Source organism: Streptomyces sulfonofaciens (assembly GCF_014656295.1).
GTDB lineage: Bacteria > Actinomycetota > Actinomycetes > Streptomycetales > Streptomycetaceae > Streptomyces > Streptomyces sulfonofaciens.
On the sequence record NZ_BNCD01000014.1, the window covers coordinates 1 to 115343 of the forward strand.

Sequence of the window (115343 nt, forward strand, 5' to 3'; positions counted from 1 at the left end):
ATCGGCCCCGCCGGGCCCGGCGGGGCCGATGGCGGCCGGTGGCGTGACAGCAGTAGCCAAGACCCGTGCATCGGCGGAGTCATCGTCCGGTACTCAGGTGCCACCGGATCTCGCCGTCGTGCCATTCGCCGGACGGCGTGAGCCCGGCGGCAGCGGCGACGGCAGCGGAAGCCCGGTGGTCGGGGTGGATGTGGGCGATCACGGTGTGCACCGGCTGCCGGCCGAGCCAGGCGATGAGTCCTCGGGCCGCTTCGGTGGCGATGCCCCTTCGCTGCCACGGAGTCCCCACCACCCAGGCGACCTCGGCGGTGGACCCCTGGCCCGCGGGGCCGACCGTCGCCTGGACCGTACCCGTCAGGCACGATGTGTCACGGAGCCGGACCACCCAGTTCAGCCAGGACACGGCAGGGTCGGGAGAACCCGCGGTCAGGCGCAGGTAGCGCGAGCGCAGGGCCTGCGGGGTGTCCGGCGTACCGCCGATGAAGGTGTGCAGGGCCGGATCGGACAGCACTGCGGCCATCTCCTCGGCGTGCTCGACGTGCAGCGGCAGCAGGTCCAGCCGCTTGGTTCGAATGGCCTGGGCCGCGAGGACGCTCACGCCTCGGCCGCCTCGGGGAGTTCCATGAGCGGACCGCGTGCGAAGCGGGCTGCCGCAGGGACGGCGGGGAGACGGGGTGCGGGCACGGCCCGCCACCGGTGCTGGTCGCGGTAGCCGTCCCCGAGGGCGACCGGTTCCTCGGAGCCGTGGGCGCCCACATCGGCCAACTCGGCCGTACACGCATGTGCTTCGGCCTTCAGCGCGGCGGCCGGCATCCGCCGCGCACCGCCGCGGACGGTCCCGTCCGGCTCATCCAGCAGCGAGCCGCCACTCGGCATGGTGCCGTCCTCGTCGACTACCGCAAGCACGGGCGTGCCCTCCCGACCGACGTCGCGACGTCGGCCTTCCTCGATGACCTCCGGTGACCGGACCCGTTGGGGCCGCACCGATCCCGTCCCCCCGGTTCTGCCCCGCGGTCGGCACCGGGATGGACCCGCTGCCGACCATCGCCTCGGCCGAATGGAAGGCCGGGCAGCCGCGGCTGGACCTCCTACGAGGACCGAGCCCGCGACACGCCGCCCACCACCGGCGCCCACCCCCCGAACCCGACCATGCTCGACCTCGTCCGAGGCTATGACCTGCACCTCCACGTCCGTCCGGCATCCGGGGAGCCTTCGTGCACTGAACTGATCCAGTGAGCCGTTGCCGAGTGTCCACGACGTCGCGTACACCACGCGAGTGCGGGGTGACATGCGCCCGCAGCGGCACCCCCAGGCATGCCAGGGCGGCTCTAGGCGAGTCCTCCGTAGGTGACCTCCCCCGCCGGTCCGAGTTCCCGGGTGACCCGCGCGGCGAGTTCCTGTCCCCGCACGTCGAGTGCGGCCCGACGCGCGTCGTCGTCCGCCTCGTCCCGGTCCGCCAGGTACTGCTCCATACCGGCGTCGAAGTCCTTCGCCCACCGGTACAGATCGCTCACCAGCCCGTCGGAGAGGTGCAGGAGCGCGGCCGGGTCGTCGGGCGCGAAGTCTTCGAACTCCTCGGACCTGAGCGGATACCACTTGAACTCTGCCTTGACCGTTGTGCGGACGGGAGGCGGCGGGCTGCCGTGTTCCTCCAGGCTCCAGTGCAGCCTCCTGCACGTCCAGCAGACGACCTTCGTCGCGTCGTACGCCTCGTCCCAGTAGTGCACGACCTGCCGCGGGCCGAGGCGCACGGCCAGGGACTGGGCCAGGGCCAGTCCCCGGCGGGCGTGCGCGCGCAGCTCCGTGCGACGTGCGAACCCGCCCTCGGGCCGGGCCCGGAGCCATGCGTCGAACGCGCCGACGAGGGCGGCCGGAAGACCGAGCGAGGGGTCGTCCGGCGGCAGTGCCCGGCTGAAGGTGTCCAGGTCGTCGGGCCAACCCGGCGCGGCCGGAAGGAAGAAGCAGGTCGCCTCGCCCAGGGCCCGGACGAGCAGGTGGCGCGGGCCGTCGGTCTGGCGCATGCGGGGTTCGCTCCTGTTCCGCTCCTGTGAGGAGACCGCTGTCCTTGACGGTGACGGCGACATGGTGGGGTCTTCCTCCGAGCACGGTTCCACGGACCGGCCGCACGGTGCCGGTGCCCTGGTGTCCGGTGGCCTTCCGCTCCGCGGTCCGTCCGGTCAGCCCCCGCAGCCTGTGCGACGGCCACCGCCGCGGCCCGCGTCCGTGTCGCCTGCACGGCACACCGCTGCGCGTGGGCCGCATGGCCGTGCGGCGGCGCCGGCGGGTCCGGCCCGCGCCCCTCCCACCACCGCGGCGTTCCGGCTACGGGGCGGGAGCCGCCGCGTCCTCCTCCGGCGCGGTTAGCCCGACGACCCGGCTCGGGTCGGCGGGCGGCGCGGCGCACGAACCGCGCACCACCAGCCGGGTCGGCAGCATCAGCCGCGCCTCGGTGGGCTCGCGCCCGGCAAGGACGTCCAGCAGCGTCTCCACCGCCCGCTGCCCCATGAGCTGCAACGGCTGCTCGATGGTGGTGAGGGCCGGCTCGACCATCGTGGCCTCGGGGATGTTGTCGAAGCCGATCACCGACAGGTCGTCCGGCACCCGCATACCGAGGGTCAGGGCGGCCTCCATGGTGGCGATCGCCGTCACATCGTTCGCCGCGAAGATCGCCGTGGGCCGCCGGGGCAGGGCCAGGAGGGTGCGGGCGGCCTCCAGCGACTCGTTGTCCTCGTAGCCGGCGTTGCGCAGCAGGCGGGGGTCGAAGGGTACGCCCGCGTCTTCCAGGGCGCCGCGGTACCCGGCCTCGCGCTGCCTGCTCGACTCCAGGTCCCGCGGCGGCCGGCCGAGGAACGCGATGCGGCGGTGGCCGAGGCCCAGCAGGTACTCGACGGCGAGCCGGGCACCGCGGTGGTTGTCCGCCGCCACCGTCCAGCCGCCGTCGCCTCCGCTGTGCGGGTCCACCGCGACCACCGGCGAGCCGATCCCCTCCGTCGAGACGGTGGGCGTCACCAGCACCGCCCCGTCGATCAGGGTCCCCGACAGCCGTGACAGGTACCGCCGTTCCCATCCGACCCGGCCGCCCGCCTCCGCGCCGGTCGAGTAGACCACCAGCTCGTACCCCGTGCCCTTGAGCCCGCGCGCCACGCCCTTCAGCAGTTCCGCGCTGTACGGCTCGATGGCCCACACCAGGACGCCGACGACATTGGTGCGGTGGTTGCGCAGGCTGCGCGCCACGAGGCTCGACTCGTAGCCCAGCTCCTCGATGGCCTCGCGCACCCGCTGCATCGTGCTCGCGGCCACTCCATGGCGGTCGTTGAGCACCTTGGAGACGGTCGCGACCGAGACGCCCGCCTGCGCGGCGACCTCTCTGATGGTCACTCGGTTGCTGGTCACGGTCCGAATTCTACTGGTCTGCCGCGCCGGCACCGATAACGTTATCGATAACGATTGACAACGCCGCGCGGCGCTAGCACGATGGCCGGGCACCACGGCGAGGCGCCTCGTCGTGAGGCGCGTGAGGTGTCCAGCGACACACGAGCGGCGCCGGACAGCAGGCCACCACTTCAGGGGTCGTGGTGGCCTGCGGTGCCGGACACGGAGCCGGGCCGCGAGCACGAAGCGGCCGACGGAGGGTGTGGAGGAATCCGATCACGGATGTGCCTGCTCGGCGGAGTTCCAGCGAGCCGTCGTCCAGCGCACTAACATCCGCAGGCGACCCCTGGGCGTGGTCCCGGTAATCGCTAGCAGCACCTGGTGCCGCGCCATCCCCATCCACACCCCTGGACACACCGTCGTGACCAGGGAAGAGAGGCGGACAGCATGACGGCATCGGTCATGTCACGAAGGACCGTGCTCGCGGCAGGACTCGCCGCCCTGTTCGGCGGTGCCATGACGGGCTGCGGCACCTCGGGCCCCAAGTCCGGCGGGACAGCGGGCGGTGGAGCGTCGGTCTGGATCCTCAGCGGTGTCACGGAGCAGGCCTTCCGCAACTCCTTCACCGGCTGGAACGACGCACATCCCGACCAGAGGTTCAGCGTCCAGGCATTCGCCAACGACCCTTACAAGCAGAAGGTCCGCACCGCGGTGGGCGCCGGCCAGGCACCGACGCTCATCTACGGCTGGGGCGGCGGCGTCCTGGACTCCTACGTGAAGGCCGGAGCGGTGGAGGACCTCAGCGACCTGGTCGCCGATCCTCATGTGAAGAACCGGTTCATCCCCTCGATCGCGGCCGGCGGGAAGATCGGCGGCAAGACCTATGCGCTGCCGAACAACGGCATCAAGCCGGTGATGGTCTATTACAACAAGGACCTGTTCCGGCAGATCGGTGCCGAACCCCCGAAGACCTGGGACGAGTTGATGAGCCAGGTCGCCGATTTCAAGAGGGCCAAGATCGCCCCGTTCACCGTCAGCGGCCAGGCCAAGTGGCCGCTGCTGCCGTGGCTCTCCTACCTGATGGACCGGATCGGCGGGCCCCGGGTGCTGAACGACATCCTGGCCGGCAAGCACAAGGCCTGGTCCGACCCCGCCGTGACCGAGGCGAACGAGAAGATCCAGGCACTCGTGGACGCCGGCGGATTCGTCGACGACTTCGCCTCCATCACCACCGACAGCGGCGCGGACGTGGCCCTGCTGTACACCGGCAAGGCCGCGATGACGCTGGCCCTGCCGTCCGCCTACCAGACGATCCAGCAGGCCGACCCGAAGTTCATCGAGAGCGGCAAGCTCGGCTACTTCCCCTTCCCGGCCGTCACGGGCGGCAAGGGAGACGCGGACGACGTCGTCGGCAACCCCTCCAACTACTGGTCGATCTCCGCGTCCGCGTCCGACGCCGACAAGGAGGCCGCCCGCGCGTACCTGAAGAACGCCCTGCTGAACAGCCAGTACGTCGGCGATCTCCTCAAGGAGGGCAATGTGCCCCCGGTGGCCGATCTCGGCCCGAGGATCGCCAAGTCCAGCGACCCCGACTACTTCACCGCGGTCTACCACATGGCCGCGAAGGCCCCGAACTTCGCCCTCTCCCTGGACCAGGCGCTCGGCCCCAAGGCAGGGGACGCGGTGCTCACCAACCTCCAGCAGATCTTCCTCAAGGAGATCACCCCGGAGAAGTTCGCGGCCAACATGAACGCCACCCTCTCCGGCTGAAATCGAGTTGACGTGTCGGTCCTTCACCCCCGAACCCCGGCAACCCGCTCTTCGATCACCCAAGAGCAACGCCACGGCGCCAACGGGCTGCTGGTCCTCCCGGCGCTGCTGATGTTCGTCGTCTTCGCCCTGGTCCCGCTCGCCGGCGCCGTGGTCCTCAGCTTCACGCAGTGGGACGGTCTCGGTGACATCGGCTGGGCCGGCCGGCGCAACTGGTCCGACGTGGTGAAGGACCCGGTCACCGGCAACGCCCTGGTACTGACCTTCAAGATCATTGTGGTGTCGTGGCTGGTGCAGACCCCGATCAGCCTGCTGCTCGGGGTCTTCACCGCCGGCACCCAGCGCTACCGCGCCGCCCTCGCCGCGCTCTACTTCGTCCCGCTGCTGCTCTCCTCCGCGGCCGTCGCCATCGCGTTCAAGGCCATCCTCGACCCGCACTTCGGCATCGGCGGGGCGCCCGGCCTGCACTTCCTCGCACAGAACTGGCTGGGCGATCCCGACCTCGTGCTGTACGTGGTCGTCTTCGTGATCGCCTGGCAGTTCGTGCCCTTCCACACCCTGCTGTACCAGGCCGCCGTACGGCAGATCCCCGCCTCTCTCTACGAGGCGGCGACCATCGACGGCGCCGGCCGGTTGAAGCAGTTCCGCTACGTCACGCTGCCCCAGTTGCGCGGCACCCTCATCACCTCCTCCACGCTGATGGTCACCGGCTCGCTGACCTACTTCGACGTGGTCTTCGTCCTGACCGGAGGCGGCCCGGGCAACAGCACCCGGTTGCTGCCGCTCGACATGTACCTCACCGGATTCGCCGCCAACGACATGGGCAGAGCCAGCGTTCTCGCGGTGATCCTCGTCGTGATCGGACTCGGACTGGCGTTCGCCCTGACCAGGTTCACGGGCTTCAGCCGGATGCGCAGCGAACAGGAAGGGCTCTGATGGCCACCACGACCACCCCCGCCGCAGGGCCCCGCACCCGGCCCGCCGCCCCGCTGGGCCCCGCGCGGCCGCGCACCGTGCGCAGTCGTCCCAACGTGCCCGCAGCGGTGGCCGGCCTCGTCTGGCTGGCCGTCATCATCCTGCCGATCTACTACGTGGTGATCACCAGCCTGCGCGGCCAGGCCGGCTTCTTCTCCGGCAACCCGCTCGCCCCGACCCGCAACCTCACCCTCGACAACTACGCGAAGGTGCTGGACAGCGGCTTTTGGACCTACTTCCTCAACAGCGTGGTCGTCACCGCCGCCTCGGTGGCGGTGACCGTCGCCCTGTCCCTGATGGCCGCCTACGCCGTGGTGCGCGGCCGGGGCCGGCTCGTGCGCTCCGCCTTCTCCGTCTTCCTGCTGGGCCTGGCCATCCCCGTGCACGCCACGATCATCCCGCTCTACTACATGATCACCCGCGTCCACCTCTACGACAGCCTGCTCGCGCTGATCCTGCCCTCGATCGGATTCGCCGTGCCGGTCACCGTCCTGATCCTCGCCAACTTCATCAGGGACATCCCCCGGGAGCTCTTCGAGTCCATGCGCCTGGACGGCGGCAGCGACGGCCGGATCCTGTGGCACCTCGTCGTCCCGCTGGCCCGGCCCGCCCTCGTCACCGTCGGCATCTACGACGCCCTGCACGTCTGGAACGGCTTCCTGTTCCCGCTGATCCTGACCCAGAGTCCCGACAAGCGGGTGCTGCCGATGGCACTGTGGACGTTCCAGGGCGAGTACACCGTCGACGTGCCCGCCGTGCTGGCCGCCGTGGTCCTGTCCACTCTGCCGATGCTCGCCGCCTACCTGGTCGGGCGCCGCTACCTCATCCGCGGTCTCACCGCCGGATTCAGCCGGTGACCACACGGCGCCACCGCCCCTGGGGGCCCGGGCACCGGCCACCGGATCTCTTCGCGGCACCGTGCCGCAGCACGCAAGGAGTACGTCCATGAACGACCCGTCCGTGATGCTCCAGGTCCAGGACGACCACCTCGCCACCGCCACGGGTGAGCCGGTGCGCCTGCGCGGCGTCGGGCTCGGCGGCTGGATGAACATGGAGAACTTCATCACCGGCTACCCGTCCACCGAGGAACTCCAGCGGGCAGCCCTGCGGCGCGTCGTGGGTGACGAGGCGTACGACGCCTTCTTCGACCGATTCCTCGAGGTGTTCTTCACGGACGCCGACGCCCGGCTGCTCTCCGGGATGGGCATGAACTGCGTCCGCGTGCCCTTCAACTACCGGCACTTCGAGGACGACGACCGCCCCATGGAGCTCAAACCCGAGGGCTTCGCGCTGCTGGACCGGGTGGTCGAAAGCTGCGCACGGCACGGCCTGTACACCGTGCTCGACCTGCACGCCGCACCCGGCTACCACAACCAGCGCTGGCACAGCGACAACCCGACGCACCGCTCGTTCTTCTGGACCCACCGCCACTTCCAGGACCGGGTGGTGCACCTGTGGGAGGCGCTGGCCGAGCACTACCGCGACAATCCCTGGGTGGCCGGTTACAACCCGCTCAACGAACCCGCGGACTCCGACGGCGAGACCATCGGCCCGTTCTACGAGCGGCTGCACAAGGCGATCCGGGCCGTCGATCCACACCACGTCATCTTCCTGGACGGCAACCGGCACGCCACCGAGTTCGACCTCTTCCGCGATCCCTGGCCGAACACCGTCTACACCGTCCACGACTACGCCCTCGCAGGCTTCGCCGACAGCGGCGACTACCCGGGCGTCTCCCGAGGCCAGTACGTCGACCGGGCCTTCCTGGAGGACCGCTTCCTGACCAGGTCCGCCTATATGCGCACCACCCGCACCCCCATCTGGGTGGGCGAGTTCGGTCCCGTCTACAGCGGCGACCCCGCGCGTGACGCCGCCCGCTACCGGGTGCTCGCCGACCAGCTCGCCCTCTACGACGAGCACGACGCGGGCTGGAGCCTGTGGACGTACAAGGACATCGGTCTGCAGGGCGTCGCGCACCTGCCGCCCGAGTCCCCCTACCTGCGCAGGATCGCCCCCGTCCTGGAGAAGAAGGCACGGCTCGGCGTGGACGTGTGGGGTGGTGTGGACTCCGGTGTGCGGCACATCCTCGACCCGCTGGAGAAGACCGTCGCCGAGGAGTTCCCCTCCTTCGACCCGTTGCCGTTCGGCCAGCAGCAGTGGATCCACGTCCTGGTGCGGCACATCCTGCTCGCCGAGCCCATGGTCGACGACTTCGCACGCTGCTTCGCCGGGCTCGACGCCGAGCGCATGCGGGCGCTGGCCGACTGCTTCGCGCTGGAGCGGTGCACCGTGCGCACCCCGCTCGTCGACGTGCTGCGGGAGCACCTGTGAGGATCACGGCGGTCGAGACGCTGCTGCGCGGCCCGCTCGCCCTCGTCCGCGTGCACACCGACGAGGGCCTGACCGGCATCGGGCAGACCGCCCCCTACGAAGCGGCCACCAGTGTCGGCGTCCTGCACACCATGGTCGCCCCGCTCTTCCTGGGCAGGGACCCCTTCGACGTGGAGGCCCTCGTCGACGAGTGCCTGCGGGTGCACTACAAGTTCCCGGGAAGCTTCCTGCTGCGTGCGCTCGCCGGCGTGGACACCGCCCTGTGGGACGTGCTCGGCAAGGCGTGCGGCCGGCCCGTCAGCAAGCTGCTGGGCGGGCACGTGAGGACCTCCGTGCCGATGTACGCCTCCAGCATGCGGCGCGACATCACCCCGGAGGCGGAGGCCGAGCGCCTGGGGGAGGCGGTGGCCGAACAGGGCTTTCGGGCCGTGAAGGTCCGGGTGGGCGAGGCCATGGGCCGCGACCGGGACGCCGCGCCCGGCAGGACCGAGCGGATCATCCCGTACCTGCGTGCGGAGCTCGGCGACGCCGTCGACCTGTCCGCGGACGCCAACGGCGGCTACTCGGCAGGCCGGGCCGTCCGGGTCGGCAGGATGCTGGAGGACCACGGGTACTTCCACTTCGAGGAGCCGTGCCCCTTCGAGGACATCGAGCAGACCGCGCGGGTGGCCGCCGCGCTCGACATCCCGGTCTCCGGCGGCGAGCAGGACATCTCGCTGCCGCAGTTCCACCGCATGATCAGCACTGGTGCGGTGGACATCGTGCAGCCGGACGTCGGCTACCTCGGCGGTGTCTCCCGGGCCCGCAAGGTCGCGGTCCTCGCCGAGGCCGCGGGCATCCCCTGCACGCCGCACTGCGCCAACGACTCCCTGCTCCAGGTCTTCACCCTGCACCTCGCCGCCGCCCTGCCCGCCTGCAGCCAGTACCAGGAGTGGAGCATCGAGAACACACCGTGGACCCGGGGCGTCTACGCACCGCTCCTCAAGGTGGTCGACGGTGCGGTCGACGTGCCCACGGCGCCCGGTTGGGGCATCGAGCTCGACCCCGCCTTCGAAGCCGCCGCGGAGCGCCGCACCTCCTCCGGCTGAGACGCTTCTCGCCCGGTGGAGGCCCGGGCCCGCCCCTCGCCGCCCACCTGGTGTTCCGGTCCCGCACGGCCTTTTCGACCTTGGGACGTCGCAAGGGGTGCGCAAGCGGCCCGAAAGCGCTGTAATGACGGATTGTGGTCAGCAGCGACTCGACGGGACGGGGAACGGGAGCGTTGCGTGTCGAAAGCGCGTTGGAGGCACTGCCCGCGGACCTGGACGCCAAGGAGCGTGCCAGATCCGTCGTCGAACAGGTCCTGGTCTTCACCGGCGCCACCTTCGCGGCCGTGTACCAGCCCGCGAAGGGCGGCGAGGAACTGCGCCTGACCGCCGGCGCGGGCGTGCCGCGCTCGCTGTACGGCCTCGACGACGGCTACCCCTCGGCCGGTGACGCACCGGTGGCCGCCGCCCACCGCTCGGCCGGGCCGCTGTGGCTGACCGGAGAGCAGCTCGCGGGCCGCGCGGACGCCGGGCAGGCGGCGTCCAAGGACATGTCGCTGGCCGCGCTGCCGCTGACCGGGGACGGCTTCGGCCGCGGCTGCCTGCTGGCGATCGCGGACGGCCCGGAGGGCTTCGGCGCCGAGGACCGGCGGCGCCTGGAGCTGCTCGCCGGTGCGGTCGTCGCCCCGCCGCCGCGGCGGCTGCCCCCGGGGGCCACGATGGCCACCCCCGCCGCTGACGTGCCCGCCAGTACCTTCACCCTGGCCATGGACAGCGGCCGTATCGAGGTCGCCGACCATGTGCTCGAACTCTTCGGCATCCCCGAGGAGGACTTCGACGGCCGGGTGGAGACGCTGCTCGCGCTGACCGTGCCCGAGGACCTGCCCACGCTGATGTCCGTGGTGGAGCCCGACCACATGGCCATCGGCGACCGCGAGCTCGACTTCCGCATCCGCCGGCCCTCCGGCGAGCCCAGATGGCTCCGGTTGCGCGGTCAGGTGCTGCCCGGCGGCGCGGGCCGCCCGCCCCGGCTGCTCGGCACCGTCGTCGACACCTCCCAGCTTCGGCCCGGCACCAACGACGTGTTCCGCATCCAGCAACTGGCCGCCGTGCTGTCCGCGGCCGGCACGGTCCGCGACGTCAGCAGGGCCATCGTCGCGGCCCTGCGCCACCCGCTCGGCGCGGACCGCGTCGCCCTGGCCGAGGTGGAGTCCGACCGGCTCGTGGTCACCGTACTCGACCCGCCGGAGCCGGAGGCATGGCCCGAGCTGTGGCGCAGCGAATGGCGCACCGAGTGGCCCGACGCACCGGTGCGCACCATGCCCACCGTGGCGGCCGCGATGCAGGACGGACGGCCCGTGGTGTGGCCCGCGGGGGCCGTCCTGGAACCCGCGCTCGCCGACGTGGGCCCCGGCGGCCTCGCCGTGGTGCCACTGCCCGCCACCGGTCGCACCGTCGGGGTCTGCCTCATCGGCTGGGACGAGCCGCACACGGCGGGCCCCGACGAGCGGGCCCTGCTGACCGCTACCGCCGGGCTCGCCGGCCAGGAACTCAAGCGTGTGCACGCGCTCGACGCGGAACACGAACTCGTCGGCATGCTCCAGCGCACCCTGCTCCCGCGCCGGCTGCCCGAGCTTCCCGGTGGACGCGCCGTGGCACGCTACCTGCCCACCACGGTCGGCCTTGAGGTCGGTGGCGACTGGTACGACGTGATCCCCATGCCCGACAGCCACGTGGCCCTGGTCATCGGCGACGTCCAGGGCCACAACGCCGGGGCCGCCACCCTGATGGGCCAGATGCGCACCGCGCTGCGCGCATACGCCGTCGAGGGCCACCCGCCGGATGTGGTGGTCTCGCACGCCAACCGGCTGCTCGTGGGCATGGAGAGCGACCTCTTCGCCACCTGCTGCTACGTCGACGTCGACATGGAGGAGGGCACCGCCTGGTGCGTTCGGGCCGGGCACCTGCCGCCGGTGCTGCGCCACCCGGACGGCTCGACGGAGTTGATCGAGACCGAGGGCGGACCGCCGCTCGGCGTGGTCGGCGAGGCGGAGTTCCCCATGGCACCGCTGCGGTTGACACCCGGTTCGCTGCTGGTGCTCACCACCGACGGACTCGTCGAGGCACCGGACCTCGACCTCGACGACGGCCTGCACCGGCTGCGCGAGAATCTCGGGCAGGCCGACCCCGGGCACCTGGGCCAGGTCGCCGACGCCCTGCTCGGCACCGGCAACCGCAGCGACGACGTGGCCCTGCTGCTGCTGCGCTACGACGGCATGGCGGTGCGGCCGCTGCGTGAGAGCTGGACCATCTGGCGGGTGCCCGAGGCACCCCGGCACGCCCGCCGCTTCACCAAACGCACCCTGCGCGCCTGGGGGGCGGCCCACGACCTCGACACGGTCCTGCTGGTCGTCTCCGAACTGGTCACCAACGCCCTCGTACACACCGAGGGGCAGGTGAGGCTCGAACTCACCCTGGTCGGCGACCGTCTGCGGATCGCGGTCGGCGACTCCTCACCGCGCACTCCGGTCAAGCCGACGAACATCGGCTGGGAGGCGACCGGAGGCCGCGGCATCCTCCTCGTGCAGGCCGTGTCCGACGCCTGGGGGACGCTGCCGGTCAGCGGCGGCAAGCAGGTGTGGAGCGAGATCCTGCTGGGCTGAACCGGCCCGCTCGGTGTGCCCGCCCGGCTTCCCCGGTCGGGCGCTGCCGGTGTGCGGGCCCGACGGGCCCGGCGCGGCGCGCACGGCCGGTGGCGCGGCGACCCTACTGTGGGTCGGGGTGCGGCACCGGAGGCGACGGGAGGTGCGCCGCCGTGGACATGGGCCTGAGCGGCAGACGTGCGCTGGTGACCGGATCGAGCAGGGGCCTGGGCAGGGCGAGCGCGCGCATGCTGGCCGCGGAGGGAGCCACCGTGGTGGTGCACGGCCCGGCACCGTCGGACGCCGGGGCTGTCGCCGCCGAGATCCGCGCGGCCGGCGGCAGCGCCGAGACCGCCGCCGGTGACCTGACCACCGAGGAGGGCGCCGCGGAGGTGGCCCACCAGGCACTGGCAGGCGGGCCTGTCGACATCCTGGTCAACAACGCGGGCACCTACGACACCCTGCCGTGGAGCGAGGCCATCCCGGAACTCTGGGCGGCCACCTACGAGACCAACGTGGTGTCAGGGGTGCGGATGATCCGGCATCTGGTGCCCGGCATGCGCGAGCGGGGCTGGGGCCGTGTCATCCAGTTGGGCGGCGGCCTCGCGGTCCAGCCCATGGCCGTCCAGCCGCACTACAGCGCCACCCTCGCCGCCCGGCACAACCTCGCGGTCTCGCTGGCGCGGGAACTGCGCGGCACGGGTGTCACCTCCAACACCGTGGCCCCGGGTGCGATCCTCACCGAGGCCGTCCGCGAACTGCTGGTCCAGGAGGCTCCGGCGCGCGGCTGGGGCGACACCTGGGAGGAGATCGAACGGCACGCCACCGAGACCTTCGTCCCCAACGACACCGGTCGCTTCGGCCGTCCCGAAGAGATCGCCGCCGCCGTGGTGTTCCTCGCCGGCACGCACGCCGGTTACATCAGCGGTGCCACCCTGCGCGTGGACGGTGGCACCGTCCGCTGTGTCCAGTGAACCGCGCCCCGGGTCACACCGCGGGCACGGTCCGGTGGATCTGGCGGAGGAAGGCCGCGTTGTCCGGTGTCCTGCGCATCCTCTGCAGGAGGGTGTCGAGACCGGTGTGGCCTTCGCTGCGGCGCAGGGCGCGGCGCAGGCCGTGCAGGGCTGTCAGATCGCGGGCCGGCAGGAGCAGTTCCTCACGCCGGGTGCCGGAGGAGGGGATGTCGACCGCCGGGAAGAGGCGTTTGTCGGCCTGTGCCCGGTCCAGCCGCAGTTCCATGTTGCCGGTGCTCTTCAGCTCCTCGAAGAAGTACTCGTCGGCCCGTGAGCCCGTCTCGACCAGGGCGGTGGCGAGGATGGTGAGGGAGCCGGCCTCCTCGGTGAGCCGCGCGGCGCCGAACAGCCGTTTGGGGCCGTGCAGCGCGCCGGCGTCCACCCCGCCGCTGAGGGTGCGCCCGCCGGCGGCCGCCGCGTTGTTGTGCGCGCGGCACAGCCGGGTCAGCGAGTCCAGCAGGATGACGACGTCCCGGCCCTGTTCGACCATGCGCTGGGCGCGGGCCACGGCCAGCTCAGCCAGCGCGATGTGCTCCTTGGCCGACCGGTCGAAGGTGGAGGCGAGCACCTCGCCGTGCACTCGCCGGCGCATGTCCGTGACCTCCTCCGGGCGTTCGTCGAGCAGCACCACCATGAGGTGGCACTCGGGGTGGTTGGCGGCGACGGCGCCGGCCACCTGCTGGAGCAGCACCGTCTTGCCGGTCCTGGGTGGTGCGACGATCAGGCCGCGCTGGCCCTTGCCGATCGGCGCGAGGAGATCGACGACGCGCTCGGCGAGCCCTCCCCCCGGATGCTCCAGGCGGAGCCGGTCCCGGGGGTGCAGCGGTGTGAGGTCGCGGAAGTGCGGACGGGTGTGCAGGTCGGCCGGTGGGCGGCCGTTGACCAGGGCGATGGTGCCCAGTGCGTGCGGTCCGTCGAGGTCGCACACGAGGGTGTCGCCCTTGCGCAGTCCGAGCCGGCGGATCTGCGCGGCGGACACCTGCACGTCGTCGGGGGTGGGAAGGCAGTGGTGGCCGCGGAGTAAGCCGTTGCCGTTCGTGGTGATGTCCAGGACACCGGAGGTCCGTTCCGGGCGTTCGGCGTCGGGGGGAGGGGTGGGACGTTCGAGTGTGGTGGTCATCCGGGTCCTTTCATGGGACAGCACGGGAAAGGCCTGAGCTCGACCCGGCGCCGGTGCGACGGCACACGGACGTCCGGAAGCGGTGAAAGAGCGGAGCAGAGCGGAACGGTACGGAAGACCGACATGCCGAAGGGGAGCCGCGACAGCGATCCGGGGAGAAACACGAGGAAGAAGCACGGGTGCCAAAATTCGGCACACACGACTGCTGATTTGAATGTACCACTACCCACCCTCAGCGTCACCCCCTCCCAGGGGCCGGGGACACACCGAGGCCGCCGGAACCCGGTTCCGGCGGCCTCGGTGTGTCCCTGTGTCTCCGATGGGTGTGGTGCCACTCACCCCACCGTGCCACCACTTTCGAATCCGCTGAGCGTCACGGACGCGCCGGGCTCCAGCCGCACCGGCCGTGCGGTGCCACCCGCCCACACCGTGGTGGTCCGGCCACCGACACTGCGCACGGTGGCCTCCCGTACCGCGCCGTCCCGCCAGACCAGGTCCACGACGAACCCACCGCGGGCACCGACACCGGTGATCCGGCCCGCCGCCGCCCAGGCCCCGGGCAGTGCGGGCAGCAGCTCGATACGCCCGGGGCGCGAGTGCACCAGCATCTCGACCATCGCCGACGGTGTGCCGAAGTTGGCGTCGATCTGGAAGATGGCACGCCCGGCGTCCACCTGGTACATGTCGAACATGTTCGGGGCGGTGCCGTTGCTGTTCTCCACCGACGGCCTGAGGTTCCTGACCACCAGTTCGTACGCCGTCTCACCCTCCTTCAGCCTGGCCCAGCACAGGGCCCGCCAGGCGTTGGCCCAGCCGTAGCTGTCCATACCGCGCGCGGTCAGCAGCGACCTCGCCCCGGCGACCAGTTCCGCGGGCGCCTCGGACGGGTCGAGCCGGTCACCGGGGAACAGGCCCATGAGCGGTGAGAGGTGGCGGTGGGTGGTCTCACCGAGGTTGTCCGGTGACATCCACTCCTCCAGCCAACCGCTGGTGGGACTCACCCGCGGCAGGTACAGCCTGTCCCGGAGTCGGCCCACCACCTCGGCGTACCCGGCGTCCCGGCGCAACACCGCGCAGGCGGTGCGGTAGTTCCCGAACAGTGTCCACACCAGTTCCTGTGCGTAGGTGTTGCCGCGTGCGTCCTGCGGACCGTGCTCCGGGGACCAGTCCGCGTCGTCGACCAGCACATCGAGGGTGCCCGAGGCGCCGTCGGCCGCGGGCACGGTGGCCGGGACGAGCCGTGCCTCCCAGAACTCGCAGGCACCCTTCAGCAGCGGGTGGATGCGTGCGAGGAAGCCGGCGTCCTGCGTGAACTCGTAGTGCTGGAAGAGGGTGTTGCACAGCCAGGCGTTGCCCGCGGGATGCCACCACCAGCCCAGACCGCCGTAGATGTTCAGGGAGAACGCGACGGTCCACCCGGCGACCTTGCCGGAGGAGTTGCGGAACCTGTTGCGCGGGTCGTTGTAGAGCCGCCGGGTCACGTCCGACCAGCCCGGCAACTGGGCGAGGCAGTACTCCGCCAGCGCGTCGAAGCACTGCGAGAGGCCGGCCCTGTCCGCCATCCAGTAGTTCATCTGGACGTTGATGTCGGTGTGGTAGTCACCCATCCAGTCCGGGTCGTTGCCGTCCAGCCACAGGCCCTGGAGGTTGAGCGGGACGCCACCGCGCGACCCGCAGATCATCAGGTAGCGCCCGAACTGGAGATAGGAGGACTCCAACTCGGGATCGGGTGCGGCGCCCTGGGCGGCGCGCGCCTGGAGGCGCTGCCAGGTGTCCAGGCCCCGCTGCTCGGCGGTCGACGTGCCCAGGGACACGGACATCGTGTCGAACAGCCGTCGGTAGTCGGCGACATGGGTGTTCCGCAGCACATCGGGGGAGTGGTGGGCCGCCGTGCGCGCCTTCAGGCGGGCCAGTTCCTGCGGGTGTACGGCGGGGTCGCGGTAGCCGTGCTCGGGGCGGGGCGCGTAGTCGGTTCCTCCGGCGAGCACCACCGTCAGGTCGGCGCAGTCGGCGAAGTCGAGGCCGGCGCCCGTGACCGTCACCCGGCCGGTGCGGCTGACGGCGGTGACGGCGGCGGCGTAGCGCAGGCCGTTGCCGAGGGAGGCACCGAAGGACACCGTGCCGTCGCGGCGGTCGCCTTGCGTCGTCTCCCCGTGCATGCCCGGCAGTGTGATCCGCCCGCTGTAGGTGCCGCCGCCGCGTTGGGAGAAGTGCAGCACGACCACGTCGTCCGGTGCGCTCGCCCAGACCTCCCGCCGGTAGGACGCGCCGTCCTTGGTGTAGCTCGCCGAGACCAGGCCGTTGCTCAGGTCGAGGGTCCTGCGGTAGTCGCCGACGGCATCGCGGCCGTGTCCGGGTATCTCGACGAGCACTCTCGTGAGCAGGGTGAACGAGCCGAACTGCACCCGTTCGTAGGGGAACTGGCCGTCGTCGTCCAGTGTGTCGTTGGGTCCGCCCGTCCACATCGTCCCGTCCGTGACGTACAGGCTCTCGCGGCCCGGGTCGCCGCCGACCAGGGCGCCCAGCCGCCCGTTGCCGACCGGCAGCCCCTCCTCGATGAGCCGGTCGTCCGCTGCGGGGGAGGGGTGGTGGAGGGTCAGCGCATCGTCGGGCGGGACGAGCGCGGAGGCGGCGGGCCGTTCGGGCTCGGTCGCCGCGGCGGTGAACGTGGGCAGTCCCACCGCGGCGGCGAGCGACCCGGCACCTGCGAGGGCGAGGAAGCTCCGCCGGCTCGGCGGCCCGGCCGGTTGGTCCTGCTGGCACGGATTCATATGGCACATCTCCCGGTGTGAGGTGGGACGCTGAGGAACTGGCGGCGGTACGGCGGTAGCGCGGTAACGCCGCACGACAGCAGCGCGGTACGTGGGCGGCCGGCGGTGAGACGCCCTCCGGGAACGTAATACTCCTAATTAATGGATTCAATAGATCCGACGTGTTGGAGACAGTGGCACGGTCGGCCCCGTACCGCGGCGATCGTGCTGACCAGGTGTTCCGCGTGTCGGGTAGGACTGCATTCGCGGGCATCTGACGGGATGACGGGCCTCAGGTGCTGCGCTGGGCGGGTCGGATGTCTTGACAGAGGTCGACGGAGAGGCCACGTTCTCAGGTGCTATACATCGGAGGACACCGTTGTCGCCCGTCGGTGCGGCGGTGTCGGCCCCGTCATCAGGGAGGCGGACGGTGGCTGCTCCTCGTGACCCGCTCGGCAGGCGGGGCTTTCTCATCGGAACGGGCGGTGCGGCGCTCACCGCCGCGGCGGCGGCGGGCGGCACCGCGACCGCGGCACCCGGGGCCGTGGCAGCCGGGGCCACCCCGGCGGATGCGGTGCCGCCGGCCCCGGCGCGTGCCGCGGACACCGCGCTGCGCTGGGCAGTCCGCTGTTCTCCCGTGTCACCTGCACCACCGCCCGCGGTACCGCCTTCCGCGTCGAGGCGGAGGGCAACTCCGACAGCAACGTCCACGTGCAGTCGGCGCGGCTCGACGGGCGTCCGCTGGAGCGGGCCTGGATCACCCACGAGGAGATCGTGTCCGGCGGCACCTTCACCCTGGTGATGTGGTCCGAGCCGAACAAGGCATGGGGAAGCGGTCCGGCCCTGGCCCCACCGGCCGGGACCCGGCCGGTGCGCCCCCGACCGCCCCACCACGGGGTGGCCCACCACGGCGGAAGGTGACTCCACCGGGGGTGGTGGCGCCGTGGTGGGTGGGTGACTCCACCGGGGGTGGTGGCACGGTGGTGGGTGGGTGACACCTCCGGGGGGTGGTGGCACGGTGGTGGGTGGGTGACTCCACCGGGGGTGGGTGACGCCACCGTGGACGGAGACACCACGGGTGCGGATGCGGGGCATGACGGTGGTGCGGGCGCCGGGTCGGTTCGTCCGGCCGCGCACCGGCCTTACCGGGTGCCGGCCCCACCGCTTACCGGTCCACCGCCTCGTCGCGTGGGCGTGCGGGGCCGGTGCGGGCTCAGAACTCCTCGTGGTGGTCGGGGTCGCCGCCGATGCGTCGCTGGGCGCGGTCGCCGATCGCCGCCAGCTCCGCGGGCGACAGCTCGAAGCCGAACACGGCGATGTTGTCCCGCTGCCGACCCGGGTCCGCGGACTTGGGGATGGGCACCGCTCCGAGCTGGGTGTGCCAGCGCAGCACCACCTGCGCGGGGCTGACCCCGTGGTTCCTGGCCGCGGTGGCGATCGCGGGGTCCTCCAGCAGGTTGCTGCCGCGGCCGAGGGGACTCCAGCTCTCCGTGACGATGTTCCGGCCTGCGTGGAAGGCGCGCAGCTCGTTCTGGGGGAGCAGGGGGTGCAGCTCGACCTGGTTGACCGCGGGCAGCACTCCGGTCTCCTCCTCCAGCCTGCGGATCTGCGACGGAGTGAAGTTGGAGACCCCGACGGAGCGGATCAGCCCGTCCGCGCGCAGCTTGATCATGGCCTTCCACGAGTCCACGTACTTGTCCACGCGCGGCAGCGGCCAGTGGATCAGATACAGGTCGACGTACTCCAGTCCGAGCCGTGCCCGCGACTCCTCGAAGGAGCGCAGCGTCTCCTCGTAGCCGTGGTCGCGGCCGGGCAGCTTGGTGGTCACCGTGATCTCGTCACGCGGCACACCGCTGCGGGCGATGCCGCGTCCGGTGCCGGTCTCGTTGCGGTAGTTGGTGGCCGTGTCGACCAGCCGGTAGCCGAGGCGGAGAGCGCTGTCGACGGCCTGCTCCGCCTCTGCGTCGTCCAGGGGCCAGGTACCCAGGCCGAAGCCGGGAATGGTCGAACCGTCGTTGAGCGGGTACGCCGGGACGCTGGGCACGGGTCGCTCCTCTTTGCGGGGGTGACTGGCCCGGTCAGGGTATATCGGGCGGATCGCCGGATCCGGTGTTGCCCCGGGGCGCGGGGCGCGTGCCGGGCGTGGGCGGCAGCCGCCCGGGTTGCCCGCCACCACACCGCCGCGGGCCCGGATCGGCCACCTGGAGGCGCACGCGGGCGCGCTGCGTGCGGTCGGCACGTGTCGGACGGGGCAGCGGGGGAAGATCGTGGCAGACACCCCGCAGCGGACATCACGAAGCACACGCAAAGGACAGGGCATGAACAGTGCGGCACTGCTGAGCGACGCGTACGGGCGCATCAAGGAGGAGGTGCACTCCGCGGTGGAGGGCCTGAGCGCGGCGCAGCTCGGCGAACGCCTCGACCCGGGCGCCAACTCCATCTCCTGGCTGGTGTGGCACCTGACGCGCATTCAGGACGACCACGTGTCCGAGGCCGCCCAACTGGAGCAGGTGTGGACCGCGGGGGACTGGGCGGGCCGCTTCGCGCTGCCCTTCGCCGACGAGGCGACCGGCTACGGGCACACCCCCGCACAGGTGGGCCGGGTGACCGTGGACTCCGGCCAACTGCTCCTCGGCTACTACGACGCGGTGCACGAGCAGTCCCTGGGCTTCATCCGGGGCCTTCGGGACAAGGACCTGGACCGGATCGTCGACGAGAGCTGGACGCCTCCGGTGACGCTCGGCGTCCGCCTCGTGAGCGTGCTCTCCGACGACCTCCAGCACGCCGGGCAGGCCCTGTTCGTACGGGGCGCCCTGGAGCGCCGCTGAGCGGGTCCCTGCGCGCCGGAGGGAGTCCGCCCGCCCCGCCCCGCCCCCCGGAGGCCGTCCCGCCCCTGCGGGCCGCACAGGGCCGGGCCACGGCCCCGGCGCGCCCCGCTCCCGACGTACCCGGCTCAGGGCCGGGCCAGCAGCGCGTACATCAGGGGGATGCGCGGCGCGTCGTCCGGCAGCCGCCACCAGCCGGACTCCGCGCGCACCATCCCGTGCCATCGCGGCCAGGGCAGCTCCGGGCTCTCGCGCAGCCGCTCGACGGCCAGGCCCGCACCGGTCACGGCGGTCACCACCTCGCCGATGCCGTGCATCCACTCGAAGCACTCCGTGGCGCCCTGCACGGCAGGCCCGTCGGTGTAGGTGTGCGCGGCGTCCCTGCGCAGGGCGCCGCGTCCCGCCAGGTAGTCGTGGCGCAGCAGCAGCCGCGGGCCCTCGCCGGGGCCGGGGGTGAGCCCGAGCGCGTTCAGCAGCGGGTGGAACTCCACGACGTACAGCCGTCCACCCGGGCGCAGCAACCGGCTGATCGTTTCTGCCCACCGGTCAAGGTCAGGCAGGTAACACAGGGCGCCCTTGCCGGTGTAGACCACGTCGAACCGTCGGCCGCCCAGCGCCCGTACCGCGTCGTGGACGTCGGCGTGGACGTACTCGACGTCCGCGTGCGCCTTTGCGGCGAGGTCCGTCGCGGCCGCCACCGCGGCGCCCGAGATGTCGAGCCCGACGGTCCTGGCTCCGCGGGCCGCGAAGGCGAGTGTCTCGGTGCCCAGGTGGCACTGCAGGTGGATGACGTCCCGCCCGGCCAGCGGGCCCATGTCCCGCCATTCGAAGGGGGCGAACCAGCGCGCTGGATCGAGGCCGTCGGCGACCGCGTAGAAGCGGCTGGCGAGGTGGACGGGGGTGCGTGCGTCCCAGTTCGCCTCGATGGCACGAACACGTTGCCGGTCCGCCGGGCTGAGCGGTGCCGGAGCCGCTGACTCGGGTCGTCCCTGTCCCTCGGTCATGGGGCCCATCCCACCACCTGGGGGCGCCGCCCGTGCGGAAGTGCGCGGAACCCGGCACCGGACAGGGGCGGCTTCCGGCCAGTGCCGGGACCAGGGCGGGACCGGGTGGGGACCAGGTGGGGATCGGGGCCGGGGCCGGCCCGCCCGGCGGCACTTGGCGGACCTGCGTAAGGGCCTGGCGGACGGTCAGGGCATCCTTGTGGCCCAGAAAGACCGAAACTGTACTTGAAAGGCCCCCCCATGACCGAAACGGCCGCCTTCCCTCAGGACCGAAGCTGCCCCTTCCATCCCCCCACCGCGTACCGGCCGTTGGCGGAGCAGCGCCCGCTCTCCAGGGTCGCGCTCTACGACGGCCGTGAGGTCTGGATGGTTACCGGCCATGCCGTGGCCCGTCGGCTCCTCGCCGATCCGCGGCTCAGCGCGGACCGCACCAATCCGGCCTATCCGATAACCACCGAGCGGTTCGCCAAGGTCAGCGACCGCCGCATGGCGCTGATCGGCGTCGACGATCCGGAGCACGGCGCCCAGCGGAGGATGCTGATGTCGAGCTTCACGCTCAAGCGGATCAACACGCTGCGCCCGCGGATCCAGGAGACCGTCGACCGGCTGCTCGACGCCATGGCGGAGAAGGGCGCTCCCGTCGATCTGGTGACCGCCTTCGCGCTGCCGGTGGCGTCCACCGTGATCTGCGTCCTGCTCGGCGTGCCCTACGAGGACCACGAGTACTTCGAGTGGCAGTCCCGCCGGCTGCTGCGCGGCCCGCGCACGGAGGACCTGGACTCGGCCCGTGACGAACTCCACGCCTATCTGGGCGATCTGATCGACGGGAAGCGGCAGACGTCCGGCGAGGGGCTCCTGGACGTCCTCGTCGCCGAGCAGTACTCCCAGGGGCGGGTGGAGCGCCGGGAGCTGATCAGCCTGGCGACGATACTGCTGCTGGCCGGCCACGAGTCCGCCGCCAACATGATCTCGCTCGGCGTCTTCACGCTGCTCCGGCACCCCGAGCGGCTCGCGGAGCTGAAGGGCGAGCCCTCGCTGACGCCGGCCGCCGTCGAGGAGCTGCTGCGGTTCCTGTCCGTCGACGACGGGACGGCGCGGGTGGCCACCGAGGACATCGAGATCGCGGGCGTGACCATCCGCGCCGACGACGGCGTCATGTTCTCGACGTCCGTCATCAACCGCGACCGGGACATCTTCGAGGAGCCCGACTCCCTGGACTGGCACCGCCCCGGCAGGAACCACCTGGCGTTCGGGCACGGCGCCCACCAGTGCATCGGGCAGAACCTGGCACGTGCGGAGGTGGAGATCGCGCTGCGGACGCTCTTCGCCCGCATGCCCGACCTGCGCCTCGCGGTTCCCGCCGGACGGATCCCCTTCAAGCCCGGCGACACGCTCCAGGGCCTGATCGAACTGCCCGTCACCTGGTAGCGGTCGTGCCTCGGGCGGTGGTGTGCCGCGACGGCGGGACGGAGGCGGAAGGCGGCATCACAATCACGCCATGAGCAACCCGAAAAAGTAGACGCTCGCGTACACAACGAGCCGGGGTACTCGGCCGCAAAGTCATCGGCGTGTCGGGGTTTGGAAGCAACAACCCCAGGTCGGGACTGTCATGTACAAACTAGAAAGCGGAGGTGGAGGCGGGGACCGGCCAGATCATCCCGCTCGGTGATCTGGCCGGTCTGTATGTCGACCAGTTAGGAGCCCAAGGCATCTAATGAAGATCGGCAAGGCAGACTCATCGCTTGCGAGGCCCCCATGACTGAAACAGTTGCCTTCCCCCAGGATCGCACCTGCCCCTACCACCCGCCGACCGCCTACCAGCCGCTGAAGGAGGAACGCCCCCTCTCCCGTGTCACCCTGTACGACGGTCGTGATGTCTGGGTGGTCACCGGCCATGCGGCGGCCCGTCAGTTGCTCGTCGACCCCCGGCTCTCCACGGACCGCACCAACCCGGCGTTCCCGATGACCAACGAGCGCTTCGCCAACATCCGCAACCGCCGCACCGCGCTCCTCGGCGTCGACGACCCCGAGCACAACGTCCAGCGGAGGATGCTGATCCCGAGCTTCACGCTCAAGCGGATCAACGCGCTGCGCCCGCAGATCCAGGAGACCGTCGACCGGCTGCTCGACGCCATGGTCGAGAAGGGCTCCACGGCCGAGCTGGTGAGCGCGTTCGCGCTGCCCGTGCCCTCGATGGTGATCTGCACTCTCCTGGGCGTGCCCTACGAGGACCACGACTTCTTCGAGGAGCAGTCGCGCCGACTGCTGCGGGGCCCGCGCGCCGAGGACTCGGAGGCGGCCCGCGACGAACTCCACACCTATCTGGGCAACCTGATCGACAGCAAGCAGAAGTCGCCCGGCGAGGGCCTCCTCGACGACCTCATCGCCGAGCAGTACTCCGAGGGCAACGTGGACCGCCAGGACCTGATCAACCTGGCCACCATCCTGCTCGTCGCCGGCCACGAGACCACCGCCAACATGATCTCGCTCGGTACCTTCACCCTGCTCCAGCACCCCGAGCAACTGGCGGAGCTGCGGGCCGACTCCTCGCTGATGCCGGCCGCCGTCGAGGAGCTGCTGCGCTTCCTGTCCATCGCCGACGGCCTCGTGCGGGTGGCCAAGGAGGACATCGAGATCGCGGGCGTGACCATCCGCGTCGACGACGGTGTCGTCTTCTCGACGTCCGTGATCAACCGCGACGACGACACCTACGAGGAGGCCGACTCCCTGGACTGGCACCGGTCGGTGCGCCACCACGTCGCCTTCGGCTTCGGCGTCCACCAGTGCCTCGGGCAGAACCTGGCGCGCGCGGAGATGGAGATCGCGCTGCGGACGCTCTTCGAGCGCATGCCCGACCTGCGGCTCGCCGCACCGGCCGAGGAGATCCCCTTCAAGCCGGGCGACACGCTCCAGGGCATGATTGAACTGCCCGTTGCCTGGTAGGGAATGAAGCGCAGCGGCATCGAGGAAAGGCGTGACTCCATGGAGATCGCAATCGACAAGGACACCTGTGTCGGCGCGGGCATGTGCGCCCTGACCGCCCCCAGTGTGTTCACCCAGGACGACGACGGGTTCAGCGAGGTGCTGCCCGGCCGTGAGGACGGCGGTGGCGACCCCCTGGTGCGCGAGGCCGCCCGGGCCTGCCCGGTGGGCGCCATCGCACTCTCGGGCGACTAGGGCCTGCCCGGTGGGCGCCATCGCACTCTCGGGCGACTAGGACAGCAGGGCCGGGGCCCGTCCGCCGTCACGACACACGTCCGCGGCGGACTGGCCGGCTCGCCTGCGGCCGTCCCTACTGCCGCGGCGGGTTGTCGTCCCGGCCCCTGCCGAACTGTTCCTTGGCCTTCTCCTGGGCGGTGTCGGTCTGGCTCCGGTACCTGCCCTGCGTCTTGTCGTCGGCGAAGTCGCCACCCTTGTCGACGGCCTTCTCCGACTGCTCCGGGTGGCCTTTCAGCATGCTCTTGATCCTGTCCATGACGGACATGAGTCAGCCTCCTTGAACGGCCTTGCACATCCCCCGTCAGCATTCAGGTTCCCCGTGTGCCCTGACATTCCCATGCGGGCGGTCATTCTTTTTCCCCTTTCACCGCACGTGTCACGGGGACTACCCGGCAGTGCCCTCGGCCCCGGATCCCCTTGATGCCGCGGATCTCCCGGCTTCCCCTGATGCCGTGGGCCTCCCCGCTTCTCCGGCTCCCCCAGGGTCTCAGGGCTCGTCGCGCTCTCCGGCTTCCCCGATTTCCCCGGCTTCCCCGGCGTTCCCCGGTCCCCGGCTCGTCCCGGCCTCCTCGGCGGCCAGCGCCGGAATGGTGCCGCCCGCGAGGACCGCGCGCCTGCGATGGGCCGGCAGGTGGTGACGCAGGCGGTACTCCTCGTCGCGGGTGGTGTTCACCACCACCAGCGAGGGTTCCGCGCCGGGTGCGAGTGCACCGCGCAGCCCCTCGAAACGCAGTTCGTCGCCCTGCCGCACCCGGTCGTGGTCCGCCGGGTCCTCGAACTCCAGGGCCAGCACACCGAAATTCGCGAGGTTCTGCCAGTGGATGCGGGCATAGGACTTGGCCATCACCACGCGCAGGCCCAGATAGCGCGGGGTGATGGCCGCGTGCTCGCGGGACGAGCCCTGCCCGTAGTTCTCGCCCGCCACGACGACATGGCCGCCCCTGTCCCGGTACTCGGCGGCCCTGCGCGGATACTCGGGGTCGATGCGGGTGAAGGTGAACTCGGCGAGCCGGGGAATGTGCGAGCGAAACGGCAGCGCCTTCGCCCCGGCGGGCGAGATCTCGTCCGTGGAGACGTCGTCGCCCATCTTCAGCAGCACCGGCGCCAGGACGGCGTCCGGCAACGGGTCCAGCTCGGGCAGCGCCGACACCCCGGGCCCGCGGACCAGGCTGACGCGGGCGGCCTCCCAGGCCGGCAGCGGCGGCTCCAGCATGGCCGGATTGCGCGACGTCCGCCGCACGGTGCCGCCGGCCGGACAAGGCGTGCCGGTCCGCGCGGCCCAGTCCCGTGGATCGGTGATCACTCCAGTCAGCGCGGAGGCCGCGGCGGTCTCCGGCGAGCAGAGCCACACCGCGTCCTCCTCGGTCCCCGAGCGGCCGGGGAAGTTCCGCGGGAAGGTGCGCAGCGAATTGCGCCCCACGGCAGGGGCCTGGCCCATGCCGATGCAGCCCAGGCAGCCCGCCTGGTGGATGCGCGCACCCGCGGCGATCAGGTCGAGTACCGCGCCCGAGCGCGTGAGGTCCTGCAGGCTCTCACGCGACGTCGGGTTGACGTCCAGGCTCACCCCGGCGCCTGTCTGCCGGCCCCGCACCATCGCCGCGACCACGGCGAAGTCCCGCAGGCCGGGGTTGGCGGACGAGCCGATCACCGCCTGCGCGATGTCCTCACCCGCCGCCTCGCGCACCGGCACCACGTTCCCCGGCGAGGTCGGACGGGCGATGAGTGGTTCGAGGGCGCAGAGGTCGATCTCCTCCCGAAGGTCGTAGCGGGCGTCGAGCTCCGGGGCCAGCGGGGTGAATGCGTCCTCGCGGCCCTCGCCGCGCAGGAAGTCGCGCACCGCGTCGTCCGCGGGGAAGACGGTGGTCGTCGCGCCCAGCTCCGCGCCCATGTTGGCGATCACATGCCGGTCCATGGCGGTCAGCGAGGAGAGCCCGGGGCCGTGGTACTCCAGCACCCGGTTCACGGCCCCCTTGACGCCGTGGCGGCGCAGCATCTCCAGGACCACGTCCTTGGCGCTCACCCACTCGGGCAGTGCGCCCGTCAGCCGTACACCCCAGATCTCCGGCATGGTGAGGCGCAGCGGCCGGCCCGCCATGGCCAGGGCCACCTCCAGTCCGCCGGTGCCCACCGCGAACATCCCCAGCGATCCCGCCGCGCACGTGTGGGAGTCGGAGCCGGCCAGAGTGGCGCCCGGGCGGCCGAAGTGCTGCATGTGCACCGGGTGTGAGACCCCGTTGCCCGGCTTGGAGTACCAGATGCCGAAGCGCTGGGCGGCCGAGCGCAGGAACGCATGGTCCTCCGCGTTGCGCTCGTCGGCCTGGAGGATGTTGTGGTCGACGTACTGGGCGCTCAGCTCGGTGCGCACCCGGTCGAGACCGAGGGCTTCCAGCTCCTGCATCACGAGTGTGCCGGTCGCGTCCTGGGTGAGGGTCTGGTCGATCCGCAGCCCGATCTCACCGCCCGGCTCCATCGTGCCCTCCACGAGGTGGTCACCGATGAGCCGCTGGGTCACGGTCCCCCTGGCCCCGCCCGCCCCGTGCCGTGCGCTGCTCGCCGCCGCGTGCGTTCCGCCAGCCATGCCGTGCCTCCGCCTGAGCGTGCGTCCCGTCGCCGACCGGGCCCGCGGCCGGCCGGAGCCACCGAGTACCCGGCACGGGCGAAACGACTCGGATCCGGACAGCCGGCGGACGCCGCCCGGCGCCCGGGCACCGGGCGGCGCCCACCCGTGCGGACGGCTTCAGCGGGCGGCCGCCCGTCCCGGCCGTACGTGCGGAAAACAGCCGGACCGCCGGTCGTGACGGCGGGACGTGCGAGGATCGCCGGGCCGCCGGTCGTGAGTGGGTTGCGCGCGGGGCGCTTCCCGCGGCGCAGGGGCGGTCTCGCGGCTGCGCCCCCCCCGGGCGGGAGCAGGGCCATCGGCCCCCGTACCGATCGATTCGAGCCACTGTCGCCGCCGCGATCACCCCGGCCGCGTCCGGCCGCGTCCGGTGGTGCCGGGACGGGGGGCCGGGGTGGCGTCAGGGGGTGCTCCCGCGCCTGCCGGCCCCGCGCACGCGCCGGACCGCCCGCATCGCCCGGGCCCGGGCGTGGATCGTGGTCATGGTGTGGGACTCTATCGGCTGATTGCACAGCGTGTGGCAATGGCCATGGCTGATGATCATCCTTGATGCACGGGGCGGCTGCGAGCCGAGTCGGCCGAGGGAGTACTGTGCCCGCGCACGAGCTTCACCCCAACTACACATCTCGTATGGAGGATTCATGAATGGACCCACCCGTGCCTGGCGGCGTCCGGGCTTCCTGATAAGCAGTGCGGTGGCAGGTGTCGCGGCCGTCGGCCTGTGCACCGTCCCCGCGTCGGCCCACACCCCCAACTGGTCGGTGGACTGCTCTCAGGTAACGGTGGATCTCACCGCCTACAACGGTCACGTGACCAACACGGTCACCATCAGCGTGGACGGCAAGGACCTGCTGTCCGCCAAGACCTTCGGCGCCGACTTCCACGACACGATCAAGCTGCCCGCGCACACCAGCGAGCTGCCGGTGCACCTCGTGGTCAAGGCCGGTGACGGCGACCAGTACTCGAAGGACGACACGAAGACGGCCCCGGTGTGCGCCTCCACGCCGCCCACCACCCCGACGCCGTCCAAGCCGTCCACGCCCACCGCGGCACCCACCTCCGAGTCCCCGGCGCCCAGCACCTCGTCCGCGAGCGCCGCGCCGGTGCCGAGCAGCAAGCCGAGCCCGGCCGATCTCGCGGAGACCGGTTCGTCCAGCTCCACGCCGATCATCGCCGGTGCGGCCGCCGTGGTCGTCGTCGCCGGTGGTGGCATCCTGCTGGCCACCCGCAGGCGTGCTGCCGCCCGTCGCTGACTTCCCGTCAGGACATCGCTGACGACGTCAGGCCGGCGCTGACCGCGTCGGGCCGGCGCTGACCGTCAGGCAGGTCTCGTGCCCTGTGGTCCTCGCGGACCACAGGGCACGGTTCGTCGCCCCGAGCCTCGCGGCACTCGCTCAGGGGCCCGCGAGCCGGGTTTCCTCCAGATCCAGCGAGCGCTGCAGCTTGCGGCGCGTGGTGTCGCTGATGCGGTGGTCGTCGTAGAGGCGCTGCAACTCGTCGGCCTCGGCGGTGATCAGGTCGCGGCGCAGTTGCCGGTACACGCCGTCAGCGGACTCCCGTGCGCTTTCGCCACCCGCTTCGCGGAGCCGGTCGTGGGCCGATGCCAGGCGTGCCGACAGCGAGCCGTGCAACCGGTCGAGCACCTCCTCGGGGACCGCCTCCCCCTCTACGAGCTCCTCCAGGCGCCGCAGGCCGGCCCCCGCGAGCTCGTGGCGTGCCGCCGCCTCCTCGCGTTCGGTGTGGTCGGGTTCGAGCGCGACGCCCGAGCGGCGCACCACCGGCGCCAGGGTGAAACCCTGCACCACGAGGGTGAGCACCACCACCGACGTGGTCAGCACCAGCACCAGCGGGCGCTCGGTGAGGGCGGTGCCGTCCGCCGCGGTCGCGGGCAGGGACAGGGCAGCCGCCAGCGGCACCACACCACGTGTACCCGCCCAGGTCAGCACCACCGGAACCCGCCAGCCCACCCTGCCGGCCCCGCCCCTGCGCTGCATCAGCACGGACAGCGGTGCCAGCCAGAGCAGCCGGACGCCCACCAGCGTCGCGGCTATCGCGCAGGTGTACAGCGGCCACGCCCGGTCGGCCGCCGTCAGGGCCTGCACCTGTGCGGGCAGCGCAAGGCCAATCAGGCTGAAGACCACGCTCTCCAGCAGGAACACCACGGTGCCGGACACGGCGTGCAGGTGGAGGCGGATCCGGGCGTCGGTGAGCTTGTCGCCCTGCCCGCCGAGCACCACGCCGGCCACCACCACGCTGGTCACGCCCGAGGTGCCCGCCGCCTCCGCGAGCACATAGGCCGCGTACGGGGTGACCAGCGTGATCACCGTCTCCAGCACCGGATCCTCGGTGCGCCGCCGGATGAGCGCCACCAGGCCCGCGAGCACCGCACCGACGAGGGTGCCGCCACCGGCGAGCAGGGCGAACTCCCCGCCCGCCCCCTGCCAGTGCACCGTGCCGGAGGCCACCGCGACACCGACCGCCACCTTGAACAGCACCAGCGAGGTGGCGTCGTTGAACAGGCTCTCGGCCTGCACCAGCGCCTTGGCGCGGGGCGGCAGCGCGAGCCGGCGGCCCAGCGCGGTGACGGCCACCGGGTCGGTGCTGGCCAGGATCGCGCCGAGGACCAGCGCCGACTGCCAGGGCAGCGGAGTGACCAGCGACGCCACCGCCCCGACCGCCGCCGCCGACGCCAGGACGAGCCCCACCGCCAGCACCGCCACCGGCCGCCACACCAGGCGCAGCTCACGCCACGAGATCTCCTCGGCACTCGCGTACAGCAGCGGCGGCAGCACCACGAGGCCGATGACGTCCGGGCTGATCCCGATCCGCGGCGTGCCGGGGAGCAGCGCCACCGCAAGGCCGGCGACCACCAGCAGGGACGGCGCCGGCATCCGCCATCGGCGGGCGAACGTCGCCACGACGGTGGCGAGTACGACGAGAACCAGAACCGTACCGACGCTGCGCATGCCGCTCCCCGAGTCGAGCCCTGGGAAGGCCCACGTGGGCTTCCCCTGCGGGAGCCCGAAGGCACCCGGCCGACCAGACTTCCCGGCACACCGCCTCCACCCTACCGGTCGCCCTCGCGCCAAGGGAGCGTCAAGGTCCACGTCACGGCGCCGGGAGGGGGGCCCGGGCGGCTGAACGGTATGGGCGAGCAGGGGCCGCGGTGCGGGCGGCGCCGGGTCGCGGCGGCCGGACCCGGCGACGGTCGACGGACGCCGGTACGTGGACGGCGGGGTCCGCTCCGCGGTGAACGCCGACTGCGCCGCCGGTGCGTCCCGGGTCCTGGTGGTCGCCCCGCTGGGTACCGCCGAGCTCTTCCCGGTCGAGAGAACGCTGGACGAGGCGGTGGCGGAGCTGCGCGCGGCAGGCGCGGAGGTCCTCATGGCCGAACCGGACGAGGCGTCCCTCGCGGCGATCAGCACCAACCCCCTGGACCCCGCCACCCGGGGGCCGGCCGCGGCGGCGGGACGGGCCCAGGGACGGGAGCTGCGGATCGAGTGGCACCAGACCGAGGGCTGAGCCCCGGCCCCGGCGGTACAGCCGGCGCCCGGGGAGGAGTCGGCGCCGGTGGCGGGCTCCTTCCGCCGGCACCCGGTCCTCGAACGCGCCGGGGCGGCGGGGCAGTGGCGGTCCGGTACGCCTGCCCCGCCCGGGCCGGACTGCCAGCCCGAAGCCGGGCCTGCCGGGGCAGGCCCGGGCTGGCACGGCGAAGCGCCCCGGCCGGCACCCCCGATGCGAGCCGCACCGACCCCCGGCCGCACCGGTCCGCGCCCACCGGACCGGCCGCCTCCGGCGATCACCCCCTGCGCAGCGCCTGCGGAATCAGCTCGCCGTGGGCCTCGAAGAGCTCGTCGCACATCGCCACGGTCTGTCGGGTCGTCAGCACGCTCGCCGTGTTGGGGTCGAGCAGGGCGGCCTGGTAGACGTGCCGGCGGTCGCCGTCCAGCACGGCCCGCACGGTGAGCTCGACGACGTTGAGGAACGTGCGGTTGAGCGCGGCGAGCTGGGTGGGCAGGGCACCGATGCGCCGCGGGTGCGGGCCCGTGGCGTCGACGACGGCAGGCACCTCGACGCAGCACTCGTCGGGCAGATTGGTGATCAGCCCGTCGTTGCGGACGTTGAGGTAGATCTCGCGGGCCCGGCCGGTACGGTGGGCGTGGATGAACTCGGACGCCAGCTCGGACGTGGTGTCGATGTCCAGCGGCCCGCCTTCGTCCAGTTCGCGCCGCGTGGAGGTGAACTCGTCGATGTTGCGCTCGGAGCGCCGCAGGTACTCGCCGATCGGGACGCGGAAGTGCTCGACCTCGTCCGGGTGGTGCAGGAACCACGGCACGTACTCGGCGCTGTGCTCGCTGGACTCGGTGGGGAAGTAGCCGAACCTGCGGAAGATCTCGACCCGCACCCGGCGCTGGAGTTCCGGGTCGGCGTCGATCGCCGCGCGCAGCGCCGGGTAGAGGTCCCGTCCCCGGTGCTCGAAGCGCAGTACGAACGCCTGGTGGTTGAAGCCGGCGGTGAGGAAGTCGATCTCACCCGCGGGCACCCCGACCAGCTCGCCGAGCAGCCGGTGCGTGTCGCGTACCGAGTGGCACATCCCGACGACGCGCTGGAAGGGCGAGCCCGCGCACACCGCCCACGGCAGCATCGCCATCGGGTTGCTGTAGTTCAGCAGGTAGGCGTCAGGCGCGAGCTCTGCGAGCTCCTCGCCGATCCGCACCAGGACGGGAATGGTGCGCAGTCCCCGGAAGATGCCGCCGATGCCGATGGTGTCCGAGATCGTCTGGTGCACGCCGTAGCGCTCGGGGATGTCGAAGTCGGCGCGCGTTGCGCGGTATCCGCCGACCTGGATCTCGTTGATCACGTAGTCGGCGCCCTCGACGGCTGCCCGCCGGTCGATGCTCGACGAGACGCGGGCGCCCGCTCCGGTCTGCTCGTCGATGCGGCGCACCAGCGCCTCCGCCTGGCCGAGCCGTTCGGCGTCGATGTCGTGCAGGGACAGTTCCAGCTCTCCCTGGAGCTCGGCGTACGAGCACAGATCACTCACGACATTCCGGGTGAACTCGACGCTGCCGGCCCCGATGAACGCAACCTTGGTCATGCCCGGCACTATGACCTCTCAGCCAAGCACCGCACAATAACGAGCGAGAAACGCGCAACTTTTCTGCGCAGAAGTGCGCGAAGGATCAGACGAGTGTGACCTCGGGGCCCTGCTCCCGGATCCGCTCGACCTGCGCCGGGTCCGCCCGGTCGTCGGTGATCAGGAGATCGACCGCCGACAGCGCGCACACCTGCGCGAGCGCCAGACGGCCGAGCTTCGCGGCGTCGGCGAGCACGATCCGCCTGCGGGCGCGCCGCAGCAGCTCCCCGTTGGCCCGGGCGCCCGCCGGGTCGTAGTTGGTGCACCCGGCCGACGCGTCGACGCCGTCCACCCCGAGGAACGCCACATCGAGGTTGTACTGGGTGAAGAACGCCTCCGTGTTGTGCCCCACCGTCTCCTGGCTGCTGCTGCGCAGCTCGCCCCCGCCGACGAACACCCTGAGCCGCGGGTTGTCCAGCAGGTGCAGCGCGACGTTCAGGGCGTTGGTCACGACCGTGAGCCCCTCGTGGTCCAGCAGCAGGTGCGCGAACTCGGCCACCGTGGTCCCGCCGGTCATGCCGACCACCCGGGCGCCCTGCACGTGCCGGCGGGCCTCGTGCGCGATCCTGCGCTTCTCGTCGAGGTCCTGGGCCGTCTTGTAGTTCAGCGGCATGTCGGTGAACGCGGAGTGCGTGGTCGCGCCGCCCCGTGTGCGGCTCACGAGGCGCTGCTGCTCCAGCAGTTCGAGGTCGCGCCGGATCGTCGCATGGGACACGTCGAACTGGCGGGCCAGGGCGTCCACGTCCATGGAGCCGTGCCCGACGATCACGGACAGTATCTGGTTGAGGCGTTCTCTGCGTCGCATGGTCGGAACCTAACGCACGGACGATCGGGATGGCTGCGCGTTTCGTATAGCTCCTGCACGAAAGCTGCGCGCTCTTGACGGACATAGAGGACCAAGGTGAAAAACGGTGCAAGTGCCCGGCCGTCCCGCAGGCCGGCCGGCTCCGCGGCGCCTCCGTGCACCGGAGCGTAAGCGGAGGCGAAGCCGGGGGAAAGTTCCGCGTAGCAGGTGGTTGACGCCCCGCCGCGAGGCTGCCACAGTCCTACGCAAGCAAGCATCGTGATCGAAAAACGCGCGAATAAGTTGCTTGGTAGTTGCGCGTAATGCTCGCTCACGGTGGCTGACCCGTGTGCCCTTGTCCGTCATCCACCGGGGCGTACCCGCGTGGGTGCGACCCAGATACGCGGCACGGGGCCCGTCACGCGTCCGCCGTCACGCGTGCGTCCGCAGTCCCGCACCGGACGGCGGCGGTCGGGGGGCCCAGCACCCCCGGCGTGTGGCCGCGCGGCGGGACGTCTTCCGAATGAGAGGTGTCACCCATGCTCTCCGAACGACGAGGCGTCAGAGGTGTGGTGGGGGTGTCCCTCCTGTCGTGTCTGGCACTCGTCGCCACCGCCTGCTCCGGTGGCGGCAGCGCGGCGTCGACGGCGACCAGGGGTGTGACGATCAACGTCGCCCTGGCCATCCCCTCTCCGCCCAAGGCGTCCCTCGCGGCGTTCACCAAGTCCACCGGCATCACCGTGCACTGGACGAACATCGACTGGGACAGCCTGCAGACGAAGATCGCGGCGGCGGCGACGGCCCACACCTACTTCGCGGACGCCACGGACGTCGACTGGTCGCGGGTGGGCCAGTTGAGCAAGCTCAAGTGGTTCCACCCGATGCAGAACTACGTCGACACCAAGTCCCTCGCGGCGGACATGCCGCAGATGACGTCGTTCACGGTGGGCAAGGAGGTGGTGGGTGTCCCCTTCGACGCGTCGTTCCTGACGACCACCGTGAACAAGAAGATGTTCGCCGATGCCGGCATCACCGCCATGCCCAGGACGATGGCGCAGTACACCGCGGACCTCAGGCGGATCAGGTCGAAGGGGGTCGTCGACCACCCCCTGGACATACCGTTCGCGGCGGCCGAGGGCCTGTCCACCTACTGGTACCAGGCCACGGCCGCGTTCGGCGGCACGGTACTCGACACACACGGCAGACCCCGGTTCACGAGTCCGGGCTCCGCCGGGTACAAGGCCGCGCAGTGGATGGTCGACGCGATGAGGCAGGGCCTGGTGCCCCCCGGCAACATCAACACCACCGACAGCCAGGGCACCCAGACGGAGATGGCCAAGGGCACGGTCGCCAGTGTCTTCAGCGACTACTCGGGCAACGTGGGCAGCCTCTACGACGTCCCCTCCTCCTCGACCGTCGTCAAGCAGGTCGGCTACCTCGCCCCGCCCGGCGCCGGCGGCCCCGCACCCAACCTGAGCAACCCCGACGGCATCGGCATCCCCCAGGCCGCCAAGTACCCGGTGGCCGCGGCGAAGTTCATCAAGTGGTTCACCGCCGCGGACAACCAGGCCGCGTTCGCGGGCCTCGACGGGCCGGACAAGACGCTGCGGACCTACAGCCTGCCCTCCCGGCTGAGCGCGGTGCACAAGCTCGCCGCCAAGGGAGACCTGGTCGGCGCCTCGGCCATGAGCACCATGCTGGCGTCCGGCACCCGCCCCGTCTTCCCCGGCGGAGCACCCTCGTGGTACCCGCAGTTCTCCAACGCCGTCTACACCAACCTGCACGCGGCCGCCACCGGGAGCCTGAGCGTCAAGGGGGCGATCAAGGCGATCGCGGGCACCGCGAACCGGCTCGCCAGTGGATCGTGAGGGAGCACGCACCGGCCGTGAGGTACCGCCCATGACACGCCCCCCACTCGACACACTGCCGAGGACACCACAGGACACCGGCGCGGACCGGGACGCGGCACCCGGCGCCAGGCGCCGGCGCAGGTTCGATCCACTGCCCTACCTGCTCGTGTCCCCCCTGGCCCTGTTCATCGTCGCCCTGGCACTGGTGCCCGCCGTCTTCACCATCGTCGAGTCCTTCTTCCGGGTCGACGCCCTGGACCCGCCGACGCGGTTCATCGGGCTGGGCAACTTCCGAAGCCTGCTCCATTCGGCCGCGGTGCGCACCGCGGCCGGCAACACGATGCTGTACGTACTGATCGGCGTGGCGCTGTCCACCGTCCTCGGCATCGTCATGGCGATCACCCTTCAGCACCGGTTCGCCGGCCGCTCGGTGCTCATCGCCGTCCTCATCCTGCCGTGGGCGCTGCCCGGGGTCGTCGAGGGCATCGTGTGGAGCGGGATCTGGGACGCCAACTCCGGACTGCTCAACAGCGTGCTCACCTCCCTGCACCTGATCGACCACTACCAGACCTTCCTCGGCCACGGCCGCCTGGAGACGATCGCACTGATCGAGCTGGTGCAGGTGTGGCAGATCACGCCCCTGTCGGCGCTGCTGGTGCTGGCCTCGCTGCAGAACATCCCGCACGACCTGTACGAGGCGGCGAAGCTGGACGGCTGCTCGTCATGGGCGGCCTTCCGGCGCGTCACGCTGCCGCTCGTCAGGCCCGGCATCGCCGTCGCGATGGTGCAGGCGGTGATCGCGACGCTGAACGTGTTCGACCAGCCCTACGTGCTGAACGGCGCGGCGTCCACCGGCTCGTCCGTGATGGCGCAGACCTACTTCATCAGCTTCCAGAACCTGGACTTCGGCGCCGGGTACGCCCTGTCGCTGCTGGTCACCGCGGCCACCCTGGTCCTGTCGTTCCTCGTGGTCAAGTTCGTGCACAGGACGGTGGAGTTCTGATGTCCCTGCGTGTGTTCCGGCGGGTCCGCGTCCGGTGGCTCGGTATCGCGTTCATCCTCCTGTGGTCGCTGGTGCCGATCTACTGGACGATCAACACCAGTCTGCAGAGCGAGGCACAGGCCGGCAGCAAGCCCGCCCACTACCTTCCGCCCACGCCCACGGTACGGAACTACAGCACCCTGCTGGGCGGTTCCGGTGAGGTCTCGGGGCAGATCCGGCAGTCGACGGCCAACATCTTCGTCGAGTGCGGGGCCGCCACCCTCGTCACCGTCGTGCTGTCCACGCTCGCGGCGTACGCCTTCGCGCGGATGACGTTCCGGGGCCGCACCGCGCTGTTCTACGGCGTCCTGGCCACCATGGCCTTCCCCGCCTACACCACACTGATCCCGCTCTACCGCATCCTCGGGGACTTCGGTCTGGTCAACACCTACACCGGCATCGTCCTCGTCTACGTCTCCGGCTTCCTGCCGCTGGCGACCTGGATCATGTACAACTACCTCCTCACCCTGCCGCCGGCCATCGAGGAGGCCGGCCTCGTCGACGGCGCCAGCCGGTTGCAGGTGCTGCGGCACGTGCTCCTCCCGCTTGCCCTGCCCGGCATCGTCTCCGCCACGGTCATCACGTTCCTGTTCTCCTGGACGCAGTTCCTCTTCCCACTGGTCCTGTCGACCGACCAGTCCACCGAACCGCTGACCGTGGTCATCGCGGCCCTGCAGGGGCAGCACGTCGTGCCCTCCACGCTGCTCAGCGCGGCCGGTGTCATCACCATCGCGGTGCCCGCGGTCATCGCCGTCGCCCTCAACCGGTACATCGTCAGCGGCCTGGTCAGCGGGAGCGTGAAGTGACGCGCGCGCACGCGGTGGGCGCCCCGCGGCGCTGAGCGGGGCCCGCACCGCGCCGCCGCACGGCCCCGTCCGCGGTCCGCAACGCCGACCTCCCCGTGCGCCGCCCGCGCCCGGTCGTGGCAAGCTGGCCACGCCGAGCGGACGGCCGCCCTCCTGATGCCGGGCGCGAGCACCCGGCACGGCGGCCGAGAGAAGGGGAAATGCACGGTGGCTGAGGAAGTGCCTGCCCACGACCACGTCCGCGTACCGTCCGACGTCGGATGGACGGGACTGATGACCGCCCACATGCGGGCGGTCGAATCGGCCCGCGACGACCGGCTGTTCACGGACCCCCTCGCCACGGCCCTCGTCGGCATGCTCCAGGACACCGTCCGCACGGGCCGCGACGCGGTGCTGCCGACCGGCCCCGCCGACCTGACCGGTGAGCTCACCGAGACCTGGTACATGCTCTCCACCTATCTGGGTGTGCGGACCGGCTACTACGACCAGGTGGTGCGTGCCGCCGTGGACGACGGTGTCCGGCAGGTGGTGCTGCTCGCCGCCGGGCTCGACGCCCGGGCCTTCCGCCTCGGCCTGCCCGTGGACACCGCGGTGTTCGAGGTCGACACCGCACCCGTCCTGCGCTTCAAGGACCGTGTCGTGGCGGAGGCCGGCCTCAGCCCCACGGTGCGGCGCACCACGGTCGCCGCCGACCTGCGCGGGCCCTGGCACGAGGCGCTCACGCAGGCGGGTCTCGATCCCAGCCTGCGCACCTTGTGGCTGGTGGAGGGGCTGTTCATGTACCTGTCGCCGCAGGACTGCGACGGCCTGCTGGAGCGGTTGACGGCGCTCAGCGGCCCGGGCAGCCGGATCGCGCTGGAGTACTACGAGGACAATCCCCGGCTCGCTGACGCGGGCGTGGCCGACGCGGTCGAGGGCGCCGTGATAGACCGCGTCCTGAGCTTCTTCCAGCCGGGGCCCCCGCTGCCGCCCGGACCGTGGCTCGCCGGGCACGGCTGGACGGCCGAGGTCACCACCCTGGCGGCCGAGACCACCGCCGCCGGGCGGCGGACACCCCTGATGTTCCGGCGCGGCCGTCCCCACGAGGTGAACCTGTGGCTGGCGAGCGGGAGCCTCGGTGACCAGGGGGCCGGCGGCCGCGGGACGGCGTAGCCGGCCACCGTGCCCCGGTGGGTCAGTCCCGCGGCAGCACCTGGACCGTGTCGCCCACGGCCCGCTCGCCGGTGGCGTCGGACGGGTGGGTGACGAGCCGGCCGCCCACGGCCATGGCGGTGGAGCCGCCACCGTCCAGGTTCAGCGCCTCGACGGCACCGAGCGACCTCATGAACGCCGCACCCTCGGCGAGGGTGAACCCCTCACTGCCGCCGGACAGACGGCCGTCGACGGTGACCAGCAGCAGTCTGCCCCTGCCGTCGATGCCGGCCATGGTGCGGGGCTGGCGGGTGTTGGCCCAAGCGTAGCCGAAGGAGAGGTCCGAGGGGTCCACGGTGCCTTCCGCGGCGGCGTCGATGTGGATCCTGCCGTCCGCCACCAGGGTCGGGGCCGCGCTGACGACGCTGTCGTGCGGCCCGAGGACGACCGGCCTGCCCCGGCTGTCGCTGATGGCCGTGCGCACGGTCGCCTTCGCACCGACCACGGCGTGGCCGGTGAGCCAGGCAGCCGCCGAGCCGATGCCCTGGAGCACGGTGTGGCCGGCGGTGACGTCCCCACCGCGGCTGCCGACCGACACGATGCGGCCCCGTGCGTCGACCACCACCTGGGTGCCGGCGCCCGCCGGGAGGGCGTGGCGGTACTCGGGGGTGAAGGCGACGAGGTCGTCCTGCTCGGTGCAGGTGAGGTCCTGCCGGGGCCGTGCGGTCGGGGAGCCGCCGGGCTGGCCGCAGTCGCGCACCAGGCCCGGGGTGCGGTTGACGCCGTGCACGGCGTAGCGGGAGTCGCCGATGCGCGCGGTGGCCGTGGTGGTCAGGTCGGCGATCCTGTTGTGCCGCCCGCCGTCGCCCAGCACGAGCGCGGCACGCGCACCGGACGCCAGCGACTGGACCCGGCCGTCGTAGGCGGCGAGGCCCGCCTGCAGGCCCTGGGCGCCGTCGGCGTCCGAGGTGATGAAGAAGCCGCCGTTCACCCCGACCAGGGAGCCCAGCTCGGCCGCGACCGACGATGTCGTCTCGCGCTGCGCGACGTTCCCGTCGTGGGTGCCCTCGACGGAGCCGGTGAAGGTGCCCGGGTCGATGACCGCCACGCGCACGTGCTCCACGTCCGCGGGCTGGTCCGCGTCGTAACCCGTCCACTCGACCGCGGTGTGGAAGCCGGCGGCGGTGACGAGCGAGGCGGTGTTCTGCGCAGCCTGCTGGGTGGGGTACGAGCCGATGCGGATCCGCACGCCCATCAGGCCGTGCGGTGTGTCGCTGTACCGCGGCCAGGGGACCGGGGTCTCGACGGGGGTGAAACCGGCGGTGCGCAGCTTGGCGGTGGTCCCCGAGGCCCATGTCGTGCCGCCGACCTCGGCCCAGGCCGGTCGGCCGGTGAAGGCGGCCTCGACGGGGGCCTGCACGGTCACCGTCCAGCTCGGGGCGCCGGCGGTGTCCGTGAGCGTTCCGGTGCGCACCTGGACGCCCGGGGCGACGTGCTGTGTCGTCCAGTGCGCCGCGGCCGTGCCGGCCGTGGCGGCGGCGCCGGCCGGTGCCGCCGCCGGGGAGGCGGCCGTCGCGGTGCCGCCGGCCACGGCGAGCGGTGCCGCCACGGCCAGCGCCATGGCCAGGCGCAGAGCGAGCCGGGTGCGGTGACTGCGGCCTCTGCCCGAGCGGTTCTTCATATGTCTCCTTCGTGCGGAGGGCGGTCGCTCGGCCGCAGCCGTGGAGAACGGCCTGATCCGCCCCGGTTCGTCGCGGTGGAGTCCAGCCTCCCGAAGAGAACGCGGCTCCAGGGGTGCGTGTGTGCGGGACGACGGGCCGGTGAACGGCCGGCGACACGGCGCACGGCGGGCGGGGGCCGGCGGGGCGACCACAGGTGTACGAGTGGCGTAAGCACGGCGTCAAAGGTGCCCGAGGTTCCATATGGAAAGCGTCAAGAAGGCTCGGAGCCGGCCGCGGACCACGGTTTCCCCTTCTCGTCCACGGCGGCTCGGGACCTTGCGCCGGCGGGCGGGACCACGATCACCGGGATACGGCAGCGCGAGACCGTGCCGGACGAGGTGGTGCGCCGCGCCGACCAGGTCGAGCTGGTCGTACCTCGCCGGCGGCGCCCTTCTCGGCGAGTCGGGCCGCGCGGCGGGTACCGCCGAGGCCATGGGCGGCACACTCACCGCGGAGGACACGCCCGGCGGCGGTTCGACGATGGTCCTGACGGTGCGCACCGCGACCGGGGGCCGGGGTCGGCCGGTGGCTGCCGGGTCCACGGCGCGGAGCGGGACCCGGGGGAGGCCCGTTGCCGTCCGGCGCCCGGCGGCGGTGCGGGGTGCCCGGCGGTACGGGGTGCCCGGTGGTACGGGGTGCCCGGCGGTGCGCCCGGGCCGGGGTGCGCCGGCCCGGGCGCCGCCCGCCTGCACCGCGCCGGACTAGGACGCGTCCTGCTCCCCGGGTGCGAGGGCGGGCGCGGGCGCGACCGGAGGCGGGGCGCCGGCGGGCCCGGCCGTCTGCCTGGTGTGCTGGTAGGCCCACAGGTCCCGGAAGAGGCCGTCCTCGGCGACGAGTTCCGGGAAGGTGCCCTGCTGGACGACGCGACCCTTGTCCAGGACCAGGATGCGGTCGGCGACGGCGACGTTCGTCAGGCGGTGCGTGATCAGGACGACGGCACGGGTGGCGGCCAGTTCGCGCAGACCCGCGAAGATCCGGTGCTCCCCGAGCGGGTCGAGGGCCGCGGTGGGCTCGTCGAGGACCAGCAGGCCGGCCGGGCGGTAGAACGCGCGGGTGAGCGCGACCCGCTGCCACTGGCCACCGGAGAGCTCCTGCCCGCCCAGCCAGTCGCGGGCCAGCACCGTGTCCAGACCTGAGCGCAGCTCGGTGACCACCTCGTCGGCGCCCGACGCGGCGCACGCGCTGTGGATGCGCTCGTCGCCGCCGGGGACGGGCTGGCCCAGGGTGATGTTCTCGCGGGCGGTGAGCGGCCAGCGCGCGTAGTCCTGCGGCACCAGGGCCACGTGCGACCACATGGCGTCCGGGTCGAGGTCGCCGGTGGGGACGCCGTCCCAGGTGACCGAGCCGGTGGTCGGCAGGTAGAGCCCGCTGAGCACCTTGGCCAGCGTGGTCTTCCCGCTGCCGTTGTAGCCGACCAGCGCGACGACCTCGCCGCGCCGCAGGGTCAGCGACACACCGCGCAGCGCGTCCTGGGCCGCCTCCTCGTAGCGGAAGACGAGGTCGCGTACGGCGATCTCCCGGGGTTCGGCCGGCACGGTGGTGCCGCGCGACATGCCGTAGCCGCCGGCCTCCCGCAGGAAATCGGACCAGTCGTCCATGTACAGGCCGGTGCGCATGATGCGGGCCCCGCCGGAGACCAGGCCCCGCAGCGCCGTGCCGACCGTGCTCAGGGCGAAGACGGCCGTGCCGGCGTGCTGGACGCTCATCCGGCCGGTGGCCAGCAGCCACACCACCGCGGCCCAGACCGCGGCGGAGGCCAGTCCGCCGCAGACCGCGCCCAGCAGGGACATCCAGGCGCCGGTGTCCGCGGCACGCCGGTCCGCGTCGTTGATGCGCCGGGTGATCCGCCGGTAGCGGTCGACCAGGAAGTCGGACATGGTGCCCGCGCGGATCTGGTCGGCGGCGTACCGGTCGCACACGTGCCAGCGCAGGATGGCGAGCATCCGCAGGTCGCCGCTGGACCGCAGCCGCGCCAGGTACCGCACCCGCGCCGCACTGATCTGCGCCACGGCCTGCGGGAAGCTGGCCAGCGCCAGCAGGGGCAGGAGTGCGGGGTGCAGCGCCGTCAGCACCCCCGCCCCGGCGATCAGGGAGGCGAGCGAGGCGATCAGGTCCTGGCCCTCGGCCACCAGGTCCTGGGCGACCTCGGCACCGCGGTCGGCGGCCTCCTTGCGGTGGTTGAAGCCGGGCGCGTCGTAGGCGGACAACTCGACCCTGGTGACCGCCTGCACGAGGCTGCGTTCCGCCTCCCGCGACATCTGCGGGCCCAACCGCGAGGACAGCCACACCACGATGATGCTCAGCAGGGCCCGCAGCGCGGCCGCACCGCCCAGCATCGCCAGCGAGGGCCACGCCGACAGCAGCCGCTGGTAGACGTCGCCGCCGGCCAGCAGGGCGCCGAGCGTTCCGCTGACCGCGAGGAGCCCGAGCGCCTGCATCGCGCCGGAGGCGGCCTGGCAGACCAGCAGTCCCAGGGCGGCCCAGCGGTCGATCTCCCAGGCAAGCGCGACCGAGCGGCGCACCAGCCGGGGCAGCCGCCGCGCCATGTCCAGCAGCCGGATCTGCCGCGCGGCCCGCTCCCGGCTGCCGGTCTTGTCGATGAACCGCAGCTCCTCTCCTTCGCTCGGCTCTGCCTCGTGGATCCGCTGCCGCCCGCCGCGCGGTGCGCGGCGTCGCATGCTCGCCATCTGCTCCTGTTCTCCTTCCACGGGTTCCTGCGGGCGTCCTGCGGTGACCGGGTGCGGTCTCAACCGCACGCCCGGGCAGGGCCGGCGGCCCATGGCGGGAGCGGGCCGGTGTTCGAACGGGCCGGGCGGGGCGGGGCATGGGGAGCGGAGAACACGGTTCCTCCGGGAGGGTGCGCGGATGGGTACACGTGCTCTAGAGAACGCCCCGGCGGGCCGCCCGTAACGGGCCGCGCGGGGGCAGATCGTGGACGTATGTTCCATCCCCGGACGGGGGTCGAACGGCGGCTGGTGCGAGGGCGGGCGACGGTGGGCGGTCCCGTTCGATCGCCGGCCGCCCCGTGCCGCCGCGCCGGGCACGGGCACCGCGGCGGCGGTGGTCTGGCGGTGCCCGGTCGTCCCGGGGGCGTGCGCGCCCGGGACCGGGTGGCGGTCGCGGGTGCGGTGCCCGCCACCGGCCGGTGGGCCGGCGGCTCAGGGGTGCGGCGCCACGGTCACCCGGCAGGGCGCGTGGTGCAGCATCGCGTGCGTCACCGGGCCGAGCCGATGGCCGACCCGGCTCCCGCGCCGGGCGCGCACCGACGACGAGCAGCGCGGCGGAGCGCGACACCGCCCGCAGGATGTCCACCGCGCGCCCCGCGCGCAGTGCGCGGTGGACGACGACACCGGGGAACTCGCCTTCGACGAGGCCCATGACCTCGTTCATGCGCCGGCGTGCGGCGGCCAGGTGCGACCGCCGTGCCTCGTCGAGCAGGCCGGTGTGCGCCGCCGGTGCCCGCGCCTCGGACATCAGCCAGGCGTGCACGGCCCCCACCGCGGCACCCAGCAGCCGAATTATGGGCATTCAGAGGGCCCGAGGGGGCTCAGTCGCAGAATTCACCGCTCAAGCCGTCGGCCAGGGGCGACTCGGGGCGCGCCCCTTCGAGCAGAGGGGTTGTATCCAGAAGGCAGGGTCTCAGACCCTCTTCGGCCCCTGCCGTAGAAGTGCAGCAGCCGGTACGCCAGGAACTCCGCGACACTGAGGTCTTTCCCACCTCGTACTGCTGGTGCGAGGTGGCGGCTCAGGACGGCTTTGACCAGGTCGGTGATGCGAGTGGTGCCGCATGGCAGCCTGTGCAGGAGTCGCCAGGTCCTCAGAGTCGCCATGGCCTGTTCGCCGAGTGCTCGGGTCTCGGGGTGGGGCCGATGGCGGCTCGCTGCCCGGCCGAGAGGTTCTTCCGGGGTGGGCGCGCAGGCAGTCCCGGGAGATTTGCTGGTTCCGGGTGGGCCAACTCTCCAAGGTCACCACGTGCAGGACATGGCTGCGGGCCCCGCCGTCTGCGCGGATGTCCAGCAGTCGGTCAGTCATCCCGTCGTCGTGCGGGTGGAAGCCGAGGTCGGCGAGCGCCGCCTGGTGGGGCGCGGCGTGCGTGAGGCCGTGGACGGCGGCCATCAGATCGATGACGGGCTTGGCCGCCAATCCCGGCACAGAGGTTGAGCCGATGGTCTCGATCCTCACGAACGGCCCAGGTGCCGCTGCCCGGAGAGCATCGAGGGCAGTAGCGGCCTGCCGGGGCCGGCTCGGGTCATGGTCGGCTACGTGGCCGGCGCTGGGCTCGGACACGGCTGTCATCGTGGTCAGCACACGCTGCGATGTCCACCGGACTTCCGTCCAGCCGGCACGCCCGCTGCGGACCGGGCACCCGGTCCGCAGCGGGGGAGGTGGGCGAGAAACGGGCCGCCGGCGCTCCTGACGGCGTCGGCGGCCGCTCGTTCAGCGGTGGGTGTGCGCCTGCGGCGTCCAGTCCTTGAACTGACCGCTGTCGTAGAGGAGTCCGAGCATGTAGAGCATGCCGTCGTAGTAGCGGGCCTGGCCCGAGGGGATCGGGGTGTTCCACAGGTCGCGGACGAAGTCCTTGCGGTCGGCGGCGTTGGCGCTGATCGCACTGGTGGAGTTCATGGCCACCAGGCCCTGGGCGTGCGCCGGCTCGTAGGTGTTCTGGCCGGCAGTCAGCGGTGTGCCGTCCAGGTGGTAGCGGCTGACGTAGGTGGTCACGCCCTGTCCCTGGAAGAAGCGTTCCAGGGTGTTGGAGTACTTCGTCTGCCACGGCTTGGTGCCGAACCAGGAGGCGTCGACGTTGGCGTTGGCGATGACCCGCCAGGCGTCTTCCTGGAAGTTGTGGTCGTAGGCGTTGTCGTCGACCGTTTCGCCGGGCCGCATGTAGGGGGTGCCGTCGAAGTTGGCGTAGCAGGGCGCGAGGCCCGTCTGCGCGTTCGGTGCCTTCTGCAGCATCTTCTCGCCGGCGGTGTACGCCTGGTCCCACAGCGCCTTGTCCGTCGGATCGGCGGCGGCGAAGACCTTGTAGAACGCCGGCAGCGCGTAGGACGGGTCGCTGTAGCCCACCGCGCCAGGCGGGGAGAAGGTGGGCAGGTGGCTGGCCGCGTCGAATATGTTCACGCCGCCGTTGTCGGAGGCGTGCCACATGGCGTGCAGGATCTGCTTGGCCTGCTGCCCGTAGTCGTAGGTGTCCTGGCCGTCGCCCCAGCGGCCGGAGGCCATGGCCAGCGCCGCCGCGATCCACTGGTCGCCGTCGGGAGCCACGCCGGTGCTGAGTACCTTGCCGGTGGTGTCCGTGTGCCAGGCGAAGTAGTACTTCTCGCCACCGCTCTGGATTTGCATTTTCGTCTTGGCGAAGTTCCACAGCGAGTCGAACTCGTGCTTGTGGCCGAGCTGCACGGCGATCATCATGGCGTAGCCCATGCCCTCGGTGCGCACGTCCTGGTTGCCGATGTCCTCGACGTAGGCCAGGTCCGGGGTGAGCTGGTAGTAGATCGACTGGCCGTCGGCATGGGTGGGTGCGGTCCCCGGGTCACCGTGGAACAACTGTTGCCAGGTGGCTTCGATGCGGGCGTCCACGGCCTTCTTGGAGTAGCCTGCGGCGCTGAAGACGTCCGGGTAATGACCGGTGCGCACACCGCCGACCGGGTTGTGCCCGAGGCCGCGGCCGTGCGCGGGGGCATCGGCCGCGAGAGCGGCCGACGGGGCGGTCGCCATGAGGGCGGCTGCCGACAGCAGGGCGACGGCGGCCTTGCGCGCTTTGTTCACAGCTCTGTTCACACGACACCTCCATGTTTCACGTGCGGGTGTGGCCCGGCTGCCGCGTTGAGGGCAGGCCAGAGGCAGGGCGGCCGGGCGGCCAGCGCCCCTGGTTGAGGGGTGTGCTGAAGGGCCCTTCGGTGCCGAAGGGCCGGGTGGAGCGGCTCGTGGGGGGGAGTTGCCTCGCTCGGGGTTCTCCCGGACACGGCTGTCACCCGGTCAGGGCCGGGTGACAACGTAGTTCAGCGCTCGTAATTACGTCAACGGTTTAACAAATTGCTGTGACGGGCTCACGGCGGGTTCGCCGTGAGCCCGTCCGGCACTCGGTGCCGCAGCCCCCCGACCTCATGTGCCACCGGCTATCGGGGGATTGGGCGGCGGCCAGGGCCGGCAGCCGAATCTCTCACTCCGTGGTCGCTATGTGACTGCGCATCATCTTGCAGGAGACGCGGCCCGGCGGTTCACCCGCCCGCCACCCGGCTCACCCCCAACACGCTACGGACCTGCCGCGCATCTTGCCTCCGAACGTCTGCTCGCTCTCGCAGACGAACTCGATGCCAAGATCTTCACCGTCTCCTCGGGCATGTCCTGGTGGGGGTCGCCCACTACCAGCCCAACCCACGCCTGCGCAAGCAGATGGGACGCCCTATCGGATACGGGCAGAAGAATTGCTCCGTTCCATCTGCGTCGGATCTCTTCCGGATCCACCACGCGAGGGGAAGCCAAGGCATGCGGAAACGTGGGCAATAGGCGGATCGAAATTCGAACTCGCCAGTGTGGGAACTTCGAGAAAGGGTGCGCCAGGCCCCGCTGCGGTCATTTCGTCTGTGGGTCATCGAGCACTGGGCACGAAAGGCCAACTCCACTGGCCCGGCCTCGCGCGCAGGCGCCCGCCGGACCTTGGCAGAGAGCATCGTGTGTGCCGGCGAAACCCCGCCCTGGACCCCGGCGAGGAGCGCGGCGGCCTCCTCGTCGACGTCGAGGGAGTCCGGCAGGCGGCCATGGCGCCGGAGGGTCCGCATCCCGGCGGCCAGGTGCTCCTGCCACTGCCGCATGAGCTCGACGACGATGGCGGGCCCCGGGCGTGGAGCGCCCGATCCGGGTGAACAGCGAGCCCATCGGACATATGTCGCCCCGCGTCACGTAACGCTCGACGAGCACGTCCCGCCACCGTTACCAGGCATCCCAGGAGTCGAGACGGCCGAGATGGGGCTGCTGGTCCTCCAGTACCCGGTCGGCCTCGTACCGGGCGACGGCGAGCAGGAGGTCCTCCTGCCGCCGGGGAAGTAGTGGAAGAGCCGGCTCTGGTGCCGGTCCGCATCCGGATGTCGTCCAGCCTCGCCAAGGCGGCACCCGTCTCCCGCAACACCTCGGCCGCACCCTCGACGACGCGCGCCCGAGTGGCCTCGCCCTTCGGCGGCTCCCGAGGTGCCCGGTAAACATGGACCCGCAAGTCCAAGAAACCGGGGGCGGCACCCCGTGCGCGCCGCTCGTCGTCAGGTCGGCCCGGCTGTCGGGCCGGCGGGGACCTTCGGCCCCGTGACGGGGGCCCGCGGGGCGTTCGACAGTGGCCGTGACACTCGCGGACACTCGTCGAGGAGCGGAAAAATGACGCACACAACCGAGTGGAAGGTGCACCTCCACCTCTTCGAGGACGAGGGCACGACGAAGGCACGAGCCGTGGTGGACACCGGGACCACGTCGGTCGTGGGCAACGGCCTCGCCCGTTGCAACCCGGGCGATCGCGACGTACCCGAGATCGGCGACGAGCTGGCGGCCGGGCGGGCGATGCGCGACATCGCCCAGCAGCTCCTGGGCACGGCGCAGCGCGACATCGAGAGCGTGAACGCACCGTCCCAGCAGGGCAGCGGTGCTCCCTGGCCGATGTAGCACCGTCGGCCGCGACGGCCCCGCGACGGCCCCGGTGCGGCAGCGGTCCGGGAGAACCGGGCACGACGCCGCGGCCGGCCGCGGCCCATGGCGGGCCGGCGGGGGAGGGGCGTGCGCGGCCCCCGGGGACGCCGGCGGTGCGCACCGGCGGCCCGGGGACGCAGGGCGGTGCGCGCCCCGGTCGGGGGACCGCGCAGCGCCCCGGCCGGGAGGAGCGTGCGGGACGCGGGACGCGGGACGCGCCGGACGCGGGGCCCCGAGGGCTCGGGGCAAGGGCGGCAGCGCGGGGCAGGAGCGGCAGCGCAGAGAGGAGGGGCCGTGCCGGACGCCATGACCACCGACCTGTACGAGGTCACCATGGCGCTCTCGTACGTCGAGGAGGGCCTGACGGCACCGGCCACCTTCAGCCTGTTCGTCCGGGACCTGCCGCCCGAGCGAGGCTTCCTGGTCGCGGCCGGTCTCGGGTCCGTGCTCGACCACCTCGCGGGGTTCCGGGTGGGCCGCGCGGACACCGAGGCGTACGCGACGGCCCTGCACCGGCCGCCCGGCGACCTCGAACCACTGCTGGGGCTGGAGTTCACCGGCGAGGTCCGCGCGGTGCCGGAGGGCCGGACCGTGCTGGCAGGAGAGCCGCTGCTGGAGGTGACCGCTCCGCTGCCGGAGGCGCAGTTGGTCGAGACGTGCCTGCTCAACCTGGTCAGCCACCAGACGCTGGTGGCGTCCAAGGCCGCCCGCCCGGTCCTCGCCGCGGACGGCCGCGAGGTCGTGGACTTCTCGCTGCGCCGCACCCAGGGCATCGACGCCGGCATGCAGGCGGCACGGCTGGGCGCGCTGGTGGGCTTCACGGCGACCAGCAACGTGGCGGCGGCCGCCGCCTACGGGCTGACCGCCACGGGCACCATGGCGCACTCCTACATCGAGGCGTTCCCCGACGAGGAGAGCGCGTTCCGGGCCTTCGCCCGCACCCACCCGGGTCCGGTGACCTTCCTCGTCGACACCTACGACACCGGCCGGGGCGTGGCCACGGCCGCCCGGGTGATGCGCGACCTCGGCCTCGGCCCCGGCTGCGCCGTCCGGCTGGACTCCGGTGACCTCGGCGCCCTGGCGCGGCGCACCAGGCGGGCGCTGGACGACGCGGGACTGCCCGAGGTGGGCATCGTGGCGAGCGGCGGCCTCGACGAGTACCGGGTGGCGGACCTCGTGGCATCCGGCGCACCGGTCGACGTCTTCGCGGTCGGCACCCGCGTCGGTGTCTCGGCCGACGCCCCGTACCTGGACTCCGCCTACAAGCTCGTCGCCTACGACGGCCGGCCGGTGATGAAGCTGTCGTCCGCCAAGGCCACGGCACCGGGTGCGAAGCAGGTCTTCCGGACCGCGGACCACACCGACGTCATCGCACTGCGCGACGAGGAGCCGCCGCACGGGAGCCGTCCGGTGCTGGGGACGGTGATGGCCGGGGGCCGCAGGACGGGTGGCACGGAGCCGCTCGCACGGGCACACGAGAGGTTCACCGCCGATCTCGCGTCCCTGCCCGCAGCGGCCCGACGCATCCGGGACCCGCAACCACCCCGCCCAAGGTTCTCCGCACCCCTGCGCCGGCTGACGAAGGACGTGCGCCGCAGGATCGAGCGCGAGAACCTCGCCCCGCTGGGGTGAGCGGCCGCGTCCGCCGGCCCTCCGGGTGTGCGCCGTCCCGGATCAGGTCGCCGGGCCGGCGGCGTCCGGCGCGCCGCCGCTTCCCCCGGCCTCGCCGAAGCGGACGTCCACCACGCCCTCCACGGCCTGCACGGCCCGGGTCACCAGGGGGATCATCGCACTGTCCGGCGCACGCCCGGCCAGGGTGACCACACCGTCCCGTACGGAGAGTTCCATCCGTGCGGCCGCCGGCATCGAGGGGAGCACCGTCTCCCTGATTTCCTCGGCTATCTCCTCGTCCGGTCGCAGGAACACCGTCAGGAGGTCGCCGCGGCTGACCACGCCCTGCAGCAGACCCGCATCGTCCGTCACCGGCAGCCTTTTGATGTGCAGCCGGTCCATGATGCGTGCGGCATCGGCGATGGTGGTGTCGGCGTGCACGGTGACCGCGGGGGTCGACATCAGGTCCTCGGCGTACTGGGCGGCGGCCTTGGCGGCTTCGTCGAGCGTGGGGGAGGTTCGTCGGGGGTCCTCGGTGCGGTACTCCTCCTTGAGCAGCAGGTCGGCCTCCGAGACGACACCGATCACCCGGCCCTCGCCCTCCAGCACGGGCAGCGCGCTGACGTCCCACTGCCGCATCAGCTCGACCATCTCCTTGTACGCTGCCCGGGGCCCCACGGCGACCGCGGTGGAGGTCATCACATCACTCACGATGTGCGGTGCCGCCGTCATCCGTGATCTCCTCCGTCCACGTCGCGCTCGAACCGGCCGTCGCAGCGTGAGGTCCGCCCCTGTCGAAGCTGTTGCTGCCCGGCACCCGGACGCACCCCGGCCCGCGGCCGGCCCACCTGCCCACCCGATACCGCCGCACACCAAGCGTGCCGCCGGGCACCTCCGGCCGTTTAGGGCCCTACGGGGCAAACCCGCCGTCCGGACGACCCCGGCCGCCCCCACCAGGCGCGGGAAGCGTCACGCCGTGTGCCTGCCCGGGCCCGGAGCCCTCGTCAGTCCCCGGGCAGCGGAACGTCCCAGGTGAGCGTGGTGCCGCCGGTGGGGGGCCTGGCCAGTTGCAGGGAGCCGCCGAGCTGGGCGGCGCGTTCCGCCAGGTTCCGCAGGCCGCTGCGGCGGCCTCGCTCCGGGATGCCCACGCCGTCGTCGGAGACGGTCAGCCGCACCCGCCGCCCGTCGGTGCGCAGCACCACCTCCACCCGTGCCGCCTCCGCATGCCGGGCGACATTGCTCAGGGCCTCCGAGACCACCGCCACCACATGGTCGGCGATGCCGGTGGGCACCTGCGTGTCGAGCAGCCCCTCCAGCCGCACGGCGGGTGCGAACCCGAGGGCGCCGGCCGCCTCGCCCACCGCACGCACCACCCGGGCCCGCAGGCCCCGCCCGGTGGCCTCCTCGTGCTCGCGCAGCCCGAAGATCGTCGAACGGATGATCTTTATGGTCTCGTCCAGGTCCGTCACGGCGCGGTCCACCCGTTCCAGCGCCCCCGCGTGCTCGATGAAGCGCCCGGCGCTCTGCAGGGTCATCCCCGTCGCGAACAACCGCTGGATCGCCAGGTCGTGCAGGTCCCTGGCGATCCGGTCGCGGTCCTCCAGCAGCACGATGTGCTCGGCGTCGCTGCGCCGGTCGGCCAGTTCCATGGCGAGGGCCGCCTGGCCCGCGAAGGCCAGCAGCAGCTCGGTCTCCTTCCTGGAGAAGACCGTCTCCCCGGCCCGGCGGGCCAGCAGCACCACACCGCGCACTCCCGCGCCGGTGCCGATGGGCACCGCCACCGCGGGCCCGAGGCCGGCGAACCGCGGGGGGCCCGTCGAGACACGGACGTCCTTGCCGACGTCCGGGCTGATCACCGGCGCCGCCGCGGTGAACGCGGCGCCCATGAAGGTGCCCTCCACCGGCAGTACGAGCCCCCGGTGCTCGGTGGCCTGCTCCCCGATCGCCAGCTCCACCGTGAGTTGCGCACCGTCCTCGGTCGGCACCGCGACCACGGCGAGCGAGGCGACCATGATCTCCCGCGCGCGTTCGGCGATCAGGTGCAGCACCTCGGTGCGCGACGTGCCCGACAGCAGTCCGTAGGTGATCTCCGCGTTGGCCCGCAGCCAGCGCTCGCGCCGCTTGGACTCCTCGTACAGGCGGGCGTTGTCGATGGCGACGCCGGCCGCCACGGCGAGCGTGGCCAGCACGGACTCGTCCTCCTCGTCGAACCGTGCCCCGCCGCGCTTCTCGGTGAGGTACAGATTGCCGAAGACCTGGTCCCTGACCCGGATGGGAACCCCGAGGAAGGTGTTCATCGGCGGGTGGTGCGCGGGGAAGCCGTACGAGGAGGGGTGTTCGGAGATCTTGGCCAGCCTGAGCGGTTGCGGATCCCTGATCAGCTCTCCCAGGATGCCGTGGCCCTCGGGGAAGTGCCCGATGGCGGCGATCTCCTCGTCCCCGATCCCCACGGTCAGGAAGTCGGAGAGCCGCTTGCCGTCCGGCGCGATCACGCCGAGCGCGGCGTACCTGGCGTCGACCAGCACGGCCGCCGCCTCCACGATGCGCCGCAGCACCTGCTGGAGGTCCAGTTCGCTGCCGACGGACAGTACCGCCTCCAGCAGCCTGTGCACCCGGTCCCGGGTACTGCGGGCGGCATCGAGGCGGGCCTGCAGCTCCTCCAGCAGCTCGTCCAGCCTCAACTGCGGCAGTGGCACGGGGACGCCTTCTGAGCTCTCCACCGCTGATTCCTCCCGGCCCGGCCGGCCGACGGACTCCGCCTTCACCTGCCACGCTACCGGCAGCAGGCACGACGGGCCCACCGGCCGGGCCCGAGGCGGGGGCCCGGACCAGGGTCCCGGCCGAGCCCGACGGCGCCGCGCACGCACAGTGTCCGGCGCACCCACTCCACCGGGCACCCGGGCACCGCACTTCCCACGTCGGATCCGTCCGGCTCGCGCCGGGTCCGTCGAGCTCGCGTCGAGTCCGTCCGGCTCACGCCGGGCCCGTTCGGATCACCTTGAGCCCGTTCGGCTCACATCGAGCGCTTGCGCACCGTGATGTGCTTCGCCTCCGACGCCTCCTTGTGCATTCCCACGCTGACCGTGAGCATCCCCTCGGCGTACGAGGCCTCCATGTCGTTCTCGTCGGCCCCGGCGGGCAGCGGCACGCTGCGCATCAGGGTCCCGTACCGTATCTCGCTGCGCTCCTTGTCGACGTCGTGTTCCGTGCGCTCGGCCCTGATGGTCAGCACACCCTCCTCGACGGTGAGGTCCAGGTCCTCGACGTCGATGCCCGGCAGTTCCGCACGCAGGACGTAGCGGCCGCCCTCGGCGTACGTCTCCATCCGCATCGCGTACAGATCGGACATGCCGGGCAGGGCGAGCCGGGACGGGAACCCTTCGAACCACTCGGGCAGGTCCGGGAACGAGAACCGCTGCTTGCGCGCGAGTGCGTTCATGGCCTTGCCTCCTTTCGCAATCCCGCGGTTCCCAGTCGAGCGCGCGGGACGGCCGGGTGCAGGTGCCGAACAGCCCGTTGTGCGGCCCGAACGTCCCCGCCCCGGGCCCGGCGCGCCCACCGGTGGCCCGCCGGGGGACCGCTGCCGGGGCGGCGCCGGATCGGGCGCCACGCGGGACCGACCGGCCCTAGCGGGTGCGCCGCGCCGGTGCGACGTTGGCATCGGGGCCGCCCGACGTGCCGGCGGCCGCCCACGGGCGTGGCCGAACGGGACCGGAGGTGCACATCATGCGGCGCACCATCGCTGCGGGAGTCGACGGGTCGCCCCAGAGCGTCGCGGCCGCCGGCTGGGCCGCCGACGAGGCCGCGAACCGCGGGCTCGAACTGCGGCTGGTCCACGTCCGCGACACCGGCGCCGCCGGGCCGGGACCGGTGGACGCGGCCGACCCGGCGCGGGAGCGCGACCGGCGGGAGCTCGCCGAGCTGGCCGACGGACTCGGCCGCACCCACCCGGCGCTTCCCGTGGAGACGGCAGAGCTGGACGGCGAGCCGGTCGCCGAGCTGTGCCGGGCGGCTGAGGAGGCGGAGCTGACGGTGCTGGGCTCCCGGGGCCTCGGCGGCATCGCCGGCTTCGTCGCGGGCTCGGTCTCCCTGGGCGTGCTGGCGCACATCCGGCGGCCGGTCGTCCTGGTCGGGGAGCAGCGCTCACGCACCGGCGCGCGCGCCGGTGGCGAGACGGTGGTCGGGTGGGACCCGCACGGCCACCACGACGAGGCCCTCGACTTCGCCTTCCGGGCCGCGGAGCGGTACGGCGGCAGTCTGCGGGTCGTGTACACCTGGTCGATCCCCGGCCTCTTCGGGCCCGACCTGGCCGGCTGCACATCGCTGCTGCGGTCCGACTGCATGGGCGAACACGAGCGGACGATGGATGAGGCGCTCGCTTCCTGGGCCGAGAAGTACCCGGCGGTCGCGGTGCGCGGACAGTGCGGCCAGGGACGCGCCGCACAGGCGCTCGTGGAGGCGTCGCAGCACGCCAGGCTCGTGGTCGTCGGCCGCAGGAACCGCCCGCACGGCCCGCGGGGGCGCATCGGCCCGGTCGCCCACGCTGTGGTCCACCACGCGAAGGCTCCGGTGGCCGTGGTCCCGCACGACTGAGGACCGTGACCGGGGGGCACGGCCCGTGGTCCGGACAAAGGACCCGCCCGCCGCTCCCGCGGGCCGCAGGTTCGCCGCCGCGCCCGCGGACCTCGCCGACCGCCCCGCGTCCGCCGCCGAACCGCCCGAGGCCCTGCCCGCCCCGGGCCGTGATCGGGAGGACGGCCCGGTGACCACCCGGGTCCACGACCGAGAGCGCACATGGGCGGCTGAGGTCCACGACCGAGGACGCGGTCCGGCGGCCCCGGGGGCGGTGCTCACACCACCGACAGCACCTCACTCACCGGCCTGGGCGGCGCGGCCGGCTCCTGCGCTCCGTACCCGAGCCGCAGCAGCATCTGCACGTAGCCCATGCCCGCGAGCGGATCGCGCAGTGCCCAGCGCAGTTGCGGCCACCTGAGGGCCGGCGGTTCCAGCGACATGGCCAGGCCGTCCAGCGCGGCTGCCAGCAGCACGCGCTCCATCGCCTGACCCGCACGGAGCCAGTCGAGCGGGCCGTCCTCACGGGTGCCCAGCACCGCGACGAAGGGCGCCTCCTCGAACGCGGCGGTGGCACAGCCCGGAGGCGGTCCGGCACCGAGGAAGTCGCCCACCGGCGCTCCGCCGCCGTGCGGGCCGGCCCCGGGCGCGGCGGACGGGACACCGCCGCCGGACACGGTGTCTGTGTGCGTCCTGGCCCAGCGGGCCACCTGCCGGTGCACGTCCGTGCGCGACGCCTCCGGGGCCTCGGCGTCCTCGGCGAGGTCCAGCAGCGCCTGCGCGTGCCGGGCGTCCGGGAACGCCAGGCGGGCCCCCTCGGCCGCCGCGGCGCCGCGCAGCTCGTCGAGGAGTGCGGCGGGGATCTGCTCACCGGTGAACGGGTGGTCCGCGCCGTGCCGCCGCCGGACGGCCGGGTACAGGGCGGCGAGATCGGCCCGGGCGGTGCCGGGCGGCCGCAGGGTGGTCACGGCGAGCAGGCCGGGGTCGCCTGGATCGGGCAGCAGGTCCGTCCTGGTCCCGCGGCCCCCGTGTGCGGCGGCCACCCGCAGGTTGAACAGTGCCGCACCGCACTCGAGGCGCAGCTCCCGGTGCGCCGGGTCGTCGTGCGGCAGGGCACGGGACGACTCCGTGCGCAGCTCCAGCGTGTCGCCGTCCCGTACGTGCCGCACCAACCACGGCTGCGCGCTCTGCAGGGCGGGCGCCATGACCGCGTCCGCGACCAGCGACGCCACGTCCGGCGCATCGAGCGTGGGGGAAGACACCGCGTCCTCCTTCGTGCCGGCGTGCCCCGGGCGACCCGCCTCCGCGGACGGCCGGGTTGCGTGTCTCAAGGGTGGGCGCCCGCGCGCGGTGCGGGAAGGGGCCGAGGGGCCCGGGCGGGGATCGGAAGGTCCCCGGCGTGCGGGTGCGGCCCGATCCGGCGGCGCCCCGCGCCCCGTCGGCCGCTCAGTCGTGCGGCACCACGGCGACGGGAGCGTCCGAATGGTGCAGCACCATGTGGGTCACCGAACCGATGTGGCCTCCCGCGGACAGCCGCCTGTTCCGCCGTCCGACGACCAGGAGCGCCGCTCCCCGGGAGGCGTCCACCAGGTGCGAGGCCACCTTGCCCACGACCGGCTGCTCGGCCACCTCCACCCCGGGGAAGTCCTCGCTCCAGGGCCGTAGCACCTCCGCGACGCCACCGCCGGACCGCTGCCCGCCGGCCTGCGCGCCCCGGGGCCGGACGAGTCCGTTCTCGTCGCCGTCCGGGGCAGGCGGGGCGCCGCCGTGCACCACCCGAAGCCGTGCCCCGCGCACCGCCGCGGCCTGGAACGCGAACGCGATCGGGGGGCCGGCCGGGCTGCGGGCGTCCAGGCCCAGCACCACGTCCCGGTACCCGGCGGGCAGGGCGTTCGCGACGTCACCGGTGCCGTCCGGTGCCTTTCCGCCCGGGCCGTGCTCGCCGACCAGGACGACCGGCCGGGTGCAGCGCGCCACCGCGGCGAGCGCCACCGACCCCACCAGGAAACCGGCCACCATGCTCAGCCGCCGGGCGCCCAGCACCAGCAGTTCGGCCTCCTGCGCGGCGTCCACCAGCGCGGTGACCGGCTGCCCCGCGACCTGCTCCCTGCGTACCCGCAGACCCGCGTGACGCCGCGCGAGGTCGTCCCGTACGGCGTCGAGCAGCGGTTCGGCCCTGCCGCCGCGGCCGCCGGCCCCGGCAGGCGAGGACGGGACCGTGGCCGGCGGCGCAAAGGCGTAGGGCTGCCACACCCAGGCGTGCACCAGTCGCAGCGGAAGATCGCGCAGCAGCGCCTCGTCGGCGGCCCACTCGGCGGCGACCCGGCTCTCCCGGGAGCCGTCGAGCCCGGCCACCACGCTCCTGGTCATCGGCGGACCTCCTCGCACCGGATCCGCTCTCCACTGTCGGGGCGGGCCGCCTCGCGGCGGCAGGGGCCGCTCGTCCCCGCCGGGGGGTCGCCCGGCCCGTGCGGGCGCCGGCCGGCGGCGGCTCCTCAGCGGGCCCAGCTCCAGTCCGCGACCTCCGGCAGATCACGCCCGTGCTCGCGGATCCACACGTGGTGGCGCAGCCGTGCGTCCTCCATCAGTTGGCGCACCGGGGCCGCACGCACCGCGAGCCCCGGAACCCGGTCGATGACGTCCATGACCAGCCGGTAGCGGTCCAGGTCGTTGCGGACCACCATGTCGAACGGGGTGGTGGTCGTGCCGATCTCCTTGTAGCCGCGCACGTGCAGGTGCCCGTGGCCGGCGCGCCGGTAGGCCAGGCGGTGGATCAGCCACGGGTAGCCGTGGTAGGCGAAGATGACGGGCTTGTCCCGCGTGAACAGCGCGTCGTAGTCGGCGCCGCTCATACCGTGCGGGTGCTCCTCCTGGGGCAGCAGCCGCGCCAGGTCGACGACGTTGACCATCCGGACGGCCAGTTCCGGCAGATGGGTGCGGAGCAGTCGGACCGCTGCCAGCGTCTCCTGCGTCGGCACGTCGCCGGCGGACGCCAGCACCACGTCGGGCTCCCGGGTGCCGTCCTCGTTGCCCGCCCAGTGCCAGATCCCGGCGCCGCGTGCGCAGTGCGCGTTCGCCTCGTCGAGCGTCAGCCAGTCGAAGCAGGGCTGCTTGCCGGCCACCACCACGTTGACGTAGTCCCGGCTGCGCAGCACGTGGTCGGCGGTGGACAGCAGGGTGTTGGTGTCCGGCGGCAGGTAGACCCGTACGACCTCCGGGCTCTTGTTGAGGATGTGGTCGACGAAACCCGGGTCCTGGTGGGAGAAGCCGTTGTGGTCCTGGCGCCACACGTGCGAGGTCAACAGGTAGTTGAGGGAGGCGATGGAGGCCCGCCAGGGCAGCCTGCGGGTCACGCGGAGCCACTTGATGTGCTGGTTGACCATGGAGTCGACGATGTGGGCGAACGCCTCGTAGCTGGCGAAGAGCCCGTGCCTGCCGGTGAGCAGGTAGCCCTCCAGCCAGCCCTGGCAGGTGTGCTCGGAGAGGATCTCCATCACCCGCCCGTGCCGGTCGAGGTCCTCGTCGACCGGAAGCTGCTGCTCCTGCCATGCCTTGCCGCTGGCGCCGTAGACGGCCTGAAGGCGGTTGGAGGCGGTCTCGTCGGCACCGAGGAGCCGGAAGTTCCTGCTGCCGGCGGTGGCCCGCATGACCTCCTCCAGCAGGTCGCCGAGGACCCGGGTGGGCTCGTGCGTCGTACGGCCGGGCCCCTCGACCGGGACGGCGTACCGCTCCAGCGGAGGCATGGGCAGCTCGCGCAGGCGCAGGCCGCCGTTGGCGTACGGGGTCGCGCCGAGCCGTTTCGCGCCCTGCGGGACGCAGGCCAGCACCTCGGGCCGCGGCCGCCCCTGCTCGTCGAAGAGCTGCTGGGGACCGTAGGAGCGCATCCAGGACTCAAGCTGGCGCAGGTGCTCCGGGTTCTGCCGGACGGCGGGCAGCGGCACCTGGTGGGACCGCCAGGTGCCCTCGACGGGCAGCGAGTCCACCTCGGCGGGACCGGTCCAGCCCTTCGGGGTGCGCAGCACGATCACGGGCCAGCGGGGGCGCTCGGCCGCGCCGTCGTGCCGGGCGGCGCGCTGGATCATCGCGATGCGGTCCAGGGCGGTGTCCATGGCCTGCGCCAGGGCGCGGTGCACGGTCGCCGGGTCGTCACCGGCCACGTGGAGGGGTGCGTGCCCGTAGCCCCGCAGCAGGTCGTCCAGTTCGCTCTCGGGCAGCCGGGCGAGCACGGTCGGATTGGCGATCTTGTAGCCGTTCAGATGCAGGATCGGCAGCACGGCACCGTCGTGCACCGGGTCCAGGAACTTGTTGGAGTGCCAGGACGTGGCCAGCGGGCCCGTCTCGGCCTCGCCGTCCCCGATGACGCACGCGACCAGCAGATCCGGGTGGTCCAGGGCGGCGCCGTAGGCGTGCGAGAGGGAGTAGCCCAGCTCGCCGCCCTCGTGGATGGAGCCGGGCGTCTCCGGTGCGACGTGGCTCGGCACCCCGCCGGGGAAGGAGAACTGCCGAAAGAGCCTGCCCATGCCGGGGGCGTCGCGGGAGACGTCCGGGTACGTCTCGGAGTACGAGCCCTCCAGCCAGGAGTTGGCGAGCACGGCCGGCCCGCCGTGCCCCGGCCCCCACACGCACAGGGCGTCCTGGTCGCGCGCCTTGATCACCCTGTTGAGGTGTGTGTGGACCAGGTTCAGCCCCGGGGTGGTGCCCCAGTGGCCCAGCAGGCGCGGTTTGACGTGCTCCGGACGCAACGGCTCCGTCAGCAGCGGGTTGGCCATCAGGTAGATCTGGCCGACCGCCAGGTAGTTGGCGGCCCGCCAGTGGGCGTCGAGGAGGCGCACCTCGTCGTCCGTGAGCCACGCCGTCGTCTTCTCCGGGGCGTCGAGCATGAGGGTTCCTTCCGTGGTGAGAGACGGATGCACGTCTTCTTCCACCGACTACCCCCACGGCACGACCGCGACAGGGCCGGTCGGGCTACCGGGTGGCCGCCCTGCCGGATCCGAAACCGGGCCCCGTCCTGACCGGGCCCGGCCTGGACCGGGTCCGACCGGATCCGGGCCGTCCGAACCGGGACCCCGCCGAAACCGGCCTGTCCGAAACCGGACCCGCCGGAGCCGGGCGCCCCGGCCGGCCCCGGCGCCGCGGTACGCCGCGGCCCCGGGTGTGGCGGGGCACCACAGGCCGAACGGGTCAGGTGTGTGCCCCGCGTCCGCTTGCCGAGCGGCCCGAAGCGCCTACGGTGCGCTCAGACCCGGGGCGGTCCGGGACGCACGGACGGCACCGCCACGACCGGACGCGGCCGCGGCCGCCGTCCGCCGCCGCCGGGTCGCACCCCCCATTACCTTCTCGACGGGAGGGCCGCATGGCGGTCAGTGACCGTACCCGCAGCTTCCGACTCCGGTTCCTGTGGGCAGCGTTGGTGGCGCTGCTCATCCAGATGGTCGGCGCCCCGCAGAGCGCGTCGGCGGCCGGCCTCACCCAGGTGACGGGCTTCGGCTCCAACCCGGGCAACCTCGGTATGTACGCCTACCTCCCGGACGGCCTGCCGTCCGGGGCGCCCCTGGTCGTCGCGCTGCACGGCTGCACACAGAGCGCGACCGACTACTACGGCCACTCCGGCTGGCCCAAGTTCGCCGACGCCGACGACTTCGCCGTGGTCTTCCCGCAGACCACCGCCGTCAACAACATCAGCTCGTGCTTCAACTGGTTCCAGCCGGGCGACTACACCCGGGGCCAGGGCGAGGCGCTCTCCGTCAGGCAGATGGTGGCCTACGCGATCGCGCACTACGGCAGCGACCCGCGCCGGGTGTACGTCACCGGGCTCTCGGCGGGCGGTGCCATGACCGCGGTGCTGCTCGCCGACTACCCGGACGTGTTCGCCGGGGGCGCCATCGACTCCGGGATCCCCGCGGGCTGCGCCACCAGCCTCATCAACGCCACGACCTGCCAGTACACCGCGGTGAACAAGACGCCGGCGGCCTGGGGCAACCTGGTGCGCAACGCCTCCGGCGGCTGGACGGGGCCCTGGCCGCGGGTGGCGATCTGGCACGGCACCGGCGACACCACGGTGGTGCCCGCGAACGCGACCGAGTCGCGCGACCAGTGGACCAACGTGTGGGGCATCAGCAACACGCCGTCCTCCACGTCCGCCCTGCCGGGGAACACCACCAGGGCGGTGTATCCGGACGCCGGCGGACGCCCGGCGGTGGAGACGTACACCGTCTCCGGCATGGCGCACGGCCTCGCCGTCGACCCGGGTTCGGGCGCCGAGCAGTGCGGCACGACCGGGGCCTACTACCTGGACCGGATCTGCTCCAGCTACTACACGGCGCGGTTCTGGGGGCTCGACGGCTCCTTGTGAGGAGTGCGCGGGACACCGTGGGACCGGTCGTCTCCGGACCCCGACGGGCGGCGCCGTGCTGCGGCGCCGCCCGTCGGCCCACGGAGCGGCCGGGAGGCGTTGTGCACGACCGCCCCCCGCCGCAGCGCCAGAAGTCCGTTTCCGCTCCCCGGAAGAAGGGCATCGATGGACTCGGCCCCCGCTCGACGCCCCCGTCCACCGCGGCCCAGCGGAGGGACTCCCATGGCGTTCTCCCTCGGCATCGTCGGCGCAGGGCGGTTCTCCGGGCACTTCGCCCGGCGAGCAGTTGCGGCCCAGGCCGACCCTGCCGCCCGACGACCCCTCGCTCCAGCACATCGACCCGGCGCTGCGGACGGCCTTCACCTCCGGTTCCGCGCCGGTGCACGACAGGACCCGGCTGCCGCGCGCCTTCGACCTGCTGCCCAGCGGTCACGAGGGCAGCCACCACTTCCTCGCGGACGACTTCGTGACCGCCGTCAACACCCGCACCCTGCCGGCCGTCAACGCCTGGGTCGCCGCCCGCTACACCCTGCCCGGCATCGTCGCCCACGAGTCCGCACGGCAGGGCGGCGCCCGGCTGCCGATCGACGACTTCGGTGACGCGCCCGGCACCTGACCGCCGGGCCGGCCGGCGTCCCGTGACCGGCCCCGCAGTGTCGGTCAGCCCCGCTGCCGCAGCGCCCGAAGCTGGGCGTCGAGCGGCCCGAGCCCCACGTCGTGCCGACGCTCGTCGAGCGTCAGCGGATTGCGGATCTCGTAGGGGCGCAGGGTGGCGGGATTGACACGGGTGCCGTAGAACTGCGGCTGGCCCAGCTCCACCGCGCAGTGGTCCGCGATGTAGGCGTGGTGCAAGGCCGGGCAGGCACCGTCCGCCGCGGCCTCCGCGATCAGATCACGGCAGGAGAGCTGGAAGGACAAGTCGGGCGTGTGCAGCAGGATCATCAGCGCCGCCGTCGAGGCGTCCTCGCCGACCGCCTGCGCGGTGGGCCAGCCGTGGCGGTGGACGATGGCCTTCAGCGCGTCGCCGTTCTCGCGCCGGCCGGCGGCCACCAGCCGTCTGACGAGGGCCGCACGGTGCGCGCCGCCCGCCTCGCCCGTCAGCCTGCGGTCCTCTCCCGCCCTGCGGACCAGCTCCGCGGCGAGGTCGGCGACCAGCGCGGGGACCAGCAACGGCCGCGACCCGCCCGCCCGTGCCGCGTCGCTCATGCCCGGCCCCCGGTGCACAGCGTGAACCACACCTTCTTGCCGTTGCTGTGCGGGTCCGGCGGCGCCGTGCCCCAGTCGTCCACCAGGGCGGAGACGATCGACAGCCCGCGCCCCGACTCGGCGGAGGCGTCCGGCGCCCGCGGCCGGGGCGGCATCGGGGAGGGATCGGCGACGGTCACCCGCAGCTCCCGGTCGGTGCACTCCAGGGTGATGGTGATGACGTCCCTGGGATGGCTGCTCGCGTGTCGCACCGCGTTGGCGAACAGTTCGGCCGTCGCCAGGACAGCGTTGTCCAGCAGTTCGGACAGGCGCCACAGGTTGAGGTGCGCGGTGACCATACGCCGAACCCCGGAGGCGTGCGAGGGGTGTGCGGGGACGGCGGTCCGGAAGAGCAGCGGCTTGCTCAGGGGGATCAAGGCCACCTCACCACGCAGTCCCGTGCGGACCAGGTGCGCTGTGCCGACCGGTGGGCGCGGCGTGCAGGTGGGGGAGAGGGCCTGTGGCGAGGCGCTCCCGATGCCGTCATGGGTCGTCCTTCTTCGCGTGCAGCACGGGTGGGGGCGGGAAGCCGCAGTGGCTGTACGTGCAGCAAACAGGATCCGACGGTGCGCGTGCCAGGTGGTGCAGGGGTTGTCCGGTTGGTGGAGCGTAGTGACGGCCCGCTGTGCAGTGCCATCGGGAAGCGATGGTCTACGCCGTATGTTTCGATTATGCGATGAATGTGAGCGAGGGCCGGGCCCCCGAGCACCCGCGAGGGCTCGGCCGGGGTCCCGGCATACGGGGGAAGCGGGTGGTGGTCACCGGCGGCGGTCGGGGGCTCGGCGAGCAGATCGTACGACTGCTGGTGGCCGAGGGGGCCCTGGTCGCCACCTGCGCGCGCACGGCGGGCGATCTGGCGGCGCTGGCCGCGTCGCTGGATCCGAAGGCGCGTGAGCGGCTGTACACGCAGGCCCTCGACGTCACCGAGCCCGAGCAGCTCGAGAACTTCGTGGCCGCTGCGGAGAAACGTTTCAATGGTCTCGACGGCGCGGTCGCCTGCGCCGGTGGCTCCAGGGGCGGCGGCCTGGAGCGGTCCGATCCGGCCGACTGGGCCGCGACATGGGCGGTGAACGTCGGCCACACCGCCCGCCTGATCAGGGCCGCCGTGCCCCATCTGCGGGCCGCCGGCGGCGGTTCCGTGGTGGTGATCGCCTCGATCTCCGGCTGGAAACCCGGTCCCGGTGCCCAGTACGGGGCCGCGAAGTCCGCCCAGATCCACCTGGCCGCCTCCCTGGCCCGTGAACTCGGCCCGGACGGCATCCGGGTCAACACCGTCTCACCCGGATCGATGCTCATCCCCGGACGGCGCTGGGACCGGATGCGCACGGAGCAGCCGGAGGCATTCGCCGCGTTCGTGTCGGCGGAGCTGCCGGGCGGCCGGCCGGTCGCACCGCAGGAGGTGGCGCACGTGGTGGCGTTCCTGCTGTCCGACTGGTCCAGCGGCATCTCGGGCGCACATCTCCCCGTCGACCGCGCGCAGAACGCACCGGCGCCCGACGGCTACTAGCTTGATCTCCAACGCATGGCGTCGAAACGCATGGCGTCGAACGGTGCGGCGAACTCGATCACTCGGCCCGGTGACTGCCGTACGAGGCAGCGGCCCTAGTCCGAACACGGGCTCCGACCAGGGAACACACGTCCAGGACGAAGGCACCGCCCTGCGCTGCGTCACCCTCCACGGCACCGGCTCACGCCGGCCGCAAGGCGCACGGCAGCATGGTCGGCCGCCGCACTGAGCCCTTTCCGACCTGGCGGCGGCAGGGCCCGACAGGGCTGGCGGGCTGCGGGGACCGACGGGCCTGCGGGTGACGGATTCATGGCGTGCTGGGCGAGTGTGTGAGCTGCAGGCGTGGTGTCGGGGGCAGCGGCGTAGATGCTTTCGTCCCCGGTGCGGCGCCGAACGCTTCGATCACGTAGGCGGCGAAGCGGCGGGAGGCCGTGATCCGGGCGGCACGCGGCGTGTCCTGGAGTCCGCGGTGGGCCATGAGCATGAGGATCAGGTCGTCGACGACGAAGTCGGGACGCAACTGGCCGGTCTCCTGGGCACGGCGGGCCAGTTCGCCGACGACGTGCAGAGTCCGCTGCCGGTCGGCGGCGAAGTCCATGGCCTCGGGGAAGGCGGTCATGAAGGCGTCGGCGAATCCCCGGCTGTGGGCGTGGAGTTCGCAGATCCGCTCGATCAGGCTCCGGAATCCGTGCCACGGGTTCGAGTCCGCGAGGGCGTCGCGGACGGCGGCATGGCAGGCTCGCCGCTGCTCGGCGAAGGTCTCCGCGATCAGTGCCTGCTTGGTCGGGAAGTGCCGGTACAGCGTGGCGGGGCCGACGCCTGCGTGCCGGGCGACCTCGCGCATGGGCGCACTCAGACCCTCTTCGCCGAACACCGCGCGGGCGGCGTCCAGGATGCGGGCCCGGTTGTCGCGGGCGTCGGAGCGCACGCGCACGGTCCGAGGCAGATGGTTGGTCATCGTTTCTCACTTTACCCAAACGGACGGGGGCGTCCGTTACGGTCCGGTGGCGGTGCTGCCGTCCCGGCGCTCCACCGGTGATGCCCCGGCTGTGGGGGCCGGTCCGACACGCACGGCCGCAGCAGGTGCGATCCGTTTCTCCACCGACCCGAGGAGCAGAGATGAAAGCCGTCGTGATCAGGACGTTCGGGGACCCCGATGGCCTGGAGGTCGTCGATGTGCCCGTACCCGTTCCCGCCGCGGGGCAGGTGCGGATCGCCACGGAGGCGATCGGGGTAGGCGGCGTGGACGCCGTGATCCGCCGGGGGACGCTTGCCGCCTACGGCTTCCGGGAGGGCCATCTCCTCGGCAGCGAGGTCGCGGGAAGGGTCACCGCGGTGGGAGAGGGCGTGGACGCCTCGTGGATCGGGCGGCGGGTGTGGGCGTTCACCGGTCTGTCCGGTGGGTATGCCGAGCAGGCCGTCGCCTCGGTCGAGGACGTCCTCGTGCTGCCCGACGGCCTGACCTGTGCCGACGCGGTGACCCTCGGGGGCTCCGGCGTGGTCGCCCACTTCGCCCTGGACCGGGGGCGTTTCACGCCCGGCGAGACGGTGCTGGTGCGCGGTGCGGCGGGCAGTATCGGGATCACGGCGGTCCAGCTCGCAGCCAGGGCCGGCGCGGGCGCGGTGGCGGTCACCACCTCGTCGGTGGAGCGTGGCGCCCGCCTGCGGGACCTGGGCGCGACCCATGTCCTTGACCGCTCCGGCGAGGACGGCCCGGACGCGCCGGCGGGCTTCGACGTGGTGATCGATGTCGTGGGGGGTCCCCGGCTTCCCCTTTTCCTCGACAGGCTGAACTCCAACGGGCGGTACGTGGCTGTCGGTGTGGTCGGCGGGCAGCCGCCGGCGGACTTCGGCATGCGGCTGATGGACGGCTTCCGCAAGTCGTTGTCGTTCACCACCTTCAGCTCTGACACCCTGCCCGGCCCCGACCGGCAGGCCGTGCGGTCGTCGCAGTTCGCCGAGGCTGCGCACGGGGACCTGCGCACGGTCGTGCACCAGGTGCTGCCGCTGGATGAGGCGGTGCCGGCCCACCGCGAGATGGACGCGGGCAGGGTGTTCGGCAGGATTGTCCTGGTGCCCTGAACCGGGCGGTGGCGGCGTTCGCGGTCCGGGTGACGAGATGCGACCCGCTCGGGTCATGGCCGACGCGCGGCACCGACGCCCACCGCGAGCAGTCGAAGCGCTCGACGCCTCGACGGGCCCGCCCGACCCGGTTGCAGACCGCCGAGGACGGAACGCCGGTGGGCCGTTGGCCAGGCCGCTCCGCACACCGGCGGCGACTGCCGCCGGGTACTGCACGTGTGCCTACTGGCGGCCGGGGCCGTGGGACTCGACGGGTGGCTGCACTCACGCGAGGACCGGCTGCGCGGCCTGATGGTCGTAACCACCGTCTCGGCCGCGCTGCTCGCCGTGATCGTGCTGCCGGTGCTGCCGCCCTCCGATGTGGCCTGGATGTACGGCATCAGCGCGCATTCGGGGGGAAATCCCCGGGCTGGCCCCAACTGGTCGGCACCCTGCGGCAGGTATGGACCGGGCTGCCGGCCGGACAGCGCGCCAACGCGGTGATCTTCGCGCCGGACTACGGCGCGGCGCCCGCCTCGCCGGACTACGGTGAGGCGGGCGCCATCGACGAACTCGGCACGCGGCACCGGGCTGCCCGCCGCCGTGAGCGCGCGCAACACCGACTGGTGGTGGGGCCTCGGCAACCCGCACGCTACGACCGTGGTGGCCCTCGCCCCCGGCCCCGGCCACGCTCCCGGGTACGCCGCCCATCTGCGCCGATACTTCCGGCACGTCCGCGTGGCCGCCGTCCTCTCCAACCCCGACGGCGTGCACAACGTCGAATGGGGCGGCCATGTCCACGTCTGTACGGGCCCCCACCGCCCCTGGGGCGAGATGTGGCCCCAACCGCGCAACTACGCGTGAGGCCCGCGGCTTCGCGGTGGAAGCCGGACGGCGTGGAGCGTCCTCGACGCTGAACCACCGGCCTCCCGCCGGGCCCGACCCCGCGCACCACCCGGCGCCACGTGCCCGTTCGCCGTGGTGCTCGTCGCACCGTCGGCCCCGGGCCGAGGACCGCAGGACGCTCCTGAGCAGGCTCGACCACGAGAGCCATGCGAGCCTGGACGTGCACCGAGCAGGTACGGCGAGGCGTCCGGACGTCCGTGCACGCGAACGGAGAAGGACATCCGTACCCGGATCGCCGCGTGGACACCGACCCCAGGCCCTGCGTCCGGACGAGGGCCGCGGACGAGGTCCTCGAACGCCTCGTCGGCTGTCCGTATACGGAATGCCTGAACCCGGAGGATCGGGGGCACGCGGTCGCCAGGTGTCGTGCGGCCCCCGCCGGGCCGTGGTTCCGTGCGCGGGTCAGGCGGCCATGCCGAGCACCCCGCGCGACCTGTGCTCGAACTCCTTCACGAGCGGTTCCCTGCGGAGCGGTTCAAGACGCAGGCGGAAGTCGCGCAGCGCCTGGATCGAACGCTCGCTGTGCACCGAGCCGAGGGTGTCCAGGGCCTCGGTGGCCGCGCCGATCGCCTCGTCCAGGCGGTTCTGCTGGAGGTGCGCCGTCGCCAGCACCGAGCGGCTGATGGCCTGGCGGCGGCGCCGGTCGGCGTTGGCGCTCACCGACTCGCCGGCCATCCGCTCGGCCTCGGCGGCAAGGCCGAGGTCCCGATAGCACACGGCGGCCTCGGCCTGCAGGTAGTGGTGGTCGAGGAAGCGCACCCAGGGTGACTCGTGCGCGGGCCCGTTGCTGGCCCCCCACTGGTCCTCGGCGGCCCGCAGCGCCTCACCCGTCTCGCGGCGGTGGCCCTGCGCGGCATGCCCGCGGGCCGCCATCGCGTACAGCCGCATCAGGCCGAGCGGGCTGCCGCCGGACCTGGCGGTGGCGATTCCGGCCCTGGCCAGCGCGACCCCCTCGTCGGGTCGGCCGAGGCTGGTGGCCAGGTGCGACATGCCGGCGAGGATCTGGCCGCCCAGCACACGGTCCCCGCCCTCGGCGCACAGTCGCAGGCCCTGGGTCATGTACCGCTGCGCCAGGCCGTACTCACCGGCGTCGTACGAACTCCAGCCGGCCATGGCGGCCAGCCGGGCCGCGGCCGCGAACAACTGCCGCTGCTGGTGCGGGGGCACGCCCCGCTGCTGGAGCATCGGGATCACCTCGGTGGAGAGGTAGTGCACGATGCTGGTGCGCACACCGCCGCCGCCGTAGTGGTTGTCCATCTGGTCGAACATGCTGATCATCGCGTGGACCTGCTCGACCGGGCCGGCCGACGACAGGGCCGCGAGGCGGTCGGTGCCCGCGGGCCCGCACTGCTCGATGTGTTCCACGAGCCACAGCAGCCAGGCCCGCTGGGGGCTCGTCAGGGCGCCCGCCACGAAGGGCACCGTGCCCAGCAGGGTGCGCCGGGATATGTCGGTGGAGCCGAGTTCTGCCAGTGTGTGCAAGGTCTCTGCCACGTCCTCGCCGTAGACGAGAGCCCGGCTGACCACCGGGCGTTGCTGGTCGCTGAGAAAGCCGAGGTCCGTGGGGGAGAGCGGGTGGCCAAGACGCTCCGAGAGCACGGCCGCGATGAGTTCCGGAGTGTTGCCCCGGGGCTGCTGCCCCTGGAGCCAGCGGGTGACGGACGCCTTGTCGTAGTGCGGCTCCGCGCCCTGGCGGCGGCCGAGTTCGTTGACGCGGAGGGCCAGTGAGGCGTAGGAGCATCCGGCGTCCTTGAGGGCGGCCGCCAACGCCTTGTTGGTCCCACCGGAACCCTTCGCGGGGTTCCTCGCTTGTCCGTTGGTCACGGTGGCCATCCAGGTCTCGCATCACGGTCCCATGCGGCCCGGTCCGTCATGCAAACAGACCGGGCCGCTCCCGGTCGCCTCGCTCCCCCGAACCCCCCGGTTTCAGCCACGGCAGCGAGACGGCCAAGTTCACACAGTGCCAACCCCGCTCAGGCAGCCCGCAGTTGGTGAGCCGCGGCGGAGTGTGCAACAGATCACGTGCTCACTATGCGGCCCGACACAAGCAATTCGCAACCAGCATTCTGATAATTTCATAACGATCCATGCGGGTACGTTTGTGCCAAGGGTGGCGTGGCACACTGCACGCTGTGAGGTCAGGAGCGGGAGGTAGCACGTGAGCGACGGCCGCTCCGGTGGCAGTGCCCCCACCGTTCTGCGGATGGTCCTGGGAAAACGCCTGCGTCAGTTGCGGGAGCAGGCAGGCGTCTCCTTCGACGAGGCCGCCGGGATCATCGATGTGACGCCGCTGACGGTCCGCCGTATGGAGAAGGCGGAGGTCGGCCTGCGCATCCCCTATGTGAGGGAACTGCTGGCCGCCTACGGCGTCGCCCCCGGTGAGATCGACGACTTCCTCGCGCTGGCCCGCAAGGCCAACGAGCCCGGCTGGTGGTACAAGTACCGCGATGTACTGCCCGACTGGTTCAGCGCCTACGTCAGCCTGGAGAGTGAGGCCACCGTCATCCGGGTGTACGAGCCCCACTACGTCCCGGGCCTGCTCCAGACTCATGACTACACCGCCGCGCTGATGCGCGTCGGCTTCCCCAACGAACCCCGTGAGGACATCGAGCGCCGGGTGGCCCTGCGCATGAGGCGGCAGGACCTGCTCGCCAAACCCGAGTCGCCGGCCCTGTGGGCCATCGTGGAGGAGACCGTGCTGCGCCGGCCGGTGGGCGGCGCCGAGGTGATGCGGGCCCAGATCGACCGGCTTGTCGAGGCCTGCGACCTGCCCAAGGTGCGCATCCAGGTGATGCGGCACTCGGCGGGCGCGCACCCCGGCGCCTTCGGGCCCTTCCACTACTTCCGGTTCGGGTTCTCCGAACTCCCGGACGTCGTCTACACGGAGAGCCTGGTCGGCGCCGTCTACGCCGACCAGCCCGCCGAGGTCGTCACCTACCTCGAAGTCCTGGACCGGATGACCGTCCAGGCGGAGCCTGTGTCCCGCACCCGGGAGATCCTGGCCGAACTGCGTAAGGAGTTGTGATCCATGGCATCCCAAGACCCCATCTACAGCGGTATGCCCGCCTCCGCACTCGGTGGTGAGGGCTGGCACAAGCCCTGGAGCGGGACCAACGGCGGCAGTTGTGTCGAGGCAAAGCGACTGCCGGACGGCAGCGTCGCACTCCGCCAGTCGACCGATCCGCACGGACCCGCACTGGTCTACTCCCGGCACGAGATCACCACCTTCCTGGCGGGCGTCAAGTCCGGCGCAGCCGACTTCCTGATCGCCTGACGGGCGCCCGATCCCCTGGCGGGCACGCGGGCCGCCCAGTGGATCGGTACGCCCGTCAGGCGGGACGCCCCGACCAGCCGACCGGCCCGCTGCCCGCCCGCACCCCGCCGGGCCCGCACCGCCCCGCGTCCGCCACTACGTCCGCACAACCGGACAACCGGACTGTGCCCTCCCGCCGCAGCGGGGCCCCGCCCACACTGGGCGTCGGGGCCGGCGCCGTTTCCGGATCCGAGCGAGCCGAGTTCCGAAGGGGAGTGGCATGGATGAACCTCCGCGAGGCCATGACCCGGTACCGGACCCTTGTCGTCGAGGGCCCTGAAGGGCTGAGCAGGACCGGGCTGCTCGGCGAACTCGGCCGCAACGGCTTCGTGATCAGGCACGCCTCCGGCGCCCTGCCGCACGTCGACCCCACCCAGCCGTTCCGTGAACTGCTGGCGGGCCCGGGGCGGATCGCCGTCGACGGCGGCATCATCCACGAGCTGGTCTACGGGCCCCTGCGGCACGGGCGCTCCCGGGTCACCTGGATCCAGGCCCTGGACTTCGCTGAGGCCGTCGCCGAACGGGACGGCGCCCTGCTGCACGTCGTCGAGCCCTGTACCGCGGACCCGTTCCTGCCCGTCGAGCCAGGCCGCCCCGCGGGCGGCACACGGGCCCTCGGCGCCGTCGGTGCCGCCGGCCTCGACGAGGCAGTGGACGAAGAGGCGGCCGACGCCGGGGCCGCCTTCGACCGTGCGTTCCGCACCCTGGAGCAGCACGCCCCCGTCGTGCGGGTGCACCCGATGGACCCGGCGGGACAGGTCCGGGCACCGGGCCCGGCCCGCCGCCGTGCCCAACGCGCCTGGCACGGCACACAGTTGACGGTAGGTTGAGACGAGACCGCAGCACGCAAGGCAGGAGACCTCCCATGGCAGAAGCCCGCCCGGCCGCACACCAGGATGCGATGTCCAAGATCGACACCTCGGTTCCCCACTCGGCCCGTATCTGGAACTACTGGATGGGCGGGAAGGACAACTACGAGGTCGACCGGGCCGCGGGCGACGCCTACCGCGAGACCGCCCCGAACATCGAGACCATGGCACGCGCCTCCCGCGCCTACCTGATCCGCACCGTCACCCATGTGGCCTCCGAGTGCGGCATCCGGCAGTTCCTGGACATCGGCACCGGCCTGCCGACGTACGACAACACCCACCAGGTCGCCCAGCGCGTCGCCCCCGAGTCCCGCATCGTCTACGTCGACAACGATCCGCTCGTCCTGCGGCACGCCCAGGCCCTGCTCACCAGCACCTCTGAGGGCGTCACCGACTACATCGACGCCGATCTGCACGAGCCCGAGGCGATCCTGGAGGCCGCGGGCCGCATCCTGGACTTCGGCAAGCCGGTGGCGCTGATGCTGATGGGCATCCTCGGCCACATCCAGGACTACGAGGAGGCCAAGTCGATCGTCCGCAGGCTGCAGGCCGCGCTGCCCGCCGGCAGCTACTTCGTGCACTACGACAGCACGGACACCGACGCCGCCCTCCAGGAGGCCCAGCAGGGGTACGACGACACCGGCGCCATCCCCTACGTGCTGCGCAGCCCCGATCAGGTCGCGGCCTACTACGAGGGCCTCGAACTGCTGGAGCCGGGTGTCGTCTCCTGCCCGCTGTGGCGCCCCGCGCCCGGCAGCACGCCGGAGCCGACCGACGTCTACGGGGGCGTGGCGCGCAAGCCGTGAGGGCCGGGCGGCCGGTCCCGGCACCCGAGGCCACGGCGCCCGGCAGCGCCTCCTGGCCCGTGTCCCTGCGCACCGGGACACGCCTCGCGCACCGGGTCGAGACCCCCGATCCGGGAAGCTTCGCGATCCGGGAAGCCCCCGCGGTCCCCGACACGCCCCACGGTCCGGGTCACGCCCCGCCGAAGCGGTGTCCACGTTCCCGACCGTGCCGCTCGGGCTCGGCGCGGGGCGCTGCCCCCTCGTTCCCGGGCCGGTCGCCGCGGCCGTCCTCCCGGCGGGCGGACCCGGCCGTGAGACGGTTGACCAGCCGGTAGGTGACGCGCGCGTCGCGGTAGTCCACGCCCGGTCGCACCGGCTCGTCCAGGTGCCGGCGGCTGCTCGTGGACTGCGACCTGCTGTCCGGCGGTCCGGTGAAGCGGACGTCCGTCCGCGGCCGGCGCAGGAAGTGCAGTCGCCTGCTGCGCACCGCCGCGGTGAACTCGATGTCCGGGGGGCCACCCGGGCGGGGCGTTCACGGCGGATGGTCCTCCGGCCGTCCCGACGCCTGCCGCCCGTGCGCCATTCGACGGGACGCGTCCTCCTTGCCGCGCACGGTGCGCCGGCCCCCGTCGCCCGGCGCCTTCCTGACCGTGCGGCCGGCGGGGGCCCGCGACGACTTCCTGCGAGGGGCACCTGACGCCTCCGAGGGGCCCGTGCGCCGTGCGGCTCCGCCGGCGTCCCCGCTCACCTCGCCGGCCTCCTCGCTCACCTCGCCGACGGCCTCGGAGGCCCGGCCCCCGACCTCCTCGGCGGTGTGCCGTGCGCCGGAACCGGCCTCCTCGGCGGCCCTCCCCGCGCCCCCGCCCACCTCACCGGCGGCCTCCCCCGCGCCCCTGCCGACGTCCCCGACGGCCTCACCGGCCCGGCCGCCCACGTCCTCGACCGTGCGGCCTGCGCTCTCGGCGACCCCCTCGACCGTGCGTCCCGCGCTCCCGCCGACGTCCTCCACGGCCCGGCCCGCGCTCCGGCCGAGGTTGCCGACCGCCTCGCCGGCGTGCTCACCGACGGCCCCCACCGCCGACCCCGCGCCCTGGCCCAGCTCGCCGACGGCGTCCCGTGCGCCGGAGCCGAGCTCCCGGGCCGCGGACCCGACGCCCGACGTGATCTGCTCCAGGATCTGCGGATTGCGGTCGATCGTGGTCAGTACCCGGCTGATGACGTCCGCGACGTTGTCGAGCCGCACCTTCAGCAGGGCCTGCGCCTCGACCCCCTTGATGTCCAGGTGGACCGCGCCCAGCGAGACGTCCGCGCCCACGTTGAGCCGCAGCAGGTCGAGCACCTCCGCCTGCAGCGAGACCCGGGCACGCAGCTCCTCCACGTCCAGGGCGATCTCGTCGACTTTCACCACCGGCACGTCGAGGTACACGTCCGGATCCCCGGACCGCTGCCGGGCCGGCAGCTCCTCGTCGGCGTACTCCTGGTAGTCGTCGGCGTACTCGTCGCCGTAGTCCTCACCGGTCTCACCGGCGTCATCGGTGTCGGTTCCGGCATCGCTGCCCCTGTCGGTGGCATCTTCTTCGTACGTCTCGTCGACGTCCTCGGCATCGTCCATGGCGGGCTGCCCATCATGTGACTTCTGGTGCCTTTCGTACTCCTCCCACCGTATCCGTGATCGCCGCCCACCGCCCCGCGGGCGCGTGCCCTCCCGTCCGCGCCCGGCCAAAAGCCTGCGGCCGGTGAGGGGGGCGGCAGGCGCACTGAACGGTGGAATCCACGTACTGAGCGGCAATGTCCACACGCCGGGTGGCACAGTCCCGCTCGGTCCCCGCCCGCCGCCGGCGGCTGCGGAGGGGGCCGCCAGCAGCGTCACGGCGGGCCGGGTGGTCCAGGCCGGGGCACGGCCGTGCACGGGCGCGCGTTCCCCCACTCAGAAGGAGCAGCCATATGACACCGAACAGACAGCACCGGCGACAGCGCGCCTGGGCGGTCCTCATACCGGTGCTCGCCGTGCCCGCGGCCCTGCTCGCGGTTCCGGCCGCGGCGACCACCGGAGCGCATCCACAGGCGGTGGCCGCCGGCTGGCCCACGCCGACCGGCCAGAAGAGCGTGAGCTCCACGGTCGCGGTCAGCGGCAGTCTGGACGGCAAGCTGGTCCGCTACGTCGGCAGCGGCGACCTCGGCGACGGAGGCCAGGACGAGGGCCAGGACCCGCTGTTCGAACTCGCCGACGGCGCCATGCTGCAGAACGTGGTCATCGGCTCGCCCGCCGCGGACGGCATCCACTGCCTGGGCACCTGCACGCTGAAGAACGTGTGGTGGGAGGACGTCGGCGAGGACGCCGCCACGTTCAAGGGGAAGTCGTCGTCGGGGACGATGACCATCGACGGCGGCGGCGCACGCAAGGCGGACGACAAGGTCTTCCAGCACAACGGCCCCGGCACCATGGTGATCCGCGACTTCCAGGTGCAGGACTTCGGCAAGCTGTACCGCTCGTGCGGCAACTGCAGCTCGCAGTACGCCCGGCACGTGCAGGTCCAGAACGTCACGGTCACCGCCCCCGGCAAGGCCATCGTCGGCATCAACACCAACTACGGCGACACGGCCCGGCTCTCCGGCATCACCGTCGTCGGTGACAGCAGCCACAAGATCGTTCCGTGTCTCAAGTACAGGGGCGTCACTGACGGCGAGCCGAGCGAGATCGGCAGCGGTCCGGACGGCACCAACTGCCTGTACAAGGACTCCGACATCAGCTACCGGTAGTTGAACGACGCGCAGGGGGCGGCCCGAGCCCGCGCGGGACCCCTGACGGGCGCGGCGCCCACGGACGGCCGGACCGTCCGCGGGCGCCGCGCCGCGTAGCGCCGCCGGTGGCCGCGCGGACGCCGCCCGGCCACCGGCCGTGCGCTAGGCGCGGGCCACCGTCCGCGGACTGTTGTACCCCTCGACGCGCAGCGCCGGGCGGTGGCCCGGGGCCAGGGCCGCGGCGGGCCACGACAGGGTGACCGTCCGGTCCTCGCCCGGCAGCAGCCACAGGTAGTTGTCGCTGTAGAGGGTGGGCAGGACGCGCTCGCCGCTCTTGTCGTCCAGCAGGGAGAGGCGGACCATCGCCGCGACGGCCGAGCCGCGGTTGCTGACCGTTGCGGTCAGCTCGTGGCGGGGGCCGGTGCGGACGAGGCGGCCGAGGGAGATCCCCGTCTTGACCTGGGCGGCCGAGTTCAGCGCCGTCATGGCCGCCGGGGTGCGGTAGCGCCAGTAGGTGTTCTGCGACAGCAGCCGGCCGCTGCTGTCCTCCATCGTCAGCCGCAGCAGGTGCAGATCGGGCAGGCCGTCCGTCCAGCCGGCGGTGAAGGCCGGCGCGGTGGCGGCGGACGCGACGTCGACCGTCTTGCTGAGCGTGCTGCCGAGCTGCCTGCCCGCCAGGTCGTGGACGCGGGCCCGTACCGTCGCGCCGCGCACCGCACGGCTGGTGTGGTTGACGGCGATGACCCGCCACTCCTGCGGATCGGCCTGGACGTGCAGGGGTTCGCAGGCGGTACGGGCTCCGTAGTACGTGCCGTTGACGTCGAAGTCGTAGTCGTAGGTCTGCCACACCGTGCTGTGCCACGCCGGGTGGGACATCCAGAGCATGAGGCCGCTGGCGTCGTCCCACAGGTGGGCGTTCCATGCCTCGAACATGGACCGGGTGTTCTCGAAGTTGACGAACTGCGCCTTGCGTGCGAAGTCGTCGAGGTTCCGGGCCGCTTCGAGACGTGTCTCGATCGCCGTCCGGTAGGTCTGGGGCGCCTGGTTGCCGTGCTCGCTCCAGTCGTGGTAGTACCACGCGCCGCCGATCGGCCACTCGGGCTCGTCACCGGCCATGCGGCGCATGCTCTCGGCGGTGGAGACGACGGGCATGCCGATCTCGGTGTGGAAGCCGAAGCTGTTGCTGCCGTAGGTCGAGGGATCGTAGTACTTCTCCGGCTCGACCCACCCGTAGGGTCCGCCGCCGTTGATGATGCCGCCGGCGGAGTTGTTCTGGTACAGGATGCCGGGCGCCTGGGACTGCACGGCGTCGCGCATGCCGTCGTCGATCGCGGCCGGCGGATTGCCCTCGTTGGCGCCGCACCACACGACGACGCTCGGGTGGATGCGGTAGCGCAGCACCGTGTCGCGGGCGATGGCGTTGTACGCGTCGTGGTCCGGCGGGTCCATGGCCCACGCGTTCGGGAAGTCGTTCCACACCAGGATGCCGTGCTCGTCGCAGGCGGCGAAGAACTCCTCCCGGTTGCTGGAGGCCACCCAGTTGCGGATCATCGTGAAGTTCATGTCCCGGTGCATGCGCACGGCCGCGTCCATGCGCTCGGCCGGCATCCTGCGCAGCAGTTCGTCCCAGCCCCAGTTGCCGCCGCGGGCGAGAACGCGCACCCCGTTCACGCTGATCTTCAGCGGGTCCGGTGCGTTGCTCACCGACTTCACGTCGGTCCAGGAGTCGCCGTCGTCGGAGACCTGGATGGTGTAGGTCTTCGGGTACGCGGCCTCCCAGACGATCGCCACCCTGTCGAAGGAGTGCGACGAGCCCAGATCCACCCGGATCCACTGGTTGTCGAGGTACTCCGAGGACCAGCGGGTGCCGGCCTTACCGTCGGTGGCGTTGACCGCGGGGTTCGAGGGGTCCTCGGTCGAGGCCGTGACGGGCTTGTGCAGCGCGAGGTCGGTGCCCGGGGTGGAGCTGTCCAGTACGGACAGGGACCAGAGCGAGTTGCCCCAACTGGTGTTGCGCAGCCCGCACGAGATCCGGACATAGCGGGCGGTCTGCGCCGCGAAGTCCTCGACCTGCAGGCTCGCGTCGCCCGTGTTGAACGGAAGCGGTGTCCCGGTGTTGTCGACCGACTTCACGTCCTGCCACGTCGAGCCGTCCGCGGAGACCTGCACGACGTACGTCTGGGCGTACGCCTGCTCCCACACCAGGTCGACCCTGTCGAAGGCCTGGGGCGAGCCGAGGTCCACCGCGATCCACTGGTCGTCCTCGTGCTCCGAGGCCCAGCGGGTGTTCGGATCGCCGTCGGTGGCGTTGCCGGGGCCGTGGTCGTCGTCCTCCTTCGTGGAGGCGGTGGCACTCGTGTGCAGGGCCAGGTCGACTCCCGGCCGGTTGCCGTCGAAGACCGACAGCGTCCACAGCGACGAGCCCCAGTCGGTCGCCCGGGTCAGGCATCTGATGCGCACGTGCTGTGCGTGCTGCGCACCGACGTCGACGGACTGGGTGTACGCGTCCGCGCTGCCGGTGAACGGCAGCGGCACCTTGTACTCGTAGCCGAACTGCCGGATGCCGAAGCGGTGGGTGCGCCGGTCGCTCTCCTTGCCGTCGACCGCGGCGGTCAGGGTGAGGTCGTGCAGATCGGGGCTGCCGAGGCCGTTGGGCCACCAGAGCCGGGGGTTGCGCAGCCGCAGCGCGTGGAAGGCGTCGGGCGCGAAGGTGACGTCCACGCTCCGGCCGGCCGGGACGGTGACCGTCTGCGACACGCGCACGCCCTCGAAGGCGGCCGACACGGTCGCGCTGTGGTCCGCGGTGTCGGCGTTGCGCACCGGTACGACGATGGTCAGCTCGGCGGTCGAGGTGTCCGGCAGGTCCGGAAGCACCGTGTCCACCCGGGGATCGCCCACCAGTACATGGCCGGTGGACCGCAGCCGCACGTGGTTCCAGATGCCGGAGACCCGGTCGCGTACGGCGGGCATCCAGTCCCAGCCGGAAGACGCCAGGTAGGTGGGCGAGTTGAGGTTCATCTGGCCGGCCCCGGCGTCCACCCACGACTCACCGGCAGGCCCCTTGTCGCCCGGCGACCCGGGGACGGGCATCGGTGTGATCTTCACCGCCAGCGCGTTGCCGCCGCCCGTGTCCAGTAGCTGCGTCACCTCGTGGGCCGAGCGCGCGAACGGATACGTCAGACCGCCGACGTGCCGGCCGTTCAGCCAGATGTCCGCCTGGTGGTTGACGCCGTCGAACTCCAGCCAGATGCGGCGTCCGGATCCGGTGGGCAGACCGCGGGGCACCTCGAAGTCGCGCTTGTACCACCAGGAGTGCCGGGACAGGGCCTCGGGAATGTGCAGGTTGTTCAGGCCGGTCACCGGATCGGGCAGGTGCCCCTGCTCGACCAGCGAGGCGAGGACGGTGCCGGGAACGGTCGCGGGCAGCCAGCCACTGGTGTCGACCGAGGTGCGGGACAGGTCCGCGCCCTCGCCGCCGGCCCAGTCGTCCATGGTCAGGGTCCAGCCCGACTCCAGCGGTACCGTGCCGTCGTCGGTGACCCGGAGCACGGGGGCCTCGTCGTGGTGGGTCCCCCAGTCGGTCCAGCCGGTGGCGGAGGGCCGGTGGCCCTGCGCGGTGCCGTAGACCTCGAAGCCGTTCAGACCGAGCGGGTTGGCACTGGACCGCTTGCGCGCGGTCATCCGCACCCACCGTGCGACGACCGGCTTGTCCAGGTGGATGTCCACCACACCTCCGGTCCCGGCGGTGGTGCGGTGGATGCTCGTCCACGAGTCCCGGTCGCGGGAGGTCTCGACCACGAAGTCGACCGCGTAACTCGACAGGATCTCCTGGCCGGTCGTGCCGTCCGACCAGTTTCCGGTGGCCGGTGGCACGAACACCGGGTCGTTCGGGTCGCCCTCGAACGTGAGGCGGACCGAGGTCACCTCGCAGTCCGACTGCAGGTCGACGGCGATCCACTGCGGATCACCGTCGGCGGCACGCCATCCCGTGCCCCGCACGCCCGGCGCGGTGATCCTGTCCACCGCGAACTCGCCCGGCGTGGGCGCGTAGGCCGTCGAGGACACCTCGATGGGACGGTAGGCGGCCAACTCGCCGTGCGGTGCCCCGGCGGAGGGTGCCTTCCCCGGCTCGGCGGCGGAACTCGTCCCCGGCAGCAGGGCGGAGAGGCTGAAGCCGGCGAGCAGCGTTGAGCCGGCGGCGACGACGGATCGTCGGGAGAGGCGGTTCGACTGATGTGCCATGACCGAGTGGTCCAATCCCAAGTAGAAGCCCAGAGGGACACGTGGCGCGGTGCCCGGTAAGGTTGCCATCGTTCTGACAACGTTGCCAAAGGCTGCAAGCTGCGGAAGGTGCTGTCAAGACTTGCGTCAATCTCCAACGGCTTGTCGTGCAATAACGTGATCTATCTCGTGTGTCGCACCCTCGGTGCGACGGCGGGTCGCGGGGAAGGTGCGGCGGCGGTCGGCCGGTGCCGATAGCGGCGGCGGGACGGGCGTCCGGGACCGCTCGGGGCGTGGGCGGTCCCGCTCCGGGTGCGCGGAGGCCGCCTTCGGGTGCGCGGAGGCCGCCTCAGGGGCGTGGAGTCGTGAAGGGGCCCGCCCTTTCGAGGGGGAACCCGTGAGGGGGCTCGCCGCCTTCGGGGTGGAGCGGTGCCGGCCCTCGGGCGGCCCTGGTCGCCGTTCAGGGAAGGCGGTGCCCTGCCCGCGCGTCGGCCGTCCTCGGCGGGCGGCGGGGTGAGGGGTGCGGGGGTCGTGCAGGGTGCGCGGGGATGCGCGTCAGGCCGTGGAAGCGGGACCGGGCGGCAGGTGGACGGTCATGACGAGGTCGCAGGGTCCGCTGCCCGCGCCCCGGTAGGTGTGCGGGACGTCGCCGTCGAAGGTGGCGGTCCGGCCGGCCTCGACGGTGTGTTCGGTGCCGTCGGCGACGAGGGTCATGCGGCCGGAGACGACCGTGAGCGTCTCCACGACCCCTGCCTGGTGGGGGTGGCTGGCGTACTCCTCGCCCGGTTCCAGCCGCCAGCGCCAGACCTCCACGGGAGCCGGGCCCGACGTGGTCAGCACGAGCCTGGCCGCACCGCCCCGCTCGCCGGTCCACAGCGGGGTGACGGTGCCGGCGTCCACGATCCGGACACGGCCCTCTGGCGGTCCCTGCATCAGGGCGGACACCGAGATCCCGAGGGTGTCGGCCAGCCGGACCAGGGTGGCGAGGTTGGGGTTGCCCTGCGCCTTCTCCAGGCTCACCAGGGCGCCCTTGCTGACCTGTGCGCGCCGGCCGAGCTCGTCCAGGGAGAGTCCGGCGCGGTTCCTGGCCTCACGTACGTTGTGCGCGACCGTCCGCAGGGCTGCCGCCGTCTCGGCCATCTGATCACCGTCCCCCTCGTCCTTGGACCGGTCAAATGTACCGTGCGGTCGGTACGGTGAACCGGGTCGGTCATTCTGTTGTACCGTGAAGTCGTTGCGTCGTTTGCGTCGTTGCTTCGTCGGTCGTTGCGTTTCGCGGCGTCGGTCCGTTCGTCTGTTCGCGGCGTCGTTTCGTTCATCCGAAGGGTGTGCCTCTCGTCCTGACGGCCCGGCGGCAGCGCCGCCGCCCGGGCCGCATCGGCGCCCGGACGCCCTGACCGCAACCGCTCGCACGCAGCCGCACGGCCCGCGTTCGCCACGCAGCGCACAGCCCGCAACCGCACACAGGAAACGGAAACCCCGACCATGACCGCCTTCCGTCTCGCCTCCGCCGTCGCAGACGCCTTCCCCGACACGCTCATCGCCCTGGTCACCGCCACCGGCCTGCGCGGCGGGGAACCCTGGCCCGCCACCGCCGCGGCACTCGCGGCCCTGGAACGGCAACTGGCCGACGGCACCTGGCAGCCCGCGGACGAGACGGACCCGCGCATCGCGGCGTGGCACACCGCATACCGCTCCTTCGGCACCAACCCCCGCCGCGTCCGCCCCAGCGTCGACGCGCTCGGCCGCCGCCTCGCCAAGAAGGGCGCGCTGCCCCGCATCAACCCGGCCGTCGACTCCTACAACGCCGTCTCCGTGCGGCACGGCCTGCCAGCCGGCGCCTTCGATCTCGACCACGTCACAGGCGACGTCGCCATCCGCCCCGCAGACGGCACCGAGTCCTTCACCCCGCTCGGCGAACCCGGCACCGTCGAGAACCCCAAGCCCGGCGAGATCGTGTACGCCGACACCACGGGCGTACTGACCCGCCACTGGAACCACCGCGACGCCCATCGCACCCGCGTCACCGAGGACTCCCGGCACGTCGCCTTCCTGCTCGAAACCCTCCAGGGCACCCGCGACGGCCACCTCCTCAAGGCCGCCGCGCACGAACTCCAGGAACTCCTCGCCCCGCACGCCGAACGGACCGCCGTGCACTACCTCGACCCCGCCCAGCCGCAGGCCGGGGCCTGAGACCGCGGGCCGGGGGAGCGGGCGCGCTCTCCGGTGGCGGGTGCGGCGCGGCCGGCGCGGGACGTGTACCGGGGGGTGCGCCGCTTCCTGGCGCCAGGGGTGCACGGGGGTGCGCCGCTTCCCGGCGCCGGTGACAGGATGGCCGCATCATGCCTCATGCACGGGCGGCCGACGGTGCCGCGCTCCACTACGAGATCCACGGCGCGGGCCGGCCCCTGGTCCTGCTGAGCGGACAGGCCAACGACCACCACTGGTGGGACGCGGTGCGCGACGCCTTCGCGGGCGAGTTCGCGACCGTCGTCCTCGACTACCGCGGCACCGGCGCCAGCGACCGGCCGGACACGGACACCTACAGCACACCCGGGTTCGCCCGCGACGTGCTGGCGGTGCTCGACCATGCAGGGATCGACCGCGCCCACGTCTACGGCACGTCCATGGGCGGGCGGGTGGCGCAGTGGATCGCCGCGGACCACCCCGAGCGCGTCGACCGGCTGGTGCTCGGCTGCACCTCGCCCGGTGCCCCGCACGGCGTCGAACGCGGACCGGAGATACGGCGCGCCCTGGCCCAGCCCGACCCGGCGGCCGCGCGGCGCACCCTCCTTGAACTCATGTACACGCCCGGCTGGCTCAGCACCCACCGGGGACCGTTCCACACCCTCGGCGACCCGACGATGCCGGGCCACGCCCGCCGCGGTCATCTGCGCGCCAGCGCACGGCACGACGCATGGCAGGCCCTGCCGCGCATCACGGCACCGACACTCGTCGTGCACGGCACCGAGGACGCGTTCAACCCCACGGCCAACGCCCCCCTGATCGCCGCCCGCATCCCCGGCGCACGCCTGCACCTCGTCCCCGGTGCGCGGCACGCCTACTTCGAGGAGTTCGCCGCCCTCGCCACGCCGCCGGTGCTCGACTTCCTGGCGGCACGCGGGTAGCGGGGGCCAGGCGTGCAGCGGCGCCGGCCGCCTCACGGCGCCGGCCGCGGTCGGTGGCGCGGTCGCCGCCGGCCACCGGTTACGCTCGGGGCCGAACGGCCCGGCCGCGCGGCGGCCAGGGACGACGGCAGAGAGGACCGGTGGATGACCGGGACGGTGGCGGCGGTCAGCAGCAACGCGACGTACTCGTTCACCAAGCCGACCAGGGACGGCATCACCCTCCTCGCGGGACTGGGCGTGGCAGGCGACGTGCACGCCGGGGTGACCGTCAGGCACCGCTCGCGTGTGGCGCAGGACCCGACCCTGCCGAACCTCCGCCAGGTCCATCTGATCCACGAAGAGCTCTTCGCCGAGGTCGCCGGAGCCGGGTTCACGGTCGCTCCCGGAGAACTGGGCGAGAACGTCACCACCCGCGGCATCGACCTGCTGGGCCTGCCGGCCGGGACGCTGCTCGGCCTCGGCCCCGACGCGGTGGTGGAGGTGACCGGGCTGCGCAACCCCTGTGCGCAGATCGACCGCTTCCAGGACGGGCTGCTGAAACAGGTCGTCGGCCGTGACGAGTCGGGGGCCGTGGTGCGCAAGGCCGGGATCATGGGCGTCGTGCGGATGGGCGGCATGGTGCGACCGGGCGATGCGATCACGGTACGGCTGCCCGAACCGCCGCACCGGCCGCTGGAGCGGGTCTGACGGCTGGGGGAAAGCCCACGCGGCGTCGGTGATGCCCGGTCACTCGGGGGCGGGGGCCGCGACCGGACGAGCCACCGCCGGGGCGGGGGCGGCACCCGCGACCGGAGCCGCATGCCCGACTCGGCGGGCGCCCGCCCTCGACGGGCGTACGTGTCTCGGCGTACGTGCGCCTCTCGGCGGGCGTGCGTGTCTCGGCGGGCGTGTGTGTCTCGGCGGCCGTGTGCGTCTCGGAGGGCCGGAGGGTGCCTGCGTCACGGCGGGCGCCTGCGGCCAGGCGCGCGTAGCGCGTCGTGCGCGGCGTGTGCGGGGCCCGGATCGGCGGGTCCGGCGGCCCGGCCCGGCGCAGGGCCGGACCCTCGTCCGCGGTGCCCGTCCCCGCGCGGCCCGATCAGGGCAGGATCGCGTCGACGTAGCCGCCGTCCACCCGCAGCGCTCCGCCCGTCGTCGCCGACGCCTGGTCCGAGCTGAGGTAGACCACCATGTTCGCGATCTCCTCCGGCTCGATCAGCCGCTGGATCAGGGACTGCGGACGGTGCTCGCGCATGAACGCGCGCTGGGCCTCGTCCCAGGACAGGTCGCGGTCGACGAGTTCGTAGACGAAGTCCTCCACGCCGCCGGTGTGGGTGGGCCCGGCGATCACCGAGTTCACCGTCACACCGGTGCCCGCAGCCTCCTTGGCGAAGCCCCGGCTCACCGCGAGCAGGGCCGACTTGGACATGCCGTACTGGATCATCTCCTTGGGGATCACCACGGCGGAGTCGCTGGCGATGTACTGGACGCGCCCCCAGCCCCGCTCCACCATGCCGGGCAGCAGGGCCCTGGTGAGCCGCACGCCCGCCAGCACGTTGACCTCGAAGTAGCGCCGCCACTCCTCGTCGGTGATCTCCAGCGCGGGCCGGGAGCCGAAGATGCCGAGGTTGTTGATGAGGATGTCCACCCGCGGCAGCAGCTCCTTCACCTGCTCGGCCCCCTCCTCGGTGCTCACGTCCGCGGGCACGGCGACGAAGTCCGCACCGGGCACGACCGAGAACAGGTGCGCCACCGCCCCGGCCACCCCCTCCTGGGTCCTGCCGTTGACGCCGACCCGGGCCCCCGCACGGGCGAGACCAGCCGCGATGGCCGCCCCGATGCCCTGTGTCGAGCCGGTGACCAGCGCCGTCCGCCCGGAGAGATTGATCTGCATCAGGACACTTCCTCACGTCTGCGACCGCTTGCCTGCCTGCTCCTACCCGATCTTGGTCAAGTATGAGCAGAAACCCGGACCTCCCGCACTGTCAACTTCGGGTTGACGACATCTCGGATGTCAACCTAGGGTTGCCTTATGGAGAAACCCGCGCCCATCGCGACACCCGTCCGGCTCGACGACCTCATCGACGCCATCAAGAAGGTCCACACCGAGGCCCTCGACCAGTTGTCCGACGCCGTCCTCGCCGCCGAGCACCTGGGCGAGCTGGCGGACCACCTCATCGGCCACTTCGTGGACCAGGCGCGCCGTTCGGGCGCCTCGTGGACCGACATCGGCAAGAGCATGGGGGTCACCCGGCAGGCCGCCCAGAAGCGGTTCGTGCCCAAGGACCCCAAGGACCCTTCCGAACTCGACCCGAGCCAGGGCTTCGGCAGGTTCACGCCGCGTGCCCGCAACGTGGTGGTGACGGCGCAGAACGAGGCCCGCAACGCCAACAACGACAGGATCACGTCCGCCCATCTCGTCCTGGGGCTGCTCAGCGAGCCGGAGGGGCTCGCCGCCAAGGCGATCACCGCGCAGGGGGTGACGCTGGACGCCGTCCGGCAGGCGGCCACGGCGGCACTGCCGCCGGCGGCCGAGCAGATGCCCGCACTCGTCCCCTTCGACGCGGTCGCACGCAAGGCCCTGGAACTGACGTTCCGCGAGGCCCTGCGGCTAGGTCACAACTACATCGGCACGGAGCACATCCTGCTCGCCCTCCTGGAGGGCGAGGACGGCGACGGAATGCTCAGCGGGCTCGGCGTCGGCAAGGACGCGGCCGAACGGTCCGTCACCGCCGCCCTGGCCGCGATCGTCGCCCGGCGCGCCGAGCAGGGGGAGGACACCGGCGAGGGGACGGACGCCTGACGGCACGTCCCCTGGCGGACGCCCGAGCACCCGTCCGCCGGGGGCCCGCGAACGACCGGCGGCCGCCACCCGGGCTCCGGTGCGCGCCCGCCGCACCGGAGCCCCAGGGCGCGCCCGGCAGGACGGTTCCGCCGTGCCGTACGTCCGCACGGCCCGCGGCCCCCGTCCCGCGCCACGCCGCACACCCTCGCCCCCGGCCCAACCGGCCGACCGGCCCAACCCGTCTCGCCTGTCCCACTCGCACCGGTGGCCTGGCACTCCCGCACTCCCGGCACCTCCCGCCGCCCCTGGCGCTCCGGGCGCCGCGCACAGGCCCACCGCCGCTGCCCCGTCCCGCGCCGCCCGGCCACGCCGAAAGGCGTGTGCCCGCGGTCCGCCGCCCGCAGCCGCACCGCTGCCCTGCCGGGGCCGTGCCCCCGCTCCCGTCCCCGCCCCATAGGCCGCGGGCCGCCCCCGGAAGGGCTGCGGGCATCGGCATCCCTGGCGTTCGCCGCCCGCAGCACCGTTGCGGCGGCAGCCGGCACGACAGCCGGCCCACGCGTCGCGGCCGGGCCGCCACGCGTCCCGTCCGGGCGGCCCACGGGACCCGGTGAGCGGCCCACGGCAGGGGGGACGGCCTGGGCCCCGTCCGGGTCAAAAGGCCGGTATCCGCACGCCGCCGAGCCCTGGGAACGCACGGCCGACGGGCCGTCCACCGCACTCGACGGGGCGCCGACCGCACTCGACGGGACCCGGCTGCAACGCCTCGAACTGCCCCCGTACGGTGTCCGGGTGACCGCTCTCCTCCCCTGAAGCGTGCCGTTTCGACCCGACCGACCCGGCCGCCCGTCGCGCGTGCCGGCCGCACTCTCCGAACAGGAGCCGCCCGCCATGAAGATCCGCTCGGCCGACGTCATCGTGACCAGTCCGGGACGCAACTTCGTCACCCTGCGCATCACCACCGACGACGGCCTCACCGGGCTGGGGGACGCCACCCTCAACGGCCGCGAACTCGCCGTCGCCAGCTATCTGCGCGACCACGTCGCGCCGCTGCTGATCGAACGGGACGCGACCCGGATCGAGGACACCTGGCAGTACCTCTACCGCGGGGCGTACTGGCGGCGCGGCCCGGTCACCATGGCGGCCGTCGCCGCCGTCGACACCGCCCTGTGGGACATCAAGGCCAAGGCCGCGGGGATGCCGCTGTACCAGTTGCTCGGCGGCGCCAGCCGCATCGGCGCCCTCGCGTACGGGCACGCCTCGGGGCGCGACCTGCCGGAGCTGATGGACTCGGTGCGCGCCCACCTCGCGCAGGGCTACCGCGCCATCCGCATCCAGACCGGCATCCCCGGCCTCGACTCGGTGTACGGCGTGGCCGCGTCCTCCGCGGCGGCCGGCGACCGCTACGACTACGAGCCCGCCAGACGCTCCGCCGACACCCGGGCCCTGCCCGTCGAGGAGACCTGGGACACCCGCGCCTACCTGCGCCACGTCCCGACCGTCTTCGAGGCGGTGCGTGCGGAGTTCGGCCCCGAGCTGCCACTGCTGCACGACGGCCACCACCGGATGACCCCCATCCAGGCCGCGAGGCTCGGCAAGGCACTGGAGCCCTACGACCTGTTCTGGCTGGAGGACGCCACACCCGGCGAGGACCAGGCGGCCCTGCGGCTCATCCGCCAGCACACCACGACCCCCCTCGCCATCGGCGAGGTCTTCAACTCCGTGTACGACTACACCACGCTGCTCAGCGAGCGGTTGATCGACTACGTGCGCTCCGCGGTCACCCACACCGGCGGGGTGACCGCCCTGCGCAAACTCCTCGACCACGCCGCCGTGTACGGCATCAGGTCCGGCCTGCACGGCCCCACGGACATCTCGCCGGTCGGCATGGCCGCCGCCCTCCACCTGGACCTGGCCGTGCACAACTTCGGCATCCAGGAGTTCATGCAGCACTCCGCCAGGACCCTGGAGGTCTTCCGCACCTCCTACACCTTCACCGACGGCCTCCTGCACCCGTCCGACACCCCGGGCCTCGGCGTCGAGCTCGACGACGAGGCCGCGGCCGCCTTCCCGTACGAGCCGGCGTACCTGCCCGTGAACCGGCTCCAGGACGGAACGGTGCACGACTGGTGACGAACGACTGCTGCAACGGCACGGGCAGGGGGTCATGGTGAGGCAGTTCCCGAAGCAGCCGGAGAGGCCGGCCGTGCGTACGCCGCGCGCGGACCACGGGAGCCGGGTGGCTGCCCTCGGCACCCAGCCGGTCGGACGACTGCTGCTGACCTCCAGCACCCAGACGACCCTGTCCGTCGCGACCTACGGCATCTACGCACTGACGAACGCCTGGTTCGTCTCCCGCGGCGTCGGGCCGCTGGCGCTGGTGGGCGTGAACGTCGTCTCGCCCGTCCTGCTGGTACTCGGCGCCGTCTCCACGACGGTCGGCGTCGGCGGCGCCTCGATGGTCTCCCGAAGCCTTGGCACCGGGGACCTGCGGCGGGCCGCACGGGCGGCCGGCAACGCCTTCCTGGCCTACTGGACCGTCGCCATCGTCTTCAGCGTGCTCGGCGTGCTCCTGCTCGACCCGCTCCTCACGCTGCTGGGTGCGGCGGGCCGGGTGCGGGGCTACGCGCACGACTACGCGCTGATCCTCTTCGCCGGGGCGATCACCGCCACCGGCTTCTCCAGCCTGGTGCGCGCCGAGGGGCGGCTGCGGTTCTCGACCGTGCTCTGGATGGTGCCCGTGGTCTGCCAGATCGTGCTCGACCCACTGCTGATCTTCGGTCTCGGCCTGGGCGTGCGGGGCGCCGCGCTCGGCACGGTCGGCGGGCAGGCGGTCTCCATGGGCCTGAGCCTGTGGTTCTTCTTCGTCCAGCGCGACCGCCCCTACCGCATCACCCTCGCCGATCTGCGGCCCCACGGGCCGACGCTGCGGGAGCTGGTGGCCCTGGGCTCGCCCTCCTTCCTCAGCGGCTTCGGCAACAGCCTGGTCCTGAGCCTCGTCAACAACCGCCTGGCGGGCCTCGGCGGCCCCGCGGCCATGAGCGCGTACGCCACGTGCAGCCGGATCGGCACCTTCGTCCTCATGCCCCAACTCGGTATCTCCCAGGGCATGCAACCACTGATCGGATACAACGTCGGCCGCGGCCTGACCGCTCGCGCCGACCGCATCAGGACCCTCGCGCTGCGCGCCACCACCGTCTACGGCACGGCCGCCTGCCTGGTCCTGCTCATCGCGGCCGGTCCGCTGGCAGCGTCCTTCACCGACGACCCGCAGGTACGGCGGGCGACGGTCGAGGCCATGCGGATCATCGCCCTCAGCTACCCCCTCACCGGTGTCACCTCGCTCCTGTCGGCCTACTTCCAGGCCACGGGACGGGCACGTCCGTCGTACCTGATCTCCGTCGGGTCGATCATGGGGATACGGCTGCCCCTGCTGTTCGTCCTCAGCCTGTTCGGGACGCTGTGGCTGTGGATCGGCTTTCCGGCGGCCGAACTCGTGGCGGCGACGGTCGCGCTGCTGGTGCTGCGCCGCGGGCGCCCCAGCGGCCCGCACCCGCGCGGCGCGCCCTGAGCGGGCACGGACGCCGGAGGTGTCCCGGGGCCCCGCCGCGCTCTGCCTGGCGGGGCCCCACCGGGCGCTCGGTCCGGCCCGGCGGTGGCGCGGCGGCGGCCGGGTGCGGGGGCCGACGGCCACTCACCCGGTGAGGTCCCCCTCGCGCTCGTTGACCGCGGCGAAGTAACGCAGCTTCTCCTCGTCCACCCGCACCCCGAGCCCGGGCCCCGTGGGCACCCGCAGCCGCCCCGCCTCCAGGTGGAGCGGTTCGATGATGTCGTCGGCGTGCAGGTAGTACATGCTGTCGATGGCCCGGGAGAGCACCGGGGTGCTGGACACCACCGCCAGGTGGGCCGCCGTCGCGATGCCCAGCTCACCGCCGCTGTGCAGGTTCATGCCGAGTCCGAAGGTCTCGCAGTGCGCGGCGAGCGCCTTGGTGGCCGCGATGCCACCCCACTTGTAGACGTCGCCGTGCACGACGTCCACCGCGTTCAGCCGGACGGCGGGTGCGAAGTCCTCGAAGCGCACGACGCACATGTTGGTGCACAGCGGGATGCGGACCTTGGCGGCGACCTGGCTCATGCCCTCGATCCCCAGGCACGGGTCCTCCAGGTACTCAAGGTCCAGCTCCTCCAGCGCGATACCGGCGCGCACCGCGTCGGGCACGGACCAGGCGGCGTTCGGGTCGATGCGGAGGTTCACGCCGGGCAGCGCCCCGCGCAGTGCCCGCACGATCGCCACGTCGCCCTCCACATCCCGGGTGCCCTTGAGTTTGACGGCCTGGAAACCCCCTTCGGCGACCACCCGCGCCGCATGCTCCGCCAGCGCACCGGGCAGCCGGCCGGCGTCCGCGCCGGGCGCGTCCGCGCGGGTGATCAGCGCGGTGATGGGCACCTCGTCGCGCACGGGGCCGCCCAGCAGGTCCGTGACGGACTGCCCGGTGGCCTTGCCCATCACGTCCCAGCAGGCCACGTCCAGCGCGGCGATCGCCGCGTAGCCGAGGTAGCCGTAGAAGAACGGCACCATGTGCTGCTTGCGGTGGAAGCGCTCCAGTGCGAACGGACTGGTGCCGATCAGGTCATCGGCGATCGACCGGATGATCGCGGCGACCGGCCGGCCCCACATCGTCTCGCCCCAGCCCTCCACGCCCTCGTCCGTGCGGAGCCGGACCACCGTGCGCGTCTCACCGGTCTTGGTCTCGAAGGAACTGGTGAACGGGTTGGTGAGGGGCAGGTTCACGACCTGCACATCGATGTCCGTGATCTTCATGCCTCTCCTTGGGCGGGGTCGGGGGTGGCGGCCGTGGGCTGTCCGGCCGTTGCTGCGTCGAATGCCCGGATCGCCAGGGCCAGGCCGCGGGCCCGGTCGTCCAGCAGCCGCCGGCCGAGGGCCGCGTCGGCGCCGCGGGCGTCGTCGGTCGACCCGCCGACCCGCTCCCACTCACCGTGCCGCTCGACGGTCAGGCCCGGATACGGCGGCCGGTCGAAGAGCGGCGGCGGCTCCACGGGGACGCGGGGCGGCACGGGCGTGCGGACCAGAGCCGGGTGGGCCGCCAGCATCAGCGACGTCTCGAACCAGCCCGCGTGTCCCGGCGTGCGCTCGGGGCGCTCGCCGGGCTCCTCGCCGGTGGCCAGCGTCCAGTAGGAGCAGGCCGCCACCGTGGCCTGCGCGCGCAGCGCGAAGCGCTTCACCGCCAGGCGCATGATCTCGTCGTTGCCGCCGTGCCCGTTGACCACCATGATCCGCCGGTATCCGCTGGTCACCAGCGAGTCCAGCAGATCGTCGAGGACGGCGGCCAGCGTCGGCGCGGACAGCGAGAGCGCGGCGGCGAAGAGGTGGTGCGGGCTGTGCCCGAAGGGCAGCGTGGGCAGCCGCACCAGGGCGGGCGCGTCGGGCTCGGCGGCGAGCAGGGCCAGCGCCCGCTCGGTGACCGCCTCCACGAGCAGTGTGTCCGTGCCCATCGGCAGGTGGTGGGCGTGCTGCTCCTGGGAGCCGATGGGCAGGAGGGCGATGCCGTGCCCGCCGGCCCCGCGCACCTCGCGCCAGGTGAGTTCGGTGAGCCGGGCGTGGGCGGCCGGAGCGGCGGGAGGGGGACCGCCGGACGGGCGCGGGGCGCTCGCGGCAGCGGTCGGCGCGGCTGCCGGGTCCGGTGTTGACGCGGTGGCGGTGGGGGCGCCGGTGGGATCGGTCATACGAGTACGGTCCGGGTCGGGGCGGTTTCGTCGGGTCACGGTGTTGCCTTCCGTCATCTCACGGCTCTACCTCTGGAAATGCCGGGCGTGGCAGAGTCTGCGCATGGTGCATGAACGTCCTTCGCTGCGGCTGGTGCCCGAGCCCGTGCCGCAGTCGGCCACACCGCCCGCGCCCCGGTTGCTGGGCGCGGTCGAACTGCTGCCCGGGCGGATCCGCGCGGCCGTGCTCACCGTCGCCGGCCGGGTGCTGGAGAGGGCGGAGGCGTCGTACGACGCCTCCGTGCCGGACCCCGCCGAGATCGACGCCGCACTCGCCCGCACCGCCCGGGTGTTCACCGCCCGGCCGCCCGTGGGCGTGGGCATCGCCGCCGCCGGGCTCGTCGACCCGGACGGCGGTGTGATCACCGAGGTCAACGACGTCCCCGCGCTGCACGGCTACCCGGTGGGGGAGCGGCTGCGGGCCCTGACCGGGGCACCGGTGCGGGTGGAGCACCGGGCCCGGTTGCAGGTGTTGGGCGACCGGTGGTTCGGCGCGGGCCGCGGCAGGCGCACCTTCGCGTCCGTGTCCACCGGCGCGGTGCTGGGCGTCGGCATCCTCTACGAGGGCGAGGTCCTGGCCCCGCACGGCGGCCGCAGCGGCGCCCATATGACCGTGTCGGCCAGCGGCGCGCGCTGCACCTGCGGCGCCCGGGGCTGCTGGAAGACCCTGGCGACCACCCGCTGGCTGCACGAGCGGGCCCGCACGGCGGGCCTCGGCCCGGACCGCTCGCTCGGCGCGCTCGCCGGGCGGGACGACGAGCCGGCCCGCCGGGTGGTCGAGGAGTACGCGGACAACCTCGCGCTGGGCCTGGTGAACGTGCAGCAGCTCTTCGCGCCCGGGCTCTTCGTGCTGCACGGCGAGGCGCGCGAGGGCGGCGAGCGGTTCCGGGCGCTGATCGAGCGGCGGCTGCGGTCCGGGGCGGCGGGGGTGGGTGCGGAGGAGCCGCGGGTCCTCGTCAGCGGGGCGGCCGTCGACGACGTGGCCCTGCTGGGCGGTGCGGGGCTGGTGCTGTCGCATCTCTAACCGCCGCTGCCGCCCGTGCCGCCCGCAGCGGGCGGACCGGCGGCGGCAGCGTCCGCGCCGGGGCGGGTGCCGTGGGCCCCGCCGGCGCGGCCGCCCGCGCGCCGCGCCCGGCGCGGATCGGGGATCGGCACGGCGTCGAGCAGTTGCCGCGTGTACGGGTGCCGCGGCTCGTGGAAGACCTGCGCGGCGTCGCCCACCTCCACCAGCCGTCCCCGGCGCATCACGGCGACCCGGTCGGCCACCTGCCGCACCACCGCGAGATTGTGCGACACGAAGACGTACGTCAGGCCGTGCCGCTGCTGCAACTCGGCCAGCAGTGCGAGGATCCTGGCCTGTACGGAGACGTCCAGCGCGCTGGTGGGCTCGTCGAGCACCACGAGACGGGGCTCCAGGGCCAGGGCCCGGGCGATCGACACGCGCTGGCGCTGGCCGCCGGAGAACTCGTGCGGATAGCGGTCGCGCATCGCCGCGTCCAGGCCGACGGCTTCGAGTAGTTCGCCGACTCGCTCCCGGGTGCGGGCCCTGCCCCGCCGGCCGCGTGCCGCCGGGTCATGGGTGATCAGCGGCTCCGCGACGACGTCGGCGATGCGCCAGCGCGGGTTCATGCTGGAGTAGGGGTCCTGCAGCACGACCTGCATCTGCCGCCGCAGGTACCGCAGCTCGGCCGCGGAGAGCGTCGCGAGGTCCCGGCCCTCGAAGCACACCCGGCCCGCGGTGGGCGCAAGGAGCCGCAGCAGCAGCCGGGTCAGCGTCGTCTTGCCGCAGCCCGACTCGCCGACCAGTGCCAGCGTCTCGCCTTCGTGCACGGTCAGGGACACGTCGTCGACGGCGACCGAGCCGTGCCCGCCGCCGAACTCCTTGCGCAGCCCGTCCAGTTCGACGAGCACGGGGGACGACGGCGCGGTGGCCGGTGCGGTGGTGGTCATGCCGGCTCCAGACGGGGGGTGGCGGCGAGCAGACGACGGGTGTAGTCGTCCACGGGGCGGTCGAAGACGTCCAGGACGGAGCCGCTCTCGACGACCCGGCCCTGGTTCATCACCACGACGTGGTCGGCGGTCTCGGCCACCACGCCCAGGTCGTGGGTGATCAGGACGACGGCCATCGCGTGCCGCCGCTGGAGGTCGACGAGCAGATCAAGGATCTGCCGCTGCACGGTGACGTCCAGTGCGGTGGTGGGCTCGTCGGCGATGAGCACCCGCGGGCGGCCCACCAGCGCCATCGCGATCATCACCCGCTGGCGCAGGCCCCCGGACAGCTCGTGCGGATACTGCCGGTAGCGGCGCTCCGGCTCGGGGATGCCCACCTCCTCCAGCGCCGCGAGCGTCTGCTCCCTCGCCCGCGCACGGTGCAGTCCCTGGTGGTGCCTGAGCACCTCGGCGACCTGGGGGCCGACGCGCTGGAGCGGATCGAGGCTGGTCATGGGGTCCTGGAAGACCATGGAGATGTCGCGGCCCCGCAGCCGCCCGAGCTCCTTGTCGGACAGGGCGAGCAGGTCGCGCCCGTCGAAGCGGATCTCGCCGCCCGCGTACACGCACGGCGGCTCGGGATTCAGCCGCAGCACGGACAGCGCGGTGGCGGTCTTGCCGCTGCCGGACTCCCCGACGACGGCGACCGTCTGACCGGCCGACACCCGCAGGTCCACGCCGCGTACGGCGTGCACGACGGAGGAGCCGAGGCGGAAGTCGACGCTGAGGCCGGCGATCTCCAGGAGCGGTGGGGAGTCCGCGGGGTGCGGCGGGACGGTTGGATTCAGGTCGGTCATCGGCGGTACGCCTTCGGGTCCGCGACGTCCCGCAGGGCGTCGCCCGTGATGTTGACGGCGAGCGAGGTGAGCATGAGGGCCACGCCGGGAAAGACCGCGACCCACCAGGAGGTGCCCAGGTAGAGCTGGCCGTCCGCGAGCATCGAGCCCCAGGTGACGGTCTCCTTGGGCACGCCGAGACCCAGATAGCTCAGCGAGGCCTCGGCGACGATGGCGGCCGCCACGTGCAGGGTGCCGATGGTGGCCAGTGGCGCCATGACGTTCGGCAGCAGGTGCCTGCGCATGATCGCGGCGTCGGTGGCACCGATCGCGCGGGCCTCGGTGACGAAGTCGCGCGAGCGCAGCGACAGCACCTCGGAGCGGACCACCCGCGCGTACGAGACCCAGCCCGTGAAGCCCAGTACGAGGATCACGTACCACAGGCCGGAGCCGAGGAAGCCGACGATGGCGAGGGCCAGCAGGATCGGCGGGAAGGCGAGCTGCACGTCCGCGACCCGCATGAGGACCCGGTCCGGCCAACCGCCGAAGTATCCGGAGGCGAGGCCGACGACGGTGCCGATCACGCCGGCGAGCAGCGCGGCGCCGGCGCCCACCAGCAGGGAGACGCGGGTGCCGTAGACGACGCGGGAGAGCATGTCGCGGCCGAGCTGGTCGGTGCCGAGCGGATGGGCGCCGGTGCCGCCCGCCTCCCAGGCCGGTGGGCGCAGCCTCATCAGCAGGTCCTGCGCGTTCGGGTCGGCCGGAGCGAGCAGCGGCGCGCACAGGGCCGCGACCAGCAGCAGGACGAGGAAGACCAGCGCGGCCAGGGCCAACCGGTTGCGCAGCAGGGTGCGCAGCGCGGCGGACCGCGGGCCCGGGCTCTTCGCCGCCGGTGCGGAGCCGGTGGGGGTGATGGTGGTCGTGACGGTCATGAGGAGGTCCTCACCCTCGGGTCGAGCAGCCGGTAGGAGAGGTCGACCAGCAGGTTGACCACGACGAACGTCGCCGCGAAGAACAGCACGGCCGCCTGCACCAGCGGGAAGTCGCGGTGCGAGATCGCCTCGATGGTCAGTTGTCCCACGCCCGGCCAGGAGAACACCTGCTCGGTGAGGATCGCCCCGCCGAGCAGTCCGCCGATCTCCAGGCCGACGACGGTGACCACCGGCAGCGAGGCGTTGCGCAGCCCGTGGGCGAGCACCACCTTGAACGGGCCGAGGCCCTTGGCACGTGCGGTGCGGATGTGGTCGCCGGCGAGGACGTCGATCAGCGACGAGCGCAGCAGCCGGGCGACCACCGCGACGGAGTAGACGGCGAGCGTGACGGACGGCAGCACCAGGTTGGCGAGGGTGCCGTACCCGGAGGCGGGCAGGGCGTGCAGACCGACCGCGAACACCAGGATCAGCAGGATGCCGACCCAGAACGGCGGGGTGGACTGACCGAGCAGCACACCCGTCATCACGCTCCGGTCGGTGGCCCGGCCGCGCCGCATCGCCGCGATCACCCCGGCCGGCAGCGCCACGACCAGCGTGACCACCAGGGCGCCGGCGGCCAGTTGCAACGTGGCGGGCAGCCGGTCGGCGAGCACGTCCCTGACGGGCTCGTGGTAGAAGAGCGAGGTGCCCAGGTCGAGCCGGGGCAGCCCCCACAGGTAGTCCAGGTACTGCGTGAGCAGCGGCCGGTCGAGGCCCAGTCCGGCCCTCAGCACCGCCTCCTGGTGGGCCGTGGCGTCCGGCGGCAGGAACACCTTGACCGGGTCCCCGGAGAGCCGGACGAGGAAGAAGGACACCGTCGCCGTGCACAGCAGCACGAACACGGCGCCGGCGACACGGGCGAGGACCATCCGCAGGACGCCCGGCCAGCGTCTGCCGGGTCCGGGGACCGGGCCGTCGCCGGAACGGGGCCCGGGGGCCTCCCGTACGCGTTGGACGGGGAGTCCGCTCATCGGGAGACCTCCGCACTCGCCATGTCGAGCACCCCCGCCGACCCGGGCCGCCAGCGCGGCCGGTCGTTGCGGGCGTAGATGTTGTCCACCTGGTAGAGGAAGACGAACGGTGCCTCCTCGCGCATCAGCCGCTGGAGGTCCGAGAAGGCGCGCTCGCGCCGTGCGGGGTCCACGGAGAGCTCTTCGACGTCGACCAGCCGGTCAGCCTCCTTGGAGTGCCAGCGGCTCTGGCGGCGGTCGCTGCGGACGTTCGACTGCACCATGCTCTCGCCGTCCAGCGTCCACACCGTGCTGGCCGCCAGGTACATCGGCCCGAGTGCTCCGTGGTTGTCGCTGGTCAGCCGCTCGGCGTAGGTACCGGGGTCGAGCAGGTCCACCTCGGCGTGCACACCGGCCCCCGCCAGCAGCCCGGCGAGCGCCTCGGCGACGTTCGAGTCGACGTTGGAGGCGGTCAGCCTGGTGCTGAAGCCGTGCGGGTGGCCCGCCTCGGCGAGCAGCTTGCGCGCGGTGGCCGCGGAGCGGGTGAACGGCTTGACGGCGGGGTCGAAACCGAAGGCGCCGCGCGGGATCATCGCCGGCACCTCTCGGGCCTTGCCGCCCAGTACGGCCCTGATCAGCAGGGGCACGTCGACGGCGTGGTTGAGTGCCTGGCGCACCCGCCGGTCCCGCATCGGCCCGTCCTCCAGCGTGTTGAGCGACAGGTACGAGGTGCGGATGCCGGTGTAACTGTCCAGCGTGACACCGGTGTAGCCGTCCAACTGCTGCGCGGCGTCGGGGGTGAGGCCGGTGACGAGGTCGACACCGCCGCTCTGCAGGGCCGCCAGCGCCGACGAGGCGTTGGGCGCCGGACTGAAGACCAGTTCGTCGACGCGCGGCCGGCCGTTCCAGTACCCGGCCCAGGCGCGCATCCGCAGTTCGTGGTCGCGCTGCCAACGCACGAAGGTGAACGGGCCGGTGCCGACGGGATGGGCGGCGAAGGCGTCGTCACCGACGTCCGCGAGGTGGCGCGGCGGCACGACCACACCGCCGAACAGGGACAGTTTGTCCGGCAGGATCGGGTCGTGCAGCGTGGTGTGCACGTCCACCGTCAGGCGGTCGACGACGCTCACGCCCTTGACGTAGCGCAGTTCCACGATCGGCGACTTGGTCGCCGGGTCGAGCAGCCGCTCGATGCTGAACTTCACGGCCGCCGCGTCGCACGGCTCGCCGTTGTGGAACCGCACCCCCGGGCGCAGCCGGAACCGCCACACCAGCGGGCCGCGCTTCGCCCAGGACAGCGCGAGCCGCGGATGCAGCCTGTTGTCCCGGCCCCGTGTGGTGAGGGTGTCGAACATGTTGATGAGGGCGTTCATCGACACCATGTCGCCCTGCTTCTGCGGGTCCATCGTCTCGGGATCGCCCGGCTGCGAGATGCGCAGCACATTGCCTGCCCCGCTGCCCGGCGAGGCGCCGCAGCCGGTCAGCAGGGCCGGGGCGGACAGCGCGGGGAGGAGCAGACCTCCCACGCGCAGCACGCTCCGGCGGGACGCGGTCCGGGCGGCCGGGGCAGCGCCCGTCCCGTCCCGTCCGCCTCTGCCGCCCTGTCCGTCCTGTCCGCCCGGCCCGGATGGCTCCGAGCCGGGCAGCGCCGTCCGGCCGTCCGACCCGCCGCCTCTTCCCGGCGTGTCGCACGAGGCCGGCGGGCCGGCCCCATCCGGCGTATCGCGTGGGCCCACGGTCCACCTCCGGCATCATCGTTCCGTTGAGCATGATGAACGTTCCGGAAAACGGAACGCGGTGGGGTTAAGCTAAGGGACATGGTGAAACCGGTCAACACCTCCACGAGCCAGCAAGAGCCCGGCAAGGGCCCGGTCGACAAGGCGATGGAGGTGCTCGAAGCCCTGGCCAGGGCGGGCGGTCCCCAGCGGCTCGGCGAGATCGCCCGCCGTACCGGCCTCACCAAACCCACCGTCCACCGCCACCTGCGCACCCTCGCCGACTGCGGCTTCGCCCAGCCCGCGGAAGGCGGCGCCTACCGTGCGGGACCGCGCCTGCTCGGTCTGGCCGCCGCCGCCCTGGACTCGGGGCCCGACCTGCGCCTCGCCCGCCCCGTCCTCAACGACCTGCGCCGCCGCACCGGCCAGCTCGCGCACTACGCCGTGCCCGCCGGGACCGAGGCCGTCCACCTCGAACTGTCCGAACCGGCCGGCGAGTACCGGATGAGCATCAGCCCCGGTGGCAGGACCCCTCTGCACACCAGCGCCGTCGGGCTCGCCATGCTCTCCGCCCTGCCCGTCCCGGAGGCCGACGCGGTCCTCGCCGAGCTGCTGCTCGACGGCGCCCTGCCCGCGCCCACCCCGGCCACCCTGACCGACCCCGGGGCGCTCCGCGCCGAACTGGCCCGGACCGTCCGGCGCGGCTACGCCGTCGACGACGAGTACGACGAACCGGACGTGCGCTCCGTCGCCGCGCCGGTGCTCGACGCGCAAGGGCGGGTCGTGGGCGCGATCGGCGTCTCGGGACTGACCTTCGCGCTGGACGACGCGAACGTCGCGGTGTTCGGCCCCATGGTGCGCGCCGCAGCCCGCGCCGTCTCGACGGGCCTCGGCGGCAGCGCGGCGCACCTCGGTCTGGTGGCCGGGGGCATGACGGACGGGGGCCGGGCATGAACACGCTCGGCGACCTGCTCGCGCAGGGCCGGCAGCACCGGGTGTACTCGGGGGCGGCCTGGTCGGTGGGCACCGCGCGAGGACCGCTCGACCGCGGGTGGACGGGCACCAGGAGCTGGGGCGGCCCGGAGCTGGACGACGGCGCTCTGGACGGCGGGGAACTGTGGGACCTCGCCTCCGTCACCAAACCGATCGTCGGCCTCGCCGTGATGGCACTCGTCGACCGGGGCGCCCTCGCCCTCACCGACACCGTCGCCGCCCACCGGCCCGAGTACCGCGGCAGCGGCGTCGCCGACCTGACGGTGCACCACCTGCTGACCCACACTTCCGGACTGCCCGGCCGGATACCCCTCTACCGCTCCCATCCGACCAGGGCGGGCCTGCTGCGCGCCCTCGGCGAGCTGCCGTTGCGCGCCGCACCGGGCACCCGCGTCGAGTACTCCTCGCAGGGCTTCATCCTGCTCGGCCTGATGGCCGAGGCCGCCGCCGGACGCCCGCTCGACGACCTGGTCACCGACCTCGTCTGCACGCCGCTCGGCATGACCCGCACCGTCTTCACCCCCGACGAGGCCGGCCGGGCGCGCGCGGTGGCCACCGAGCGGTGCCCCTGGCGGGGCCGTACCGTCGTGGGCGAGGTGCACGACGAGAACGCCGCGGTACTCGGCGGCGTCTGCGCACACGCCGGGCTCTTCGCCCCGCTCGCCGACATGGAGCGCCTCGCCCGCGCCCTCGCCGGCGGCGCCCGCGAGCTGCTGCGCCCCGAGACCTTCGCGCTGATGACGGCCGCCCACACCGACACGCTGGAGCTGCGCCGCTGCCTGGCCTGGCAGGGCAGGGACCCGGGGGCCTCGCCGGTCGGCTACTCCTTCGGTCCCGACTCCTACGGGCACACCGGCTTCACGGGCACCAGCCTCTGGCTGGACCCGGCCACCGGCCGCTACGCCGTACTGCTCACCAACCGGGTCCACCCGACCCGCGAGGGACAGGGCATCGAGGGGGTGCGGCACGCCTTCCACGACCGTGCGGCGCGTCTGGGGGACGGGCCGACGCACACGCGCTGAGACACCGCCCCGCAGGCCGTCCCCCGCCCGCCCCCGGGACAACCGGCGGCATACCCGGCACGGACGAGGACACGGCCGCACCCCCGACCGCACCACCCACTGCACGGCCGCACCCGATCGGCCCAGGGCCCGAGGCCCCCGGGCCGGTGCGGGGGAGCGGAAACGGCCGGGACGGGGGACCTTGGAAAGTGCGGCACCGGCACGGGGCGCCCGCGCCCCCACCGTGCACATCGCACCCGAAGGCCGGCGGGGTCGCCGACCGGACCGAGGAGGACGGCATGAACGGGATGCCCCACTGGCTCTTCGGCGACCAGCTCGGTCCGCACTTCCTCCGGCCGGGTCCGCACGGCCCGGGCCAGAACGCCCCGCTGGTGATGATCGAGTCCCGTGCGGTGTTCCGGCGCCGCCGCTTCCACCGGGCCAAGGCCCACCTCGTACTGTCCGCGATGCGGCACCGTGCGGCGGAACTCGGCGAACGGGTGCGCTACGTGCAGGCCGACACCTACCGGCAGGGCCTCGAACGGGCCGTCGGCGCCCGTCCGGTGACGGTGTACCACCCCACCTCCCACGGGGCGCTGGCGTTCGTGACGGCCCTGGACAACGTCACGGTCCTGCCCGCGCGCGGCTTCCTCGTCGCGCACGACGACTTCAGGGCGTGGGCGGGCGGCCGCGGCGGCGAGCGCCTGCTCCAGGAGGCCTTCTACCGGTGGGTCCGCCGCGGGCACGAGATACTGATGGACGCCGACGAGCCGGCCGGCGGCCGGTGGAACCACGACCACGACAACCGGGAGCCACCGCCCCGCGGCGCCCGCACCCTCGACGCCCCGCCGCCCTACCGGCCCCGGGAGGACGGCATCGACGCCGAGGTGCGCGACGACCTCGACCGGTGGGAGCGGGCAGGCGAGGTCTCCTTCACGGGGCGGGACGGGCCCCGCGTGTTCCCCGCCACCCGCCGCGAGGCGCTGGCCGCACTGCGCCGCTTCATCAGCCACCGGCTCGCCGGCTTCGGCCCGCACGAGGACGCGATGCTGGCCGAGGACCGGGTGATGAGCCACAGCCTGCTGTCGTCCTCGCTCAACCTCGGCCTGCTGGACCCCGCGGAGTGCGTGGAACGCGCGGAGGCGGCCTGGCGCGCCGGCGAGGCGCCCCTGAACAGCGTCGAGGGATTCGTTCGCCAGGTCGCGGGCTGGCGCGAGTACGTGTGGCAGTTGTACTGGCACTTCGGCCCCGACTACCGCGGCAGCAACGAACTGCGGGGCCGGCGGCCGCTGCCCGACTGGTTCCTGGACCTCGACGCGGACGCCGTCACCGCACGCTGCCTGTCGACCGTCCTGGCACAGGTACGCGACGGCGGCTGGACGCACCACATCCCCCGGCTGATGGTGCTGGGCAACTTCGCCCTCCAGCAGGGCTGGCACCCGGCGGCGGTGACCGACTGGTTCCACCGGTGCTTCGTCGACGGCTACGACTGGGTGATGCTGCCCAACGTCATCGGCATGTCCCAGTACGCCGACGGGGGACGCATGGTCACCAAGCCCTACGTCTCCGGCGGGGCCTACATCAACCGGATGAGCGACTTCTGCGGCGCCTGCGCCTACCGGCCCACCCGGCGCACGGGACAGGACGCCTGCCCGTACACGGCGGGCTACTGGGCCTTCCTGCACCGGCACCGCGGCCGGCTGGCGGGCAACCCCCGCACGGCCAGGGCCGTGGGGGGCCTCGACCGGCTGGACGACCTGAAGGAGCTGCTGCGGCAGGAGGCGGAACGGCGGGGCCCGCCCTGACATCCCCCCGTCGAGGCCCGGCGGGCCGGGCAGGCCCGGGCCGGCCCGTCAGGCACGCCCGGGCCCCGGGCGCGGGCGACTCGGCAGGCCCCGCCCCGGTGGGCGCCGCGGGCCGTCCCGGCGTAGGCCGGATGGCCGTCCCGCGCCGGTGCCGGCGCGCGAGCCGCCGCCACCGGTGCTCGAATGGCGCCTGACACCTGCTCGCGGCGGACGCGCCGGCTTGCCCCGCACGGTGGCCGCGCCATCGGCCGGGACGCAGGAGGCCCGCAGGTGGACACCAGCGGCCACCGCAGGGCGAAGGCGACACGGGAGACCAGATGACGGACACGGACAGGGCCCTGTACACGACCACCGTGGCATCGAGGGGCGGCCCCGACCGCGTGGAGGCGGACGGCGACGCGGACCACCGCCTGCTCATCAGCGCGCCGCCTGCCCTGGAGTCCACCGACCGCGGGGCGTGGAACCCGGAACAGCTCTACGCCGCGGCCGTCGCCTCCTGCCTCCACCAGGCCCTCGGCGTGGTGGCCAGCGAGGTCGGCGCCGATCTGACCGGCAGCGAGGTGCACGCGGCCGTCACCCTGGAGCACTCCGGTGCACTGCGCTACCACTTCACCACCCGGGTCAGCGTCGCCCTCCCGCGTGTCGACGCCGCCCGGCGGCCCACCCTGATCGGCCAGGCCCTGCGGAGCTGCCCGATGGCCGCCGACATCGAGCTGGACGGCACGGACCGCGGGTAGGCCCCGCGACGGTGCCGCTCCCGTGCACGGTGCCGGCCGGCAGCCTGCGACAGGCCCCCGGCGCGGTGGTCCCGGCGCGGCGGCCCGCGGCGCCGACCACGCGCCGGGCCGCTCAGACCACCGTCCGGGCCCGCGGGAAGTGGCAGGCCGCCACCTGGTCCGGCCCCTGGGCGAGCAGCGCCGGGCGCTCACCCTCGCAGCGCACGCGGTCCCCGGCGTCCAGCGCGGCGAAGACCGGGCAGCGGCCGCGGAACCGGCAGCCGGGGTCGCGGTGCGTCGGGCTGGGCGGATCGCCGGCGAGCAGGATCCGCTCCCGACCCCGCTCCCGCGGCGGGTCCGGCAGCGGCACGGCGGACAGCAGCGCCTGGGTGTAGGGGTGGCGGGGGCGCGCGAAGACCTCCGCCACCGCACCCGCCTCCACCGTCCGGCCCATGTACATCACGCTCACCCGGTCCGCGATGTGCCGCACCACGGACAGGTCGTGGGAGACGAACAGGTAGGCGAGTCCCAGCTCCGCCTTGAGTTGCTGGAGGAGGTTGAGCACACCGGCCTGGATCGACACGTCCAGTGCCGACACCGGCTCGTCGAGCACGAGCAGCCGCGGGTCCACCGCCAGCGCCCGCGCGATGCCGATCCGCTGCCGCTGTCCGCCGGAGAACTCGTGCGGAAAGCGGGTCGCATGCCCCGGTTCCAGCCCGACGAGCCGCAGCAGCTCGGGTATCCGGCGGCGCAGCGCGGCACCGTCGGTGCCGAGGGCGCGCAGCGGCTCCGCGATGATGTCGGCGACCGGCATCCGCGGGTCCAGGCTGGCCATCGGGTCCTGGAAGACGATCTGCAACCGGCCGCGCAACGCTTGGGCCTGGCGCCGCGTCAGATCGGCGGTGGACTGCCCCAGCACCTCCACGACCCCGGCCTCCGGTGCCCGCAGGCCGAGGATCTCGTAGAGCGTGGTCGACTTCCCCGACCCCGACTCGCCGACCAGGCCCAGCGTCTCGCCCCGGCCGATCTCCAGATCGACGCCGTCGACGGCGTACACGCTGCCCGTCCTGCGCTTGAAGACACTGCCCTTGTACAACGGGAACGTCCTGCGCAGCCCCCGCACCCTGAGCACGGGGCCCGAGCCGCCGTCCCGCGCCGGTCCCGCGGTGCCACCCGGTACCGGGGGGACGGGGAACACATCGGTGGGCCGCAGTCCGCGTCCGAGGATCTCGTCGGCCCGCAGACAGGCGGCGAGGTGTGACGCGGCCGGTTCCGCGCCGGCCGTGTGCGGGTGGGCAGGGACCTGCTCGGCGGCCGGTGCCGCCGGGGCCCCGGCGGCCCGCCCGGGCCCGACCGCCGCCGGTGGAGCGCCGGCCCCCGGCTCCGGGGCATGCCGGCCGCCGCCCCACCGGCCGGCCGGCAGCAGGCCCGGCTCGGCCGCGCGGCAGGCCGGCTCGGCGAGCGGGCAGCGCGGTGCGAAGGCGCACCCCTGCGGCACCGCCCCCGCCGCGGGCGGGGTACCGGGGATGGGCACCAGCACGGACGGGGCACGGGCTGCGGCCGCGGCCCCGTCGCCCGAGGCCGCGCGGTCCGTGCGTTCAGTGCCGTCCGCGCCCCCGGCGGGGTCCGCACCGGCCGGCCGCTCGGCGGCCGGCGGCGCTCCGTCCAGCCGCGGCACGGCCCCCAGCAGACCAAGGGTGTACGGCATCAGGGGCCGGGCGAACAGCTCGTCGACGGGTGCCGTCTCCACGACCCGGCCCGCGTACATCACGGCGACCCGGTCCGCGCTGCCCGCGATGACCCCGAGGTCATGGCTGACGAGCACCATCGCGGCCCCGGTCTCGCGCTGCGCGGTGCGCAGCACGTCGAGCACCTGCGCCTGGATGGTGACGTCGAGTGCCGTGGTGGGTTCGTCCGCGAGGATGACGTCGGGGTCGTTGGCGACGGCCATGGCGATCATGGCCCGCTGCCGCATCCCCCCGGAGAACTCGTGCGGGAACGCGGCGGCCCTGACGTGCGGCTCGGGTATCCCGACGAGGTCGAGCAGTTCCACGGCGCGCAGCGCCGCCTTCTCCTTGGGGACGTCCTGGTGCGCACGTATCGCCTCGGCGATCTGGTCGCCGATCCGGTAGACCGGGGTGAACGCGGACAGCGGGTCCTGGAAGACCATGGCGATCCGGTTGCCGCGGACGGTGTTCAGCACACCCTCGCCCGCACCGAGCAGTTCGGTGCCCGCCAGCCGGACCGAGCCGGTGGCCGTGGCACCGTCCGGCAGCAGGCCCAGCACGGCGAGGGCCGTCACCGACTTGCCCGAGCCCGACTCGCCGACGATGCCGAGGACTTCGCCGCGCCCCAGCGTGAGGTCGACGCCCCGCACCGCCGGCACCGGGCCGAAGTCCACGGTGAGGTCGCGTATCTCCAGGAGAGCCGTCATGAGCGTGCCTTTCGCGCCGTCGGGTCGAACGCGTCACGCAGCCCGTCCCCGATGAGGTTGACCGCGAGCACGAACACCACCAGCAGCCCGGCCGCGAAGAAGAACATCCAGGGATAGGTCACCGCGGCACCGGTGTTGTCGGCGATGAGGGTGCCCAGGGAGACGTCGGGCGACTGCACGCCGAACCCGAAGTACGACAGGGCGGTCTCGCTCATCACCGCGCCGCCCACCGCGATCGTCGCGTCGATGATGAGGAACGAGGCGATGTTGGGCAGGATGTGGCGCACGATGATCCGCGCCGGGTGCACCCCCATGTACTGGGCCGCCCGTACGAACTCGCGCTCGCGCAGGGACAGCGTCATGGACCGCACCACCCGGGCCGTGATCATCCAGGCGAAGAGGGTGAGCAGCCCGACGAACGCGAGCCAGCCGGTCGCCCGCAGCCGCGGCGCCACGATCGCGATGATCAGGAAGCTGGGGAACACCAGCAGGAGGTCCACGAGGAACATCAGGCTCCGGTCGGTCCAGCCGCCGAAGTATCCCGCGCCGGCCCCCACCGCCGCCGCGAGCACCGTCGCCACCAGGCCCACCAGCAGCCCGATCAGCAGCGACTTCTGCAAACCGCGCACGGTCTGCGCGAACACGTCCTGGCCGATGCGGTTGGTACCGAACCAGTGCTCGGCGGACGGCGCCGAGCGCAGCGCGGTGTAGTCGATGTCGGAGTAGGACCAGTGCGTCAGAAACGGCCCGGCGAAGGCCAGCACGAACAGCAGCACCACCACGACCATTCCGGCCAGGGCGCTCCTGCGTGCAAGGAAGCGGCGCAGCACCGTCCGGCCGCGCCCCGGCAGGGCGGCTGCGCCCAGCGGCGCCTCCACGGCGTCGGCCGCGGCCGCCACCACACTCTCGGTCGTCACGTCCAAGGCTCCTTCAGGTCCGTACCCGCGGATCGAGCGCCGCGTGCAGCAGGTCCGCGAGGAACCCGGACAGCAGCACCACGACGGCGGCGAAGGCGGAGACGGCCACCACCGAATTGATGTCGTCCTTGCCGATCGACTCCACCAGCCACTCGCCCATGCCGTGCCATCCGAACACGATCTCGGTGAAGGTGGCTCCGGTGAACAGCGCGAGGAAACCGTACGAGAAGTACGTCGACATGGGGATCAGCGCGGTGCGCAGACCGTGCCTCACCAGCGCCCGGCCCCGGCTGAGCCCCTTGGCGCGCGCCGTGCGCAGGTAGTCGGCGCCGAGCACGTCCAGCATCGTGTTGCGCTGGTAGCGGCTGTAGGCGGCGATGGTCACCAGGCCGATGGAGAGCGTCGGCAGCAGCAGGTGCACCCCGCGGTCGCGCAACTCCGCCAGCAGACCCCCGTGCAGGTCGGGGTCCTTCTCACCGGTGAACTGGATCAGATCGGTGCCCAGCACCGCGTTGAGCTTGATGGCGCCGATCTTCAGCAGCACCGCGAGCAGGAACGTCGGCGTGGACAGCAGCAGGAACGAGGCCAGCGTGACCGCGCGGTCGGAGAGGCGGTACTGCCGCACCGCCGTCCAGGCACCCGCGAGCACACCGACGACGGTGCCCAGCACCGTGCCCGAGAGCAGCAGCCGCAGGCTCACCCCGAGCCGCCGGCCGAACTCGGCGGTGACCGAGGTGTCGTCGATGGTGCGCCCGAAGTCCCCGTGCACCGCGCCCGCCAGCCAGTGCCACAGCCGCTCGGGCAGCGGTGTGCCGCCGTTGATGCCGAGGGCGGTGAGCTGGGCGTCGATGGCCTCGGGAGAGGGCGGGGGGCGCCGGCCCTCGAAGTACGCGCGCGGATCGAGCGCCGTGGAGGCAAGCACATAGGAAAGACAGACGGCGGCCACCAGCAGAATCGCGTAGTAACCGAGCCTTCTGGCCAGATAGGCCGTCACGGAGGCTTCCTCTCAGCTCGAACGTGAGTCGATCTTCATACCGGAACATTGCAGCTCTGTGAAGAGAGCATGTCAGATGCCGGAAAGCGCTTACAGCGGGGTGGTCGTGGACCTACCATCCCCTCGGCTGTGCCGCACACCCCCGGCGCCGGCCCCCATACGTACCGGAGGAACGCCATGTCCAGACCAACGAGACCACTACGCTTCGCCGTCGCCGCCGTTTCGGCCGCGTTGGTGGTGGCCGGATGTGGCTCCTCCGACGACTCCGACGACGCCCCCAAGAAGGGCGCGGCGCCCGCGGTCGGCGCGCAGGGCCTCAACCCGCAGCCCGCGTCGAACGTGCGCCAGGGAGGCAGGCTCAAGCTCTCCATCCAGAAGTGGGTCCACCAGTACAACTTCTACCAAGTGGACGGCACGGACGGTGACGCGGGCGCGATCCTGGAGCAGGTCGAGCCGGTGCTGCTGCCCCGCGACGCCAAGGGCGTGCCGCACCCGGACCCGAACTTCCTGATCTCCGCGAAGGTCACCTCGACCAGCCCCCAGGTCGTGACGTACAAGCTCAACCCCAAGGCCGAGTGGTCGAACGGCAAGCACCTCGGCTACCGGGACTTCCAGGCCCTGTGGAAGGCGCTCAACGGCAGCGACGACAAGTACCTGGTCGCCGACTCCACCGGCTACGACCGGATCTCGAAGATCACCCGTGGCGCGAACGACCAGGAAGTCGAGGTCACCTTCAGCAGTCCGTACACCGACTGGCAGCGCCTCTTCCGCCCGCTGCTGCCCGCGGACGGCATCGACACGCCGGAGAAGTTCAACAAGGGCTGGATCGAGAAGATCCCGATCACCGGCAGCTCCTGGAAGATCAAGTCGTTCGACAAGACCGCCCAGACGGTCTCCACGGTCCCGGACCCCAACTGGTGGGGCCCCGCCCCCAAGCTGGACTCGATCACCTGGCGCGCCCTCGAACAGCCCGCGGACACCGAGGCGTACCTGAACAAGGAGATCGACGAGGCGCCCGCGATCCTCCCCGAGGACTACAAGCGGCTGGCGAAGGCGCCGGGCACGGACATCAGACGAGGGGCGCGCTGGGACGAGGTGCACATCACCCTGGGCGACCGCGGCCCCCTCAAGGACCTCGGCGTCCGTCGGGCCCTGGACCTCGCGATCGACCGCAAGGGCATCGTCGCGGCGTTCGCGAAGGACCTCGACTTCCCGGTCCAGACCCTCGACAACCACTTCTTCATGCCCAACCAGGCGGGCTACAGGGCCAACGCCGGCAAGTGGGGCACCTTCGACCTCGACGCCGCGAAGAAGCTCCTGGACGAGGCGGGCTGGAAGGACAACGGTCCACAAAAGCCCCGCACCAAGGGCGGGCAGGAGCTGACCCTTCAGTACGTGATCTCCGCGGGCTCCTCGTCGGCGGCGCTCGACCAGGCGCAGATCGTGCAGCAGCAGCTCGGACAGGCCGGGTTCAAGATCGAGATCCAGAAGGTCCCTGACGCCGACTTCTCCGACAAGTACCTGGACCGCGGCGACTTCGACCTGACCAGCTTCCGCAACGTCGACTACATCTTCCACTCCCAGCTCTACTCGACGTTCCGGCGGCCGCAGGGCAACCAGACGTACCTGAACTTCGGCGGCATCGGCTCCCCGGAGATCGACAAGCTGCTGACCGAGGCCGCGGAGGAGACGGACACGGCGAAGTCCAACGCCCTCTACAACCAGGCCGACGTCAAGATCTGGGCCGAGGTGCACTCCATCGAGCTCTACCAGCGGCCGCAGATCCTCGCGGTCCGCAAGGGCCTCGCGAACTTCGGCGCCAGCGGACTCGGCGACTGGGACTACGTGACGATGGGCTGGCAGAAGTAGCCCGGCGCCGTTCGGCCGGCCGGGAGGCGCGCCTCCGGTGCCGGGGGCGGGTGCGCCCGGTGTCCGATGGCGGCCGCGTGGACGCGGGCGGGGCCCGTTCCGGGCCCGGGGGAGCGGTGTCCGCCGCTCGTACCGGGCCGGGGCGGGCCCCGCCGCCGTGTACCCGAGACGTGCGGGGCCGGTGGCGGCCGGGGCGCCGGTGGTTCAGGAGAGCCAGTCGGCGTAGCGGGTGGGGGCGAGGCGGGCGTTCCTGTCGGTGAGGACATCGCCCCGGACGGCGGCGAACATGCCTGCGGAGGGGTCGGTGACGACGGTGCGGCCGTCGGACCTGTGGGACAGGGTGATCCGGCCCAGCTCGTCCAGGGGGAAGACCTCGGGGCCGGCGATGTTGCGGACGCCTCCCAGCGGGGCGCCCGCGGCGACCTCCGCCACGGCGTCGGCGACGTCCTCGGCGGCGATCGGCTGGATCGGCGTGGCGGGCAGCCGGACCGTGTCGGCGTCGGCGGTCCAGGACAGGACCGCGTCGACGAACTCCATGAACTGCGTCGCGCGGACGATGGAGTAGGGGATCGGTCCTGCCGCGAGGATCTCCTCCTGGAGCGCCTTGGCCCGGTAGTAGTCCAGCTCGGGCACCTGGTCCACGCCGACGATCGAGAGGATGACGAAGTGGCGGGCGCCGCCCTTGCGGCCCGCGGCGAGAAGGTTGTCCATCGAGGTCCGGAAGAAGGCGGCGGAAGCCTCGTCGAAGGTGGGGGAGTTCGTCAGGTTGACGATGACGTCGGCTCCCGCCACCGCCCGGTCCAGTCCCCGGCCGCTGATGACGTCGACTCCGGTGGACTGCGAGTGCGGCACCGCCCGGTGCCCGGCGGCGTTCAGCTTCTTGACGACCTGGGACCCGATCAGCCCGGTACCGCCGAGGACCGCGATTTCCATGACATGCCCTTCATCAGGAGGTGTATATCCGCAATATGGCATATGGCACCTCTGTGGGCGGTGTATGCGGGCCGTCCTGACCACGGCCCGGTCCGGGACGTCGGCCTCGCACGCGCTTTTCTGCGGGCCGGCACCCGCGGCCGGAGGCGCGCGACGGGGGCGCGCCTCCGGGTCCGCGGGCAACGGGCGCGCAGCCGTGCGGCGCCGCGGTGGGGGAGAATCAGGAGGCGAGCCCGGCCAGTTCCGTACCGGCCAGCAGGAAGCCGCCCACTCCGAAATCCTTGGTGCTGTCGTAGGTGACGGGCTGGCTGGAATCGGGCCGGTCACCCACCCCCTGCACGTAGCCGAGGAAGCCGTCGGCGTGGACCGCGGTCGCCACCATCCCGTTCCAGGCGCGCGCGGCCACCGGGAGGTAGGTGTCCCGGTCCACCAGTCCCGAGCCGACGGCGTAGGCCGTGCCGTAGGTGAAGAAGGACGTGCCGCTGGTCTCCGGGCCCGGGAAGTGGTCGGGGTCCGCCAGGTTGACGTTCCAGAACCCGTCCTCGCGCTGGATCGGTGCGAGGGCCGCCACCAGCCGCGCCAGTGTGTCGCGGTACTCCGGCACCTGGTCGGCGTCGGCCGGCAGGGCCTTGAGCGTCTTCACGTGCCCGCCGGCGACCCAGCCGTTGCCGCGCGACCACACCACCGGCTTTCCGTTCGGCGACTGGATCCCACCGGGCAGGAAGTTGTCGTCGCGGTACCACAGCCCGGTCGCCGGGTCGTACAGGCCGGGGCCGCCCTGGGCGTTCTTGGTGTGGTCGTACAGCCTGTGGAGCTTGTCCCAGAACGCGGTGTCCTCGCGCAGCCGTCCGAAGCGCGCGAACGGCGGCATGCCCATGTGCAGGGCGTCGTCCCACCACCAGTCGTCGTTCTTGTCCGGCTGGTCCGTGAGCATGTGCCGCAGCGTCTCCTCGGCCGCGGCGATCTTCTGCTCGTCGGGCTCCACCTCGTACAGGTCCAGGTAGACCTGGATCGCGGTGTGGTTGTCGGCGTTGCGGGTGGTGGTGCCGCCCGAGATGCCGTACGAGTGCTGCTCGGCCCAGTCGCGCGCGTAGTCGAGGTAGCGGCCCTCCCCGGTGAGGCGGTGGAGTGCCATCAGGCCGCTGTAGAACGTCGCACGGGCCCAGCCGTTGTCGCCTGAGCCGTTGGAGGAGATCCAGTGGTCGGCGACGCGCCGCAGGACGTGCGTGATCTCGGCGCGGGAGGGCAGCCGGTCGGACGGGGGTTCGGCCGCCGAGGCACTGCCGCGGACACCCGGGAGTCCACCGAACACCGGCACCGCAACGGCCAGCGCGGCCCCGCTGAGAAGTAGCCGTCGTCTATCCATGTGCATCACCTTCCTGGTGGGGGACCACACATCATGAAGGTCTGTACCTTTGCGCGTCCATGGTGCGGTGGCTACTGATCCCGGATGGGATGCGGTCGCGGCGCGTCCTGGGCTGATTCATACAGGTACGTAGAGTTCAAGCATGTGGATGGCCCGGTGGGGGAAGCGTGCGTGCCGTGAGCTTTCGGCACCACTTCCGCTCGCACGGGCGCTCGGCCGCCGTGATCGGCGGGGCAGGGAGGGTGTGCAGCCGCCGTGAGGGGCCGGGCGGCCATTGGCCGTGCGCCGCCAGGCGCGTCGGGCCGCCCCTGATCGCGTGCCGTCAGGAGCCCGGCCGCCCCCGGCCGCTGGACGCGGGCCGGACCGTGTCGGGCGTTGGACGCGGGCCGGACCGTGCCGGGCGGTCCGCGTGACGGTGGGCGCCGACGACGGGGCGGCTGCCGACCGGAGGCGACTGTTAGCCTGCGGCCGTTCGCATCGCAGACGATCGGAGTGCGCCATGGCGACTGGGGTGTGGCCCGGGGACGGGATACGTACTGCCGACCGCGCCTGGCGGTGGGCGGCCTTCCTCGTCGTCATCGCCGACCTCGCGCTGACCGCGTTCGAGATCCGGCACTACAGGGCCGCGTATGACGACTGCGGTCTCGACCGCCACGCCTGCCGTCAGGGAGTCACCCACCATCTGGACGGCTCGCACACCTGGATGGTGATCGCGGCGGTGCCCCTGATCGTGGCCCTCTTCCTGCCCCTGAAGCAGAGGACGACGCCTTGGCGGATCGCTTGCGTGGCCGTCCTGGCGCTGTGCTTCCTGGCCCGGCTGATCCTGATGGCGTCCACCTGATGGCGTCCACGCCGAAGGCGCCCGCCTGAGGGCGACCAACTGGGGATCACCGTCCGAAGACGGCCGGCCGGGCACCCGCCGTTCCGCGCCTGCCGCCGGCCTGGTGCGACGGTCCACCGGTCCGTGCGGGGGCTGCCGCACGGACCGGTGGCGGGCCGACCGTCATCTGACGCGCCGGGCCACGGAGGCCAGCAGTGTCCGAAGTTCGCTGACGGCGGGCCCGCTTGGCAGCGTGTCCAGGCAGGAGTGGGCGCGGGCGAGGTGCCGATCGGCCTCCTCCAGGGTGGCGCTGCGGCCGCCGGCCTCCTCGATGAGCGAGGCCGCGCGGCGGACGGCGCAGTCCTCGGACGGACCGGCGTCCAGCAGTGCGGCGAGCCGGCCGGCGGCGGGACCCCGGGGGCCGGATGGTGCGGCCCCCAGGGCGGCCAGTACGGGGAACGTCTTCTTGCCGCTGCGCAGATCGCTGTGCACGGGCTTGCCGGTGACCGCCGGATCTCCCCAGATGCCGAGCAGATCGTCGACCGCCTGGAAGGCGATGCCGAGGTGGCGGCCCGCGCGCCCGAGGGCGTCGGACACCTCCCGCGGTGCACCCCCGAGCACGGCACCGAGCGCCGCCGCGCATCCCAGTAGCGCGCCGGTCTTGTGCTCGGCCATCGCCCGGTACTCGTCGAGGGCGACGGCACCGGGGCCGGTCCAGGGGCGGGTGGCGAACAGCAGGTCGTCCGCCTGGCCGCGGACCAGGTCGTTCAGTGCCGCCGACAGGCACCGGACGGCGGCGGGGCCGTGCGGTCCCGGCGCGTCCGCGAGAGTCTCCACGGCGAGCGCGAACAGGGCGTCGCCCGCGAGCACGGCGGGCCCGGTGCCGTACGCCTTCCACACGGCCGGGCGGCGCCGCCTGGTGTGGTCGCCGTCCATGATGTCGTCGTGCAGCAGGGTGAACGTGTGGATCAGCTCCACGGCCACCGCCGAGGCGACGCCCGTCCGCTCCCGCGCCCCCGCCGCACGGGCGCACAGCACGGCCAGGGCTTCCCGCAGCCCCTTGCCGCCGCCGTCCACCGAGGGCGCCCCGCCCACCTCGCACCAGCCCAGCGAGTACGAGGCCATCTCGCCCGGCCAGGGATGCAGCCGCCCGATCGCCGCCGTCAGCGCAGGACGCACGGACTCGCGGCACCGCCGCAGGATCTCCGCGGCGCCGGTACCGTCGGGCGCCGCCGCGGGACGCTCCGCCGCGGACAGTGCCGTCATCGCCCTGCCTCCGAGCCCTTGCCGCCGCCCACGCCGACCCCGGCGGCCACCGCCTCGCGCGGGGGCTCCGCCTCGATGCCCAGCTCGCTCTGTGCGCGCGAGACCATCCGCCGGGCGTGGCGGAGCCCGATCCGCTCCAGGTCCCCGGCCAGTTCGGCGAGGTCCGCGGCGGTCTTCGCGCGGTCCCGGCCCAGCCGTGCCAGCGACTTGACGAGGCCCAGCCGGGCCAGCGCCGTGCCGCGCGGCTCGTCCATGGTGCGGAACTCGTCCAGTGCCTGGGTGTAGAGGTCGCGGGCCTGCGCGTAACGACCCGCGCGGTAGAGGACGTTGCCGCGCATCTTGTGGTTGTAGGCGAGAGCGCTCGACAGGTTCATCCGGCGGCAGGTCGCCTCCGCCTCGGACAGCAGCTCCAGGGCCCGCTCCGTGGCACCGTCGCGGGCGGAGAGAATGTCGGCGAGCCCGCGCAGCGCCCAGGCGTGGCCGCGGCGGTCGTCGGCGCGCCGGGCTATCCCGGCCGCCTCCTCGAACATCGCGTACGCGGTGTCGTACGCACCGTTGTTGCGGTGCATCTGGGCGATGCCCTCGAGGGCCCAGACCGTGTGGCGTGCCTCGCCGCGCTTGCGCGCCTCGGCAAGGAGCTGTTCGTGCAGGGCACCCACTGCCGCGTAGTCGCCCTGGATGCGGCCCGTCTCGGCCATGCCCGCGAGGGAGTAGCCGCGCACGACGATGTCGCCGCCGCGCTCGCCGAGCTCCGCCGCGAGGCCCAGCAGCCGCCAGGCCAGCGCCAGCGCGCCGCGCTGCCTGGCCAGTGTGCCGCCGCTCCACAGTGCCCAGGCCATCGCTCCCAGGTCCTCGGCCTCGCGGGCCGCCCGGTAGCTCGCCCGCCAGGCCCGCTCGGCGTCCGCCACGTGCCCGAGGCGCCGGTGCGCCTCCGCGACGGCCAGACCTGAGCGCGCCGCCTCGCCCCGGGACCCCGACCGCTCGGCGGCGCGCAACTGCTCGGTGCCGGCGGCCAGCACGTCGACCAGTGAGGAGTTCACGGACAGGGTGGTCAGGGCGCCCTGGTACTCCGGGGCGAATGCCTTGCCGTACATGTCTGCCTTCCGTCTGCTGTGCGATCCGGTCCCGCAGGCCGAGGAGCCGGCACAGCACGCCACGGCGTGCATCAGCCGCCCCCGCTCGACTATGCACTGTGAGTATACATACGAGTTATAGTTCGTCGGCCGGGTCGTATGGCCTCGTCAGGGGCGTGGATATGGGTCCGAGGGCGCATACGAAGGCGTGTGCGAGGGCGCACGGACAACCGGCCCGCACCGCTTCGGCCGACCGCTCAGTCGGGGTCGCCCGCCGTTCCCGGTTCGCCCGGTTCGCGCGGTTCGCCCGGGGCGCCCGGGCCCGCCGGGGTCGGTGTCTCCCATGCCCTGCGCAGGCTGTCCGCGGGCGTGGTGTACTCGGGCAGTCCCGCGAGGGCCTCGACGTCCGTGGGCCGGTAGGCGGTCGGGCCGTTCCACTCCAGCAGCAGTACGGTGGCGTCGTCGTTGAGGTGACCCTGGTGGTGCTGGAGGTGGTGGCGGATCAGGCGGCGCAGGGTCTCGGGGACGGACAGGCCGGTGGAGTGGTGCCGGGTGAGGAAGCCCGTGAAGCGGTCCAGGCCGAACTCCTCGCCCTGCCGGTTGCGGGCCTCCGTGATGCCGTCGGTGTAGAGCAGCAGCCGGTCCCCGGGCTCCAGCCGGGAGTGGCACAGCTCCGCCGGCAGGCCCAGGTCGGTGCCCATGGGCGGCGCGGGCGGGCAGCGCAGGGGGAGGGCGGTGCGGCCCCTGCGGAGGATCACGGGCGGATGGTGGCCGTGGTTGGTCCAGGTGAGCTCGCCGGTGCAGGTGTTCAGCTCGGCCAGGATGCCGGTGGCGTAACGGCCGCCCCCGAACTGCTCGGTCAGGGCCCTCTCGACCGCCTGGGCGGCCTCCAGGAGCCCGGTGTCCTGGCGCCGGTGGCTGCGGGACGCGGCCACGGCGAGGCTCGCGGTCAGACCGGCGGCCGTGTCGTGGCCCATGGCGTCGAACAGGCTCAGGTGCACGACGTCCCCGGCCACGCCGTAGTCGAAGACGTCGCCGCTGACCTCGTAGGCGGGTTCCATGACGGCGCTGATCAGCACCCGGTCGGTGGCGAAGGTGCGCGGCGGCATCAGGCGCCACGCCATCTCGGCGGCCACGTTCATGCCGCGGCGGCGCACCAACTGCGCGTACGAGTCGCTGCTGCCCTGCTTGCTGACCAGCAGCAGGGCGATCAGCCCCGCCAGGTTGCGCAGTTGCTGCGCGGCCTGGGCGTCGTCGCTGATGTCGGTGTCGGCGGTGACACGCAGGACACCGAGGCGTTCCGTGCCGTCCAGCAGCGGCACCCACCACCGGCGCGCCGCCGGCTCCTCGGCCAGGGGTTCGCCCGAGTCCGCGACGATCCGGCCCAACTGGAAGGCCTGTCCTGCCGCCGTGCCCTCCACCGGGAGCGACCGGGCCCGCTCCTCGCCCCGGCCCGACGTCTTCCGGTCCCCGGCCTTCCGGTCCCCGGCGTGCCGGCGCCCGCCGCCCTGGCCCCCGTCGTCCTGTCGCCCACCGCCTTGGTGCTCGCAGCCTCGGCGTTCGGTGCCGGTGCCGTCGGCGCCCAGCAGCGAGAGCACGGTCTGCTGGAGGTCGACGACGTAGACGAGCACCTCGGGCCACCCGGCGCGCGGAGTGTGCTCGGCGAGCATCTCCGGCAGTTGTTCCAGTGTGATCACCGGGCTGGCGGTGATGAGGTCGCCCAGCATCCGTCCGTGGTCGGCAGCTCTGGGCATCCGGGCTCCCTTCCTCACCGGTGGGGACGGCATGCTGCACCCGTCCCGCGGCCACGGCGGCCCGTGCCGTCCCCGGGCCGTGCGCACCAGGCGGCCCACCCGCCGACCACGTGACGTACCCGCAGCCGACCCGCCCCTCACGCCGACCCGCCCGCCTACGCCCGAACGGGCGCCCGCGCGGGGGCCGTCTGCCCCAGTCCCGCCAGGACCGGATCCGGCCTCCTCCTTGACCCGAGTCGCCCGGGCCGGTATCAACATCCCGCGCCGCAGGGCGGATCCGGGACCGGTCGGGGAGCCGGGCCGACGCGCCCGCGGCCGAGACAGGGGCGCGGACCGGGGCGGGCGCGGCGCGAGGCGCCGAGGGCGGATGGCATGTCCACACGCAGGACACGCGGCAGGGCGCGGCCCCGGGGGACGCGCCACTAAGGGCGGGACCGTGCGACGGCCGCCGAGCCCGCCCGGCGCACCCGCGCCGCGGCCCGCGCCCTGGCCGCCGCCACCGCACTGCTCGCCGCGGCCTGCGTGTCGTCCTCCAGCGCCGGTTCATCGCCGGCATGCTGAGCGGCGCCGTCAAGGAGTGAGCCCGCGACCCCGGTCGCCCCGGGCCCGGCCTCGGGCCCCGGGGGCGGCCGCGGCACCTGGGGCAGGGCGGTCGCGGCTCCCTGCCCGTACGGGCCCCGGTCCGCCGCGAGCGGGGGCGGGCCCGCTCCGGCCCGCCCCGGCACGTTCCTACTTGAACCCGACCGGCGCGTGCGGCACGTACGGGGCCTCCAGGTACGCGGCCTCCTCGTCGTCGAGCACCAGGTCGACGCCCGCCACGAGGTCGTCCAACTGCTCGGGCCTGGACACACCGATGATGGGGGCCGTCACCACCGGATTGCGCAGCACCCACGCCAGTGCCACCTGGGCCGGCGCCACACCGCGCCGTCCCGCGAGCTCGATGACCCGCTCGGTGATCACGCGGTCGTCCTCGCCGTACAGCGTCTTGCCGAACTCGTCCGTCTCGGAACGGGCGGTGGCCGTGTCCCACTGCCGCGTGAGGCGGCCGCGTGCCAGCGGGCTCCAAGGGATGACGCCGATGCCCTGGTCGGCGCAGAGCGGCAGCATCTCGCGCTCCTCCTCGCGATGCAGGAGGTTGTAGTGGTTCTGCATCGACACGAAACGCGTCCAGCCGTGCAGGTCGGCCAGGTACAGGGCCTTGGAGAACTGCCAGGCGTGCATCGACGACGCGCCTATGTAGCGGGCCTTGCCGGCCTTCACCACGTCGTGCAGGGCCTCCAGCGTCTCCTCTATCGGCGTCTCGTAGTCCCACCGGTGGATCTGGTAGAGGTCGACGTGGTCCACCTGGAGCCGCCGCAGGCTGTTGTCCACCTCGGTGAAGATCGCCTTCCGGGACAGGCCCCCGCCGTTCGGCCCCGGCCGCATCCGGTTGTAGACCTTCGTCGCCAGCACCACGTCGTCCCGGTGGATGCCGAGGTCGCGCAGCGCACGGCCGACGATCTCCTCGCTGGAGCCGTCGGAGTAGGTGTTGGCCGTGTCGAGGAAGTTGATCCCGGCGTCCAGCGCCTTGCGGATGATGGTGCGGCTGTCGTCGTCGCCGAGCGTCCAGTCGTGGTTGCCCCGCGTGGGGTCACCGAAGCTCATACAGCCCAGGCTCAACGCCGAGACCTGCAGGCCGGTCGATCCCAGTCGTGTGTAGCGCATGCCGGTGTGCTCCTAGCATCGAGGGAGGCGAGTGGCGTCCTGCCCATCCGGCAGAGCCGGTGCCGTCCAGGCGGGTGACACCGGCATACTGCACGGTACGTACGGCGCATGGTAGCCGTCGAGATCCACAGCACCGACGGGCCCCCTGGGGGTCTCAGCCCCCGTCGTCCTCATCGCCGTCCGCGCCGTCGTCCGCGTCCTGGTCCGCCTCGTCGTCCTTTCCGCGGTTCGCGCGGTCGTCCGGACGGCCGCCGCCGCGGTCCCGGTCCCGGCCGTCCGGACCGTCGGCCCGCCGGCCCCGGCTGTCGTCCCTGCCGGCCCCGTCCTCGCCGTGCTCACGGCCGCCGCCCTCCTCGCCCGTGCCGTCTCCGGCGGCCCGCCCGGCCGCCCCCTCGTCCAGGTCGCCGTCCTCACGCTCGGCCCTGCTCGCCCGCCGGTGGCGGAGGATGCGGCGGGCGAGCAGGGCGGCCACGACGACCGCGGTGGCGGTGAGCAGCCACACCTCGGACTGCTGGATCGCCGGATACAGGGCCGAGATGTGCTGTCCCGCCAGATAGCCGAGGGAGACCCAGGTGGCCACCCACAGGACGGCCCCCAACGCGTTGTAGGCGAGGAAGCGCGGCCAGGGCATCCGT

Annotated in this window: 90 protein-coding genes and 5 pseudogenes (1 of these 95 running past the window's edge); 44 read left to right on the plus strand and 51 right to left on the minus strand. The window is 72.8% G+C overall.

Annotated features, from left to right (window positions below; all coding sequences use genetic code 11):
• Positions 1 to 79: 79 nt before the first annotated feature.
• The 4 genes from IE313_RS21955 to IE313_RS21970 all read right to left on the minus strand — a co-directional run bounded on the left by IE313_RS21955 (position 80) and on the right by IE313_RS21970 (position 3393).
• Positions 80 to 598: a GNAT family N-acetyltransferase gene (locus tag IE313_RS21955; RefSeq protein ID WP_189934884.1), complete on the minus strand. Its 519-nt coding sequence runs from the start codon at positions 596 to 598 to the stop codon at positions 80 to 82.
• A complete protein-coding gene (locus tag IE313_RS21960) occupies positions 595 to 906 on the minus strand; it encodes a hypothetical protein (protein WP_189934886.1) in 312 nt (103 codons plus the stop codon). Before IE313_RS21960 ends, IE313_RS21955 begins: the two co-directional genes overlap by 4 nt.
• Before the next feature lie 422 nt (positions 907 to 1328).
• Positions 1329 to 2021: an immunity protein CdiI family protein gene (locus IE313_RS21965; RefSeq protein ID WP_189934888.1), complete on the minus strand. Its 693-nt coding sequence runs from the start codon at positions 2019 to 2021 to the stop codon at positions 1329 to 1331.
• Positions 2022 to 2322: 301 nt separating this feature from the next.
• On the minus strand, positions 2323 to 3393 hold the full coding sequence (locus tag IE313_RS21970; RefSeq protein WP_229924847.1) for a LacI family DNA-binding transcriptional regulator: 1071 nt from the start codon (positions 3391 to 3393) through the stop codon (positions 2323 to 2325).
• Positions 3394 to 3834: 441 nt separating this feature from the next.
• On the opposite strand from IE313_RS21970, the gene IE313_RS21975 reads away from it, so the two are divergent.
• The 7 genes from IE313_RS21975 to IE313_RS22005 all read left to right on the plus strand — a co-directional run bounded on the left by IE313_RS21975 (position 3835) and on the right by IE313_RS22005 (position 13089).
• Positions 3835 to 5142 carry an ABC transporter substrate-binding protein gene (locus IE313_RS21975; protein WP_189934890.1) on the plus strand — a complete coding sequence of 436 codons (1308 nt, stop codon included), beginning with the start codon at positions 3835 to 3837 and terminating at the stop codon, positions 5140 to 5142.
• A 111-nt stretch (positions 5143 to 5253) separates the two neighbouring features.
• On the plus strand, positions 5254 to 6078 hold the full coding sequence (locus IE313_RS21980; RefSeq protein WP_189935243.1) for a carbohydrate ABC transporter permease: 825 nt from the start codon (positions 5254 to 5256) through the stop codon (positions 6076 to 6078).
• Entirely contained in the window at positions 6078 to 6974 is an 897-nt protein-coding gene (locus tag IE313_RS21985) for a carbohydrate ABC transporter permease (protein WP_189934892.1), read from the plus strand. Before IE313_RS21980 ends, IE313_RS21985 begins: the two co-directional genes overlap by 1 nt.
• An 88-nt stretch (positions 6975 to 7062) precedes the next feature.
• Positions 7063 to 8448, plus strand: a complete 1386-nt coding sequence (locus IE313_RS21990; RefSeq protein WP_229924848.1) for a glycoside hydrolase family 5 protein — start codon at positions 7063 to 7065, stop codon at positions 8446 to 8448.
• A complete protein-coding gene (locus tag IE313_RS21995) occupies positions 8445 to 9536 on the plus strand; it encodes a mandelate racemase/muconate lactonizing enzyme family protein (protein WP_189934893.1) in 1092 nt (363 codons plus the stop codon). The genes IE313_RS21990 and IE313_RS21995 overlap by 4 nt, the downstream gene beginning before the upstream one ends.
• Before the next feature lie 134 nt (positions 9537 to 9670).
• Positions 9671 to 12136, plus strand: coding sequence for a SpoIIE family protein phosphatase (locus tag IE313_RS22000; protein ID WP_189934895.1), 2466 nt, complete (start codon positions 9671 to 9673; stop codon positions 12134 to 12136).
• A 158-nt stretch (positions 12137 to 12294) separates the two neighbouring features.
• Positions 12295 to 13089 (plus strand): SDR family NAD(P)-dependent oxidoreductase, encoded by a 795-nt coding sequence (locus IE313_RS22005; protein WP_229924864.1) that lies wholly within the window; start codon positions 12295 to 12297, stop codon positions 13087 to 13089.
• Between the two features lie 13 nt (positions 13090 to 13102).
• On the opposite strand, the gene rho is transcribed toward IE313_RS22005, so the two are convergent.
• On the minus strand, positions 13103 to 14248 hold the full coding sequence (rho, locus tag IE313_RS22010; RefSeq protein WP_189934899.1) for a transcription termination factor Rho: 1146 nt from the start codon (positions 14246 to 14248) through the stop codon (positions 13103 to 13105).
• A gap of 335 nt (positions 14249 to 14583) precedes the next feature.
• Positions 14584 to 17019, minus strand: a complete 2436-nt coding sequence (locus IE313_RS22015) for a glycosyl hydrolase family 95 catalytic domain-containing protein (RefSeq protein WP_189934901.1) — start codon at positions 17017 to 17019, stop codon at positions 14584 to 14586.
• 594 nt (positions 17020 to 17613) lie between these two features.
• Between IE313_RS22015 and IE313_RS22020 the strand changes: the two genes are divergently transcribed.
• Positions 17614 to 17919 carry a glycoside hydrolase domain-containing protein gene (locus tag IE313_RS22020; RefSeq protein WP_189935247.1) on the plus strand — a complete coding sequence of 102 codons (306 nt, stop codon included), beginning with the start codon at positions 17614 to 17616 and terminating at the stop codon, positions 17917 to 17919.
• Positions 17920 to 18211: 292 nt separating this feature from the next.
• Here IE313_RS22020 and IE313_RS22025 read toward each other — a convergent pair whose 3' ends face one another.
• Positions 18212 to 19042 carry an aldo/keto reductase gene (locus IE313_RS22025; protein WP_189934903.1) on the minus strand — a complete coding sequence of 277 codons (831 nt, stop codon included), beginning with the start codon at positions 19040 to 19042 and terminating at the stop codon, positions 18212 to 18214.
• A 274-nt stretch (positions 19043 to 19316) separates the two neighbouring features.
• On the opposite strand from IE313_RS22025, the gene IE313_RS22030 reads away from it, so the two are divergent.
• On the plus strand, positions 19317 to 19826 hold the full coding sequence (locus tag IE313_RS22030; protein WP_189934905.1) for a mycothiol transferase: 510 nt from the start codon (positions 19317 to 19319) through the stop codon (positions 19824 to 19826).
• Positions 19827 to 19951: 125 nt separating this feature from the next.
• Here the strand turns inward: IE313_RS22030 and IE313_RS22035 are convergent, their stop codons facing one another.
• Positions 19952 to 20827 carry a class I SAM-dependent methyltransferase gene (locus IE313_RS22035; protein WP_373317037.1) on the minus strand — a complete coding sequence of 292 codons (876 nt, stop codon included), beginning with the start codon at positions 20825 to 20827 and terminating at the stop codon, positions 19952 to 19954.
• Positions 20828 to 21067: 240 nt separating this feature from the next.
• Between IE313_RS22035 and IE313_RS22040 the strand changes: the two genes are divergently transcribed.
• From IE313_RS22040 to IE313_RS22050, 3 genes are all read left to right on the plus strand, one after another.
• Positions 21068 to 22255 carry a cytochrome P450 gene (locus IE313_RS22040; RefSeq protein WP_189934909.1) on the plus strand — a complete coding sequence of 396 codons (1188 nt, stop codon included), beginning with the start codon at positions 21068 to 21070 and terminating at the stop codon, positions 22253 to 22255.
• 327 nt (positions 22256 to 22582) lie between these two features.
• Positions 22583 to 23770 carry a cytochrome P450 gene (locus IE313_RS22045; RefSeq protein WP_189934911.1) on the plus strand — a complete coding sequence of 396 codons (1188 nt, stop codon included), beginning with the start codon at positions 22583 to 22585 and terminating at the stop codon, positions 23768 to 23770.
• 39 nt (positions 23771 to 23809) lie between these two features.
• The gene (locus IE313_RS22050; protein WP_189934913.1) at positions 23810 to 24004 is read left to right on the plus strand and encodes a ferredoxin; all 195 of its coding nucleotides are present in this window, start codon (positions 23810 to 23812) and stop codon (positions 24002 to 24004) included.
• Positions 24005 to 24119: 115 nt separating this feature from the next.
• Here IE313_RS22050 and IE313_RS22055 read toward each other — a convergent pair whose 3' ends face one another.
• Positions 24120 to 24311 (minus strand): antitoxin, encoded by a 192-nt coding sequence (locus IE313_RS22055; RefSeq protein WP_189934915.1) that lies wholly within the window; start codon positions 24309 to 24311, stop codon positions 24120 to 24122.
• 222 nt (positions 24312 to 24533) lie between these two features.
• The gene (locus tag IE313_RS22060) at positions 24534 to 26624 is read right to left on the minus strand and encodes an aconitate hydratase (RefSeq protein ID WP_189934917.1); all 2091 of its coding nucleotides are present in this window, start codon (positions 26622 to 26624) and stop codon (positions 24534 to 24536) included.
• A gap of 680 nt (positions 26625 to 27304) precedes the next feature.
• On the opposite strand from IE313_RS22060, the gene IE313_RS22065 reads away from it, so the two are divergent.
• Positions 27305 to 27916, plus strand: coding sequence for an LAETG motif-containing sortase-dependent surface protein (locus tag IE313_RS22065; RefSeq protein WP_189934918.1), 612 nt, complete (start codon positions 27305 to 27307; stop codon positions 27914 to 27916).
• A gap of 141 nt (positions 27917 to 28057) precedes the next feature.
• On the opposite strand, the gene IE313_RS22070 is transcribed toward IE313_RS22065, so the two are convergent.
• Positions 28058 to 29629, minus strand: a complete 1572-nt coding sequence (locus tag IE313_RS22070) for a Na+/H+ antiporter (protein ID WP_189934920.1) — start codon at positions 29627 to 29629, stop codon at positions 28058 to 28060.
• Between the two features lie 259 nt (positions 29630 to 29888).
• On the opposite strand from IE313_RS22070, the gene IE313_RS22075 reads away from it, so the two are divergent.
• The gene (locus IE313_RS22075; protein ID WP_189934922.1) at positions 29889 to 30185 is read left to right on the plus strand and encodes a hypothetical protein; all 297 of its coding nucleotides are present in this window, start codon (positions 29889 to 29891) and stop codon (positions 30183 to 30185) included.
• A 277-nt stretch (positions 30186 to 30462) separates the two neighbouring features.
• Here the strand turns inward: IE313_RS22075 and IE313_RS22080 are convergent, their stop codons facing one another.
• Positions 30463 to 31761 (minus strand): alpha-glucosidase/alpha-galactosidase, encoded by a 1299-nt coding sequence (locus tag IE313_RS22080; RefSeq protein ID WP_189934924.1) that lies wholly within the window; start codon positions 31759 to 31761, stop codon positions 30463 to 30465.
• Positions 31762 to 31846: 85 nt separating this feature from the next.
• Positions 31847 to 32605: a DeoR/GlpR family DNA-binding transcription regulator gene (locus tag IE313_RS22085; RefSeq protein ID WP_189934926.1), complete on the minus strand. Its 759-nt coding sequence runs from the start codon at positions 32603 to 32605 to the stop codon at positions 31847 to 31849.
• 518 nt (positions 32606 to 33123) lie between these two features.
• On the opposite strand from IE313_RS22085, the gene IE313_RS22090 reads away from it, so the two are divergent.
• The 4 genes from IE313_RS22090 to IE313_RS22105 all read left to right on the plus strand — a co-directional run bounded on the left by IE313_RS22090 (position 33124) and on the right by IE313_RS22105 (position 37434).
• Positions 33124 to 34452: an ABC transporter substrate-binding protein gene (locus tag IE313_RS22090; RefSeq protein ID WP_189934928.1), complete on the plus strand. Its 1329-nt coding sequence runs from the start codon at positions 33124 to 33126 to the stop codon at positions 34450 to 34452.
• Between the two features lie 31 nt (positions 34453 to 34483).
• The gene (locus IE313_RS22095) at positions 34484 to 35437 is read left to right on the plus strand and encodes a carbohydrate ABC transporter permease (RefSeq protein WP_189934930.1); all 954 of its coding nucleotides are present in this window, start codon (positions 34484 to 34486) and stop codon (positions 35435 to 35437) included.
• Positions 35437 to 36282: a carbohydrate ABC transporter permease gene (locus IE313_RS22100; protein ID WP_189934932.1), complete on the plus strand. Its 846-nt coding sequence runs from the start codon at positions 35437 to 35439 to the stop codon at positions 36280 to 36282. The genes IE313_RS22095 and IE313_RS22100 overlap by 1 nt, the downstream gene beginning before the upstream one ends.
• Positions 36283 to 36489: 207 nt before the next feature.
• Positions 36490 to 37434 (plus strand): SAM-dependent methyltransferase, encoded by a 945-nt coding sequence (locus tag IE313_RS22105; RefSeq protein WP_189934934.1) that lies wholly within the window; start codon positions 36490 to 36492, stop codon positions 37432 to 37434.
• A 22-nt stretch (positions 37435 to 37456) separates the two neighbouring features.
• On the opposite strand, the gene IE313_RS22110 is transcribed toward IE313_RS22105, so the two are convergent.
• The 6 genes and pseudogenes from IE313_RS22110 to IE313_RS35390 all read right to left on the minus strand — a co-directional run.
• The gene (locus tag IE313_RS22110; protein WP_189934937.1) at positions 37457 to 39094 is read right to left on the minus strand and encodes a phosphodiester glycosidase family protein; all 1638 of its coding nucleotides are present in this window, start codon (positions 39092 to 39094) and stop codon (positions 37457 to 37459) included.
• A 741-nt stretch (positions 39095 to 39835) separates the two neighbouring features.
• The gene (locus IE313_RS22115) at positions 39836 to 41812 is read right to left on the minus strand and encodes an ABC transporter ATP-binding protein (RefSeq protein ID WP_189935248.1); all 1977 of its coding nucleotides are present in this window, start codon (positions 41810 to 41812) and stop codon (positions 39836 to 39838) included.
• A 1041-nt stretch (positions 41813 to 42853) separates the two neighbouring features.
• A pseudogene (locus IE313_RS35380) lies at positions 42854 to 43029 on the minus strand (IS5/IS1182 family transposase); the annotation flags it as partial.
• A 62-nt stretch (positions 43030 to 43091) separates the two neighbouring features.
• Positions 43092 to 43430, minus strand: a pseudogene (locus IE313_RS35385) (GrpB family protein); the annotation flags it as partial.
• Positions 43431 to 43571: 141 nt separating this feature from the next.
• Complete coding sequence (locus IE313_RS22125; protein WP_189934939.1) at positions 43572 to 44915, minus strand: family 8 glycosyl hydrolase; 1344 nt, start codon at positions 44913 to 44915, stop codon at positions 43572 to 43574.
• A gap of 905 nt (positions 44916 to 45820) precedes the next feature.
• Positions 45821 to 46347, minus strand: a pseudogene (locus IE313_RS35390) (TetR/AcrR family transcriptional regulator); the annotation flags it as partial.
• 155 nt (positions 46348 to 46502) lie between these two features.
• Here IE313_RS35390 and IE313_RS22135 point away from each other — a divergent pair.
• Both IE313_RS22135 and IE313_RS22140 read left to right on the plus strand, forming a co-directional pair.
• Positions 46503 to 46784: a DUF1876 domain-containing protein gene (locus IE313_RS22135; protein WP_189934943.1), complete on the plus strand. Its 282-nt coding sequence runs from the start codon at positions 46503 to 46505 to the stop codon at positions 46782 to 46784.
• Positions 46785 to 47102: 318 nt separating this feature from the next.
• The gene (locus IE313_RS22140; protein WP_189934945.1) at positions 47103 to 48440 is read left to right on the plus strand and encodes a nicotinate phosphoribosyltransferase; all 1338 of its coding nucleotides are present in this window, start codon (positions 47103 to 47105) and stop codon (positions 48438 to 48440) included.
• 42 nt (positions 48441 to 48482) lie between these two features.
• Here the strand turns inward: IE313_RS22140 and IE313_RS22145 are convergent, their stop codons facing one another.
• From IE313_RS22145 to IE313_RS22155, 3 genes are all read right to left on the minus strand, one after another.
• Positions 48483 to 49151, minus strand: coding sequence for a CBS domain-containing protein (locus IE313_RS22145; protein ID WP_189934947.1), 669 nt, complete (start codon positions 49149 to 49151; stop codon positions 48483 to 48485).
• Positions 49152 to 49423: 272 nt separating this feature from the next.
• A complete protein-coding gene (locus tag IE313_RS22150; RefSeq protein WP_229924849.1) occupies positions 49424 to 51139 on the minus strand; it encodes a sensor histidine kinase in 1716 nt (571 codons plus the stop codon).
• Between the two features lie 293 nt (positions 51140 to 51432).
• A complete protein-coding gene (locus IE313_RS22155; RefSeq protein ID WP_189934951.1) occupies positions 51433 to 51858 on the minus strand; it encodes an Hsp20/alpha crystallin family protein in 426 nt (141 codons plus the stop codon).
• A 287-nt stretch (positions 51859 to 52145) separates the two neighbouring features.
• Between IE313_RS22155 and IE313_RS22160 the strand changes: the two genes are divergently transcribed.
• Positions 52146 to 53012, plus strand: a complete 867-nt coding sequence (locus IE313_RS22160) for a universal stress protein (RefSeq protein WP_189934953.1) — start codon at positions 52146 to 52148, stop codon at positions 53010 to 53012.
• A 257-nt stretch (positions 53013 to 53269) separates the two neighbouring features.
• On the opposite strand, the gene IE313_RS22165 is transcribed toward IE313_RS22160, so the two are convergent.
• From IE313_RS22165 to IE313_RS22175, 3 genes are all read right to left on the minus strand, one after another.
• On the minus strand, positions 53270 to 54253 hold the full coding sequence (locus IE313_RS22165) for an Acg family FMN-binding oxidoreductase (protein WP_189934955.1): 984 nt from the start codon (positions 54251 to 54253) through the stop codon (positions 53270 to 53272).
• A gap of 184 nt (positions 54254 to 54437) precedes the next feature.
• The gene (locus IE313_RS22170) at positions 54438 to 55361 is read right to left on the minus strand and encodes a universal stress protein (protein ID WP_189934957.1); all 924 of its coding nucleotides are present in this window, start codon (positions 55359 to 55361) and stop codon (positions 54438 to 54440) included.
• Positions 55362 to 55486: 125 nt separating this feature from the next.
• On the minus strand, positions 55487 to 57871 hold the full coding sequence (locus tag IE313_RS22175) for a phosphoketolase family protein (RefSeq protein ID WP_189934959.1): 2385 nt from the start codon (positions 57869 to 57871) through the stop codon (positions 55487 to 55489).
• Positions 57872 to 58344: 473 nt separating this feature from the next.
• Between IE313_RS22175 and IE313_RS22180 the strand changes: the two are divergent.
• Both IE313_RS22180 and IE313_RS22185 read left to right on the plus strand, forming a co-directional pair.
• Positions 58345 to 59334: pseudogene (locus tag IE313_RS22180) on the plus strand (extracellular catalytic domain type 1 short-chain-length polyhydroxyalkanoate depolymerase); the annotation flags it as partial.
• A 289-nt stretch (positions 59335 to 59623) separates the two neighbouring features.
• Positions 59624 to 59959: pseudogene (locus IE313_RS22185) on the plus strand (gfo/Idh/MocA family oxidoreductase); the annotation flags it as partial.
• A 44-nt stretch (positions 59960 to 60003) separates the two neighbouring features.
• Here IE313_RS22185 and IE313_RS22190 read toward each other — a convergent pair.
• Both IE313_RS22190 and IE313_RS22195 read right to left on the minus strand, forming a co-directional pair.
• On the minus strand, positions 60004 to 60549 hold the full coding sequence (locus tag IE313_RS22190) for a DUF6624 domain-containing protein (RefSeq protein ID WP_229924850.1): 546 nt from the start codon (positions 60547 to 60549) through the stop codon (positions 60004 to 60006).
• Positions 60546 to 60971, minus strand: coding sequence for an ATP-binding protein (locus tag IE313_RS22195; protein ID WP_229924851.1), 426 nt, complete (start codon positions 60969 to 60971; stop codon positions 60546 to 60548). Before IE313_RS22195 ends, IE313_RS22190 begins: the two co-directional genes overlap by 4 nt.
• Before the next feature lie 293 nt (positions 60972 to 61264).
• Here IE313_RS22195 and IE313_RS22200 point away from each other — a divergent pair, with 293 nt between their 5' ends.
• Positions 61265 to 62095: an SDR family NAD(P)-dependent oxidoreductase gene (locus IE313_RS22200; protein ID WP_189934962.1), complete on the plus strand. Its 831-nt coding sequence runs from the start codon at positions 61265 to 61267 to the stop codon at positions 62093 to 62095.
• A 307-nt stretch (positions 62096 to 62402) separates the two neighbouring features.
• Here IE313_RS22200 and IE313_RS22205 read toward each other — a convergent pair whose 3' ends face one another.
• Positions 62403 to 63053: a TetR/AcrR family transcriptional regulator gene (locus IE313_RS22205; protein ID WP_189934964.1), complete on the minus strand. Its 651-nt coding sequence runs from the start codon at positions 63051 to 63053 to the stop codon at positions 62403 to 62405.
• Between the two features lie 161 nt (positions 63054 to 63214).
• Between IE313_RS22205 and IE313_RS22210 the strand changes: the two genes are divergently transcribed.
• Entirely contained in the window at positions 63215 to 64177 is a 963-nt protein-coding gene (locus tag IE313_RS22210; RefSeq protein WP_189934966.1) for a zinc-binding dehydrogenase, read from the plus strand.
• Positions 64178 to 64759: 582 nt separating this feature from the next.
• On the plus strand, positions 64760 to 65020 hold the full coding sequence (locus IE313_RS35395; RefSeq protein WP_229924852.1) for a hypothetical protein: 261 nt from the start codon (positions 64760 to 64762) through the stop codon (positions 65018 to 65020).
• Positions 65021 to 65464: 444 nt separating this feature from the next.
• Here the strand turns inward: IE313_RS35395 and IE313_RS22220 are convergent, their stop codons facing one another.
• Positions 65465 to 66895 (minus strand): NsdA family TPR-like regulatory protein, encoded by a 1431-nt coding sequence (locus tag IE313_RS22220; protein ID WP_189934968.1) that lies wholly within the window; start codon positions 66893 to 66895, stop codon positions 65465 to 65467.
• 325 nt (positions 66896 to 67220) lie between these two features.
• Here IE313_RS22220 and IE313_RS22225 point away from each other — a divergent pair, with 325 nt between their 5' ends.
• The 4 genes from IE313_RS22225 to IE313_RS22240 all read left to right on the plus strand — a co-directional run bounded on the left by IE313_RS22225 (position 67221) and on the right by IE313_RS22240 (position 70050).
• Complete coding sequence (locus tag IE313_RS22225; protein WP_506005233.1) at positions 67221 to 68087, plus strand: helix-turn-helix domain-containing protein; 867 nt, start codon at positions 67221 to 67223, stop codon at positions 68085 to 68087.
• Between the two features lie 3 nt (positions 68088 to 68090).
• Positions 68091 to 68336, plus strand: a complete 246-nt coding sequence (locus IE313_RS22230; RefSeq protein ID WP_189934972.1) for a DUF397 domain-containing protein — start codon at positions 68091 to 68093, stop codon at positions 68334 to 68336.
• 263 nt (positions 68337 to 68599) lie between these two features.
• Positions 68600 to 69205 carry a hypothetical protein gene (locus tag IE313_RS22235; RefSeq protein ID WP_189934973.1) on the plus strand — a complete coding sequence of 202 codons (606 nt, stop codon included), beginning with the start codon at positions 68600 to 68602 and terminating at the stop codon, positions 69203 to 69205.
• A gap of 35 nt (positions 69206 to 69240) precedes the next feature.
• Positions 69241 to 70050: an SAM-dependent methyltransferase gene (locus IE313_RS22240; RefSeq protein WP_189934975.1), complete on the plus strand. Its 810-nt coding sequence runs from the start codon at positions 69241 to 69243 to the stop codon at positions 70048 to 70050.
• A gap of 169 nt (positions 70051 to 70219) precedes the next feature.
• Here IE313_RS22240 and IE313_RS22245 read toward each other — a convergent pair whose 3' ends face one another.
• Both IE313_RS22245 and IE313_RS22250 read right to left on the minus strand, forming a co-directional pair.
• Positions 70220 to 70516 carry a hypothetical protein gene (locus tag IE313_RS22245; RefSeq protein ID WP_189934977.1) on the minus strand — a complete coding sequence of 99 codons (297 nt, stop codon included), beginning with the start codon at positions 70514 to 70516 and terminating at the stop codon, positions 70220 to 70222.
• Between the two features lie 45 nt (positions 70517 to 70561).
• On the minus strand, positions 70562 to 71641 hold the full coding sequence (locus IE313_RS22250; protein WP_229924853.1) for a hypothetical protein: 1080 nt from the start codon (positions 71639 to 71641) through the stop codon (positions 70562 to 70564).
• A gap of 332 nt (positions 71642 to 71973) precedes the next feature.
• Here IE313_RS22250 and IE313_RS22255 point away from each other — a divergent pair, with 332 nt between their 5' ends.
• A complete protein-coding gene (locus IE313_RS22255; RefSeq protein ID WP_189934979.1) occupies positions 71974 to 72789 on the plus strand; it encodes a pectate lyase in 816 nt (271 codons plus the stop codon).
• Positions 72790 to 72933: 144 nt separating this feature from the next.
• Here the strand turns inward: IE313_RS22255 and IE313_RS22260 are convergent, their stop codons facing one another.
• Together IE313_RS22260 and IE313_RS22265 are read right to left on the minus strand one after the other, a co-directional pair.
• Positions 72934 to 77013 carry a discoidin domain-containing protein gene (locus IE313_RS22260; RefSeq protein WP_189934981.1) on the minus strand — a complete coding sequence of 1360 codons (4080 nt, stop codon included), beginning with the start codon at positions 77011 to 77013 and terminating at the stop codon, positions 72934 to 72936.
• A gap of 534 nt (positions 77014 to 77547) precedes the next feature.
• Positions 77548 to 78132 (minus strand): helix-turn-helix domain-containing protein, encoded by a 585-nt coding sequence (locus IE313_RS22265; RefSeq protein ID WP_189934983.1) that lies wholly within the window; start codon positions 78130 to 78132, stop codon positions 77548 to 77550.
• 345 nt (positions 78133 to 78477) lie between these two features.
• On the opposite strand from IE313_RS22265, the gene IE313_RS22270 reads away from it, so the two are divergent.
• The 3 genes from IE313_RS22270 (at position 78478) to IE313_RS22280 (ending at position 80807) form a co-directional block, all read left to right on the plus strand.
• Positions 78478 to 79185: a B3/B4 domain-containing protein gene (locus IE313_RS22270; RefSeq protein WP_189934985.1), complete on the plus strand. Its 708-nt coding sequence runs from the start codon at positions 78478 to 78480 to the stop codon at positions 79183 to 79185.
• Between the two features lie 149 nt (positions 79186 to 79334).
• Complete coding sequence (locus IE313_RS22275; protein WP_189934987.1) at positions 79335 to 80120, plus strand: alpha/beta fold hydrolase; 786 nt, start codon at positions 79335 to 79337, stop codon at positions 80118 to 80120.
• Positions 80121 to 80264: 144 nt separating this feature from the next.
• Positions 80265 to 80807 (plus strand): MOSC domain-containing protein, encoded by a 543-nt coding sequence (locus tag IE313_RS22280; RefSeq protein WP_189934989.1) that lies wholly within the window; start codon positions 80265 to 80267, stop codon positions 80805 to 80807.
• A gap of 388 nt (positions 80808 to 81195) precedes the next feature.
• On the opposite strand, the gene IE313_RS22285 is transcribed toward IE313_RS22280, so the two are convergent.
• Positions 81196 to 81990, minus strand: coding sequence for an SDR family NAD(P)-dependent oxidoreductase (locus IE313_RS22285; protein WP_189934991.1), 795 nt, complete (start codon positions 81988 to 81990; stop codon positions 81196 to 81198).
• 138 nt (positions 81991 to 82128) lie between these two features.
• Here IE313_RS22285 and IE313_RS22290 point away from each other — a divergent pair, with 138 nt between their 5' ends.
• The 3 genes from IE313_RS22290 to IE313_RS22300 all read left to right on the plus strand — a co-directional run bounded on the left by IE313_RS22290 (position 82129) and on the right by IE313_RS22300 (position 86449).
• Complete coding sequence (locus tag IE313_RS22290; RefSeq protein WP_189934993.1) at positions 82129 to 82899, plus strand: Clp protease N-terminal domain-containing protein; 771 nt, start codon at positions 82129 to 82131, stop codon at positions 82897 to 82899.
• 870 nt (positions 82900 to 83769) lie between these two features.
• Complete coding sequence (manD, locus tag IE313_RS22295) at positions 83770 to 85011, plus strand: D-mannonate dehydratase ManD (protein ID WP_189934995.1); 1242 nt, start codon at positions 83770 to 83772, stop codon at positions 85009 to 85011.
• A 106-nt stretch (positions 85012 to 85117) separates the two neighbouring features.
• Entirely contained in the window at positions 85118 to 86449 is a 1332-nt protein-coding gene (locus IE313_RS22300; RefSeq protein WP_229924854.1) for an MATE family efflux transporter, read from the plus strand.
• Positions 86450 to 86572: 123 nt separating this feature from the next.
• Here the strand turns inward: IE313_RS22300 and IE313_RS22305 are convergent, their stop codons facing one another.
• A complete protein-coding gene (locus IE313_RS22305; protein ID WP_189934999.1) occupies positions 86573 to 87700 on the minus strand; it encodes a mandelate racemase/muconate lactonizing enzyme family protein in 1128 nt (375 codons plus the stop codon).
• Positions 87697 to 88623 carry a creatininase family protein gene (locus IE313_RS22310; RefSeq protein ID WP_189935001.1) on the minus strand — a complete coding sequence of 309 codons (927 nt, stop codon included), beginning with the start codon at positions 88621 to 88623 and terminating at the stop codon, positions 87697 to 87699. The genes IE313_RS22305 and IE313_RS22310 overlap by 4 nt, the downstream gene beginning before the upstream one ends.
• Positions 88624 to 88726: 103 nt before the next feature.
• Here IE313_RS22310 and IE313_RS22315 point away from each other — a divergent pair, with 103 nt between their 5' ends.
• On the plus strand, positions 88727 to 89686 hold the full coding sequence (locus IE313_RS22315) for an ROK family protein (RefSeq protein WP_189935003.1): 960 nt from the start codon (positions 88727 to 88729) through the stop codon (positions 89684 to 89686).
• Here IE313_RS22315 and IE313_RS22320 read toward each other — a convergent pair.
• The 5 genes from IE313_RS22320 to IE313_RS22340 are packed head-to-tail and all read right to left on the minus strand — an operon-like array spanning position 89683 to position 94883.
• Entirely contained in the window at positions 89683 to 90612 is a 930-nt protein-coding gene (locus tag IE313_RS22320; RefSeq protein WP_189935005.1) for an ATP-binding cassette domain-containing protein, read from the minus strand. The two genes, IE313_RS22315 and IE313_RS22320, sit on opposite strands and share 4 nt — an antisense overlap.
• Complete coding sequence (locus IE313_RS22325; RefSeq protein ID WP_189935007.1) at positions 90609 to 91448, minus strand: ATP-binding cassette domain-containing protein; 840 nt, start codon at positions 91446 to 91448, stop codon at positions 90609 to 90611. Before IE313_RS22325 ends, IE313_RS22320 begins: the two co-directional genes overlap by 4 nt.
• On the minus strand, positions 91445 to 92359 hold the full coding sequence (locus IE313_RS22330; RefSeq protein WP_189935009.1) for an ABC transporter permease: 915 nt from the start codon (positions 92357 to 92359) through the stop codon (positions 91445 to 91447). Before IE313_RS22330 ends, IE313_RS22325 begins: the two co-directional genes overlap by 4 nt.
• Complete coding sequence (locus tag IE313_RS22335; protein WP_189935011.1) at positions 92356 to 93369, minus strand: ABC transporter permease; 1014 nt, start codon at positions 93367 to 93369, stop codon at positions 92356 to 92358. The genes IE313_RS22330 and IE313_RS22335 overlap by 4 nt, the downstream gene beginning before the upstream one ends.
• Complete coding sequence (locus tag IE313_RS22340; RefSeq protein WP_189935013.1) at positions 93366 to 94883, minus strand: ABC transporter substrate-binding protein; 1518 nt, start codon at positions 94881 to 94883, stop codon at positions 93366 to 93368. Before IE313_RS22340 ends, IE313_RS22335 begins: the two co-directional genes overlap by 4 nt.
• 282 nt (positions 94884 to 95165) lie before the next feature.
• Here IE313_RS22340 and IE313_RS22345 point away from each other — a divergent pair, with 282 nt between their 5' ends.
• From IE313_RS22345 to IE313_RS22360, 4 genes are all read left to right on the plus strand, one after another.
• Positions 95166 to 96017: an IclR family transcriptional regulator gene (locus IE313_RS22345; RefSeq protein WP_189935015.1), complete on the plus strand. Its 852-nt coding sequence runs from the start codon at positions 95166 to 95168 to the stop codon at positions 96015 to 96017.
• Positions 96014 to 97078: a serine hydrolase domain-containing protein gene (locus tag IE313_RS22350; protein WP_189935017.1), complete on the plus strand. Its 1065-nt coding sequence runs from the start codon at positions 96014 to 96016 to the stop codon at positions 97076 to 97078. The genes IE313_RS22345 and IE313_RS22350 overlap by 4 nt, the downstream gene beginning before the upstream one ends.
• A gap of 278 nt (positions 97079 to 97356) precedes the next feature.
• Positions 97357 to 98862 carry a cryptochrome/photolyase family protein gene (locus IE313_RS22355; RefSeq protein ID WP_189935019.1) on the plus strand — a complete coding sequence of 502 codons (1506 nt, stop codon included), beginning with the start codon at positions 97357 to 97359 and terminating at the stop codon, positions 98860 to 98862.
• 317 nt (positions 98863 to 99179) lie between these two features.
• Positions 99180 to 99599, plus strand: a complete 420-nt coding sequence (locus tag IE313_RS22360) for an OsmC family protein (protein ID WP_189935021.1) — start codon at positions 99180 to 99182, stop codon at positions 99597 to 99599.
• A 112-nt stretch (positions 99600 to 99711) separates the two neighbouring features.
• Here IE313_RS22360 and IE313_RS22365 read toward each other — a convergent pair whose 3' ends face one another.
• The 3 genes from IE313_RS22365 to IE313_RS22375 form a co-directional block, all read right to left on the minus strand.
• On the minus strand, positions 99712 to 102012 hold the full coding sequence (locus IE313_RS22365) for a dipeptide ABC transporter ATP-binding protein (protein ID WP_189935023.1): 2301 nt from the start codon (positions 102010 to 102012) through the stop codon (positions 99712 to 99714).
• A complete protein-coding gene (locus IE313_RS22370) occupies positions 102009 to 102842 on the minus strand; it encodes an ABC transporter permease (protein ID WP_189935256.1) in 834 nt (277 codons plus the stop codon). Before IE313_RS22370 ends, IE313_RS22365 begins: the two co-directional genes overlap by 4 nt.
• 100 nt (positions 102843 to 102942) lie before the next feature.
• Positions 102943 to 103923, minus strand: a complete 981-nt coding sequence (locus IE313_RS22375; protein WP_189935025.1) for an ABC transporter permease — start codon at positions 103921 to 103923, stop codon at positions 102943 to 102945.
• A gap of 177 nt (positions 103924 to 104100) precedes the next feature.
• Between IE313_RS22375 and IE313_RS22380 the strand changes: the two genes are divergently transcribed.
• On the plus strand, positions 104101 to 105792 hold the full coding sequence (locus IE313_RS22380) for an ABC transporter family substrate-binding protein (protein ID WP_189935027.1): 1692 nt from the start codon (positions 104101 to 104103) through the stop codon (positions 105790 to 105792).
• Between the two features lie 204 nt (positions 105793 to 105996).
• Here the strand turns inward: IE313_RS22380 and IE313_RS22385 are convergent, their stop codons facing one another.
• Both IE313_RS22385 and IE313_RS22390 read right to left on the minus strand, forming a co-directional pair.
• Complete coding sequence (locus tag IE313_RS22385) at positions 105997 to 106725, minus strand: SDR family oxidoreductase (RefSeq protein ID WP_189935029.1); 729 nt, start codon at positions 106723 to 106725, stop codon at positions 105997 to 105999.
• Between the two features lie 220 nt (positions 106726 to 106945).
• Entirely contained in the window at positions 106946 to 108091 is a 1146-nt protein-coding gene (locus IE313_RS22390) for a glycoside hydrolase family 88 protein (RefSeq protein ID WP_229924855.1), read from the minus strand.
• Positions 108092 to 108590: 499 nt separating this feature from the next.
• On the opposite strand from IE313_RS22390, the gene IE313_RS22395 reads away from it, so the two are divergent.
• Positions 108591 to 108932, plus strand: coding sequence for a hypothetical protein (locus IE313_RS22395; protein WP_189935033.1), 342 nt, complete (start codon positions 108591 to 108593; stop codon positions 108930 to 108932).
• A gap of 162 nt (positions 108933 to 109094) precedes the next feature.
• On the opposite strand, the gene IE313_RS22400 is transcribed toward IE313_RS22395, so the two are convergent.
• From IE313_RS22400 to IE313_RS22420, 5 genes are all read right to left on the minus strand, one after another.
• Complete coding sequence (locus IE313_RS22400; protein WP_189935035.1) at positions 109095 to 110177, minus strand: polyprenyl synthetase family protein; 1083 nt, start codon at positions 110175 to 110177, stop codon at positions 109095 to 109097.
• Entirely contained in the window at positions 110174 to 111271 is a 1098-nt protein-coding gene (locus IE313_RS22405) for a tetratricopeptide repeat protein (protein WP_189935037.1), read from the minus strand. Before IE313_RS22405 ends, IE313_RS22400 begins: the two co-directional genes overlap by 4 nt.
• Positions 111272 to 111507: 236 nt before the next feature.
• A complete protein-coding gene (locus IE313_RS22410; protein WP_229924856.1) occupies positions 111508 to 113004 on the minus strand; it encodes a PP2C family protein-serine/threonine phosphatase in 1497 nt (498 codons plus the stop codon).
• Between the two features lie 729 nt (positions 113005 to 113733).
• Positions 113734 to 114708: an aldo/keto reductase gene (locus IE313_RS22415; protein WP_189935038.1), complete on the minus strand. Its 975-nt coding sequence runs from the start codon at positions 114706 to 114708 to the stop codon at positions 113734 to 113736.
• Positions 114709 to 114862: 154 nt separating this feature from the next.
• Positions 114863 to 115343: the 3' portion of a DedA family protein gene (locus IE313_RS22420; protein WP_229924857.1), read on the minus strand. It continues 449 nt past the right edge of the window; the window shows 481 of its 930 coding nt (coding positions 450-930); its start codon lies off the right edge, out of view; it ends in the stop codon at positions 114863 to 114865.

What these genes read in the sequence shown, in the direction of transcription:
- IE313_RS21965 (WP_189934888.1), bottom strand. Translation starts at nt 2,021, where the DNA reads ATGCGCCAGACCGACGGCCCGCGCCACCTGCTCGTCCGGGCCCTGGGC.
- IE313_RS21975 (WP_189934890.1), top strand. Translation starts at nt 3,835, where the DNA reads ATGTCACGAAGGACCGTGCTCGCGGCAGGACTCGCCGCCCTGTTCGGC.
- IE313_RS21980 (WP_189935243.1), top strand. Translation starts at nt 5,254, where the DNA reads ATGTTCGTCGTCTTCGCCCTGGTCCCGCTCGCCGGCGCCGTGGTCCTC.
- IE313_RS21985 (WP_189934892.1), top strand. Translation starts at nt 6,078, where the DNA reads ATGGCCACCACGACCACCCCCGCCGCAGGGCCCCGCACCCGGCCCGCC.
- IE313_RS21990 (WP_229924848.1), top strand. Translation starts at nt 7,063, where the DNA reads ATGAACGACCCGTCCGTGATGCTCCAGGTCCAGGACGACCACCTCGCC.
- IE313_RS22005 (WP_229924864.1), top strand. Translation starts at nt 12,295, where the DNA reads ATGGGCCTGAGCGGCAGACGTGCGCTGGTGACCGGATCGAGCAGGGGC.
- rho (WP_189934899.1), bottom strand. Translation starts at nt 14,248, where the DNA reads ATGACCACCACACTCGAACGTCCCACCCCTCCCCCCGACGCCGAACGC.
- IE313_RS22015 (WP_189934901.1), bottom strand. Translation starts at nt 17,019, where the DNA reads ATGAATCCGTGCCAGCAGGACCAACCGGCCGGGCCGCCGAGCCGGCGG.
- IE313_RS22030 (WP_189934905.1), top strand. Translation starts at nt 19,317, where the DNA reads ATGAACAGTGCGGCACTGCTGAGCGACGCGTACGGGCGCATCAAGGAG.
- IE313_RS22035 (WP_373317037.1), bottom strand. Translation starts at nt 20,827, where the DNA reads ATGACCGAGGGACAGGGACGACCCGAGTCAGCGGCTCCGGCACCGCTC.
- IE313_RS22040 (WP_189934909.1), top strand. Translation starts at nt 21,068, where the DNA reads ATGACCGAAACGGCCGCCTTCCCTCAGGACCGAAGCTGCCCCTTCCAT.
- IE313_RS22045 (WP_189934911.1), top strand. Translation starts at nt 22,583, where the DNA reads ATGACTGAAACAGTTGCCTTCCCCCAGGATCGCACCTGCCCCTACCAC.
- IE313_RS22050 (WP_189934913.1), top strand. Translation starts at nt 23,810, where the DNA reads ATGGAGATCGCAATCGACAAGGACACCTGTGTCGGCGCGGGCATGTGC.
- IE313_RS22055 (WP_189934915.1), bottom strand. Translation starts at nt 24,311, where the DNA reads ATGTCCGTCATGGACAGGATCAAGAGCATGCTGAAAGGCCACCCGGAG.
- IE313_RS22060 (WP_189934917.1), bottom strand. Translation starts at nt 26,624, where the DNA reads ATGGCTGGCGGAACGCACGCGGCGGCGAGCAGCGCACGGCACGGGGCG.
- IE313_RS22065 (WP_189934918.1), top strand. Translation starts at nt 27,305, where the DNA reads ATGAATGGACCCACCCGTGCCTGGCGGCGTCCGGGCTTCCTGATAAGC.
- IE313_RS22070 (WP_189934920.1), bottom strand. Translation starts at nt 29,629, where the DNA reads ATGCGCAGCGTCGGTACGGTTCTGGTTCTCGTCGTACTCGCCACCGTC.
- IE313_RS22080 (WP_189934924.1), bottom strand. Translation starts at nt 31,761, where the DNA reads ATGACCAAGGTTGCGTTCATCGGGGCCGGCAGCGTCGAGTTCACCCGG.
- IE313_RS22085 (WP_189934926.1), bottom strand. Translation starts at nt 32,605, where the DNA reads ATGCGACGCAGAGAACGCCTCAACCAGATACTGTCCGTGATCGTCGGG.
- IE313_RS22090 (WP_189934928.1), top strand. Translation starts at nt 33,124, where the DNA reads ATGCTCTCCGAACGACGAGGCGTCAGAGGTGTGGTGGGGGTGTCCCTC.
- IE313_RS22095 (WP_189934930.1), top strand. Translation starts at nt 34,484, where the DNA reads ATGACACGCCCCCCACTCGACACACTGCCGAGGACACCACAGGACACC.
- IE313_RS22100 (WP_189934932.1), top strand. Translation starts at nt 35,437, where the DNA reads ATGTCCCTGCGTGTGTTCCGGCGGGTCCGCGTCCGGTGGCTCGGTATC.
- IE313_RS22110 (WP_189934937.1), bottom strand. Translation starts at nt 39,094, where the DNA reads ATGAAGAACCGCTCGGGCAGAGGCCGCAGTCACCGCACCCGGCTCGCT.
- IE313_RS22115 (WP_189935248.1), bottom strand. Translation starts at nt 41,812, where the DNA reads ATGCGACGCCGCGCACCGCGCGGCGGGCGGCAGCGGATCCACGAGGCA.
- IE313_RS22135 (WP_189934943.1), top strand. Translation starts at nt 46,503, where the DNA reads ATGACGCACACAACCGAGTGGAAGGTGCACCTCCACCTCTTCGAGGAC.
- IE313_RS22145 (WP_189934947.1), bottom strand. Translation starts at nt 49,151, where the DNA reads ATGACGGCGGCACCGCACATCGTGAGTGATGTGATGACCTCCACCGCG.
- IE313_RS22155 (WP_189934951.1), bottom strand. Translation starts at nt 51,858, where the DNA reads ATGAACGCACTCGCGCGCAAGCAGCGGTTCTCGTTCCCGGACCTGCCC.
- IE313_RS22160 (WP_189934953.1), top strand. Translation starts at nt 52,146, where the DNA reads ATGCGGCGCACCATCGCTGCGGGAGTCGACGGGTCGCCCCAGAGCGTC.
- IE313_RS22170 (WP_189934957.1), bottom strand. Translation starts at nt 55,361, where the DNA reads ATGACCAGGAGCGTGGTGGCCGGGCTCGACGGCTCCCGGGAGAGCCGG.
- IE313_RS22175 (WP_189934959.1), bottom strand. Translation starts at nt 57,871, where the DNA reads ATGCTCGACGCCCCGGAGAAGACGACGGCGTGGCTCACGGACGACGAG.
- IE313_RS22190 (WP_229924850.1), bottom strand. Translation starts at nt 60,549, where the DNA reads ATGAGCGACGCGGCACGGGCGGGCGGGTCGCGGCCGTTGCTGGTCCCC.
- IE313_RS22200 (WP_189934962.1), top strand. Translation starts at nt 61,265, where the DNA reads ATGAATGTGAGCGAGGGCCGGGCCCCCGAGCACCCGCGAGGGCTCGGC.
- IE313_RS22205 (WP_189934964.1), bottom strand. Translation starts at nt 63,053, where the DNA reads ATGACCAACCATCTGCCTCGGACCGTGCGCGTGCGCTCCGACGCCCGC.
- IE313_RS22210 (WP_189934966.1), top strand. Translation starts at nt 63,215, where the DNA reads ATGAAAGCCGTCGTGATCAGGACGTTCGGGGACCCCGATGGCCTGGAG.
- IE313_RS22220 (WP_189934968.1), bottom strand. Translation starts at nt 66,895, where the DNA reads ATGGCCACCGTGACCAACGGACAAGCGAGGAACCCCGCGAAGGGTTCC.
- IE313_RS22230 (WP_189934972.1), top strand. Translation starts at nt 68,091, where the DNA reads ATGGCATCCCAAGACCCCATCTACAGCGGTATGCCCGCCTCCGCACTC.
- IE313_RS22235 (WP_189934973.1), top strand. Translation starts at nt 68,600, where the DNA reads ATGAACCTCCGCGAGGCCATGACCCGGTACCGGACCCTTGTCGTCGAG.
- IE313_RS22240 (WP_189934975.1), top strand. Translation starts at nt 69,241, where the DNA reads ATGGCAGAAGCCCGCCCGGCCGCACACCAGGATGCGATGTCCAAGATC.
- IE313_RS22250 (WP_229924853.1), bottom strand. Translation starts at nt 71,641, where the DNA reads ATGGACGATGCCGAGGACGTCGACGAGACGTACGAAGAAGATGCCACC.
- IE313_RS22255 (WP_189934979.1), top strand. Translation starts at nt 71,974, where the DNA reads ATGACACCGAACAGACAGCACCGGCGACAGCGCGCCTGGGCGGTCCTC.
- IE313_RS22260 (WP_189934981.1), bottom strand. Translation starts at nt 77,013, where the DNA reads ATGGCACATCAGTCGAACCGCCTCTCCCGACGATCCGTCGTCGCCGCC.
- IE313_RS22265 (WP_189934983.1), bottom strand. Translation starts at nt 78,132, where the DNA reads ATGGCCGAGACGGCGGCAGCCCTGCGGACGGTCGCGCACAACGTACGT.
- IE313_RS22270 (WP_189934985.1), top strand. Translation starts at nt 78,478, where the DNA reads ATGACCGCCTTCCGTCTCGCCTCCGCCGTCGCAGACGCCTTCCCCGAC.
- IE313_RS22275 (WP_189934987.1), top strand. Translation starts at nt 79,335, where the DNA reads ATGCCTCATGCACGGGCGGCCGACGGTGCCGCGCTCCACTACGAGATC.
- IE313_RS22280 (WP_189934989.1), top strand. Translation starts at nt 80,265, where the DNA reads ATGACCGGGACGGTGGCGGCGGTCAGCAGCAACGCGACGTACTCGTTC.
- IE313_RS22285 (WP_189934991.1), bottom strand. Translation starts at nt 81,990, where the DNA reads ATGCAGATCAATCTCTCCGGGCGGACGGCGCTGGTCACCGGCTCGACA.
- IE313_RS22290 (WP_189934993.1), top strand. Translation starts at nt 82,129, where the DNA reads ATGGAGAAACCCGCGCCCATCGCGACACCCGTCCGGCTCGACGACCTC.
- manD (WP_189934995.1), top strand. Translation starts at nt 83,770, where the DNA reads ATGAAGATCCGCTCGGCCGACGTCATCGTGACCAGTCCGGGACGCAAC.
- IE313_RS22305 (WP_189934999.1), bottom strand. Translation starts at nt 87,700, where the DNA reads ATGAAGATCACGGACATCGATGTGCAGGTCGTGAACCTGCCCCTCACC.
- IE313_RS22310 (WP_189935001.1), bottom strand. Translation starts at nt 88,623, where the DNA reads ATGACCGATCCCACCGGCGCCCCCACCGCCACCGCGTCAACACCGGAC.
- IE313_RS22315 (WP_189935003.1), top strand. Translation starts at nt 88,727, where the DNA reads ATGGTGCATGAACGTCCTTCGCTGCGGCTGGTGCCCGAGCCCGTGCCG.
- IE313_RS22320 (WP_189935005.1), bottom strand. Translation starts at nt 90,612, where the DNA reads ATGACCACCACCGCACCGGCCACCGCGCCGTCGTCCCCCGTGCTCGTC.
- IE313_RS22325 (WP_189935007.1), bottom strand. Translation starts at nt 91,448, where the DNA reads ATGACCGACCTGAATCCAACCGTCCCGCCGCACCCCGCGGACTCCCCA.
- IE313_RS22330 (WP_189935009.1), bottom strand. Translation starts at nt 92,359, where the DNA reads ATGACCGTCACGACCACCATCACCCCCACCGGCTCCGCACCGGCGGCG.
- IE313_RS22335 (WP_189935011.1), bottom strand. Translation starts at nt 93,369, where the DNA reads ATGAGCGGACTCCCCGTCCAACGCGTACGGGAGGCCCCCGGGCCCCGT.
- IE313_RS22345 (WP_189935015.1), top strand. Translation starts at nt 95,166, where the DNA reads ATGGTGAAACCGGTCAACACCTCCACGAGCCAGCAAGAGCCCGGCAAG.
- IE313_RS22350 (WP_189935017.1), top strand. Translation starts at nt 96,014, where the DNA reads ATGAACACGCTCGGCGACCTGCTCGCGCAGGGCCGGCAGCACCGGGTG.
- IE313_RS22355 (WP_189935019.1), top strand. Translation starts at nt 97,357, where the DNA reads ATGAACGGGATGCCCCACTGGCTCTTCGGCGACCAGCTCGGTCCGCAC.
- IE313_RS22360 (WP_189935021.1), top strand. Translation starts at nt 99,180, where the DNA reads ATGACGGACACGGACAGGGCCCTGTACACGACCACCGTGGCATCGAGG.
- IE313_RS22365 (WP_189935023.1), bottom strand. Translation starts at nt 102,012, where the DNA reads ATGACGGCTCTCCTGGAGATACGCGACCTCACCGTGGACTTCGGCCCG.
- IE313_RS22380 (WP_189935027.1), top strand. Translation starts at nt 104,101, where the DNA reads ATGTCCAGACCAACGAGACCACTACGCTTCGCCGTCGCCGCCGTTTCG.
- IE313_RS22385 (WP_189935029.1), bottom strand. Translation starts at nt 106,725, where the DNA reads ATGGAAATCGCGGTCCTCGGCGGTACCGGGCTGATCGGGTCCCAGGTC.
- IE313_RS22390 (WP_229924855.1), bottom strand. Translation starts at nt 108,091, where the DNA reads ATGGATAGACGACGGCTACTTCTCAGCGGGGCCGCGCTGGCCGTTGCG.
- IE313_RS22395 (WP_189935033.1), top strand. Translation starts at nt 108,591, where the DNA reads ATGGCGACTGGGGTGTGGCCCGGGGACGGGATACGTACTGCCGACCGC.
- IE313_RS22400 (WP_189935035.1), bottom strand. Translation starts at nt 110,177, where the DNA reads ATGACGGCACTGTCCGCGGCGGAGCGTCCCGCGGCGGCGCCCGACGGT.
- IE313_RS22405 (WP_189935037.1), bottom strand. Translation starts at nt 111,271, where the DNA reads ATGTACGGCAAGGCATTCGCCCCGGAGTACCAGGGCGCCCTGACCACC.
- IE313_RS22410 (WP_229924856.1), bottom strand. Translation starts at nt 113,004, where the DNA reads ATGCCCAGAGCTGCCGACCACGGACGGATGCTGGGCGACCTCATCACC.
- IE313_RS22415 (WP_189935038.1), bottom strand. Translation starts at nt 114,708, where the DNA reads ATGCGCTACACACGACTGGGATCGACCGGCCTGCAGGTCTCGGCGTTG.